The 100,510-nt window shown below is 57.2% G+C and carries 96 protein-coding genes and 1 tRNA gene; 45 read left to right on the top strand and 52 right to left on the bottom strand.

All coding sequences use genetic code 11. The annotated features are described in order from the left end of the window. Window positions 1-10: 10 nt before the first annotated feature. Entirely contained in the window at window positions 11-1,957 is a 1,947-nt protein-coding gene (gene acs / locus ABNS66_RS08195; protein ID WP_348655300.1) for an acetate--CoA ligase, read from the bottom strand. Window positions 1,958-2,163: 206 nt separating this feature from the next. On the opposite strand from acs, the gene ABNS66_RS08190 reads away from it, so the two are divergent. From ABNS66_RS08190 to ABNS66_RS08155, 8 genes are all read left to right on the top strand, one after another. After that, window positions 2,164-3,459: a DcaP family trimeric outer membrane transporter gene (locus ABNS66_RS08190; protein WP_286839687.1), complete on the top strand. Its 1,296-nt coding sequence runs from the start codon at window positions 2,164-2,166 to the stop codon at window positions 3,457-3,459. Between the two features lie 96 nt (window positions 3,460-3,555). Then, window positions 3,556-3,825: a DUF4212 domain-containing protein gene (locus ABNS66_RS08185; RefSeq protein WP_204996638.1), complete on the top strand. Its 270-nt coding sequence runs from the start codon at window positions 3,556-3,558 to the stop codon at window positions 3,823-3,825. Window positions 3,826-3,840: 15 nt separating this feature from the next. Then, entirely contained in the window at window positions 3,841-5,574 is a 1,734-nt protein-coding gene (locus ABNS66_RS08180; RefSeq protein WP_204996639.1) for a sodium:solute symporter family protein, read from the top strand. A 131-nt stretch (window positions 5,575-5,705) separates the two neighbouring features. Then, window positions 5,706-6,224 carry a hypothetical protein gene (locus ABNS66_RS08175; protein ID WP_286839689.1) on the top strand — a complete coding sequence of 173 codons (519 nt, stop codon included), beginning with the start codon at window positions 5,706-5,708 and terminating at the stop codon, window positions 6,222-6,224. 23 nt (window positions 6,225-6,247) lie between these two features. Further along, a complete protein-coding gene (locus ABNS66_RS08170) occupies window positions 6,248-8,098 on the top strand; it encodes a putative nucleotidyltransferase substrate binding domain-containing protein (RefSeq protein WP_286839690.1) in 1,851 nt (616 codons plus the stop codon). A 1-nt stretch (window position 8,099) separates the two neighbouring features. After that, complete coding sequence (locus ABNS66_RS08165) at window positions 8,100-8,744, top strand: exonuclease domain-containing protein (RefSeq protein WP_204996641.1); 645 nt, start codon at window positions 8,100-8,102, stop codon at window positions 8,742-8,744. Between the two features lie 31 nt (window positions 8,745-8,775). Beyond that, the gene (locus ABNS66_RS08160) at window positions 8,776-9,273 is read left to right on the top strand and encodes a PaaI family thioesterase (protein WP_051171204.1); all 498 of its coding nucleotides are present in this window, start codon (window positions 8,776-8,778) and stop codon (window positions 9,271-9,273) included. Beyond that, window positions 9,274-9,669, top strand: coding sequence for a PaaI family thioesterase (locus ABNS66_RS08155; RefSeq protein ID WP_286839693.1), 396 nt, complete (start codon window positions 9,274-9,276; stop codon window positions 9,667-9,669). A 71-nt stretch (window positions 9,670-9,740) separates the two neighbouring features. Here the strand turns inward: ABNS66_RS08155 and ABNS66_RS08150 are convergent, their stop codons facing one another. The 8 genes from ABNS66_RS08150 to ABNS66_RS08115 all read right to left on the bottom strand — a co-directional run bounded on the left by ABNS66_RS08150 (window position 9,741) and on the right by ABNS66_RS08115 (window position 20,148). After that, window positions 9,741-10,019, bottom strand: a complete 279-nt coding sequence (locus tag ABNS66_RS08150; protein ID WP_286839695.1) for a DUF3081 family protein — start codon at window positions 10,017-10,019, stop codon at window positions 9,741-9,743. A 130-nt stretch (window positions 10,020-10,149) separates the two neighbouring features. After that, the gene (locus ABNS66_RS08145) at window positions 10,150-13,287 is read right to left on the bottom strand and encodes an efflux RND transporter permease subunit (protein ID WP_286839697.1); all 3,138 of its coding nucleotides are present in this window, start codon (window positions 13,285-13,287) and stop codon (window positions 10,150-10,152) included. Further along, entirely contained in the window at window positions 13,284-14,357 is a 1,074-nt protein-coding gene (locus ABNS66_RS08140; protein WP_286839698.1) for an efflux RND transporter periplasmic adaptor subunit, read from the bottom strand. The genes ABNS66_RS08145 and ABNS66_RS08140 overlap by 4 nt, the downstream gene beginning before the upstream one ends. Before the next feature lie 196 nt (window positions 14,358-14,553). Beyond that, on the bottom strand, window positions 14,554-15,837 hold the full coding sequence (locus tag ABNS66_RS08135) for a hypothetical protein (protein ID WP_286839699.1): 1,284 nt from the start codon (window positions 15,835-15,837) through the stop codon (window positions 14,554-14,556). A 138-nt stretch (window positions 15,838-15,975) separates the two neighbouring features. Further along, window positions 15,976-17,100 carry a CaiB/BaiF CoA-transferase family protein gene (locus ABNS66_RS08130; protein ID WP_286839701.1) on the bottom strand — a complete coding sequence of 375 codons (1,125 nt, stop codon included), beginning with the start codon at window positions 17,098-17,100 and terminating at the stop codon, window positions 15,976-15,978. A 105-nt stretch (window positions 17,101-17,205) separates the two neighbouring features. After that, on the bottom strand, window positions 17,206-17,721 hold the full coding sequence (locus ABNS66_RS08125) for a DUF2939 domain-containing protein (RefSeq protein WP_286839702.1): 516 nt from the start codon (window positions 17,719-17,721) through the stop codon (window positions 17,206-17,208). Between the two features lie 181 nt (window positions 17,722-17,902). Continuing rightward, entirely contained in the window at window positions 17,903-18,580 is a 678-nt protein-coding gene (locus ABNS66_RS08120) for a response regulator transcription factor (protein WP_286696145.1), read from the bottom strand. Further along, window positions 18,577-20,148: a HAMP domain-containing sensor histidine kinase gene (locus ABNS66_RS08115; RefSeq protein ID WP_286839705.1), complete on the bottom strand. Its 1,572-nt coding sequence runs from the start codon at window positions 20,146-20,148 to the stop codon at window positions 18,577-18,579. The genes ABNS66_RS08120 and ABNS66_RS08115 overlap by 4 nt, the downstream gene beginning before the upstream one ends. 167 nt (window positions 20,149-20,315) lie before the next feature. On the opposite strand from ABNS66_RS08115, the gene ABNS66_RS08110 reads away from it, so the two are divergent. Then, window positions 20,316-20,909 carry a hypothetical protein gene (locus tag ABNS66_RS08110; protein ID WP_204996649.1) on the top strand — a complete coding sequence of 198 codons (594 nt, stop codon included), beginning with the start codon at window positions 20,316-20,318 and terminating at the stop codon, window positions 20,907-20,909. 74 nt (window positions 20,910-20,983) lie between these two features. Then, window positions 20,984-21,712, top strand: a complete 729-nt coding sequence (locus ABNS66_RS08105) for a hypothetical protein (RefSeq protein WP_286839707.1) — start codon at window positions 20,984-20,986, stop codon at window positions 21,710-21,712. Between the two features lie 59 nt (window positions 21,713-21,771). Here the strand turns inward: ABNS66_RS08105 and ABNS66_RS08100 are convergent. Beyond that, window positions 21,772-21,848 (bottom strand) — tRNA-Ile (locus ABNS66_RS08100). 169 nt (window positions 21,849-22,017) lie between these two features. Between ABNS66_RS08100 and ABNS66_RS08095 the strand changes: the two genes are divergently transcribed. Genes ABNS66_RS08095 through ABNS66_RS08085 form a run of 3 tightly spaced genes read left to right on the top strand, consistent with a single transcriptional unit; the run spans window position 22,018 to window position 26,503 of the window. Beyond that, a complete protein-coding gene (locus tag ABNS66_RS08095) occupies window positions 22,018-23,886 on the top strand; it encodes an adenylate/guanylate cyclase domain-containing protein (protein WP_286839709.1) in 1,869 nt (622 codons plus the stop codon). 20 nt (window positions 23,887-23,906) lie between these two features. Next, on the top strand, window positions 23,907-24,278 hold the full coding sequence (locus tag ABNS66_RS08090) for a response regulator (protein ID WP_286839711.1): 372 nt from the start codon (window positions 23,907-23,909) through the stop codon (window positions 24,276-24,278). Then, window positions 24,275-26,503, top strand: a complete 2,229-nt coding sequence (locus ABNS66_RS08085; RefSeq protein WP_348655299.1) for an ATP-binding protein — start codon at window positions 24,275-24,277, stop codon at window positions 26,501-26,503. Before ABNS66_RS08090 ends, ABNS66_RS08085 begins: the two co-directional genes overlap by 4 nt. 4 nt (window positions 26,504-26,507) lie before the next feature. On the opposite strand, the gene ABNS66_RS08080 is transcribed toward ABNS66_RS08085, so the two are convergent. The 5 genes from ABNS66_RS08080 to rpsU all read right to left on the bottom strand — a co-directional run bounded on the left by ABNS66_RS08080 (window position 26,508) and on the right by rpsU (window position 31,761). After that, window positions 26,508-26,927 (bottom strand): hypothetical protein, encoded by a 420-nt coding sequence (locus tag ABNS66_RS08080; protein ID WP_286837937.1) that lies wholly within the window; start codon window positions 26,925-26,927, stop codon window positions 26,508-26,510. Between the two features lie 175 nt (window positions 26,928-27,102). Further along, window positions 27,103-28,890: an RNA polymerase sigma factor RpoD gene (gene rpoD, locus ABNS66_RS08075; RefSeq protein WP_204996667.1), complete on the bottom strand. Its 1,788-nt coding sequence runs from the start codon at window positions 28,888-28,890 to the stop codon at window positions 27,103-27,105. 123 nt (window positions 28,891-29,013) lie between these two features. Next, complete coding sequence (gene dnaG / locus ABNS66_RS08070; protein ID WP_286837935.1) at window positions 29,014-30,903, bottom strand: DNA primase; 1,890 nt, start codon at window positions 30,901-30,903, stop codon at window positions 29,014-29,016. A gap of 64 nt (window positions 30,904-30,967) precedes the next feature. Further along, a complete protein-coding gene (locus ABNS66_RS08065; RefSeq protein ID WP_204996669.1) occupies window positions 30,968-31,414 on the bottom strand; it encodes a GatB/YqeY domain-containing protein in 447 nt (148 codons plus the stop codon). A 131-nt stretch (window positions 31,415-31,545) separates the two neighbouring features. Next, on the bottom strand, window positions 31,546-31,761 hold the full coding sequence (gene rpsU, locus ABNS66_RS08060; RefSeq protein ID WP_027874250.1) for a 30S ribosomal protein S21: 216 nt from the start codon (window positions 31,759-31,761) through the stop codon (window positions 31,546-31,548). 193 nt (window positions 31,762-31,954) lie between these two features. Between rpsU and tsaD the strand changes: the two genes are divergently transcribed. Next, the gene (gene tsaD / locus ABNS66_RS08055) at window positions 31,955-32,986 is read left to right on the top strand and encodes a tRNA (adenosine(37)-N6)-threonylcarbamoyltransferase complex transferase subunit TsaD (protein ID WP_286837933.1); all 1,032 of its coding nucleotides are present in this window, start codon (window positions 31,955-31,957) and stop codon (window positions 32,984-32,986) included. Between the two features lie 5 nt (window positions 32,987-32,991). Continuing rightward, window positions 32,992-33,348, top strand: coding sequence for a dihydroneopterin aldolase (folB, locus tag ABNS66_RS08050; protein WP_204996671.1), 357 nt, complete (start codon window positions 32,992-32,994; stop codon window positions 33,346-33,348). Here the strand turns inward: folB and ABNS66_RS08045 are convergent, their stop codons facing one another. Genes ABNS66_RS08045 through ABNS66_RS08015 form a run of 7 tightly spaced genes read right to left on the bottom strand, consistent with a single transcriptional unit; the run spans window position 33,349 to window position 41,132 of the window. Next, entirely contained in the window at window positions 33,349-34,455 is a 1,107-nt protein-coding gene (locus tag ABNS66_RS08045) for a multifunctional CCA tRNA nucleotidyl transferase/2'3'-cyclic phosphodiesterase/2'nucleotidase/phosphatase (RefSeq protein ID WP_286837932.1), read from the bottom strand. It abuts the gene before it with no gap. 45 nt (window positions 34,456-34,500) lie between these two features. After that, on the bottom strand, window positions 34,501-35,316 hold the full coding sequence (locus ABNS66_RS08040) for a symmetrical bis(5'-nucleosyl)-tetraphosphatase (protein WP_286837930.1): 816 nt from the start codon (window positions 35,314-35,316) through the stop codon (window positions 34,501-34,503). Window positions 35,317-35,323: 7 nt separating this feature from the next. Next, the gene (gene apaG, locus ABNS66_RS08035) at window positions 35,324-35,701 is read right to left on the bottom strand and encodes a Co2+/Mg2+ efflux protein ApaG (protein ID WP_027874255.1); all 378 of its coding nucleotides are present in this window, start codon (window positions 35,699-35,701) and stop codon (window positions 35,324-35,326) included. A gap of 11 nt (window positions 35,702-35,712) precedes the next feature. Further along, complete coding sequence (rsmA, locus tag ABNS66_RS08030; RefSeq protein WP_286837928.1) at window positions 35,713-36,501, bottom strand: 16S rRNA (adenine(1518)-N(6)/adenine(1519)-N(6))-dimethyltransferase RsmA; 789 nt, start codon at window positions 36,499-36,501, stop codon at window positions 35,713-35,715. Continuing rightward, window positions 36,498-37,490, bottom strand: coding sequence for a 4-hydroxythreonine-4-phosphate dehydrogenase PdxA (gene pdxA, locus ABNS66_RS08025; protein WP_286837926.1), 993 nt, complete (start codon window positions 37,488-37,490; stop codon window positions 36,498-36,500). The genes rsmA and pdxA overlap by 4 nt, the downstream gene beginning before the upstream one ends. Beyond that, window positions 37,490-38,755 (bottom strand): peptidylprolyl isomerase, encoded by a 1,266-nt coding sequence (locus ABNS66_RS08020; protein ID WP_204996676.1) that lies wholly within the window; start codon window positions 38,753-38,755, stop codon window positions 37,490-37,492. Before ABNS66_RS08020 ends, pdxA begins: the two co-directional genes overlap by 1 nt. Next, the gene (locus tag ABNS66_RS08015; protein WP_205618932.1) at window positions 38,748-41,132 is read right to left on the bottom strand and encodes an LPS-assembly protein LptD; all 2,385 of its coding nucleotides are present in this window, start codon (window positions 41,130-41,132) and stop codon (window positions 38,748-38,750) included. Before ABNS66_RS08015 ends, ABNS66_RS08020 begins: the two co-directional genes overlap by 8 nt. Window positions 41,133-41,254: 122 nt before the next feature. Between ABNS66_RS08015 and ABNS66_RS08010 the strand changes: the two genes are divergently transcribed. The 4 genes from ABNS66_RS08010 to ABNS66_RS07995 are packed head-to-tail and all read left to right on the top strand — an operon-like array spanning window position 41,255 to window position 44,348. Beyond that, window positions 41,255-42,295, top strand: coding sequence for a phosphotransferase (locus tag ABNS66_RS08010; protein ID WP_286837922.1), 1,041 nt, complete (start codon window positions 41,255-41,257; stop codon window positions 42,293-42,295). Further along, the gene (murU, locus tag ABNS66_RS08005) at window positions 42,292-42,957 is read left to right on the top strand and encodes an N-acetylmuramate alpha-1-phosphate uridylyltransferase MurU (protein WP_286837920.1); all 666 of its coding nucleotides are present in this window, start codon (window positions 42,292-42,294) and stop codon (window positions 42,955-42,957) included. Before ABNS66_RS08010 ends, murU begins: the two co-directional genes overlap by 4 nt. A 39-nt stretch (window positions 42,958-42,996) precedes the next feature. Next, window positions 42,997-43,665 (top strand): ribulose-phosphate 3-epimerase, encoded by a 669-nt coding sequence (rpe, locus tag ABNS66_RS08000; protein WP_286837918.1) that lies wholly within the window; start codon window positions 42,997-42,999, stop codon window positions 43,663-43,665. Continuing rightward, on the top strand, window positions 43,662-44,348 hold the full coding sequence (locus ABNS66_RS07995; protein WP_286837916.1) for a phosphoglycolate phosphatase: 687 nt from the start codon (window positions 43,662-43,664) through the stop codon (window positions 44,346-44,348). The genes rpe and ABNS66_RS07995 overlap by 4 nt, the downstream gene beginning before the upstream one ends. Here ABNS66_RS07995 and ABNS66_RS07990 read toward each other — a convergent pair. The 5 genes from ABNS66_RS07990 to ABNS66_RS07970 all read right to left on the bottom strand — a co-directional run bounded on the left by ABNS66_RS07990 (window position 44,345) and on the right by ABNS66_RS07970 (window position 48,948). Beyond that, a complete protein-coding gene (locus ABNS66_RS07990; protein WP_286837914.1) occupies window positions 44,345-44,935 on the bottom strand; it encodes a DUF488 domain-containing protein in 591 nt (196 codons plus the stop codon). The two genes, ABNS66_RS07995 and ABNS66_RS07990, sit on opposite strands and share 4 nt — an antisense overlap. Window positions 44,936-44,980: 45 nt before the next feature. Then, window positions 44,981-46,375, bottom strand: a complete 1,395-nt coding sequence (locus tag ABNS66_RS07985) for an alkaline phosphatase PhoX (RefSeq protein ID WP_286837912.1) — start codon at window positions 46,373-46,375, stop codon at window positions 44,981-44,983. Between the two features lie 227 nt (window positions 46,376-46,602). Beyond that, window positions 46,603-47,268, bottom strand: coding sequence for an aminodeoxychorismate/anthranilate synthase component II (locus ABNS66_RS07980; RefSeq protein WP_286837910.1), 666 nt, complete (start codon window positions 47,266-47,268; stop codon window positions 46,603-46,605). Continuing rightward, window positions 47,265-48,668, bottom strand: coding sequence for a chorismate-binding protein (locus ABNS66_RS07975; protein WP_286837908.1), 1,404 nt, complete (start codon window positions 48,666-48,668; stop codon window positions 47,265-47,267). The genes ABNS66_RS07980 and ABNS66_RS07975 overlap by 4 nt, the downstream gene beginning before the upstream one ends. A gap of 13 nt (window positions 48,669-48,681) precedes the next feature. Beyond that, complete coding sequence (locus ABNS66_RS07970; RefSeq protein WP_204996686.1) at window positions 48,682-48,948, bottom strand: Trp family transcriptional regulator; 267 nt, start codon at window positions 48,946-48,948, stop codon at window positions 48,682-48,684. A 139-nt stretch (window positions 48,949-49,087) separates the two neighbouring features. Between ABNS66_RS07970 and ABNS66_RS07965 the strand changes: the two genes are divergently transcribed. From ABNS66_RS07965 to trpC, 3 genes are read left to right on the top strand one after another with little or no spacing between them, the layout of a single operon-like run. Beyond that, a complete protein-coding gene (locus ABNS66_RS07965) occupies window positions 49,088-49,672 on the top strand; it encodes an aminodeoxychorismate/anthranilate synthase component II (RefSeq protein WP_204996687.1) in 585 nt (194 codons plus the stop codon). Between the two features lie 8 nt (window positions 49,673-49,680). Further along, on the top strand, window positions 49,681-50,718 hold the full coding sequence (trpD, locus tag ABNS66_RS07960; RefSeq protein ID WP_286837942.1) for an anthranilate phosphoribosyltransferase: 1,038 nt from the start codon (window positions 49,681-49,683) through the stop codon (window positions 50,716-50,718). Next, window positions 50,715-51,512, top strand: a complete 798-nt coding sequence (gene trpC, locus ABNS66_RS07955; RefSeq protein WP_286837905.1) for an indole-3-glycerol phosphate synthase TrpC — start codon at window positions 50,715-50,717, stop codon at window positions 51,510-51,512. Before trpD ends, trpC begins: the two co-directional genes overlap by 4 nt. Window positions 51,513-51,545: 33 nt before the next feature. Here the strand turns inward: trpC and crp are convergent, their stop codons facing one another. Then, a complete protein-coding gene (crp, locus tag ABNS66_RS07950) occupies window positions 51,546-52,184 on the bottom strand; it encodes a cAMP-activated global transcriptional regulator CRP (protein WP_027874271.1) in 639 nt (212 codons plus the stop codon). A gap of 145 nt (window positions 52,185-52,329) precedes the next feature. On the opposite strand from crp, the gene ABNS66_RS07945 reads away from it, so the two are divergent. Both ABNS66_RS07945 and ABNS66_RS07940 read left to right on the top strand, forming a co-directional pair. Then, window positions 52,330-52,752, top strand: a complete 423-nt coding sequence (locus tag ABNS66_RS07945) for an OsmC family protein (protein ID WP_204996815.1) — start codon at window positions 52,330-52,332, stop codon at window positions 52,750-52,752. Between the two features lie 5 nt (window positions 52,753-52,757). Beyond that, window positions 52,758-53,159 (top strand): VOC family protein, encoded by a 402-nt coding sequence (locus ABNS66_RS07940; protein ID WP_239547814.1) that lies wholly within the window; start codon window positions 52,758-52,760, stop codon window positions 53,157-53,159. A gap of 18 nt (window positions 53,160-53,177) precedes the next feature. Here the strand turns inward: ABNS66_RS07940 and coq7 are convergent, their stop codons facing one another. The 12 genes from coq7 to ABNS66_RS07880 all read right to left on the bottom strand — a co-directional run bounded on the left by coq7 (window position 53,178) and on the right by ABNS66_RS07880 (window position 67,179). Continuing rightward, complete coding sequence (gene coq7 / locus ABNS66_RS07935) at window positions 53,178-53,813, bottom strand: 2-polyprenyl-3-methyl-6-methoxy-1,4-benzoquinone monooxygenase (protein ID WP_204996689.1); 636 nt, start codon at window positions 53,811-53,813, stop codon at window positions 53,178-53,180. Between the two features lie 35 nt (window positions 53,814-53,848). After that, window positions 53,849-56,623, bottom strand: coding sequence for a hybrid sensor histidine kinase/response regulator (locus ABNS66_RS07930; RefSeq protein ID WP_286837902.1), 2,775 nt, complete (start codon window positions 56,621-56,623; stop codon window positions 53,849-53,851). Between the two features lie 22 nt (window positions 56,624-56,645). Next, window positions 56,646-57,923, bottom strand: coding sequence for a phosphoribosylamine--glycine ligase (gene purD / locus ABNS66_RS07925; RefSeq protein WP_286837900.1), 1,278 nt, complete (start codon window positions 57,921-57,923; stop codon window positions 56,646-56,648). Window positions 57,924-58,076: 153 nt separating this feature from the next. Further along, the gene (purH, locus tag ABNS66_RS07920; RefSeq protein ID WP_204996692.1) at window positions 58,077-59,657 is read right to left on the bottom strand and encodes a bifunctional phosphoribosylaminoimidazolecarboxamide formyltransferase/IMP cyclohydrolase; all 1,581 of its coding nucleotides are present in this window, start codon (window positions 59,655-59,657) and stop codon (window positions 58,077-58,079) included. Window positions 59,658-59,690: 33 nt separating this feature from the next. Continuing rightward, window positions 59,691-59,990 (bottom strand): DNA-binding transcriptional regulator Fis, encoded by a 300-nt coding sequence (fis, locus tag ABNS66_RS07915; RefSeq protein WP_027874278.1) that lies wholly within the window; start codon window positions 59,988-59,990, stop codon window positions 59,691-59,693. Then, window positions 59,987-60,976 (bottom strand): tRNA dihydrouridine synthase DusB, encoded by a 990-nt coding sequence (gene dusB, locus ABNS66_RS07910; protein WP_338061852.1) that lies wholly within the window; start codon window positions 60,974-60,976, stop codon window positions 59,987-59,989. Before dusB ends, fis begins: the two co-directional genes overlap by 4 nt. Before the next feature lie 105 nt (window positions 60,977-61,081). Further along, window positions 61,082-61,945: a zinc-ribbon and DUF3426 domain-containing protein gene (locus ABNS66_RS07905; protein WP_286837898.1), complete on the bottom strand. Its 864-nt coding sequence runs from the start codon at window positions 61,943-61,945 to the stop codon at window positions 61,082-61,084. A 74-nt stretch (window positions 61,946-62,019) separates the two neighbouring features. After that, window positions 62,020-62,913 (bottom strand): 50S ribosomal protein L11 methyltransferase, encoded by an 894-nt coding sequence (prmA, locus tag ABNS66_RS07900; protein WP_286696120.1) that lies wholly within the window; start codon window positions 62,911-62,913, stop codon window positions 62,020-62,022. Between the two features lie 74 nt (window positions 62,914-62,987). Continuing rightward, window positions 62,988-64,328: an acetyl-CoA carboxylase biotin carboxylase subunit gene (accC, locus tag ABNS66_RS07895; protein WP_027874281.1), complete on the bottom strand. Its 1,341-nt coding sequence runs from the start codon at window positions 64,326-64,328 to the stop codon at window positions 62,988-62,990. Window positions 64,329-64,372: 44 nt separating this feature from the next. Next, the gene (accB, locus tag ABNS66_RS07890) at window positions 64,373-64,840 is read right to left on the bottom strand and encodes an acetyl-CoA carboxylase biotin carboxyl carrier protein (RefSeq protein ID WP_204996695.1); all 468 of its coding nucleotides are present in this window, start codon (window positions 64,838-64,840) and stop codon (window positions 64,373-64,375) included. A gap of 33 nt (window positions 64,841-64,873) precedes the next feature. Continuing rightward, a complete protein-coding gene (gene aroQ, locus ABNS66_RS07885; RefSeq protein WP_027874283.1) occupies window positions 64,874-65,314 on the bottom strand; it encodes a type II 3-dehydroquinate dehydratase in 441 nt (146 codons plus the stop codon). Between the two features lie 173 nt (window positions 65,315-65,487). Continuing rightward, window positions 65,488-67,179, bottom strand: a complete 1,692-nt coding sequence (locus ABNS66_RS07880; RefSeq protein WP_286837181.1) for a protein-disulfide reductase DsbD — start codon at window positions 67,177-67,179, stop codon at window positions 65,488-65,490. Window positions 67,180-67,313: 134 nt separating this feature from the next. Between ABNS66_RS07880 and ABNS66_RS07875 the strand changes: the two genes are divergently transcribed. From ABNS66_RS07875 to ABNS66_RS07865, 3 genes are read left to right on the top strand one after another with little or no spacing between them, the layout of a single operon-like run. Beyond that, the gene (locus ABNS66_RS07875) at window positions 67,314-67,772 is read left to right on the top strand and encodes a copper chaperone PCu(A)C (protein WP_286837183.1); all 459 of its coding nucleotides are present in this window, start codon (window positions 67,314-67,316) and stop codon (window positions 67,770-67,772) included. Beyond that, window positions 67,772-68,809, top strand: coding sequence for a DUF2333 family protein (locus tag ABNS66_RS07870; RefSeq protein WP_204996699.1), 1,038 nt, complete (start codon window positions 67,772-67,774; stop codon window positions 68,807-68,809). The genes ABNS66_RS07875 and ABNS66_RS07870 overlap by 1 nt, the downstream gene beginning before the upstream one ends. A 3-nt stretch (window positions 68,810-68,812) precedes the next feature. Beyond that, window positions 68,813-69,406: a YajG family lipoprotein gene (locus ABNS66_RS07865; RefSeq protein WP_204996700.1), complete on the top strand. Its 594-nt coding sequence runs from the start codon at window positions 68,813-68,815 to the stop codon at window positions 69,404-69,406. Window positions 69,407-69,451: 45 nt separating this feature from the next. Here the strand turns inward: ABNS66_RS07865 and ABNS66_RS07860 are convergent, their stop codons facing one another. Next, the gene (locus tag ABNS66_RS07860) at window positions 69,452-70,453 is read right to left on the bottom strand and encodes an adenosine kinase (protein WP_286837186.1); all 1,002 of its coding nucleotides are present in this window, start codon (window positions 70,451-70,453) and stop codon (window positions 69,452-69,454) included. 79 nt (window positions 70,454-70,532) lie between these two features. Between ABNS66_RS07860 and mrcB the strand changes: the two genes are divergently transcribed. Continuing rightward, entirely contained in the window at window positions 70,533-72,830 is a 2,298-nt protein-coding gene (gene mrcB / locus ABNS66_RS07855; protein ID WP_286696116.1) for a penicillin-binding protein 1B, read from the top strand. 3 nt (window positions 72,831-72,833) lie between these two features. On the opposite strand, the gene ABNS66_RS07850 is transcribed toward mrcB, so the two are convergent. After that, window positions 72,834-74,288 (bottom strand): ATP-binding cassette domain-containing protein, encoded by a 1,455-nt coding sequence (locus tag ABNS66_RS07850; protein WP_286837189.1) that lies wholly within the window; start codon window positions 74,286-74,288, stop codon window positions 72,834-72,836. Between the two features lie 63 nt (window positions 74,289-74,351). Next, window positions 74,352-75,227 (bottom strand): TIGR00730 family Rossman fold protein, encoded by an 876-nt coding sequence (locus ABNS66_RS07845; protein ID WP_286696114.1) that lies wholly within the window; start codon window positions 75,225-75,227, stop codon window positions 74,352-74,354. Between the two features lie 179 nt (window positions 75,228-75,406). Here ABNS66_RS07845 and ABNS66_RS07840 point away from each other — a divergent pair, with 179 nt between their 5' ends. The 3 genes from ABNS66_RS07840 to ABNS66_RS07830 are packed head-to-tail and all read left to right on the top strand — an operon-like array spanning window position 75,407 to window position 79,267. Then, on the top strand, window positions 75,407-76,978 hold the full coding sequence (locus ABNS66_RS07840; RefSeq protein ID WP_286837191.1) for a cation:proton antiporter family protein: 1,572 nt from the start codon (window positions 75,407-75,409) through the stop codon (window positions 76,976-76,978). 38 nt (window positions 76,979-77,016) lie between these two features. After that, window positions 77,017-78,330 (top strand): DUF2157 domain-containing protein, encoded by a 1,314-nt coding sequence (locus ABNS66_RS07835; RefSeq protein ID WP_286837194.1) that lies wholly within the window; start codon window positions 77,017-77,019, stop codon window positions 78,328-78,330. Then, window positions 78,320-79,267, top strand: a complete 948-nt coding sequence (locus ABNS66_RS07830) for a GDYXXLXY domain-containing protein (RefSeq protein WP_286837196.1) — start codon at window positions 78,320-78,322, stop codon at window positions 79,265-79,267. Before ABNS66_RS07835 ends, ABNS66_RS07830 begins: the two co-directional genes overlap by 11 nt. Window positions 79,268-79,314: 47 nt before the next feature. Here the strand turns inward: ABNS66_RS07830 and ABNS66_RS07825 are convergent, their stop codons facing one another. Next, window positions 79,315-80,532, bottom strand: coding sequence for a fatty acid desaturase (locus tag ABNS66_RS07825; protein WP_286696110.1), 1,218 nt, complete (start codon window positions 80,530-80,532; stop codon window positions 79,315-79,317). Window positions 80,533-80,738: 206 nt separating this feature from the next. On the opposite strand from ABNS66_RS07825, the gene ABNS66_RS07820 reads away from it, so the two are divergent. Next, window positions 80,739-81,746, top strand: a complete 1,008-nt coding sequence (locus ABNS66_RS07820; RefSeq protein WP_286837198.1) for a 2-dehydropantoate 2-reductase — start codon at window positions 80,739-80,741, stop codon at window positions 81,744-81,746. Between the two features lie 15 nt (window positions 81,747-81,761). On the opposite strand, the gene ABNS66_RS07815 is transcribed toward ABNS66_RS07820, so the two are convergent. The 5 genes from ABNS66_RS07815 to ABNS66_RS07795 all read right to left on the bottom strand — a co-directional run bounded on the left by ABNS66_RS07815 (window position 81,762) and on the right by ABNS66_RS07795 (window position 85,365). Beyond that, window positions 81,762-82,502 (bottom strand): hypothetical protein, encoded by a 741-nt coding sequence (locus tag ABNS66_RS07815; protein WP_027874295.1) that lies wholly within the window; start codon window positions 82,500-82,502, stop codon window positions 81,762-81,764. A 123-nt stretch (window positions 82,503-82,625) separates the two neighbouring features. Then, a complete protein-coding gene (locus ABNS66_RS07810; protein ID WP_286837201.1) occupies window positions 82,626-83,927 on the bottom strand; it encodes a cobyrinate a,c-diamide synthase in 1,302 nt (433 codons plus the stop codon). Window positions 83,928-84,020: 93 nt separating this feature from the next. Beyond that, on the bottom strand, window positions 84,021-84,263 hold the full coding sequence (locus ABNS66_RS07805) for a DUF6868 family protein (protein ID WP_286837203.1): 243 nt from the start codon (window positions 84,261-84,263) through the stop codon (window positions 84,021-84,023). A 15-nt stretch (window positions 84,264-84,278) separates the two neighbouring features. Continuing rightward, window positions 84,279-84,599, bottom strand: a complete 321-nt coding sequence (locus tag ABNS66_RS07800) for a DUF962 domain-containing protein (protein WP_027874298.1) — start codon at window positions 84,597-84,599, stop codon at window positions 84,279-84,281. Between the two features lie 10 nt (window positions 84,600-84,609). Next, window positions 84,610-85,365, bottom strand: coding sequence for a class II aldolase/adducin family protein (locus ABNS66_RS07795; RefSeq protein WP_204996712.1), 756 nt, complete (start codon window positions 85,363-85,365; stop codon window positions 84,610-84,612). A 122-nt stretch (window positions 85,366-85,487) separates the two neighbouring features. On the opposite strand from ABNS66_RS07795, the gene ABNS66_RS07790 reads away from it, so the two are divergent. Next, window positions 85,488-86,183 (top strand): Crp/Fnr family transcriptional regulator, encoded by a 696-nt coding sequence (locus ABNS66_RS07790; protein WP_051171211.1) that lies wholly within the window; start codon window positions 85,488-85,490, stop codon window positions 86,181-86,183. A 17-nt stretch (window positions 86,184-86,200) separates the two neighbouring features. On the opposite strand, the gene ABNS66_RS07785 is transcribed toward ABNS66_RS07790, so the two are convergent. The 3 genes from ABNS66_RS07785 to ABNS66_RS07775 form a co-directional block, all read right to left on the bottom strand. Continuing rightward, a complete protein-coding gene (locus tag ABNS66_RS07785) occupies window positions 86,201-86,920 on the bottom strand; it encodes a DUF481 domain-containing protein (RefSeq protein WP_286696106.1) in 720 nt (239 codons plus the stop codon). Window positions 86,921-87,040: 120 nt separating this feature from the next. Further along, entirely contained in the window at window positions 87,041-87,856 is an 816-nt protein-coding gene (locus ABNS66_RS07780; RefSeq protein ID WP_286837206.1) for a mechanosensitive ion channel domain-containing protein, read from the bottom strand. Between the two features lie 110 nt (window positions 87,857-87,966). Further along, window positions 87,967-88,737 carry a glucose 1-dehydrogenase gene (locus ABNS66_RS07775; RefSeq protein ID WP_286837208.1) on the bottom strand — a complete coding sequence of 257 codons (771 nt, stop codon included), beginning with the start codon at window positions 88,735-88,737 and terminating at the stop codon, window positions 87,967-87,969. A gap of 187 nt (window positions 88,738-88,924) precedes the next feature. Between ABNS66_RS07775 and ABNS66_RS07770 the strand changes: the two genes are divergently transcribed. The 12 genes from ABNS66_RS07770 to ABNS66_RS07715 all read left to right on the top strand — a co-directional run. Continuing rightward, window positions 88,925-89,401: a hypothetical protein gene (locus tag ABNS66_RS07770; RefSeq protein WP_204996716.1), complete on the top strand. Its 477-nt coding sequence runs from the start codon at window positions 88,925-88,927 to the stop codon at window positions 89,399-89,401. A gap of 57 nt (window positions 89,402-89,458) precedes the next feature. Then, window positions 89,459-89,725, top strand: coding sequence for a DUF4404 family protein (locus tag ABNS66_RS07765; protein WP_027874305.1), 267 nt, complete (start codon window positions 89,459-89,461; stop codon window positions 89,723-89,725). A gap of 213 nt (window positions 89,726-89,938) precedes the next feature. Next, the gene (locus ABNS66_RS07760) at window positions 89,939-90,943 is read left to right on the top strand and encodes a nitronate monooxygenase family protein (RefSeq protein ID WP_286837211.1); all 1,005 of its coding nucleotides are present in this window, start codon (window positions 89,939-89,941) and stop codon (window positions 90,941-90,943) included. A gap of 10 nt (window positions 90,944-90,953) precedes the next feature. Next, the gene (locus ABNS66_RS07755) at window positions 90,954-91,367 is read left to right on the top strand and encodes a DUF1330 domain-containing protein (protein WP_286837213.1); all 414 of its coding nucleotides are present in this window, start codon (window positions 90,954-90,956) and stop codon (window positions 91,365-91,367) included. 39 nt (window positions 91,368-91,406) lie between these two features. Beyond that, window positions 91,407-92,684: an MFS transporter gene (locus tag ABNS66_RS07750; protein ID WP_286696101.1), complete on the top strand. Its 1,278-nt coding sequence runs from the start codon at window positions 91,407-91,409 to the stop codon at window positions 92,682-92,684. A gap of 67 nt (window positions 92,685-92,751) precedes the next feature. Next, window positions 92,752-93,759 carry an AraC family transcriptional regulator gene (locus tag ABNS66_RS07745; protein WP_286696100.1) on the top strand — a complete coding sequence of 336 codons (1,008 nt, stop codon included), beginning with the start codon at window positions 92,752-92,754 and terminating at the stop codon, window positions 93,757-93,759. 105 nt (window positions 93,760-93,864) lie between these two features. Continuing rightward, window positions 93,865-95,040: an acyl-CoA dehydrogenase family protein gene (locus ABNS66_RS07740; RefSeq protein WP_204996721.1), complete on the top strand. Its 1,176-nt coding sequence runs from the start codon at window positions 93,865-93,867 to the stop codon at window positions 95,038-95,040. A gap of 9 nt (window positions 95,041-95,049) precedes the next feature. After that, window positions 95,050-95,727 (top strand): glutathione S-transferase family protein, encoded by a 678-nt coding sequence (locus ABNS66_RS07735; RefSeq protein ID WP_286837216.1) that lies wholly within the window; start codon window positions 95,050-95,052, stop codon window positions 95,725-95,727. Window positions 95,728-95,749: 22 nt separating this feature from the next. Continuing rightward, window positions 95,750-96,907 carry an acyl-CoA dehydrogenase family protein gene (locus ABNS66_RS07730; protein ID WP_027874312.1) on the top strand — a complete coding sequence of 386 codons (1,158 nt, stop codon included), beginning with the start codon at window positions 95,750-95,752 and terminating at the stop codon, window positions 96,905-96,907. A 20-nt stretch (window positions 96,908-96,927) separates the two neighbouring features. Then, window positions 96,928-98,541, top strand: a complete 1,614-nt coding sequence (locus ABNS66_RS07725; RefSeq protein WP_286837218.1) for an acyl-CoA carboxylase subunit beta — start codon at window positions 96,928-96,930, stop codon at window positions 98,539-98,541. 9 nt (window positions 98,542-98,550) lie between these two features. Beyond that, window positions 98,551-99,378, top strand: coding sequence for an enoyl-CoA hydratase-related protein (locus ABNS66_RS07720; protein ID WP_286837220.1), 828 nt, complete (start codon window positions 98,551-98,553; stop codon window positions 99,376-99,378). Continuing rightward, window positions 99,375-100,510 (top strand): biotin carboxylase N-terminal domain-containing protein (locus ABNS66_RS07715; protein ID WP_348655298.1); only part of this gene is annotated, 1,136 nt, incomplete at its 3' end. The genes ABNS66_RS07720 and ABNS66_RS07715, both read left to right, overlap by 4 nt.

The raw sequence follows: 100,510 nt of genomic DNA, 5'->3' as shown, positions 1-100,510 counted from the left end.
CACTCTTTCCCTACAGACGCTCTTCCGATCTAATAAGCCGTGCAACAACTGAGGGATCGGCAAGCGTGGAGATATCGCCCAGGGCGTCGTACTCGTTGGCCGCGATCTTGCGCAGAATTCGGCGCATGATCTTGCCGCTGCGCGTTTTAGGCAGGTCGTCGGCCCATTGAATCACGTCGGGAGAGGCAATCGGGCCGATTTCGCGGCGCAGCCACTGCTTCAACTCTTGCAACAGGGCGTCGTCGCCTTGCTCGCCCTGCTGCAGGCTAACGTAGATATAAATGCCTTCGCCTTTGATCTCATGCGGGAAGCCAACCACGGCGGCCTCGGTCACTTTCGGGTGGGCAACCAATGCACTTTCCAGCTCGGCAGTTCCCATGCGGTGACCAGAGACATTGAGCACATCGTCCACGCGGCCGGTGATCCAGTAGTCGCCATCAGCATCGCGGCGGGCACCGTCGCTGCTGAAATAGTAGCCGTTGAAGGTGGAGAAGTAGGTATCGATGAAGCGCTGGTGGTCGCCAAAGATGGTGCGCATTTGCCCGGGCCAGCTGTCGCAAATGACCAGGTTGCCATCGGTGGCGCCGTCCAATACGTTTCCGTCGTTATCCAGCAGTGCTGGTTGTACACCGAAGAACGGCTGAGTGGCTGAGCCGGGCTTCAATTCTGTGGCGCCCGGCATCGGGGCAATCATCATGCCGCCGGTTTCGGTCTGCCACCATGTGTCCAGTATAGGGCAGCGACCCTCGCCAAAGACGTCGTGGAACCAGCCCCAGGCCTCTGGGTTGATTGGCTCTCCGGCGGTACCGAGCAGGCGCAGTGACGCACGGCTGTTGGTAGCGGTGGCTTCCTCGCTCTTGGCCATCAGTGCGCGGATCACGGTGGGTGCGGTGTACAAGGTGTTCACCTGATATTTATCGATAATCCGGCCCAGTCGGCCGCAATCGGGGTAGTTGGGAACACCTTCATACATGATGCAGCTGGCGCCGTTGCTGAGCGGGCCATATACCGCGTAGCTGTGCCCAGTGATCCAGCCGATATCGGCCATACACCAGTAGACTTCGTCCGCTTTGTAGTCGAACACCGTATGGTGGCTCAGAGAGGTGTACACCATATAGCCGCCGGTGGTGTGTACCGCGCCTTTGGGTTTCCCGGTTGAGCCAGAGGTATACAACAGGAACAGCGGATCTTCGGCGTTCATCGGCTCGGGAGGGCAAACGGCTGACTGCTGCTCAACGAGGCTGTGGTATTCCACGTCGCGGTTGGCGCGCCAGTGAATATCGGCGCCGGTGTGCTTGAGCACCAGAACTTTTTCAACGCAGGCCGGAGAGCACAGTTCTATGGCCTCGTCGACGTTTTGCTTCAGGGGAACCGCTTTGCCGCCGCGACGACCTTCATCGGCGGTGATCACCAATGCCGATTGACCATCGCTAATGCGTCCTGCCAGCGCTTCTGGCGAGAAGCCGGCAAAAACCACCGAGTGCATGGCGCCAATGCGTGCACAGGCGAGCATCGCGAAAACGGCTTCCGGAACCATTGGCATATAAAGAGTAACCACATCACCTTTTTTAACGCCCAGGCTCTTCAGGCCGTTGGCGAGTTTGCAGACTTCTTGATGAAGTTCGTTATAGGTGAATTGTCGTGAGGCTTGGCCCTCTTCATCCGGCTCCCATTGCAGCGCGAGTTTTTCGCCGCGCTTACTGAGGTGTCGGTCTAAACAGTTTTCAGAGGCATTGAGTACGCCATCTTCAAACCACTTAATATAAAGATCGTTTTTATCAAAACTGCAGTTCTTTATTTTACTCGGTGCCTGGTGCCAGCTGATTCGCTCCGATACCTGCTTCCAGAACGCATCGGGGTCATTGACCGATTGTTCATACATGGCCTGGTAATCGTCTGCAGAGATATAAGCATTCTCGCGAATCGACTCTTTGATGGGGTAGCGTTGCTCTGTCATGGCTGTGCCCTCGGTTCAAGGTGTGCGTTCTTGTTATGTCACACAGTATTCTCCGCGAGCGCCTTTTTCGCTATTAGACCTTGGTCGAGCGGCAGATCCCTCCCTTCTTAGACTTTCGTCGATATTTGACTAATGGCTAATACGCAGCTTTGCAAAGTCGGCCTATAACCTCTAGTGACACATAAAAACAACCGGGAGACACTCTTATGCAAAGCAATAAAAAGCGCACTTTCGCATCTCGATATCTACCTGCTCTTGCGGCACTGCCACTGGCCGTTGCCGCGGGTTCCGTTTCCGCTGAGTCGCTGGAGCAGCGCGTGCAGCGCTTAGAAGCGGCGCTGGCTGAATCCACGGCGCAGGCGTCGAGCAATACCAGCTTCAAGTTTGGCGGCTATATAAAACTTGATGCTATGGCGAGCCAATACAGCGGTGGTGAAAGAGCCTTGGCGGCTGTCGGCGATGACTTCCTCGTACCTTCCGTTATTCCCATCGGTGGTGAATCAGGCGACGCCAATTTCGATATGCAAGCCACGTACTCGCGCATTTGGTTTAAAACGGCGACGCAGACCGATGCCGGTACCATCTCCACCCATGTAGAGATGGACTTCGGCGTTAACCAAATCGGCGATGAGCGGCTCAGTAATTCTGCGGTATCGCGCATTCGCCATGCCTTTGTAAGCTGGCAGTACGACAAAGACAGCTCCTTCCTTGCCGGTCAAACCTGGGGCACTTTCTTTAACGTGGCGAGCCTGCCGGAGACCCTGGACTTTGTTGGCCCGGTGGCCACAGTATTTGAGCGCCAGGCGCAGTTGCGCTGGACCCACGGTATGGGGAACGGCAGTTCGTTGATGGTTGCTGTGGAAAACCCGTCCACTGGCCTCTATGGCGGTACTAGTGGCGCCGCGGGCGGCGGTGATTTTGACAACAATAGTCTGCCCGATGTCGTTGTTCGTTATAACGGTAAGTCAGGCGACCTGAGCTATAGCGTGGCAACGGTGCTGCGTGAGATTGCTTACAAAGAGAACTTTACCAATAACCTTGCGCAACCCATTGAAGGTGACGAGAGCGAGATCGGTTATGGGGTGAGCTTTTCGGGTAAATGGCAGATGGGTCAGGATGACCTCAAGTTCCAGTTGAACGCCGGTAACCTCGGCCGCTACCTGGGTTTGCAGAGCTTCCGCGATGGTTACATTGAAAGCAATGGCGATATCGATCTGCTGGACACTGTGGGTGGCTTTGTCGCCTACCGCCACTTCTGGGCACCCAAGTGGCGCAGCAGCTTTGTGTTGTCAGCCAGCGAAGCCGACCAGCCTAGCAACGCGCCCGCTGGTACGCCAAGCACTTACCGCAGTGCTCACGCCAACTTGCTGTATTCGCCGGTTAAGGCACTTACCCTGGGCGCTGAGCTGATCCACGGCGAAAAACACATTGAAGGCAGCATTAACGGCGACGACAGCGGTGAGCTGGATCGCTTGCAGTTTAGTGTGAAGTACGTGTTCTGAGCGTCCCGCTCTTGACTAAAGTCGAATGGTTTGCGGCGACAACAAAGCGCATAAAGAGTATGTCGCCGTGATTCAGACGAATAAAGGAGAATAACAATGGCGTTTCAATCGAAAGAAATGGCGAAAGCATACTGGCGTGAAAACCTCACGTTGATGCTCTGGCTGTCAGTGATCTGGTTCATCGTGTCTTATGGATGCGGAATCCTGTTTGTAGAGCAGCTCAATGCCATCCGCTTGGGTGGATTCAAATTGGGCTTTTGGTTTGCGCAACAGGGGTCAATTTACACCTTTGTGGCACTGACATTTATCTACGCAAAAAAAATGGGCGATCTCGACCGTAAATACGGCGTAGATGACGACGCATAATAAGAGGCAGCCATCATGGAACTTCAAACATTAACGTATATTGTGGTGGGGTTTACCTTCGCCATTTATATCGGCATCGCCATCTGGGCGCGCGCCGGTTCGACGAAAGACTTTTATGTAGCCGGCGGTGGTGTTCACCCCGTTGCTAACGGCATGGCAACTGCCGCTGACTGGATGAGCGCGGCGTCGTTTATCTCAATGGCCGGTCTGATCGCCTATATGGGCTACGGCGGCTCAGTTTTCCTAATGGGTTGGACGGGCGGCTTCGTGCTGCTGGCCATGTTCCTGGCGCCATACTTGCGTAAATACGGCAAGTTCACGGTACCTGAGTTCATTGGCGACCGCTTCTACTCAAGGACTGCGCGTATCGTTGCCGTTGTCTGCTTGATTATCTGTTCGGTGACGTACGTTATCGGCCAGATGAAAGGGGTAGGGGTTGCCTTCTCGCGCTTCCTGGAAGTGAGTTATGAAGTCGGCCTGCTGGTGGGTATGGCTATCGTCTTTGTCTACGCCGTTGTCGGTGGCATGAAGGGCATTACTTATACGCAGATTGCGCAGTACTGTGTGTTAATTCTGGCCTACACCATTCCCGCTTTTTTCATCTCCTTTAACTTAACCGGCAATCCCTTCCCGCAGCTCGGCTTGGGCAGTACGATCAGTGGTACCGACGTATACTTGCTCGACCGCTTGGACCAGGTGATTACCGAGTTGGGCTTTGCCGACTACACCAACAATGTTCGCGGCAGTACCTTGAATATGTTTGTGTACACCCTGTCGCTGATGATCGGTACGGCGGGCTTGCCCCACGTCATTATCCGCTTCTTCACGGTGCCTAAAGTAAAAGATGCGCGTACCTCAGCGGGTTGGGCACTGGTGTTTATTGCCATTCTCTACACAACTGCGCCGGCAGTGGCAGCCATGGCACGTTTGAACCTGCACAACACCATTGCGCCGCCAAGTGCTGAACAAAACCTTGCCTATGAAGAGCGCCCACAGTGGTTTAAAAACTGGGAAAAAACCGGTCTTCTTGAGTTCGAAGATAAAAACGGTGATGGCCGCATACAATACACCGCGAGTGCGGAGACCAATGAAATGGTCAAAGTCGATCGCGACATCATGGTGTTGGCAAACCCTGAGATAGCCAAGCTACCCAACTGGGTTATTGCACTCGTGGCAGCGGGTGGTCTCGCAGCGGCATTGTCTACTGCGGCAGGCTTGTTGCTGGCAATTGCATCAGCGATCTCCCACGATCTGTTGAAGGGCGTATTAATGCCTGACATCTCCGAAAAAGCAGAGCTTAGAGCCAGCCGAATTGCCATGGCAGGTGCGATTGGCTTTGCGGGCTACCTCGGTTTCAACCCACCTGATTTCGCGGCGGGTACGGTAGCACTGGCCTTTGGTTTGGCGGCCTCCTCGATCTTCCCCGTGTTGATGATGGGTATCTTTAATCGCCGCATCAACAAAGAAGGCGCTATTGCCGGGATGATTGCAGGTATCGGTGTCACCCTGTTCTACGTGTTCCAGCACAAAGGCATTATGTTCGTGGCCAGCACCGCCTTCTTGGGCGATATGCCAGCGAACTGGTTCTTTGGCATTGAACCCAACGCGTTTGGTGCAGTGGGTGCCGTGGTGAACTTTGCGGTTGCCTTTGCGGTGTCTGCAGTGACCAAAGCACCGCCAGCAGAAGTGCAGGAACTTGTTGAGCACATCCGCGTTCCTGTTGGTGTTAGTGCGGCGCAGGATCACTAAGCCGACACTAGCGGTCGATACAAAGCAGGCACCGTCAGGGGCCTGCTTTTTTTTTCCTCGACGAGTATGGAAATTCACTCGACCAAGGATGATAGTAAAAGTCGAACACACAATAACAAGGGATCTGCGCAATGAGTGCGACATCAATTCTTACCAGCAAACACACGATTACCGCATTAATTGTTACGCCGATTTTGGCGATCATCGCTTATTTTGGTGTCGATAGAATGGTGAGCGAGCGGCCCCATAAAGCCGAAGCAGGCGCTGTATATAAATTGGCTGCGATGTCTAAATGCCGATATCAGAGTGGCGAATGCACCCTCAAGAACGGCAACTTTGCACTGACGCTGCGGCCGGAGTTTCGCAGTGAGCACGTAATTAAGCTGCGTTTAGAATCTGCCTTCCCCTTGCAGGGCGCTAAAATTTCCATTGCCCCGGACAGTGCCGTGGATTACCCACCTATGGATATGGAAGCCGAATCCGCCGATGGCAAGGTCTGGTTAATTCGCACCTCAGTACCTGCGACCGAGGCGCCACAGCTGCGCGTCGTGGCGACCGCCGATGGCGCAAAGTACTTTGGTCAAACAGGGTTGGAATTTACCGTCTACCAAACCAGCTTTGAGCGAGATTTTCGCGGCGGCCAGCAGTAACACTTTCGATCCAGGGGGCGCAAATGAGTGATAAAGCAGAGCTGGCATTGGTGAGTGATTTTCTCGCCGAATGTTTGCCCTTTGATAGCCTTGACCCACAGACACTGGAAGACGTTGCTCGTCAGCTCCGTATCAAATATGTGCGACGCCATCACCGCTTTAGTGCGATGGATGGCGACGGCCTGTATATCCTGCGTAGCGGCGTTGTTGATGAACAGCAGGAGAGCGGCTTACTGCAGCGCTTTGAGAGTGGGGAAAGTTTTTCCCTGAATGGCCACAGTCGCGACGGCGAAGTCACACAGTCGCGCTATTTCGTTGCCATAGAAGATTGCTTGATATACCGCTTGCCGGACGATGCGCTGCGCAGTTTGCGGCGCCAACATCGCCATATAGACCGCTTTTTCCATGCGCGCAGTGAGCGGCTATTGCGTCGCGCCGCGCGCTTTCGCGGCCAGCCGTCGTTTCTAATGCAGCCGGTTACCTCAGTAATGAGTCAACAGCCGCTCGAAGTTGCCCCGGAGACATCGATAGCGCAAACCGCACAGGCAATGACCGAGCGCCGCGTGTCCTCGGCCTTTGTGACCCGCGATGAAACCCTACTGGGCATCGTCACCGACCGCGATTTGCGCAGCCGCGTATTGGCCCTAGGGCTATCGCCAGATCAAACCGTGGCCAGCATCATGACCGAGAACCCCTGCGCCCTGGCAAGTGATGCAACACTTTTCGATGCCGTGTTGGAGATGACCAATCGCGGCGTGCACCACCTGCCGGTATTGGGCGAGGCGAAACAGCTGCTCGGTGTGTTGACCACCTCCGATGTCAACGTGGCAAGGGAAGACGACCCGATCTACTTTGTGCAGCGAGTATCGAGGTTGAGCAGTCTTACAGCGCTTCAGGAGCAACTAGCGCGCCTGCCGAACCTGTTCCGCCAATGGGTAGAGGCCGATACGCCGGTGACGCAGATTACGCAAATGACAACCGCGGTAAGTGATGCCTTGACGCGGCGGCTTATCGACCTTGCCGAACAATCGCTTGGCCCCGCTCCCTGCGACTACTGCTGGTTGGGCTTTGGCTCCCAGGCTCGGGGCGAGCAGTTACTCGGTGGTGATCAGGACAACGGTTTGCTGATTGATAATTCTGCAACCGACGACGACATGGCGTGGTTTGCGAAACTCGCCGACTTTGTCTGTGCTGGGCTTAATGACTGCGGCTATGATTACTGTCCGGGTGACGTGATGGCCAAGTCGGAAAAGTGGCGCAAGCGCGCCGCCGATTGGGAGGCGATGGTCGACGGCTGGATGACCAGCCCCAGCGCCAGTGCAGTGATGCACATCAGTATTTTCTTCGACCTGCGCGCCATTGCCGGCAGCCGCAGCCTGGCTGAGGCCTTGCAGCAACATATGTTGGCCCACAGCCAGCGCAATACTATTTTCCTCGCCGCGCTGGCAGAGAATGTTCTGGCAAGCTCGCCGCCGCTAAGCATGTTTGGCCGTTTTCTGCTGGAGCGTAGCGGCGAACACCAACACAGCCTCGACCTGAAAAAACGCGGCGTGCTGCCGGTGATAGAGCTCGCCCGGCTGCATTCGCTGGCCAACGGTATCCCCGCGGTAAATACCCACAAGCGCTTGCAGGCCCTGGCGCGCGCGGGTCAGATGAGCTTGGCAGATAGTCGCAATCTTGAGGATGCATTTACATTGATCAATGGCATCCGTTTGCAACAGCAGGCCGCGCAAATTGCCGCTGGCGACGAGCCCGATAATTACTGCGACCCCCGCCAGCTTACCCGGTTGCAGCGCAGCCACTTAAAGCAGGCATTCAGGGTGGTTCATCAGGCCGAGGATATTATCAAGCTGCGCTACCGAGCGGGTAACTGACATGTCGGCGTTCTGTCAGGCGCTGCGCCTGCAATTTAAACGCTATCAGTATCGCCGGCGTGCCGCGCGCGCGTTGCGCGACTGCTGGCAGTTGTCACCGCCCTGTTGGCAGTCGCCCGCCAGAGACGCCGCCTACCTCGCAATCGATCTGGAAATGACCTCGCTGGACCCAAGTACAGGGGAAGTCGTGAGTATTGGCTGGGTGCCGATTACTCATTGTGAGATCGACCTGTCGGCGGCGCGTCACCACCTTTTACGCGCTGAATCGCTGGTGGGCGAAAGTGCCGTTATCCACCAACTGCGCGATTGCGACCGGGTAGGCGGTGAACCCCCGGCGGAGGTGTTGCAAGCCCTGCTCAAGGCCGCCTCCGGCCGAGTGTTGCTGTTTCACTGCGCTGAGCTGGATATCGCTTTTCTCAACGCACTTTGTCAGACGCACCTAGCGGCGCCTTTGCTGCTGCCCTATGTCGATACCCTGCAAATTGAGCACGGCCGCCGTGAGCGCGCTCATCAACCGGTTCGCAACGGCGAGCTGCGTTTGGCTGATTGCCGCGAACACTACCATTTGCCCGCTTATCCCGCTCACAATGCACTCAGTGATGCCCTGGCAACGGCCGAGTTGTTTTTGGCGATTAAGTCTCGGTAAACTGCCGCGCTGAATTGTAATGGGAGTTGGTATGGCTCTGGACCTTCAAGAGTTACGTCGCTTTGTGGATGTGGTACTGCAGTCGAACCCCGGCGATCATTTCACGACCTTGGGTATCGCTGTCGAGGCCGTAGAGCACCACCACGTGCAAATGAGTATGCCCTATCGAGAATCGCTAATTGGAGACCCCGATACAGGAGTGCTTCACGGCGGCGCTATTACCGCGCTGTTAGACACCTGCTGCGGGTTTGCCGCGGCCACCGCCCTTGATGACCTGGGCATGACACCCACGATCGACCTGCGCATCGATTACATGCGTGCGGCGACGCCGGGCAAAAGCGTGATTGCCGATGCCGAGGTGTACCGCGTTAGTGAGAGCGTGATATTTACCCGCGCTCTTGCCCATCACGGTGATGTTCAACATCCGATTGCCTCTGCGGTAGGTAATTTCTTCCGAATGGAGTCAGCGCTGTTTGAGGAGATGCGCCGAGAGTTTCGACGTGCCGAAGCGACAGAGGGAGGGGCGTAAATGACAGACGATTTTCAAGCGCGTATCGACCGCGTGCCCTATGCGCGAACGTTGGGCATCCAAATGATCAACGAAGACGGCTGTTTTTTACTGCCGGCGCGGAAAAGCAATATTGGTAACCCGACTCTGCCTGCCTTGCACGGCGGTGCCATCGCCGGGTTTATGGAACTGTCGGCGATGATTCATGTGTTGAGTCAGGGAGGTAGCGACAGTACGCCTAAGATCGTCGATTTTGCGGTGGACTTCGTGCGTGCCGGAAAATTTGAAGAAACCTTCTGTCGGTGCGAGTTGGTATTTTTGGGGCGCAAAATGATCAACGTGAGTATCACAGCCTGGCAGGATGACCCAGGTCGTCCCATTGCCAAGGCGCGGGCGCAGTTCTTAGTAAAAGACTAGCGCGGGTGAGTTTGAGACGGACCGGGCAAAAGCCAGGCCGCCGTTACCCGTGCAGCGTGCTATCGGCGATGCTAGGCAACCTCGTTCAGCTCCCGGCTGACGTTGGCAATATCCCGGTGTAAGCTTTCCAGTGCGGCGCGGTCGGTGGTGCTAAAAGACAGGGTATTGTGGAAATTAACGGTAACCGATGCGCGACGGTTTTCCAGGGTAATGGTGTAGCCATCGATCCCTGAACTTACCTTGATGGGGCCGTATTCCCGCCCCCAGCTATCACTGCTCGCCACGCCGTATTGCTGAACCAGTTCAAAGCTGCGTAACAGCTCGGCTGGCCTGAACTTGCGTTTTTCCATGGGAGATCACCCTTTCGTCGTTCAGTATTAATACGTCGCGAAGCGAAGGGCCGGATGTTACCGGCTTTGCTGTCCATCAGGCCGTGCCGCATCGCGTTGCTGGCGAGCAAACGCGGCGCCTGGCGTAGCACTACTGGACGGCACTGCTGCGTCGCTGGCGCTGGCTTTGCCACCAGAGGCGGATATCGCTGTCGATGGCCAGCATCAGCGGCACGGTATACAGGGTGGTGATCGCGCCGACAATCCCGCCCCAGAACATCACCATGATCATCGGCGTCTGGGTGGGGTGCGCACCGGCAATACCGTAGGCTGCAGGGCCGAGCCCGGCACTGGTGGTAAGGGCGGTAATTAAGATGGGGCGTAGCCGTACGGCGGCGGCTTCGGCAATGGCGCTGCGCTGAACAATCGCACCTGGCTGCCCACTTTGGTGGTGGAGCTTATTCACTTTATCCACCAGAACCAGTGAGCTGTTCACCAGCACGCCGGCCAGGCCAAGGAAGCCGACAATGGCCGAAACGCCCAGCACGAAACCGTGCAGGGTTAGCACGATCAGCACGGCGACAAAGGCCAGCGGGATGACCGCCATAATAATCAAAGGCTGACTGAGGGAGTTGAACAGCAACACCATCAGGAAAAAGATGCTGACAAGTACAATCATCAGACCGGTGCCCATCGACTCAGCGGTTTCGGCCTGTGCGACCAGTTCGCCGCCCAACTCAACCCGGACTCCCGGGTATTTCGCTGCAAATTGTTTTTCATCTAACCAGGCTTGTAGGCGGTGATTAATGTCCACCACCGACAGTTGGTCGCGGTTCACCTCCGCGCGGATGGTTTCAGCGCGGCGACCGCCATAGTGGGCGATAACCGCTTGGCCCTGGCGCACCTGGAATTGGGCAATATTGCGCAGTGGCACTTGCTCGCCATTTGGGCTCAATACAGTGAGTGAACGCAGCGCATTGATGTCGTTGCGGTACTTGTCCTGTAGCTCCAGGCGATAGCGAATGCGCTCCTCGACGGTTTGCAACTCTTCGACCAGCAGACCGTCGTAGGCAATGCGCAGTGCGCGGGTTACATCCGCGACTGCGATGCCGGCATTGGCGGTTGCGGCATAATCCAGTTTGAGTTCGATCAGGTTTTTGCCGGGGGTGTAGCTGGTCCATACCTCGGTAACACCGCGCTGTTCGCTCAGCCAGGCCATCAGCGCGTCGGCAATCTCACCGCGCACTTCATCGGAGTGGGCAATCACCCGCGCTTCAACCGGCGTACCCACCGGCGGCTGCTCATTATCAATCTCCACAACGAAACGAATCGCCTGTGTAAATTCCGGTCGTAGTTGCTTGAGGCGGTCGCGAATTTCGGCGGCGCTCAGCTCCCGGTGTCGTCCGGACACCAGGGTGAGTTGCACTTTACCCAGCGACGGAGATTTAACTTGAATCATATCGTTGCTGTTTGGGTCGCTCCATTCGCCAACAACAGAGAAGTGGCCGGTGATAATGCCATCGGGGATGGTCTCCAGCGCGCGTTGCTCAATGCGGTTGATCACGGCGGCCGTGGTATCGATAGTCGTGCCCGCGGGCATTTCAATGCCTATGACGATGTCGGTGGCATCGGTGTCGGGGTAGCTTTCAAACTGCAGGTAGTGTGAGAGCATGACGATGGACAGGAAAAAGAGTGTCAGCCCACCCGACATGGCGATCATGGGTCGCCTCAGCATGGGCGTCAGGGTGGCGGCATAGAAGTGTTGCACATGGCGAAACCAGCTTGCCTTGTCGCGCCCGGCCTCGGCGCGTTTCAGCGATTCGGCGATGTGGGAGGGCAGTAAAATCAAACACTCGAAAAGCGAGGCGAGAATAATCAGCACGACGGTTGCCGGGATCACCCACATAAACTTGGCGTCTTCCCCGCCGATCAGGAGCAGGGGCATCATGGCAAACACGGTGGTTAAGGCACCGGTAATAACCGGGCTGGAAACACTGTTTACCCCGTTCACGGCAGCGTCTCGAATCGACATGCCTGATTCAAAGTGGCTGTAGATGCTCTCGCTGGTGACAATGGCGTCATCCACGAGCAGGCCGAGCATCAGAATGATGGCGACGAAGGCGACGGTATTGTAGGTCACGCCAAAGATCGGCATCAGCGCGATGCCGAGCAGCACGGCGACGGGTATGCCGACGACAACCCAGAAGGTCGAGCGCCAGGGGAAGAAGAATAACAGCACCAGGGTGATCAGGATCGCGCCCAGCATGGCGTTGTCCAGCAGAGTCGAGATCACCACCTTGGTAATATCGGCGCCGTCGTCGACGACCGATAACTGCACGGTGCTGGGCAGGGTTTTCCTAAATGTATTGAGCAGGCTTTCAATATCTTCCGACAGCGTCAGGTCGTTGCTGTCTGCCTGCGCGCGAACGGTGAGCACAATGCCCTGCAAGCCGCCCTTGTAATACGAGACGGTGGCTTCGGAGAAGCCCTCGGTCACCTTTGCCAGGTCTTTTATTCGCAAGTGGTTGCCGTAGCCGTCGCTGCGGACGATCACCGAGGCGACTTCTTTGGGTTCGCTAAACTCGCCCACTGCAACGATGTCTTGTTCCCCGACAAAGGAGGCCAGCGAGCCGCCCGTTTCAGTGACATTGCGGCTTTTGATGGCGCGTTCTATTTCTGCGTAGGACACGCCGAGGCGGTCCAGTTTCAGCGGGTCGAGTTGAATATGGATTTCGCGGTCGCGATAGCCCAGGCGGTCGACACCGCGCACACCGCGAAGCGAGCGCAATTGATCTTGCAGCGAGCGCGCCAGTTTGCGCAGCGTGGCTTCCGGCGCTTGGCCGTACAGCATCACTATGGCCACAGGGAAGTCTGCTGACTTGGCTTCCACTAGCAAGGGTTTTTCCAGCAGGTCTGTCGGCAGTCGGGATTGGGCGCGGTCTATGGCGCGCTGCAGGTCTCTGGCCATTTCGGCCAGCTGCGCCTTATCCGCCTCGGGGTCGGCGTTGACCTGAATCAGCGACATGCCTTCGGCGCTATTCGAGCGCAGTTCGCGAATACCGTCGACAGACTCCAGCTCTTCCTCCAGCGGCACAGTAACGCTGAGCTCCATTTTCTCGGCGCTGGCGCCGGGCCGCAGCGTGGTGATGGAAAAGCGGCCGTTGGACAGGTCGGGGGCGCTTTTAATGGCGCCAGTTTGCAGGCTGTAAAAACCCAGCAAAATGCCCATGATCATCACCAGATTGACGATCAGGGGGCGGTCGATAAACCAAGCGTAAAAGGACTTCATGGCTGAGTCTCGACAGTAACGGCTAGCCCGTCGGTAATCAGTTCCAGGGGAGAAAGAATCAGCATTTCATCGGACTCGAGGCCAGACAGCACCGGAATCTCGTCGCCACTGGGTAGGCCAAAGCGGGGCTCGCGGCGCTCGGCGATTCCTTGGTTGACCACAAAAACTACCGCCTTACGCTGTCTGTCGACCACGGCTGTGCGAGGAATAAAGAGCACTTTACGGTTGCTTTCAACGTCTATGCGCACACTGGCTGACATGCCCTCTCTAAGCAGCACATCGGCGCCGGACAGGCGGCACTTTACTTCAAAGTTTCCCGTGCGGGGGTGGGCTGACTGGGCAATCGCCTCTACTCTGGCGCGGTACACCTTATTGCTGGCATCGCTGCGCACCTCCACGGGGGTGCCCAACTTTAGCTGATTCACTTCGGCCTGGTTGACCCATGTGATGACTTGCAGGGCTTCCTGGGCCTGAATCTCGATCAGTGCCTGCCCCGGTTGTACGCGCTCGCCTTGCTCGATGGGCTCGCCGTCAACCACACCCGCTATCGGGCTGCGTATATCTCGGTCGGCGAGTTCTCGCTGTGCCAGCTCTAACTCCGCTTGCGCAGACTGAAACCGTGCTTTCAGCGCGTCGTAGTGGGAGCGCGCATTGTCCAACTGGTCATCAGAGACCGCGCCGGCTTCTCGCAATTGGCTGAATTTTTGCCATTGCCGCTGCGCCTGATCCATGTCGGCCTCACTGCTGGCACGAATGGCGCGGGCGCGCTCGACACGCAAATTTTGCTTCTCGTTATCCAGGCGCATGAGCAGCTGGCCTTGCTGAACCGCTTGGCCTTCTTTGACGAGAACCTTAGTAACCACGCCGGCAGCCTCTGCGGCAATATCGACGGTTTCCGCTGACTGCAGCACACCGGAGGTTTCCAGTGGGTAAGACCAGGGGACGGCGGGGAAGCGTTTTACGTTGACGGATAGCTGCTCAACGGCAGCCTCGGGCACGGGCGGTGGCGGCTCGGAACAGGCGGATAGAAAATTGACGATTGCCAGCAGCAGCCACGGTTTTATATTCATTGTTCGTCCTCTTCCTCAAGGGGGAGAGGATACCTGTTTACTTCACAATATAAATTACCAGTGAATTAATTATCCGTTTGCAAACGGGGGGCTATAAGGCCAGAAGGGGTGAGCGGAAGCCGGAGAGCGGTTTCCGGCTATAGGGAATCGCTGTGCTTGAGCTGCCGCCAATGAGCGGGCATTGGCGGCAGCGGCGTTATTGTGGGTTGGCGAGCAGTAGCTGGCCGGTGCGAATGCGCTGGGGATGGTTGCCGACGGGCACACTGGCGACCTGTTCGGCGGTTTCGAAGTCGATGACGACCACGCGGTCCTGCTCGCTACTGGATACATAGCAGTGTCTGCCGTCTTCACTTTCTGTTGACCAATACGGCTTGGAGCCCAGTGGCTGCTCTGACAGGGTAACGGTCTTGTATTCGAAGGTTTCCCGGTCAACGATCGCGGCATAGCCGGACATGGTGGCCGCGACGCAGAGCTTGGTGCCAGCGTGATTCAGCGCCAGCCCGTGGTGGGCGGAATTAAGCTGGTATTTGCGCAGTGGCAGGGCGGCAATTTGGGGCGGCACTGGCAGGTCGATGTGACGGGTGATGCGGTGCGCCTTCAGGTCGTACTCGAAGAAGCCATGAAAGAAAGAGATTTGCAGGTAGGCGAAGCTCTCATCGGGCATTACCGCCATTGGCCGCACTGCTGAGTCCACCCAGTCCATGCCGTACTCTTCGAGCTTTTCGCGCATATCAATGGTGTTGAGCACCTCGTAGCTGTTGGCGTCGGCTATCACAAAGCGCCGCTCGCCCTTCAGCCAATCCAGCCAGTCAGACGTGGTGGGGACGAACACGCGGCCAATCGAAGCGTGATAAATGCGCTGGCCGTCTTTGGAGTAATTGCTTTCATGGGGCTGATCGCCGGGATAGAAATTGTCGACGATCTCGCCGGTGGCGGTATCAATGGCGTGTACAACGCCCCCCGTTGAGGCGGAAATCAGGAAAATACTGCCATCCGGCGACAGCGCTGCGTGATCGGAGCGCACACCTTTCACTTTGGTGCGCCAGGCAATTTTCCCGGTCAGTACATCCAGGGCGATGGCATCGGCAAGGCTGGGGCGCGACACATAGAGGTAGCGGCCATCTTTAGATGGAAACAAGTCGTCGACCAACTGGTCGTTGCCTTCACCAATTACGTGGCGAATAAAACGCGCGGCAATGCGGCGGTACAGGCTGTCATTAATTTCGGCGAAGCGCTCGTCGATATCCGGCACTAGATTAAAACGCGCCAGCACGTCAAAGGTCTCCGGGTCGAAAACTTCGGCCGTTCCATCCCAGTTGCTGCCGACAACAACGGCGTTGCGCAGCGTGGTGGTGTCGGGGTCGATCGGCGTGTTTGCCGCCAGCTGCGGGCCTACGGGGCTCAACGGCCGGGAGAGAAGAAACAGTGCGATGGCAACCACCACCAGCAATGACAGCAGCAAAGTCTTAAACAGTCGCATGATGAAACCCTTTAGTTATTAGTCAGGCGCAGCAATCGCGCTTTCGGGCTGAATCATATCAAAAGGGGAGGTGTGTAATTGTCGCCTTGGTGACAGTTCGCCGAGTGTCGCTAGGGCATTGGGGCCTGTTAACTGGCCCTAGGTTGCTCCCGCTTGCTTCATGGCCTCAGGGTCGAGGCCCAGGCTGGATAGGATGTCGTGATTATCCGCCCCCAGTACATGGGCCTGGTGGGGCACGTCCGGTTGGGTGCGGCTAAAGCGGGGGGCGGGGGCAGGCTGCTGTACGCCGTCGATATCAAGCAACACCCCGCGCTCGCGAACATGCTGATGCTCCGCCACTTCAGACATTTTCAGCACTGGGGTTACGCAGGCTTCCTTACCGCTGAATTGCTCGGCCCATTCGTCGCGGCTGCGGGTTGCCACCGCGGCAGCTATTTTGGCTTTCATCTCTGGCCAGTATTTTTGGTCCATCTGGTGGGGGAGCGCTTCTTCACTAAGGCCGAGCCCGCTCAGCATCGCCGAATAAAATTGGGGCTCTATCGCGCCGATGGCAATGTACTCGCCGTCTGCACATTCATAGGTGTCATAGAAAGGCGCCCCGCCATCGAGGATGTTGCTGCCGCGCTGCTCCTGCCAGAAGCCGGTTTGCAGCGTCGAGAAGAAGGTGGCCATCAGCGTGGTGCTACCATCTAAGATCGAGGCGTCGACGACTTGCCCTTTCCCGGAGGTTTTGGCCTCCAGCAGCGCGCAAACCATGCCGTAGGCAAGCAGCATACCGCCGCCACCGAAGTCGCCGACTAGGGTGAGAGGCAATATTGGCTTACCTCCCTTTTCGCCTATTGAATACAGCGCACCCGAAATGGCGATGTAATTGATGTCGTGACCGGCCTCGCGCGCCCAGGGCCCCTGTTGTCCCCAGCCGGTCATCCGGCCGTAGACCAATCGCTCATTGATTGCGGTTGCGTCTTCTGGGCCGATGCCCAGTTTTTCAGTAACGCCCGGGCGAAAGCCCTCAATCAGGCCGTCTGCCGACTCACACAGCTTTAGCGCCGCATCGATCCCCTGGGGGTGTTTTAAGTTAAGGCTGATGCAGCGTTTGCCGCGATTCATAAAGTCCAGTTTGGCGTCGAGCGGGAAGGTCGGCCCTGTTGGCCGTTCAATGCGTATGACCTCCGCACCCATATCGGCCAGCAACATACCGGCAAAGGGCCCGGGGCCAATGCCGGCAATCTCTATTATTCGCAAGCCTTTGAGTGGCCCCATGAAATGGCTGACCTCGAGTAATCGTTATTATTTGTCGCGTCTAAAATGCGCTATACGAAGCACGCAGCCTGTACCCTCATCGCTGGCTTAGCAAGTTACGAGGCATTAAAAATTCATAATAATATTGGTCAGTTTCCAGCCCAAGTTGCGTCGGCTTAACACGAAAACGCCTTGCTCTGAAGTGCCTTCATGCAGCGTGATATGAAAGGTGTCCCAGGCGGCGTATGCCAATTTGGTGTCTTTAAACGTTTCTCTGAATTCTGCTTTTTGCGCCTCTTGTTGCTCGCGGCTTTTGGCTTGCTGGCCCTCGTTGGTGTCGAGCATGCGGCCAATGGCTTCAGGGGTGATGAACGCATCCACCATAGAATTGACGACCACCGAGCCAAATGCGGCGCCCATGGCGGCAAAGGGGTTGTCATTGCCCGCGCTGGCGAGCTGCTGCGAAAGGGAGGCGTTTAACTGGCTTTTTACGTTTTCCCGCAGGATCGGGAATTCGATGTTTTCGGCCAGCGCCTCGGCATCCTTGTTTTCTGCAGACGTGAACAGTTGGTATGCGGTGAGGTAGGGCGATGCGGCGACATACGCAGCGAATACTATCGCGATGACGACAACTTTCTTCATGGGGGCTCCATTAAAACACTCGGCGCTCGCATCAGTGCCTGGCCACTTCCTGCCTGGCTGATTTGCGCACGGGGCGCGCATTGTAAACAAAGATACGTTTCGGCACGACTTTGGCCAGTTCCTGGCAGTGCCGTGAGAGTCGCGAAGATGACGATGGCTGAACAGCCGTTGGGGAGGCGCCCTAGTCGTTTACCGGGCTGAGCAAGCGATAGCCCACGCCGCGCCGGGTCTCAATGATGGACGTCGCGCCCGCTGCGCTGAGCTTTCGGCGCAGTCGGCTGATATACACATCAACAACATTGGTTTCGGGCTCCGCCGTGCTGGGCCACACGCGGCTCATGATTCGTTCACGGGACCAAAAACGGTTGGGGTGGCGGGCTAACAATTTAAGAAGGTCGAATTCCAGGGCAGTGAGGGGCACGTCCACCCCGCGCAGCTGCGCAGTATGTTCCTCGGTGTTAATGGACAGGTCTCCGCATTGCAGCTTGGGGCTTTCAACCTGGGGGGCGGCTCGTCGCACCAGTGCTTCCACGCGCGCAAGCAGCTCCTCAAAGTCGAAGGGTTTTCCCAGGTAGTCATCGGCGCCGGCGCGCAGGCCGTCGATGCGCTCATCCACGTCGGCCAGCGCGGTGAGCATAATAATCGGCACGCGGTTGCCTTTGGCGCGCAGCTGACGGCAAAGTTCTACGCCATCACCACCGGGCAGCATTCGGTCGAGGATAATAAGGTCCACGTCTGTTGCGGCGGCGAGCCCACTTGCCACATTTTCCGCAATCGAGCAGGAATAGCCCTCCGAGGACATGCCTCGCGAGATCATTGCCGCCAGTCGTTTGTCGTCTTCAACAATTAACAGCTTCATGGTCGTATTGGTAAGGTGATGGTCATCGTCGTGCCGCTATCGGGGTGACTGTCTGCGCGGATATCGCCGCCGTGGGCCAGTGCGATCGCTTTGGCAACTGCCAGGCCCAAACCGAGCCCTGCACTTTCACTGTTGTCGCGACTATTGGCTGAGGTGCCGCGGAAAAACCGGTCGAAGATATAGGGCAATTCCTGAGGGTCGATGCCCGGCCCCTGATCTTCAACGGTGATTACAACGCCTTGATCTTCGCGTTTTGTTTGCAGGTGAATGCATCCCTGGGAGGGGCTAAAGCGTCGGGCATTGTCGATGAGAATTACCAACAGCTGACGAATTCTCGCCGGGTCGAGCAGTAAATCGGGAATGGCAGGGTCAAGGTTTGTGTGTATCGCGACGTGATTATCGGCCGTTAGCACACTCGACTCTTTGACCACGCTTTCCAGTAGCGTATTCAGCGCCACGTTTTCGCGCATTAAGCGAATTCGCTCGGCGTCTGTTCGGGCGATAAATAACATGTCGTCAACCAGTCGGCTGAGGCCGATAGACTGCTCGAGCACAATGGCCAGGGCATCCTGATAGTCTGCTTTGGTTCGGGAGTCGCCACGCAGTGCAACCTGTGCCTCACCGCGAATGACGGTGAGTGGGGTTCGCAACTCATGACTAACGTCGGCGAAAAATTGCCGCCGCACATTGTCCGAGCGCTCCAGCGCTTGGTTGGCCTCCATCAATTCTCGCGTTCTGGAATCCACGGCCTCCTGCAATTCGCGCTCGGTGCGTGCCTGCTGGGCGGTAAATCGGGCGAGGCGCTCCGCCATCGTATTGAAATTGGTGCTGATCTGGTTGAACTCCGCATCGGGGGTGGATGGAATGCGGTAGTCAAATTTGCCGTCAATCCAAAGGTTGGCAGCGTGGTTCAGGGTATCCAGCGGCCGCGCAATCCCTCGCACCAATACCCATGCCATTGCCAGGCCCAGCACGGTAGTAATCAGTACCAGCCCAACGGCAACGCCCAGGGCTTGAGAATGAACGCTTTGAATCCGGTTGTTCATCAGCGCAACGACCGAGCGCTGACGTGCCAGGGCTGCATTCACTTGTTCGCGAAATCCAACGTCAATGCGCTCCTCCAGGATCGCGTCAACGCGCTGCGAGCGCTCGGAGCTGGGCGGTAACTGCAGTGCCGACGTAAAGTCTCGAATGATCAGGTCGATAAGCTGTTCCAGTTCTACGGTGTCCTCCACCGCGCCGGGTGCAAATTCCTCGCCTATTGCGTCGCGCTGTTCTATCTCCAGTGCTTTAATTTTGCCCAGCGATTCCGCGATCGCTTGACGCTTGTTGCGCACCACACTCTGGTTGGCCGTGCTGCCCAGTAGCACTTCGTCGGTAAGTTGTTTGAAAAGCCGATACGTATGAACAGAAAGCTGCAAGTGTTCGTTCAGTAAGTCTTGTGCGAGGTTGGCTTGATGGATGTGGCGGTCGGTGGCTTTAACCGACCAAATAGACAAGACCGCGGCCAGTAAAACCGCAAGCGTTGAAAACGCGACGACGACGCCAATTTTTGATCGATAAGTCATGAACACAACGATAGCACGTTCCCGGTGGCTTGGTGTTTTCATACGCGGCGCTGTTCATGTTCGGTTCATCTTCTGAACAGGCGCAGTTCATCGAACTCTCCTTAATATTCATCTCGAGGCGCGGCAATGACCGCCGAGCGTGTTACTAAACCATCTGGAGATGAACGATGAAAACCATGAAATCTAACAAACTGGGCAAAGGGCGCTTTACTGCCAAAGCGGCTACTGCGGTGATCGTTGGATCAGTCGCGCTGGGATTAACTGCCTGTAGCCAGACAGAGGCCGGTTATAAAAATTCGGCGGCAATTTCTAAAGCGGATGTTCTGGCCGCGCAAAAGGCCTGGGGTGACGGGATCGTAGCGATTGGCGATGTTTATGAAGAAGGTGGTGATTACGCTGCCCGCGCCAGTGAGCACATCAGCAGCCTGTACTCGTACGGCAAATCTGAAGTGCTGTTCAAGCCGACGCTCGCCAGCGATCAGCAGTTCCGCGACAGCTTCGGTGGTGCACTGTCTTACTTTGTAGGCGGTGAGATAGAAGAAGACAAAGGCTTCGCTATCAAGCCGTGGTCGAAGGTGCGCTTTGGCGAGCAGCAAATCATTACCGACTCCGACTCGGCGGTAGCGATGGGGAACTACTTCTTCACGCCCGAGGGCGCGAGCGACGAAGTGAAGGTGGAATTTACCTTTGGCTATGTTCGCGATGAAGACGGCAACCTGCGCATCAATGTGCATCACTCCTCGCTGCCTCACAGTGGCTAATGAGAGGCTCGCAACCCAGGCCACCCCGCATACTTGCTATGCGGGGTGTTTCAAGTAGCGAAACCGGTGACGTGATGAAGAGTAAACTCCCCCAACTTAGTTTTTTGCTCGTCAGTGCACTCGCGAGTACGTCGATATATGCCAACACCTCGTCGGTGTTTAGTCCCGATATAAAGCGCGGTGACACCAGCGCCGAATACCGCGCCAGTCATGTACCCGCTGACGGTTCGCGTGGCGTTGAATTCAGCCAGCGCGTACACCTACAGCATGCTTTTAACGACACTTGGCGGCTGCGCTTTATCAACGCTCAAAGTAAAGATGCCGGTGAAGATTTCGCCTTCGACTACAGCAGGCTGGAGCTACAGCAGCAGTTGCTGGAAAGCGAGAATGCCGGTTGGGATACCGCGCTGCGTTATGAGCTGCAATTGGGTGCCAATGGCAATGCGCCGGATCGCTTCCGCATTGCAGCGACGGGAAAATGGGACTTTACCAATGGCTGGCAGTTCAGAGCGAACCTGCTGGTGGGTAAGGAGTTTGGCGGCAATGCCGACGATGAAACGTTGCTGGAAGCGCGCAGCCAGATTACCGCGCCTTGGCAGGGCATGCGCGTGGGCGTAGAAGCCTTTAACGATTTTAACTACGACAGCGGCGTGATTGCCTACAACGAGCAAGACCATCAAATAGGCCCCATTCTTAAAGTCAAAGCGGCAGGCTTCTCCATTACCGCCAGCTATCTGATGGGCGCTTCAGACGCCGCGGATCAGCACAATTTTCGCCTGCATGTGTCCAGATCAATTCACTAGCGTATTTGGGTGAGTCGCAAGCTTTAACAGGGCGCTCGACTAAAGAGATTGGGTGTGGATGGTGGGCCCGGACAGACTTGAACTGTCGACCTGCCGATTATGAGTCGGATGCTCTAACCAACTGAGCTACGGGCCCTGGGAAGGTGGTTGCCAAGCCGCCACTGATGCCGGCTTTTGACCAAGCGCGCATTATAAAGAGGCCTTGTCTGCAATGCCAGCGACAGTCGTGCGCTGGCGTTATTCTCTGTGTAATTTTACAGCGGTGCTGCCATAATTGGCCTAACCACGCTGGCGCGGAGTCTATTTTGAAAGATCAACAACGCATAGAGAAGGCGTACCTGGACGATGTTCGCCAAAGCTTGTATGCCTCTTTGGCGGCGATGCGCAGCCGCTTGTCCTCGGTGGTTGCTGAGTTGCAGGGCCAGCCCGATGTGCTGGCAGATCTGGAGCGAGTGGCCGGTGCTCTGCAAGCGCTGGAGGCTTCCCTAAGCGCTGCTGGCGAACACGATGACGACACGGCATTGGCGAGGCTTCGCCACGACCAGCGCAATCATATTGGCGTGGTCGAAGGCTACCTTGAAATTGTATTGGATGACTTGGCCGACGATGCACCGCAGGCAGTGGCATTGCGAGAAATTGCTGACTTATCCCGACAATTCCATGTAGCGCTGGAAAAATTTCGCCGCCCCAACCAGCAAAGCGATGATACGGATCCGGTCTCGGCAATATTTAAGAGTTTTCGCCGAGGTTTATCGTCAGGGCCGCGCAGCGCCGAGCCGGCGACGATTTTGGTGGTCGATGATAACGACAGTGGGCGAGAGCTTATCGCGCAGCAATTGCAGCGCCAGGATTATCTGGTGGTGGAGGCGGCGAGTGGCGAGCGCTGCCTGGAGGTTATGCGCAGCGCCAGGCCCGACCTCGTGTTACTGGACCTGGTGATGCCGGGCTTGAATGGCTACGAGGTACTGCAGGCAATTCGCGATGATGAGGAGCTGCGACGCATTCCGGTGGTGGTGATCAGTGGTGTGCAGGATGAAGTTGGCGCGATTCATTGCATCGATGCTGGCGCCAGTGACTACCTGATCAAGCCCGTTAACGCCACGCTGCTGAACGCCAGGGTGTCGGCGCTGCTGGAGCGCAAGGCCTGGCAGGATCGCGAACGGGAGTATCTTGCCGAGCTGGAGAAGAGCCAGCGGTTTATTCGCAAAGTCTTTGGCCGCTATTTATCTGATGAGATTGTTCAGCGCCTGCTGGATGACAACGATGGGCTGACACTGGGTGGCGAGCGTCGCCGCGTGACGGTGTTGATGGCTGACATTCGCGATTTTTCCACCATTAGTTTGCAGTTGGAGCCGGAGCGCTGTGTAAGCCTGCTGAACAACTATCTGGCGGTGATGACTGAGGTGATCCAAGCCTATCGCGGCACGGTGGATGAGTTTGTTGGCGATGGCATTTTGGCCGTTTTCGGCGCGCCGCTGCGGGAAGATGATGACGCCGACCGAGCGCTGGCCTGCGCAGTGGCCATGCAGCAGGGAATGGCTAAGGTGAATGCGCGCAATGTGGCCGAGGGCCTGCCCGCGATTGAAATTGGCATCGGCTTGAATACCGGCGATGTTATTGCGGGCAATATCGGTTCCGAGTTGCGCAGTAAGTACGGTGTGGTGGGGCACAATGTGAACCTGACCTCGCGTATTGAGTCGTGCACGGCTGCTGGCCAGATCCTCGCATCGCCCAGCACCCTGGCATTTAGCCGTGTTGAAGTACTGTGCGGCAAGCGCATTAGCGTTTCGGTGAAGGGGCTCGATGAGCCGTTGGAGCTCAGCGAAGTGCTGGGTGTTGGCCTGCCTTATGACCTGTTGCTGGAGGGCCGAGACGAGCCCTGGCACCGGTATGCGCAACCGATAGCAATGCATATGAGCGTGCTGGTGGATAAGCGTTTGGGGGCTGAGCGCCTCCCTGTAAGCTTGCACGCTTGTCGCGATAATGCGCTGTTAGTGGCCTGCGACACAGCGCTGCAATTGCCGGTCGATGTCTGCTTGTTTGGTCCCGACGATACGCTCTCTCTGTACGGCAAAATTGTCGGTCAAGAGGCGGGAAACTACGAATTAAGAATGACCGTTAACCCCAGTTTGCACGCACAGTTGTTGGCGCTGGACAGCCGCGACGCAAAGTAAGCCGATTAAAGAGATGTGATATGGCCACCCTGTTGTTGGTAGAAGACAATGAAATGAACCGGGATATGCTGAGCCGGCGTTTGCAGCGTCGCGGTTACGACGTATTGCTTGCGGTAGATGGCCAGCAAGGCATTGATATGAGCCGGGAGCATGGGCCGGACCTGTTGCTGTTGGATATGAGTTTGCCGGTTAAGGATGGCTGGCAGGTGGCCAGAGAAATGAAGGCCGATCCGGCGCTGCAGGACATTCCATTAATAGCGCTCACAGCTCATGCCATGGCCGACGACCGGATGCGGGCAATGGAGGCGGGTTGTGACGACTACGATACTAAACCGGTTGATCTGCCGCGTTTACTCTCGAAGATCGATGCCTTACTCGGGTCCGGCGAATGAGCTTTACACGCCGCCTGACCTTTTCATTCGTCGCAATTTTGCTGCTGTCTCTTGGCAGCGTACTCGTGCAGGTGTGGGGCAACGATAGCCGCCGCCGCAATGTCTGGCTGCTGCAAAGCGTGATCAATACCCAGGCAGAAATGAATGCCTTCAGTCAGCAGCTCTACGGCCTGCAGCGAAAAATGCGCGTGGTCGAAGCGCTTAATCAGTCTGCAGCCAACCAGCAATTGAGCGAAGATGAGCGCAACGAGATTTTGCAGGCCCTCGAGCAATTACGCGCTTTGCAGCGCCAGCTTAGTCGCGACCTGAAGGAATTTATGCGGCCCGAGGATTTTGCGCCGCTGCGCGTGGATACGCTGTTGGATGGGTGGCAGCGCTATGTGATGGCGACAGAGCGCGGTGACGGCGATGCCGAGGCCCTGCAGGCCCCCAGTGAGTTGGCGGAGTATTACCTGCGCATCAGCCGTCAGCTGAGCGAAAACGAACTCCTGCTCCTTATTCGCTCTGATGAGATCAATGCCAAATTGAAGGACATTGTTAGCCTCACTAACAAAGTGGCGCTGGCGGTGTTTTTACTGGCACTGATCGTGACCTTCGTACTCGGGTACTACATGACGCGCTATACCCGTCGCTCTATCCGCCAATTGCAGAAAGGCACCGCTGAATGGGGTAGCGGCAACTTTAACTACCGCATTGCGGATATGGGGCATGACGAATTCGGCCAGTTGGCAACCTCCTTTAACGAGATGGCGTCCAATCTGCGCAATGCCATGGCGCGGGTGCGCGAGGCCAGCCGCCGCGCCGATGCCGCAAACCAGGCGAAAAGTGGTTTTCTGGCGAATATGAGTCACGAGCTTCGCACGCCGATGAACGCGATTATTGGCTATTCGGAGATGTTGCTTGAGGAGATCGAGGACGACCCCCAGCTCCCGGCCGAGCAACTTCAAGCGGATTTAGAGAAGGTGCAGCTCGCCGGTAAGCACTTACTTACGTTGATCAACGATGTACTGGATATATCCAAGATCGAGTCCGGCCGCATGGCGGTGTTTTGGGAGACGGTGGAACTCACCTCGGTGCTGCGCGATGTTGAGGTAACCGCTCAGCCATTGGTCGCAAAAAATAATAACCGCCTTCACTGCAGTTATCACGTCGAGGAAACGCCGCTGCGCACTGACGTTACGCGCCTGCGCCAAGTGTTGCTGAATTTGCTGAGTAACGCTGCCAAGTTCACCCGCGGTGGCGATATTCGCTTGAAAGTCTGGGCGGAGCAAGAGGCACCCGACGAGCTGTGCTTTGAAGTGTCTGACAGCGGCATAGGTATGAGCCAGGAGCAGTTGGAAAAAGTCTTCGACGCGTTTGTACAGGCTGACTTGTCGACAACGAAACAATATGGCGGCTCGGGCCTGGGCTTAACCATTTCGCGCAAATTTGCCGAGCTGTTGGGCGGCAGCCTGAGTGCGGAGAGTCGCGAGGGGGAGGGCAGTCGCTTTTTGCTTAAACTGCCTGTTAACGGTGAGCAAAGCAGCGCGATGCAGGCGGCAGTGGTCGGTGAGGAATTGGCCGATGTGCTGGTTATTGATGACGACAGTAATACTCAGGAGATTGTTCGCCGCCACCTGCAGCGAGAGGGCTACGGTGTGCGCCTCGCTAGCTCCGGTGCAGATGGCTTGGCGCAGGCTCGCCAGCAGCGCCCGGACCTGATTGTACTCGATGTGATGATGCCGGTTATGGATGGCTGGCAAGTGCTGCATGCGCTGCGCAGCGACGCAGAGCTGAGCTCGGTGCCGGTGCTCATGCAGTCGATGTTGAACGAGCGCGACCTCGGCCTGCTGCTGGGGGCCAATGAGTATCTGGTGAAGCCTGTGGAGCGCGACGAACTGACGGCGGCGGTGCGCGAGCTGATTCCTGCGGGCGCGGCCGGGAACCTTATGCTGTTGGAGCAGGGCGGAGTGTTGGCGAAGGTGATCGCCAAGTCGCCGGGTGCGCAATATTGGCGAGTGTATCAAGCGGAGTCGGTTGAACAGGCGCGCAGTATGCTGGCGGAGCGGCCGTGGCAGTTATTTGTGGTGGGGCCACATGCCGACGAGCAAGGCGTTGGTGAGTTTTTGTCAGAGCTGCGAGGCGGTCAGTGGCGGTCCGTGCCGATTATGCTTGCGCGAACCGAAGAAGACACCAGTGTACTTGAGCAGCAGTTGGCGCTTTATTTACGACGCGCGGGGCAGTAGGGCGTTATTGCAGCGACAGCTGGCGGAGCTTGTCCAAGGCCAATTGCAGGGCTTGAATTTCTTGTTCAAGCTGTTGCTGGCGCTGCTGAGAAATGTCTGCCTGCCGCTGGGCCTGCTCCAGCAAAATGCGAGCTTCGAGGGCATAGCCAAGTGCTTCAAACAATACGGTCTGTTCGTTCTGACGGCCGTTATGCAACACATTGAGCTGATCGAGGCTACGGGTGGCGCGCGAGGTGCTGGCGCGTGGGTTGTCTTTGTTCAGGTAAAGCAGGGTTAGATAACTCAGCGCTTGCTGGCGGATGCGGGTGGCGTTACGCGGCTCGTGTGCGAGGGTGCTGAGTTGGTCTTCGGCCACGTAAAAGTGACCTTTATTGACGAAGTTGATCGCGGTTTGCAGGGCCTCTTCCAGCTGCTTTGCTTGCACTGCATGCTCATCCATAACTGGCGGAGCGGGTGCTTCTTCCGGCGTTGATCCGCAAGCGGTAATAGCGAGCGTCAGGCAAACGGTAACATGGCGTAATGTGCGAGCTAACAAGGTCGTTCTTCCGCTGTTTTCGGGGCTGACAAGGGCGGCTCGCAGGAGCCGCCGCTACAGAGCTTTACTCGTCGAGGAAGCTGCGCAGATGATCTGAGCGCGTAGGGTGACGCAGTTTACGCAGTGCCTTGGCTTCAATCTGACGAATCCGCTCACGGGTAACATCGAATTGTTTGCCAACCTCTTCCAGAGTGTGGTCGGTGTTCATATCGATACCGAAACGCATGCGCAGCACCTTGGCTTCGCGGGCGGTAAGCCCTGCCAATACATCCTTGGTTGCTTCGCGCAGGCCTTCACCCGTGGCCGAGTCTACCGGCGAGGAGATCGTGGTGTCCTCAATGAAATCGCCCAGATGCGAGTCTTCATCGTCGCCAATTGGCGTCTCCATGGAGATCGGCTCTTTGGCGATCTTGAGCACTTTGCGAACTTTATCCTCAGGCATTTCCATGCGCTCGCCCAGCTCTTCCGGGGTCGGCTCACGGCCCATCTCTTGCAGCATCTGCCGAGAAATACGGTTTAGCTTGTTGATGGTTTCGATCATGTGCACAGGAATACGGATAGTGCGCGCTTGATCGGCGATTGAACGGGTAATCGCCTGACGAATCCACCAGGTGGCGTAAGTTGAGAACTTATAGCCGCGACGGTATTCGAATTTGTCTACGGCCTTCATCAAGCCGATATTGCCTTCCTGAATCAGATCCAGGAATTGCAGTCCGCGATTGGTGTATTTCTTCGCGATAGAGATAACCAAACGCAGGTTTGCCTCAACCATCTCTTTCTTCGCGCGACGCGCTCGCGCCTCGCCGATAGAGATGCGACGGTTGATCTCTTTAATGTCGGAAATTGTCAGGTCCTGGCGCTCTTCAATGGCCGCAATGCGCGACTGGATGCGCGCCAGCGTAGGCTTGTAGTCGGCCAGTGCCGGGTATTTGCTGCTGTGCTCGTCCACCCAGTCAGCATTGGCTTCGTTGCCTTGGAAGCTGCGGATAAACTCCTTGCGATCCATGCCGACGTTTTTCACGCAGATCAGCATAATTTCTTTTTCGAGCGCGCGAATTGAGCTGAGCGTGGTGCGCACTTCTTCAATCAGCGGGTCGAACATGGAGGGCGTCAGTTTGAAGAACTTAAACAGTTCGCCCAGTGCCGCCAGCTCTTTCGCGGTTTGCTTGCTGTAGCGACCGTGTTTGGCAATGCTCTTCTCGACTTTGTCTTGCTGTTTTTGCAAGGCAGTGAAGCGGACGCGAGCCTCTTCTGGGTCGGGGCCAGAGCTGGTTTCTTCATCGTCATCGCTGGACTCTGCTGCGGCAGCGGCCTGCGCCTGCGGCGAGGGCACGTTGTCGGCGGGGTCGAGGTAGCCGCTCATGATATCGCCCAAGCGGCGCTCTTCGGCGGCAACTTTGTCGTACTCAGCCAGTACGCTTGGAACGATGCCTGGGTAGTAGGCCAGTGCGGCCATCACATCGCGGATGCCTTCTTCGATGCGCTTGGCGATAACGATCTCGCCTTCGCGCGTCAGCAGCTCGACGGTGCCCATTTCGCGCATGTACATGCGAACAGGGTCGGTGGTGCGCCCCGTTTCGGTTTCCACCGCGGCCAGTGCGGCGGCAGCTTCGGCGGCGGCGATGTCGTCAGAGGAGTCGCCGCCGGTCATGATCAGTGTGTCTTCATCCGGCGCATGCTCAAAGACCTGGATGCCCATGTCGTTGATCATCTGGATGATTTCTTCAACCTGGTCCGGATCGGAGATGTCCTCGGGAAGGTGGTCATTAACCTCGGAATAGGTCAGGTATCCCTGCTCCTTGCCTTTGGCAATGAGTTGTTTGAGGCGCGATTGATGAGTGGAATCATTCATTCTTGCAAAATACTCGTAGGTGCAGGTGAAAAAACAGCCGCGTATTATACCTCAGCTGTATGGTCTACGACCAGCAAAAACAGGCTCTGTTCAGAATTGCCTGTCTATTTCTACCGCCGTTGCTTAGCGCTGGTGTTTATTGGCCAGCAGTTGCTGTACGTGTTTGAGCTGAGCTTTGGTGTCATCACTGAGTTCAGCGTAGTTGCCGTCGGGGCCTTTGTCGACTTCGTCGCGCTCGCGAAGGCTCTCCAGGCGGGCTTTTAGGTCGCGATCGCGCTGGCGCTCCTCGAAGTAGTTGAGGGTGTCAAAAAAAGCCGTTTTGGCGCGCTGGTCATCCAGGGTGGCGCCCAGCAGTTCGATGGTTTTTAGTGCTTCGGTCAGCAGTAAATATTGCGGCTGGCCGTGCCAGTGGCCGAGCAGCATGGCCGTGGAGGACTCCGGGCGTTTTTGCAGCAGGGATAATATTTCTTCCAGCAGCTCGCTCGTGCGCGAGGGCGGCGCGGCCTTCAGTGCGGTGGTGGAGGCGGCGATGGTTCCCGGGGCGTACAGCAGCATAGCCAGTGCGAACAGCGCCGGGTCGCGCTTATTGTCTGGCAGGCTGCCGAGCAGGCGCTCAGTGTCCGTGTTTTTCGGTTGGCGCTGTTCGGGGGAGGGCGTTTCGTCAGCGGTACCGGGTTGCGCCGTGCTCTGGGCCTCTGACTCGCTGCGCTCGCGCAGTTTGTCGAGTGCGGCGCGGCTCAGACCGCTGCGTTTGGCCAGCTCATCGAACATAAGCTCGCGAAACACGCCGTCTGGCAATTGAACCAGCAGCGGTGTGGCGAGCTTGGCCAGTGCCGCTTTGCCCTCAAGGGTGGCTGGGTCGAGGCGGTCGTTGAAGGCGTCGAAAAAGTACTCCTCCAGCGGTGCGGCGCGGGCGATCAGTGCTTCAAAGCCGGGGCCGCCGACGCGTCTGACGGTGTCGTCGGGGTCTTCGCCCTCGGCGAGGAATAAAAAGCGAATGCGGCGGCCGTCTTCCATAGTGGGCAGCGCATTTTCCAGCGCGCGCGACGCCGCTCGGCGGCCGGCGTCGTCGCCGTCGAAGCAAAACACGATTTCACTGCAGTAGCGAAAAGCGGTGCGCAAATGGTCGCTATTGCTGGCGGTGCCCAGGGTCGCCACGCCGCAGCGAATGCCGTACTGCGCGAGGGCGACCACATCCATATAGCCTTCGACAATGATCACCCGCTCGAGCTGGCGGTTGTACTGTCTGGCTTCATAGAGTCCGTATAGCTCGCGGCCTTTGTGGAAGATGTCGGTTTCCGGAGAGTTCAGGTACTTGGGTTTGTCGTCGCCCAGTACGCGACCACCGAAGGCGACGACGCGGCCCCGGTTGTCGCGGATCGGGAACATAATGCGGTCGCGAAAGCGGTCGTAGACTTTGTCGCTGTCCTCTTTTTCCACCAGCATGCCAGCATCCAGCAGTTGCTGGCGTGACTCGTCGTTGCTGCCAAAGCTCTTTAGTACATTGTCCCAGCCCGGCGGTGCGAAGCCGATGCCAAAGTCGCGGGCGATTTGCCCGCTGAGGCCGCGTTGTTTTAGGTAGTCGACGGCGCGTTGGGCTTGAGGGTGCTGGCGCAGCTGGTTTTGGTAGAACGCGGCCAGCTGTTCCATGGCGTCGTAAATCGTTTTGCGGCGCTGTTGGCGCTGTGCCTGCAGGGGGCTAAGCTCTTCGCGGGGGACTTCCAGGCCTGCACTGTGGGCGAGGCTATCGATCGCCGAGGGGAAGTCCTGGCGGTCGTAGTCCATGATAAAGCCAATGGCATTGCCGGCCGCGCCGCAGCCAAAGCAGTAGTAGAACTGCTTGTCGGGGTTAACGCTGAAAGAGGGGGTTTTCTCTTCGTGAAACGGGCAGCGGGCAGTGTAGTTGCGGCCTGTCTTCTTTAGCGACACCCGCCGATTAATAACATCGACAATATCCACCCGCGACAACAGGTCGTCGATAAAAGATTGCGGGATGCGTCCTTTTGCGGCCACTGGCGTTATTCCGAAGGCGGAATGGCTAGCCTAGCAGGCACGTGCTCGGCTAGCCAGCTGGCGATTACTGGCTGAGCCGCTCTTTGATTTTGCGGCTCACGCTGCCCATGTCTGCGCGGCCTTGGGCGGCGGGCTTGACCAGTGCGACCACCTGGCCCATGGCTTTGACGGAGTCCGCGCCGCTGTCGGCAATAGCCTTATCGATCAGTGCGTCCAGCTCCTCGTCGCTGAGCGGCGCGGGCATGAATTCCTGAATGATGGCCATTTCAAAGCGCTCTTGCTCGGCAAGCTCTGTGCGCCCGGCTTCTTCATACTGGCTAATGGAGTCGCGACGCTGTTTGCACATTTTGTCGAGCACGGCCAGGCCGCGCGCGTCGTCGACCTCAATGCGCTCATCCACCTCTATACGCTTGAATTCAGCGAGTACCAAGCGAATAGCGCCCAGGCGCTCTTTCTCTTTCGCCCGCATAGCCGCTTTCATGGCGTCAGTCAGCGATTGCTTAAGGCTCATGGTGTCAGTCCTCTGCAGTGGGGCGGAATAGGTAAATGTGTCAGGCACAAAAACGGGCGGCTTTTAGCCGCCCATTTATGGTAGCGCGTTGTCGCACTGAAAGCAGGTGCTTGCCGCACCCGCTGAGCAACTTAGTAGAGGCGTTGCTGCTTTTTCATTTCGCGAGAGACTTTCTTCGCGTGGCGTTTAACCGCCGCCGCAGCCTGACGCTTACGAACCGCTGTGGGCTTCTCGTAGAATTCGCGACGGCGAACCTCAGCGAGTACACCGGCTTTTTCGCAAGAGCGCTTGAAGCGGCGCAGAGCGATATCAAAGGGCTCGTTTTCTTTGATCTTGACTGAAGGCATTCGTTAAACCTGTCCTGATAATATTTGGCAATGAATTCTAATCGGTCCACCCAATAACTAAAGGTGGCACTCCAAGGGCGCAGAATTCTAAACGCTCATTTGTGAAAATGCAAAGTAAAAAGCGCCTTATCTGGTGCCATTGTGTGGAAATCAGTATCATGCGCGCTCAATCGGTGGAGCAAATAGGTAGGCTGTGCGGGTACTGGGACTAGAAAGCTCCTGTGATGAAACAGGTGTGGCGATTTACGACAGTGAGCGGGGCTTGTTGGCCGATGCGCTCTATAGCCAGATTGCGCTGCATGCGGAATTTGGGGGTGTCGTCCCCGAATTGGCGTCCCGAGACCATGTTCGCAAATTGCTGCCGCTGGTGCGACAGGTGCTGGATAGCGCCAATTTGCGTGGCAGCGATATCGATGCTGTGGCGTATACCGCTGGCCCAGGGCTTGCCGGCGCACTGATGGTGGGCGCCTGCGCCGGGCGCGCAATGGCGTACGCCTGGGGCGTGCCGGCATTGGCGGTACACCATATGGAAGGGCATTTATTGGCGCCCATGCTAGAGGACACCGCGCCGGAGTTTCCTTTCATTGCGTTATTGGTGTCTGGTGGTCACACGCAACTTGTTCGTGTGGATGGCATTGGTAACTATCGCTTGTTAGGCGAGTCGCTGGACGATGCCGCCGGCGAAGCATTCGACAAGGCCGCGAAGATGCTCGGTCTTCCCTATCCCGGTGGCCCCCAGTTGGCGAGGGCCGCTGCTCAAGGTGATGTGTCCCGCTTTACCTTTCCCCGGCCGATGGTCAATCGCCCCGGTTTAGATTTCAGCTTTAGTGGCCTGAAAACCTACACCTTAAATACCGTGGCCGAGTGCTGTGCCGATGGGCAGCTAAGCGACGGCGATCGCAACGATATTGCTGCCGCTTTTCAGGAGGCTGTGGTCGACACGCTGACGATTAAATGCCTGCGCGCACTGAAGCAGGAGGGCTTGAAGCGCCTGGTGATTGCCGGCGGAGTGAGTGCCAACACCGCGCTGCGTGAGCGTTTGGAAGGGCGGCTGGCGACAATTGGCGCAGCTGTGTATTATCCGCGCCCTGCTTACTGTACCGATAATGGTGCAATGATCGCTTACGCCGGTTGTTGTCGCCTGTTGGCGGGGCAGAGCGAAACGCTGGCGGTGCAGGTTAAGCCGCGTTGGCCAATGAATGAATTGCCGGGTTTGGAGCGCTAGTCGTCATGGATACTGTGTATGTGCGTGGGTTGCAGGTGGATACCATTATTGGCATCCACGATTACGAGCGTGCGCACCGTCAGACCGTGATTCTGGACCTTGAACTGGGCTATGACATCCGCGCTGCCGCGGCCTCCGAAGATATTGCCTTGACGCTGGACTATCAGGCCATAAGCGAACGTCTGTGCGAGTTTATTCGCGGCAGTGAATTCAAACTTGTGGAAACCCTCGCTGAGCGCTGCGCCGCGCTGGTGCGCGAAGAATTTGGTGTGCCGTGGTTGCGCTTGCGGTTAGCCAAGCCCGACGCGCTGCACTACGCCGAGGAAGTTGGCATTGTGATCGAGCGCGGTGATCGCGCCTGATTAAGCCTCGTTGATAAGCTGCTGCAACTGGTCCAGTCGGGCGTTTCTCAGGGCGTTGCCCAATGCGGCGCCGGTTATCCCCTTAGCGATAAAGTCTTGAGCGTTAATTTTCGCCAACCTATCAGCCGCTTGAGTCAGTAAATTCAGGTAGTCACCGTTTTCGCCGCGCAGGTCGGCAAGCTGGCAAAATTCCATCAATATCTGTGGGCGTCGCAGATAGTCCAGCTTCTCCAGTATCGCCAACACACACTCTGCGCTGGGCTGACTGCCCAGTGTCGTAGAGAGTGGCAGCAAGCTCGCGCCGAGCTGTGCCAATTGGCTGGCCGCTTTGCTGGCGTGGAGCTGTTTGCACAATTGTAGGCAGGCGGTGGTGTCGAGCTTGCTGCAGCTCAGCGCAAAGCGGACCTCAGGGCCCTGGAGTGAGGCGCCGGCGGATGTGTTCAGTGCATCGAGCAGGTCGCGGTCCAGGCTGGAGGCCCATTGGGGGTACAAGGTAGGTAGTGCCTGGCAGTCCAGTAGAGCGTTAAAGAAGGCGGAGGGTGTGCGTTCACTTAACGCCTTGTTGATCTCTACCAGTATGCGTTCCGGGCTTAAGGCCTGCAGCTCTTGCGGCGTCGACATTTCGCGCATCAGTGCGCGGGTTTCATCGGCGATTGTGAAGCCCAGGTGAGCGTAGCGGGCGGTAAAGCGCGCCACGCGAAAGATACGCAGGGGGTCTTCTTTGAAGGCCGGTGAAACGTGGCGCAGCAGACGACGCTCAATATCCTTGCGGCCATTGTAGGGGTCGATAATGTCGCCGGCAGCGCTTTTGGCGATGGCGTTAATGGTCAGGTCGCGGCGCAGTAAGTCGTCTTCAAGGGAGACTTCCGGGCCAAATTCACACTGAAAGCCATGATAGCCCACGGCGGTTTTGCGCTCTCGGCGCGCCAGCGCATACTCTTCTTTGGTTTCGGGGTGCAGAAACACTGGAAAGTCTTTGCCAACTTGCTCATAACCCTGTTTGAGCAAGGTCTCGGGTGTAGCACCGACCACCAGCCAGTCGCGTTCATGGAAGGGGTAACCCAGCAGTTCGTCGCGGACTGCGCCGCCGACTAAATAGATGTCCATAGAGTGGCATACTCCGCTATTTCTTGGTTGCTGGGAAGTGGGGGCTTAATGGCTGGGGCAGTCGCAGCGGTGATACTCGCCGCTCTCCATATTCAGCAGCGTCATGTGCCGTCCCCAGACGCAACCGCTGTCTAAGGCAATGATGTTAGGGTTGTGGGTGCGGCCTTCCAGCGCGGCCCAGTGGCCGAACAGTTGTATTTCGGTGCGCGCCGGTTGCGGCCATTCAAACCAGGGGCGGTAGGGCGGCGGGATGTCCTGCCTCGCGCCTTTGAATGTCAGTTCCAGCTCACCCTGCTCGCTACAAATTCGCATGCGGGTCAGGTAATTGGTAATGCAGCGCAGTCTGTCATGGCCCTGTAGGTCGTCGTGCCAGAGGGCGGGTGCGTTGCCGTACATGTGGTGGAAAAACCGGGCCGCGTCAGTGGGGTTGCGCAAAGTGCTTTCCAGCTCTGCCGACAGCGCAAGTGCCTGCTGTGTGCTCCATAGCGGCGGTATCCCGGCATGGCTCATGACATAGCGCCCGTCATCGCTGCGCAGCACCAGCGCCTGCTGTTGTAGCCAGTCCATCAGCGTGGTGAGCTCAGGAGCCTTGAGTAAGGCCTCCAGACTGGGGTGACGCCCTTTTTGAGTGAAGCCGCGGGCCAGCGCCAGGCAGTGGAGGTCGTGATTACCCAGGGTGACCTTTACGCTGTCTTGAATGCGGTACAGATAGCGCAGGGTGTCTAGCGAGTCGGGGCCGCGGTTGACCAGATCGCCAACGAGCCAAAGCTCGTCGCGGGCAGGGTTAAAGGCAACTTCATTGAGCAGGCACAGCAGTGGCTGTAGGCAACCCTGCAAGTCTCCAACTGCGTAGCGCGCCACGGGCGACTTAGTGCAGCGCCGAGCGCTGGGCGAGGGAGAAGATGCCGATGGGGGCGATAAAACGCCGGCCAGAGGCGCTGATCATCTCGTAACTGCCCTCCATCGTGCCGACAGCGGTGTCGATAACGGCGCCCGAGGTGTAGCTGAAGGACTCGCCTGGCTCGATGAGTGGTTGTTTGCCGACCACGCCCTCGCCCTGCACTTCCTGAACCTGATTGTCGCCATCGGTGATAATCCAGTGGCGGTTGAGCAGGCGCACGGCCTCGTCGCCGGTATTGTTGATGGTAATGGTATAGGCGAAGGCGTAGCGCGATTCTTCCGGTGCGGATTGGTCGGCGAGAAACTCGCTTTCAACCTGAATGTGTACGGGGTTGCTGTCTGGCATGCGGGTCCTGATTAAGCGGGGTTGCGACTAATATAATTGGCAATGGCGACGAAGTCTGCCAACTGGAGTGTCTCGGGGCGAGCGCCGGGGTTGAGACCCAGCGCTTGCAGTTGCTCGTCATTGAGGGTGTTCTTGAGGTTGTTGCGCAGCGTCTTGCGGCGCATGGTAAAGGCCTCTCTGAGCACCCGCTGCAAGACGTTAACGTCGTCTGCCGGGCAGGGCAGGGTTTTGTGTGGGGTGAGTCGAACAATGGAGGACATCACCTTGGGGCGCGGCGAAAACGACTCGGGGGGCACATCAAACAGGGCCTCTACCTCGCAGTAATACTGCGCCATGATACCGAGCCGTCCGTAGGCCTTGCTGCCCGGCTGCGCGGCCAGGCGGTCAACAACCTCTTTTTGCAGCATGAAGTGCATGTCGGTAATGCGGTGCTGGGCGCTGAGCAGGTGGAAGATCAGCGGTGTTGAAATATTGTAGGGGAGGTTGCCGACCACCCGCAGTGGTTCATCGCCAGCCAGCGCGGCAATATCAAATTTGAGTGCGTCGCCTTCGTGCAGGTGGAAGTTGTCGCGGGTTGCGAACTTCTCTTCCAGAATCGGGATCAAATCCCGGTCCAGCTCAATAACATGCAGTTGGCAGCCGCTGGCGAGCAACTCGGCGGTGATGGCGCCCTGGCCAGGGCCGATCTCCAGTAAGCGCTGATTTTCTCGCGGTGTAACCGCACGCACGATCCCTTGAATAATACCGCGGTCGTGCAGGAAGTTTTGGCCAAAGCGCTTGCGGGCGCGATGAGTGCTCATAGTGTGTTGCTCGCTGCGTGGCCGGCCATATCAATAGCATAGCGCATGGCTGTTGCCATGCTGCCCGGGTCTGCGCGGCCGCTGCCGGCAAGGTCCAGTGCCGTGCCGTGGTCGACAGAGGTACGAATAATGGGCAGGCCCAGGGTGATATTAACGGCTTGGCCGAAACTCTGATATTTCAGTACCGGCAGCCCTTGGTCGTGATACATCGCCAATACCGCATCACACTGTTCCAGGTGGCGCGGTGTGAAGGCCGTGTCGGCGGGAAGCGGGCCAATCAGTTGCCAGCCTTTGGCGCGATAGCTCGCCAATACCGGCTCTATCGTCTCTATTTCTTCTCGTCCCATGTGGCCGCCTTCGCCAGCGTGGGGGTTTAAGCCCAGCACTAATACTCTCGGTTGTTGGCAGCCGAAGCGTTCGCGCAACTCGCGATGAAGAATATCGAGGGTGCGCTCCAGTTCACGGGGGGTGATCGCCGCTGGCACGGCGCTCAGCGGCAGATGGGTTGTCACCAGCGCCACGCGCATTGCGGCGCTGGCCAGCATCATCACCACTTTTTCTACCTGGCAGCGTTCGGCGAGAAACTCTGTGTGGCCGCTGAAGGCGATGCCGGCGTCGTTAATGACCGATTTTTGCACCGGCCCCGTCATCATGGCCTGACACTCGCCGTGCAAACAGGCATCGGTTGCCGCGCGCAGACAGGTTAAAACATAGTCGGCGTTGGCAGTATTCAATACCCCCAGTTGCGCCGGTGCCGCTAACGCAACGGGGGCAATGCTGATGTGTCCCGGCTGATGGGGGCGGGGTGATGCGGCGTCGAAGGGGCTGAGCGAGATGGGCAAGCCCAGCGCCGAGGCGCGCTCAGTGAGCAGCGCTGGGTCGGCGTAGGCCACCAACTCTGCTGGCCACTCTTGCTGAGCAATTTGAATAAGTAGCTCCGGGCCAACCCCTGCAGGCTCGCCCGGCGTGATGGCAATACGCGGCAACATTAGAGCTTGATATCGACGTAAGCTTCAGCGCGGATTTTACGCAGCCAGATATCCAGTTCGTCTTGGTATTTGCGCTCGTGCAAGACATTGCGAGCCATGCGCTTGCGCAGGTCTTGGCTGACGTTTTGCTGGCGTCTGTCCACCACTTTAATAATGTGCCAGCCAAAGTCACTTTTCACTGGCGCACTGATATCGCCGATGGCGGTGTCTTCCATGGCTTGCTGAAACTCGGGAACCAATTGCCCCGGCGATGTCCAGCCCAAGTCACCGCCTTCCTGGGCGGAGCCGATGTCTTCGGAGTACTCCTTGGCGAGGTCGCGGAAGGAGTCGCCATTGAGCACGCGCTGGCGCAGCTCTTTCGCCAGGCTGAGGGTCTGCGCCTCGCTGCGGATCGCCGATGGTTTTAACAAAATGTGGCTGGCGCGAGTTTGTGCGACGGTCTCGTTAAGGCCACGGCTCTCCAGCAGCTGAATGACGTGGTAGCCGCTGGCACTTTGCAGGGGCTCTGACACGCCGCCGTCGCTCATATTTGGAGCCACGCTGGCAAACAGCGAGGGCAGGTCGGTCTCACGCCGCCAGCCGAGGTCACTGGCGTTGACACTGCCTTGGGCGAGGCTGGTGTAGTCAGCGCCCTTGCGCAGTTTCGCCGCTAGTTGCTGGGCCTGTTGACGTGCGCGCTCGCGATCGGCGTCGCTGGCATCAGACGCTACCGGCACCAATAAGTGTGCCAGGCGATACTCGGGCGATGTACGGGCGCGGCCTTCTTCGGAGTTTAAGTAGTTGGTGACTTCCTGGTCGGTAATTTGAATACGCTGGTTAACGTTGCCCATCTGCACGCGTTGCAAAAGCATTTCGCGGCGTATTTGCTCGCGCACATCGCGGTACGATGCGCCGCTGTCGAGCAGGGCCTGACGGAACTGCTCAAGCGTCATATTGTTTTTGGCGGCCACGCGGCCAACGGCAGCGGTGAGTTGCTCGTCGTCAATGCGCAGACCGACGCGGTCGGCCATTTGTAGCTGGATATTCTCCAGGATCAGCAGGTCGAGAATTTCACGGCGCAGCTGATCTTCCGGTGGCCCTTGCTGGCCGGAGCGGGCAATGTTTTGCTGGACGCTGGTGAGCCGCTCATCCACTTCGCTGGCGAGAATAATATCCTCGTCGACAATAGCGACGATGCGGTCCAGCCACTGGGTTTCGGCATGGCTAGCCACGCTAAACAGCAGCATGCACAGGGAAGCGAGCAGGGGTGTTTTCAGTTTATTCATTCGATTGGTAACCAAGGATGCTTTCTTTAAGTACGCTGGTAACGGCCGTGCCCAGACCACCCAGCCCTTTGAGCTGAAATTCAACTAAGATGGCAGAATTTGTTTCAGTGTCACTGGTATTAGACCTGCTATTGTCATCGGGTTCCAGTGCCTGCTGATAGACAATCCGCGTCAGCCAGCAGCAGTTTTGATACTCCGCGCCAATCAGGTTCTCGACCGAGCGGTTATCTTCCAAATCGTATTGGGTTTTTGCAAACAGCTTCCACTGATTGTTCAGCGGCATGGCGATTGAGGCGTCTACCTGCCGTACATCATTTTCCAGGCCGCCAAACTGGTTGCCTTCGCGGCGAATGCTGTAGCCGAGGTTAATGACGCTGCCGTCGTCATTGCGTCGATGGTAGCGCAGGTTGCTTTGATTGAGTGTGCCTTGGCGGGCGTCGTAAAGCAGGTCGGCATTGACGCTATGGCGATTGCTCGGCGACCAGCGCAACTGACTGGCAATGTCGGAGTTACTGCTTTTGCGTTCGGGGTCGCCGGGTAGCTGAACGCGGCCTTCTTCAAAATAGTAGAGCTGGCCGAGGCTAAAACTGAGAAATTCTCTGCCGAGATTGTTATCGATAAAGCGGCTGCTCACGCCAATCGCCAATTGATCGGCATCGCCAAGGCGGTCGTGGCCGGTAAAGCGGGTATCGCGAAACAGCTGCTGGTAGGTAAAGGTTAACGCGGCGCTGTCAAAGTCCGGCTGATCGCTCTGGTCTTCGTATTCTGCATTGCGGTAGTAAATGCGTGGCTCTAGCGTTTGGGTAAGCGCCTTGTCCGCTAGCTGGAGTTCGCGCTCAAAAAATAAGCCGGCGTCGACACTCAACTGATTAGAGCTGGCGCTGGGGTTGTCGTTGACGCCGATCTTGTCGGCGTCTTCCAGTTCGTAAGCGACGTGGCGGCTTTTCAGCGCCGGCTCGATAAAGCCCCAGCGCCAGCGCATGGGGAGGCTGACCCCAGCCGCACCGTATACGCGCTGGCCGGTAATTTTATTTCCGCCGTCGCTCACCGCATCTCGGTGATCAAAGCGCGAATATTCAAATTCCAGCGAGGGCTCAAGCTGGAAGTTTCGCGCCGGTGATTGATAGTTGAGGGTGAGCTGCGGAAGTTTTTGGTAGGGGTCGTCAACGGCGGCGATGGTTTGGTAGCGCTGCACTTCCAAATGCCCGCTCCAATTGTCGCCGAGATAGCCCAGTTCCGCTTTTTGGTTGAGGTGGGTGCTGCGCTTAACGGCGAGGTTAGCGAGACCGAGATCGTCGAAATAGCTGTCGTCGCTTACCCGCGTGTAATCGACCTTGCTATACCAGCTCTCACCCATAAAGCCCTGCTCGGCAATACCGAGTAGCCAGCGATCATCTTTCTTGGTTTGGTCGTCTGGCAAATAGCTGCCATTGATGGACCACTCGGAGTATTTATTCAGGTAACGAAACTCACCCTCTAAAGCTTCGCCGCGGGTCTCGATATAGCGCGGTGCCAGGGTGAGGTCATAATTTGGCGCGAGGTTGAGGTAGTAGGGGGTCGAAATATCCAGGCTATTGTTGGAGAAGCCCAGCGTCGGAAACAGAAAGCCGGTGCTGCGGCGGTCGTCAACGGGAAAGTTTAAATACGGGGTGTAGAACACCGGTACATCATAGATGCGCACGGTTGCGCCGCGCGCTACCCCCCGGCCGCTGTCGTAGTCCAGTTCAATGCTTTTGGCGTGCAGTGACCAGGTCTCGTTGTCGGGTGTGCACTGGGTATAGCTGGCTGCTTCCAGTTCAAAGCGGTCGAAGGCGGGACGTGCTATGCGCCCGGCGCTGCCTCGTGCGCCGGTTTGATAGCTGAGAATTTCTGCTTCGAGCAGTTCGCCCAGGCCTTGATTGGTATCTAGCTCGGCACTTTGGCCGCGCAGCATAAAGCCGGGCTGTCGCAGCACTACGCTGTCTCGCAGCATCACGCTGCTGTCGCTGCGCCGGTAGCGGGCATAGCCGGCGTCCAGGCTGAGATTGCCTTTGCGCAGTTGTACGTCGCCGGACATGGTGGCGCGGTCACCCACCGACTCGATGGTATCGGCAGAGACGACTAATGGCGCCTCAGTAGGGCTTAACTGCGAACCGCTCCAGTCGCGAGCGGGTTCCACAAAGCGACCGGCGCAGCCCGGCGCCATATTACAGCGCACCGATTCGGGCAGGTATTCCTGAGGTAGCCAGTTCCAGTGCTGGTAGTAGGCGGGCAGCTGGGAGATGTCAGCGTCCAGTTGTTCGCTACTGATCGGCCCACAGCGTTGTTCTGCCGCGCCTTGCGCGAGGCTGGCGGCGCCGTAGCTGCTGATCATCAGCAGTATGAGAGTGCGGAACACGGGCATGCGATACTGGCTTTAATATTTATTGCTGTAGGCCTGAATTGGCGAAGGCGAATAATAAAGCATTCTCTGCTAGGATGCCCGTTTCACAGCGATATTGACGAAAATTCTCGCCCTTGATGACAGCAGATAAGACACAGATAGCTGACGAGCTGAAACGTTGGAGCCTGCAGCAGCTAGGCCTACCCCCTGAAGAGCCCGCGACGCTGTCGGTGGTGTCGGGGGATGCGAGCTTCCGCTGTTACTACCGCCTGAGCTTGCCTGGCGACATGCATTTTATTGCCGTGCACGCGCCGCCAGAGAAAGAAGACAATCCGGCATTTATCGCGGTTCAGCAACGTATGATGGCCGCCAACTTGCGGGTTCCCGGAATGCTGGGCTGGGATTTGGAGCGCGGTTTTCTCTTGCAGGAAGACTTTGGCGACCAGCTATTGTTGCCGTGCCTGAACTCCATAGATGCTGCCGATCGCTACTATCGCGAGGCCTTTACCTGCCTGCTAAATATGCAGTCGATGCCACTGGCCGACGGCGATCTGCCGGACTACGATCGCGCGCGCCTTCTGGAAGAGATGGCACTGTTTCCCCACTGGTTTGTCGAACAATTGCTGGGCCACTCACTGAGCGATGCCGAATGGCAGATGCTGGCGCGCCTGTTTGATCGCCTTGCCGCGCGCGCCGAGGCGCAGCCGCAGGGCTTTGTCCATCGCGACTTTCACAGCCGCAATATTATGCTGTTGAACGATGGCGAGTTAGGGCTGATTGATTTTCAAGATGCGGTGCGCGGTCCACTCACCTATGACGTCATGTCCTTGCTGCGCGACTGCTACGTGCACTGGCCGCCGGCTTCTGTAAAAACCTGGTTGCTGGCGTACCGCCAACAATTGGTGGCGGCGGGGATCGCGGTGCCTGACGAAGACGCCTTTTTGTGGGACGCCGACTGGATGGGCCTGCAACGCCACATCAAGGTGTTGGGCATCTTTGCTCGCCTCAAATTACGGGACGGCAAGTCGGCGTACCTGGATGATCTTCCCCTCGTGATGGCTTACACCCTTAGCGTGGCGGAGCAATACGAGGACTGCTGCGAATTTGTGGTGTGGTTTAGCGATACCCTGTTGCCTCTGGCGCGCCAGCAATCGTGGTTCCGCGAGGTTAGCTTGTGAAGGCAATGATCCTGGCCGCGGGGCTGGGGGAGCGGATGCGGCCGTTGACGGACCACTGCCCCAAGCCCTTGCTGACCGCCGCCGACAAACCGCTGATCGACTATCACTTAGAGAAACTGGCCGCCGCCGGCTTTGCCGATGTTGTGGTGAATAGTGCCTGGCTGTCTGAGCAACTATGCGACTACCTCGGGCGCGGCGAGCGCTACGGTTTGCAGATCAGCCACTCAGTGGAAAGTGAGCCACTGGAGACCGCCGGGGGTATCATTAACGCTTTACCGCTGTTGGGCTCGGAGCCTTTCTTGCTGATCAATGGTGACGTGTTCTGTGATGTCGACTTTGGGGATTTTTTTTCATGCCGGCCACAGAGTGCGGAGCTGCTAATGGTCGAGAATCCGCCCCATCATCCCGACGGCGACTTTTCCCTGAGTGCCGATGGCAAACTGAGTGAATCGGGCTCGCCGCGCTATACCTTTGCGGGAATCAGTGTCTGGCAGCCTGCGTGTTTTGCCGGGCTCGCGGCGGGTCGACGGCCGCTAAAGCCGATTATGCAAAATCTTATGTCACAGGGCAGCCTGCGAGGTAGGCTGCATAGCGGGCGCTGGTGGGATATTGGAACGCCGCAACGGCTCGCTGAACTGGATGCCTACCTGCGCTCTGCGTAAACTAGGACACGTTATTTCCCTATAGCTAATGGAATTTTTATGGCCGATTACTGGATAGCTCCTTCAATTCTCTCTGCTGATTTTGCCCGCCTGGGCGAAGAGGTCGACACGGTACTCGAAGCTGGCGCAGACGTCGTGCATTTCGATGTCATGGATAACCACTACGTCCCCAATCTGACTATCGGCCCGATGGTCTGCAAGGCCCTGCGTAATCACGGTATTAAGGCGCCGATTGATGTGCACCTGATGGTGTCTCCCGTGGATCGCTTGATCGGTGATTTTGCCGAGGCGGGCGCCAGTATTATCACCTTCCATCCGGATGCCTCCACCCACGTTGACCGATCGCTGCAAATGATTCGCGATGCGGGCTGTAAAGCCGGCTTGGTATTGAACCCAGCGGTCGGCCCAGACGTATTGAAATACGTCATGGACAAGCTCGACATGGTGTTGCTGATGTCGGTGAACCCAGGGTTCGGCGGGCAGAAATTTATTCCCTCTACCCTGGATAAAGTTCGCGAAGTGCGGGCGCTGATCGACGCCAGTGGTCGCGATATTCGCCTTGAGGTAGACGGTGGAATTTCCGCTAAGAATATTGCCGAGATTGCCGCCGCAGGTGCCGATACATTCGTTGCGGGCTCGGCGATCTTTAATGCAGACGACTACACCGCAGTGATCGACAATATGCGCAGCGAGCTGGCCGGCGTATGAAACTCCAGCAGTTGCTCGGCGAGGCGCCGCTGAAGGCTATTTTATTCGACCTCGATGGCACCTTGGTGGACTCGGTGCCCGATCTCGCTGCCGCAATGGATGCCGCCTTGATTCACTGTGGCTATCCCGGCGCGGGGGAGGAGCGGGTGCGAACATGGGTGGGCAACGGCGCTGCCAAACTGGTCGAACGCGCGCTCGATTGGGCGGAGAGTACTTCCCAGCGCTCGGGGCCGCCAGTGCCGCACGGTGTTTTGTTAGATGCATTTTATCTGGCCTACGCCGAGGACAGCAGCTCCCGCAGTCAGCTGTTTCCGGGCGTAATCGCGGCGCTGGAATACTGGCAGCAAGCCGGTATCAAGCTGGCGTGCGTCACGAATAAGCCCGAGCGTTTTACGCACCCAATTCTTGCAGAATTTGGTCTGCAGTCGTTACTGCCGGTGGTGGTGGGGGGCGATACACTTGCCCAGCGAAAACCCGACCCCGCGCCTTTGCTGCACGCCTGTGAGCGGCTGGGCGTTGCCGCGGGCAACACTGTAATGGTGGGCGATTCCTCTAACGATATAGACGCTGCCCACGCCGCTGGCATGCCTGCTGCCTGTGTTAGCTACGGCTATAACCACGGCGCCCCGATTGCCGAGGCCGGAGCCGATCTACTGGTGGATGATTTTGGATCGCTGCGTTAATTTTGCGGCTTGATATAGGCGTAGCGTCGGCACTGAGCCTGCCATGCCAATGATCGGCATTCACACGCTGGGGTGAGCATATCAGCCTGAATGCCGTTGAGTTCTATCAGCCTGTTTTCCAACTCATCCTCGCTCTCCAGTTCGCCGTCGTGGCCAATGTGCAGGGTGTCTACAGTGTGTTGATGGAGAAGGTGGTGGCCAATTAACAGGCTGCGATGGCAGCTTGCCGGGTCTTTTTCTGCACACATCAGCGCGATGCGCATAGGCTTGTTCAGGCCGTTAAATACTCGCTCGATACCGCGCTGGAAAAGCGCCGCTGTTTGCAGGCGGCTGAATTGCACTTGACCGTGCTCGTTGTAGTGCGCGGGGTCTTTTGAGCGCGGCCCCAGCTCCTCGCCCAAATAGACATAGGCAATGCCTGCCTCTCGCAAACGCTTTGCCAGTGGTTCGCGGTGGTAGTCGTGGAAGGCGCGGCTGTAGGGAACAGAGCGAACATCGGCAATGGCATCAATGCGGTGTTGCCGCAGTTGGCGCAAAAATACCTCTAGCGGTTTTGTTGCGTAGCCAATGGAGTAGAGGGCGTGCATAGCGTGCTCAAAGCCACCAGTTTACACGCCCACTTGGGCTTGGCTCTAGCGGAAGTTTTCCGGAATGGTTAGCTCGTAGGTTGTGCCAAACCACGGTATGCCGAAATTTACCGGGCCGCGCTGAGAGCTGAAGTACAGCCGGCTGCCGTCGGCGGTAAATGCCGGGCCAGTCAGCTCGCTTTTACCGCCGGGGACTTGCAGCAAGATCTTCGCATTGGCATTGGGGACTATTACCATCAAGCGCATCGCATCGCCATCTTCGGCGACGATAACGTCGCCGGCGGGGCTGACAACCAGGTTGTCGACATCGTCATAGGGGGTTTCGTCAACGGCGGTGAGCTGTTCGTTGTCGAATACCACTTCGATAAGATCGTTGTCGATATCCAAGGCATATACCCGGTTGTCGCCTTTACAGGCAAAGAACACCACCGCCCGCAGAGGGTGGCTGCTGCCCGCGACGGTGCGGCCGTCGGTAAAGCTTTGTATCCATATTCCCTCTCCGCCTTTGAAGACGGTTCCCGGTGCACCGGCGCCGGTTGATGCAATTTCGGCGCGAACGTCAGCCTGGGGGCGTTCGGGCGATTGGACTTCCACCCATTTCACTTTGTGCAGCTGTCGCGCCTCGCTGAGTGCGTCCTGATAACCGCCATTTTCGAAGCCCTCGATTTCCAGCACTTCCAGCAGGCCGTTATTCAGGTTGAGCCCCTGCCGCCCATTCATCGATGGGGCATCTCCCAAGGCGGTGTAGCGGTAGAGCCGACCATCGCCGGCATCCTCGGTGAGATACACGGTGCGAGTGGGCAGGTCTACGGCCACTGCCTCATGGTTGAAAATTCCCAGCGCTGGCCGAGCCACGGCGCTGTCTGCATCGCCAAAGGGATCGCATTCGTACACCAGGCCATCCCGGACTTCCTCGCAGGACAGCCAGGTTTGCCAGGGGGTCGCGCCGCCTGCGCAGTTGTTGCGGGTATCTTTAAGAATGCGGTAGTTGTCGGTAATGCTGCCGTTGGCATCAAAACGCAGAGCACCCACTCCGCCAGGTGTGGATTCACTGTTGGATACGTAAACCCAGCCGCCGTCGTCGCTTTGGAACACCGCCCCGCCATCGGGGTTGCTGTGCCAGAGCGTGAAGTTGAGTGATGGCGAGAAGCCGGCGCGGGCCACGCGGCGTATGGAGAAGCCTTCGGGAATCAATATGTCGTCAACGTCAGAGGTGAATAAGTCGCCGATATTGGCTAGCGGGCCGGGTGACAGCGGCAGCTCGGTTGCCGGGGGAACGGGCGGTTGTGGTGGCTGGGGTGTGTCGCCGTTATCTGGCGTGGTGTTGCTTGTGCTGCGACTCGAGCCGCCACCACATGCGGCGAGGCCAGCGGCGGCGGCACCGAGAAACATTGCGCGCAGCACGTCGCGGCGGCTCTTGATAAGGGGTGGCTGTGTCACCTGTCTACTCCTTTTACTGGCCCGTCTGCCTGGGGGCAGCAGGCCTTAGGCAAAGATTCACTAGGCCGCGAAAGGTAGAGCAAAACTGTGGCAGTTTAATGACACGGAGGGCGCGTTTGTGTCGCAGATAACGGCGTAGGTACTTTGCAGAAGGCGTGACAGGGTGGGGCTATCGACGGGGCGGCTGAAGGGCCAATACCACCCTGCAGCCGCCGTGCTCGCTTGGGCTAGTGGTCGCCAAACAGAAAATTGCGAATCAGCTCTTTACCGCCCTCGGTCGCAAAGGACTCGGGGTGAAACTGAATGCCATGGATTGGGTGTTCGCGGTGCTGAACCCCCATAATTTCGAACTCACCGCCGCGCCGCACCGGGCTGGGGTCGCTAAAGGCATTGGGCGGGATGTCGCCGACTAGCGCAGTGACTTGCAGGCAATCGGGTAGAGACTCTGCCTCGGCGATCAGCGAGTGGTAGCGCATGACTTCCAGCTGGTCCGGGACATTGGCAAACATGCCTTGGTCATTGTGGGTAATCGGGCTGATTTTGCCATGCATGGGCAGTGGCGCCTTGACCACATTGCCGCCGAATACGTGAACGATGCCCTGCATGCCTAAGCAGACGCCGAGTAGCGGAGTGTGCTTGCCGAGCTCGGCGATCACCTGTGAGCACACGCCAAAGTAGTGTTCGTCATCCGGTGAGCCCGGGCCGGGTGAAACGATAATGCGGTCGGCGTTGAGCTGGCGGATCTCGTCCAAACTTAATTCGTCGTTGCGTTTAACGACAATACGAAAGTCGTCGAGCCGCCCGCGGCTCTTTTCGCTGCTCAATATCTCGCCAATATATTGGTAGAGGTTGTAGGTGAAGGAGTCGTAGTTATCAATGATGAGGACTTTCACGATTCGCCTCCTTCGCGGTCATCGACCATAAACTTATCCAGGACCTTTTTGGTGCCGGCGAACTTGCGCCGAATTTCCTCGTATTCATCGTCGGGGTTGGAGTCGTACACATTGCCGCCGCAGGTTTGCACATAGGCCTCTTCGCCATTGGCGAATACCGTTCGGATGGGGATGGCAAAGGTGCAGTCCCCGTTGAATGAAAAGTGCCCGACCGCGCCGCCATAGGGGCCGCGTCCGTCGCCTTCCAGTTCGTTGATGATCCGCATGGCCTCAATTTTGGGGGCGCCGGTTAGCGTTCCCGCCGGGAAGTTGCTGGGCAGGGCCGAGAACATGTCTTCGCCCTCGGCGATAATGCCGACAATTTCGCTGGAAATATGCTGCACATGGCTGAAGCGCTTAATGTCCATCAGGCTGCGCACCTTCACCGTGCCAAACTGGGCCACACGACCAATATCATTGCGATGCAGGTCGACAATCATATTGTGCTCGGCGATTTCTTTGGGGTCGTTGAGCAGTGCGCGGGCCAGTGCGGTATCTTCTTGTGGGTCGGCGCCGCGCCGGGTGGTGCCCGCCAGCGGGAAGGTTTCCATCTCGCCTTGGCGCAATCTAAACAACAACTCGGGACTGGCACCGATCAGTTTTTGCTCGCCAAATTTTACGTAGTACATCTGCGGCGAGGGGTTAATCTCACGCATTTCCTCGTAGATATTGATGGTGTCGCCTTCGAGGCGAAAGCGCTTTTTAAAACCGACTTCCGTCTGGAAAATTTTGCCGTCGATAATGTCCTGCTTCACCTTCATGACGGCGGCGCGGTGATCGTCGCGGCTCATGGTTTCGCCGCAGGAATATATTTTCAAGGGGCCGTTTGCGACATCGTCTTCGGCGAGCAGGGCTTCAACCTCATCGAGGCGGCTGTCGTGGTAGTAAAAATAAATGAGTTCCCCGGTCATCTTGTCGAGGATCAAGCCATCTTTAAAGAGCCCAAATCGAAAGGCATCAAACAGCTCACTACTCTGGATGCTGAGGCTGGGCTCGAAGTAATTCATTGCGTCGTAGCCGAGGTAGCCAGTGAGGCCGCCGGCGTATTTTCGAGAAATAATGTCCTGCGGGACGATTTCCCGGAGCAGGGAATAGGGATTGTCGCTGGGGTAATCGACCTTGCTGCCGTCGCGCTCCTCAATAGTGAGCGTGTTGCCGTTGGCGTAGAGCAGCTGCTCGGGGTCGAAGCCGATAATGGAGTGACGGGCCATATGGCTATCCTCGCCGAGCGACTCCAGATAGAAGCAGTTGTCGTAGCGCTTCTCGATTTTCTTAAACAGTTTAAAAAAATCGCAGTCGGCGCTAATGGTAATGTAATGCGGCTTGCGGGGCAGGCGCAGTCGAGGGGGTAGTTGGCTCATAGGATGTCGGTGCTTAGCCTCGGGAGTGTCGTTTGCGGGCGCGTGAGCCACGGGTGACGGTGGCAATGCCAACACCCAGTTGCTCGGCGATTTGGCGCTGAGGTATTCCGGCATCGAGCAGCTTGAAAATTTGTAGCCGCTTGCTTACCTCGCTGAACTCCGACGGTGTGAGCAGATCGTTTAAGCGCTGATCTAACTCACTTTCGGATGTTGCGGCAAAGAGGTGTTCCAGCAGTTCCTGCCGATGACGGTCATCTTGTGTCTTGCGCGTCGTATTCATGTACTAGTACACTATCACAAAATGCTGGTGGGTCAAAGCATTCGGCCTAGGTGTTTTAGATAGCGGCCTTGCGTACAATGCCCTGCTCGGTAGGCCCTGCCTATTGCCAATCACGAACTGTTTGAGGTGCGCTGCTGTTGTGGTGTTAATGATCGACAACTACGATTCCTTCACCTACAACTTGGTGCAATATCTCAGCGAGTTGGGAGCTGAGGTGGCAGTGTATCGCAATGATGAGTTGAGCATTGAACGCCTGGCGGAAATGTCGCCGAGTCACCTGGTGATTTCTCCCGGGCCGTGTACGCCGAATGAGGCGGGCATTTCGATGGCGGCGATCAAACACTTTTCCGGCAGGTGTCCGGTGTTGGGCGTCTGCCTTGGGCACCAGAGCATCGCCCAGGTATTTGGTGCCAAGGTGGTGCGTGCGCGACAAGTCATGCACGGCAAAACCTCTGCGGTTTACCACCGCAGTGAAGGGGTTTTCGCAGGCCTGAACATGCCGTTAGTTGCGACGCGATATCACTCTCTGGTGGTCGAAAAGCACAGCTTGCCCAGTTGTCTGGAGATGACCGCGTGGACCGAGGACGGGCAGGGGAATGTCGATGAAATTATGGGTTTGCGGCACCGCAGCATGGATGTTGAAGGGGTGCAGTTTCACCCGGAGGCCATCCTGAGTGCACAGGGGCGTGAACTTTTGAACAATTTTTTGGAGCGCAAGGCATGAGTGAGAAAATGGACATTAAGGCGGCACTGGCGAGAGTGGTTAAACAGCTTGATTTGACCACAGAAGAGATGGCCGACGTGATGCGCGCCGTGATGACCGGGCAGTGCAGCGATGCGCAGATTGGCGCCTTCCTGATGGGCCTGCGAATGAAAAGCGAAAGCCTCGACGAAATAGAAGGTGCTGCGCGGGTGATGCGAGAGCTGGCGACGCCAGTCGATATCGAGGGAGTCGAGCACGCGGTCGATATTGTTGGCACCGGCGGTGACGGCGCCAACTTGTTCAACGTGTCGTCAGCCAGTAGTTTTGTGGTAGCTGCTGCCGGGGCGCATGTGGCTAAGCACGGTAACCGCTCTGTGTCGTCAAACAGTGGCAGTGCCGACCTGCTGGAGAAAGCGGGTATTGTGCTTGATCTGACACCCGAACAGGTCGCGCGCTGCATACGCGAGGTGGGTGTCGGCTTTATGTTTGCCGTAAACCACCACAGTGCGATGCGACACGCCATTGGCCCGCGCAAGGAACTGGCCCAGCGCACGATTTTTAATATTCTTGGCCCACTGACCAACCCGGCAGGGGTTAAGCGCCTGCTGCTGGGTGTGTTTAGTGCCGACTTGTGTCGCCCGCTAGCCGAGGTGATGGGGCGCTTGGGTGCTGAGCACGTAATGGTGGTGCACTCAGGCGACGGCTTGGATGAGATCAGTTTGGCAACATCAACGCAGGTGGCGGAGCTGAAAAACGGTGAGATTCGCGAATACCGTCTACAGCCGGAAGATGCGGGTATTGAAAGCCAGAGCTTGATTGGTCTTGATGTGGACGACAGTGAAGCGTCGTTGGCATTGATCCGCAATGCGCTGGGCAAGCGGGATTCTGCCGCTGCAGAAAAAGCCGCGGATATGATCGCGCTAAATGCGGGGGCGGCGCTGTATGTCGCCGGTGTTACCGGCGATTTGAAGGCGGGGGTGGCCCTCGCTGAAGATGTGATTCACGGCGGTCGTGCGCTGGAAAAAATGCAAGAGCTAGCGGCCTTCACACAGGGTATGACGCAATGACAACACCAACGGTTTTGAACCGTATCATTGATCGAAAATTTGAAGAAGTGGCCGAGCGCAGTGCGCGGCGCCCCATCGCCCAGCTGCAAGCGGAGATAGCCAGTGCATCGCAGCCACGAGGTTTTGTTGCCGCCATGGAGGCTAAGTTAGCGGCGGGTCAATCGGCGGTTATCGCAGAGATCAAAAAAGCGTCGCCCTCCAAAGGCGTAATCCGCGAAGACTTCCATCCCGCGGAGATTGCTCGAAGCTATGAACAAGGCGGCGCTGCCTGTTTGTCGGTGCTGACCGATGCCGATTTTTTTCAAGGTAGCGAGGCATATTTACAGCAGGCGCGTGAGGCTTGTTCGCTGCCGGTGATCCGTAAGGATTTTATTGTCGACCCTTATCAGGTTTACGAAGCGCGGGCGATTGCAGCTGATTGTATTTTGTTAATAGCAGCCGCATTGGACGATGCGCAGCTAGCGCAGCTCAATGCCCTGGCCCACGAGTTGGGAATGGATGTGTTGATCGAGGTACACAACGCTGAGGAGCTTCAGCGTATTTTGCCGCTCGGCAATCGCTTGGTCGGCATCAATAACCGCAACCTACACAATTTTGAGACCAGCTTGGACAATACCTTCTCGCTGCTGGCACAAATTGACGAAAACCGTATTGTGGTTACCGAGAGCGGTATTCACAGCGCTGACGACGTTGCGGCAATGCGCCAGCACAACGTCGATGCCTTTCTCGTTGGCGAGGCCTTTATGCGCGCGGCAGAGCCCGGGGAAAAGTTAGCAGAGCTGTTTGCTAAATAGGGTGCTACGGGTCGGGGTGCTGGCAGCCGCTGCTCAGCGGGTGCCGTACACCACCATCGTTTTGCCTTTTACGTGGACCAGGCCCTGTTCTTCCAGGGTTTTGAGTACGCGACCAACCATCTCGCGGGAGCAGCCAACAATCCTGCCGATTTCCTGACGGGTAATTTTGATCTGCATACCATCCGGGTGGGTCATAGCGTCTGGCTGTTTGCATAGGTCGAGAAGTGTTCGCGCGACGCGGCCAGTAACATCTAAAAAGGCCAGGTCGCCAACTTTGCGCGTGGTGAGGCGTAAGCGTTTTGCCATTTGCTTGCCGAGGGCCAGCAGGATATCCGGGTATTGGTCCTGGAGTTCGCGAAACTTGCTGTAGCTAATCTCGGCAATCTCACAGTCGGTTCGGCTTTTTACCCAGGCGCTACGAGTCGGCGGGATGTCTTCGTCGAATACGCCCATTTCACCAAAGAAGTCGCCCTTGTTTAAGTAGGCGACAATCATTTCACGGCCGTCGTCGTCTTCGATAATCACCGTCACCGAGCCGTCGATAATATAGTAGAGCGCGTCGCTGTCGTCTCCAGCGTAGATCAGCGTGCTCTTGCTAGGGTGTCGGCGCCGATGGCAGTGCGCGAGAAAGTCGTCGAGATTTGGGATGTCGGGTTTCGGTGCCTGGAACACGGGCCACTCTCTTTTTTAGTTTGGTTATGGGCAAAGCGCTGTTTCATTCGTGTGTATTAGTATGCCGCGCTTTGCCGTCAATGGCGAGCCTGGATGCAGGTGCTGTGATAAGCTTAGCGGATTGACAAATTCTATCGGGGTAATGATGAAAGCAACGGTAAAGTGGGTTGACGGTGCAATGTTTTTAGGTGAATCCGGAAGCGGCCACAGCGTGGTTATGGATGGTCCGGAAGACCACGGCGGCCGTAATATGGGCGTTCGGCCTATGGAAATGTTGCTGTTGGGCATGGGTGGCTGCGCCTCATTCGATGTGATGAGTATGCTGAAGAAGTCACGCCAGCAGGTGAAAGATTGCCGGTGCGAGCTGGTGGCTGAACGTGTTGATGCGGTCCCCGCCGTCTTTGAAACAATACGCCTTCACTTTGTTGTTACCGGCACTGCCTTGAAGGAGAGCCACGTGAAGCGCGCGGTTGAGCTGTCGGCTGAAAAATACTGTTCGGCGTCCATTATGATGGAAAAGGCCGGCGTGGTGATCGAGCATAGTCACGAGATTATTGAAGCGGAGTAGGATATATGCAGCGCCCCAATCCCCATGCGGGCATGCGCCACTTGGCGTTATTTGTAGAAAAGCTGGAAGAGACCGTACAGTTTTATACTGACCTGCTGGGTATGGCGGTCGAGTGGCAGCCCGACGAGGATAATTACTACCTTTGCTCGGGTTGCGACAACCTGGCTATTCACCGTTATCACGGTGCTGAGCGGCCGGCCGCGGGCCAGCGCTTAGACCACTTGGGTTTTATCGTTAGGGAAGCCGACGATGTCGATGCCTGGCACGAGTTCCTTGTTGCGAATGGCGTTAGCATTAAAGCCGCACCAAGAACCCACCGCGATGGTGCGCGTAGCTTCTATTGCCTCGATCCCGATGGCAATCTTGTACAAATCATTCACCACCCACCTATCGCCAGCGCTGTCTAGTCGCTGGCTGGCACGCCTTTACACGTAGTAGGTTGTTCGGGTCATGACTTTTGAGAGAAGGGTCATGGCCTTCTTGACTGGCTTTGGAAAAACGGCGCCGCCGGCTTCTATCGCTGCGGTGGAGTGGGCCGCTTCGTCCTCCAGCATTTGTTCCAAAATGGCTCGCGATTTTTCATCGTCGTTGGGCAGGGAGTCCAGGTGGCTGCGCAGGTGCTCGCATACCTGATCCTCGGTGGCAGCAACAAACCCCAGGCTGATTTTGTCGCTGATCGCCCCCGCTGTCGCGCCGATGGCAAAGGAGCCGGCATAGAACAGGGGGTTGAGCAGGCTGGTGTGGCTACCCAGCTCCTTTAGGCGTTGCTCACACCACACCAGATGATCAATTTCCTCGTCGGCGGCGTGGCTCATGGCTTGTTTAATATCGGGGCGCTTGGCCGTCAGCGCCTGCCCCTGGTACAAGGCCTGGGCGCACACTTCGCCGGTGTGGTTGATGCGCATGAGGCCCGCTGTGTGCCGGGCGTCCTGATGCTGGCTGTCGCGGCGGCCGCTGGCGGGGTTTTCGCGTTGCGGTGTGGCACTGCCGCGAACCAGGGTTTTTAGGCTGCGGTCTGCGCCAATCAGCAGTCGATCCAAGGCGGAAAAGCTTCTGGTCATCGTATCCTCCAATCTCGCCTTATTGTACGGCAAACTCAGTCTTTCTGATGCTGGTAGCCCGTCCAGCGCTGTATCGACTCGGCCAGCTCCCACAGGCGGATCGGTTTCACCAAGTGAAGATCCATGCCGGCGTTGAGGTAGCTGTCGCGCTGCTCGTCCAGGGCGTTTGCCGTCAGCCCGAAAATCGGTGTGCGCTCGCGCTCCTCTTCCTGTTCAAATTGCCGAATTTGGCGCGCCGCTTCAATGCCGTCCATCACCGGCATTTCCACATCGAGTATAACTAAGTCGTAGTGGTCGCGAATAAAAAAGTTCAGGGCTTGCTGGCCGTTTTCCGCATGTTGAACAGTGATTCCCAGGCTTTTGAGCATGCGCGACAGCACCAGCGCGTTACTGGGGTTGTCCTCGGCGATCAGGCAGCGCAGAGAATGATAATTCAAGGCGTCGCTGCTGTATTGATCTATGTCGTGACCGCGCTCGGCAACACGCGATTCGCCCAGTAGTGCGCTGCGCAGGGCAATATTGCCCAGCGGTTTACTCAGTACCCGTTGCACCCCTGCCGCTTGCAGCTCTTCCCGGCGATACGAAATATTCGCATGGGCAAGTAGCAGCACGCTGGGTTGATGGTCGGCGTTGGCGAATTCTTCTTTTACCCGGCGTGCCAGCAGCAGGCCGTTATCGCTTTGTCGGTGGTCGATCAATACAAAATCGACGGGGGCATTGATCAGGCGTTGGTTGCGCATGATGGCCAGCGCGGCCTGCTCATTGGTGGCGGAGAAGACACCCATCCCCCAGGGCGAGCACTGTTTATTGACCACCTCGCAAAAGGTGCGGTTGCTGTCCACCACCAGAAGGCGTTTATTGTTCAGCAAGTCTGTTGCTTCGGGGCTTGGCAGCTTATTGCTGATCACTCCCAGTTGCAGTGTCATACACAGGGTGTGTACGTCGCGACTGGCGCTGCTACGCAAGCTAATTTGCCCGCCCATGAGGCTGACGAGACGAGCGATAATGGCAAATCGCGTGCTCATTGCGCTGTCTTTTTTATCAACCTTGGGGCGTTGAAGCGCCTGCCGTTCATCGCCGGTGAAATTGCTGCCACGGTGGGACACTTCCACCTGAAGGTGGCCGGGGCGAGGGGAGGCCGGGCTAATTTTTAACAGGATAAAGCCGCCTTCGGCGTGTTCGAAGGCGCTGTTTAGGCTGTGAATAAGCAATTGGCGAAGTCGCGACAGGTCCCCAAGCAACTGCATTGGCAGGGTATTTGATAAATCGCTGATCAACTCCAGGTCGCGTTCTGCAGCCATGTTTCGGAAACTGGACAGGGCGTCGCTGACCAATTCAGGCAGTGCGATGAGCTGGCTGTTGAGGTCGATATCGCTGTCGCTAAATCGCGCGGCTTGCCCCGCTTCTTCGAGCAGCTGCAGTAACTCATGGCTGGAGCGTTGCAGGCTGCGCAAATAGTCTTCCTGGCTGGCGGTCAGTTGGGTCTCTTGAAGCAGCTCTGTCACGCCCAGCATTGCGCTGATCGGGGTGCGGATATCGTGAGTGATGCGCGCCAGCACTTCGCTTTTCGCGCGGTTTACCTCATCGACCACGGCGATGCGCTGAGCATCCTCGTGCTGCATACGCCAGCGCTTGCGGCTGCGGGTAATCAGCAGTGTGGCGTGAGCGAGAGCAACGATCACAGCGGCCAGCGAGAGTAAGGCATTCATGTCGTAGATATCGAGAACGCCAAGCAAGTAGCTGAGCTGGGCCAACAGATAAATGACCAGGGTGAGGCTTTTACCAAGCAAGTAAAACAACAGCAGCCGGCTGTAGCTGACAAAGTAGCCATTCAAGCCGGCAAACAGCGTAGATGCGGCGGTGAGTGGCACCAAAATGCTCAACAGAATGCCGCTGTAATGGGCGTCGGTGATAATGCTAAAGGGCAGCGCTGCGACGAGCAGGAAAAGGATTCCGCGCAAGATGTTTGGCCAATGGCCTGGGCGCTGCTTGGGGTACACGGGGAAGCCTAGCGCAAAGATCACTTCGGTCAGCAAGATGCCGATCGCTGAAATGATCATAATTGGGCTGTCCCAGGGGGGCAGCATACCTCGGGGTTGGCCAAGGTAGCCCCAGGCCATCAGCTGTGAGCCCATCACCAAGACGCCAAATATGCACAAATTGGCAAATAGCGGTTCCCGGTATATCAGGAAGGCAACCAGACAGTAGATGCTGACGGTACTGAGTACGCCAAGCAGAAAGAAATTTCCAATATCGCGTTGGCTGCTTTCTGAAATAAACGCGATATCGCTAAAGAGTTTGGCAGACACTCGGATATCAGCGTGCTTGTCGATGCGCACATAAATATTGGTAGCGCTGCCGGCGGGCAGGTTTAAGCGGTAGATTCGCTGGGGTCGCAGCATATCTTGCGGAGGGAAAACCGTGGCCCGCTCTTCGGCGGGCGTGCCGCTGCGATGGGCGTAGACGGTTACCTCGCCCAAATGCGCCGGGCGCAATTCCAGTATGCGGCGCAGGGTTTCGTTGTGGGTGTTGCGAAAGCGAAACAGCAGCCAGTAGGTTTGGGTGCTGCCATCGAGCATTAAATCGCCATTTTCAAGTGGCCGAAAGCTGCGCTGAAAGGTTGGCTGAAGCAGGTCGTCGATGGACAACTGACCGCTGCGATCCTCGTATATTTCGCCGGATTGACTGATGTCGACCCGCGCCACCGCCGGATCCAGGATGACGGCGGCGTGGCCGATGTGGCTTGTGGCAAGAAACAGTAGCAGGCTGCTGAGCAGCAGCCTCAAATCAAGGCGTATCGCGATGGGCATCCTGCACATAATCAAGTGACCGCTATTCCCGAGCGATGGCGCGATAGGCGATATCACTGCGGAAGAAAACACCTTGCCAATCGATTTGTTTGGCGACGTCGTAGGCCAGTGCCTGGGCTTCGCTTACGCTATTGCCCATGGCGGTAGCGCACAGTACTCGCCCGCCGTTGGTTGTCAGCTTGTCGCCGTCTAATTGCGTGCCGGCGTGGAAGACCTTGGTGCTGGCGGTTTCTGCGGGGATACCGGTAATTTCATCGCCCTTGTTGTAGCTGCCGGGGTAGCCGCCGGCGGCGAGTACAACACCAACCGCAGGGCGTGGGTCCCATTGCGCCTCAGCGTTGGCCAGCGTGCCAGCAAGCGCCGCCTGACACAGAGCGACTAGGTCAGACTGCAAGCGCAGCATAATGGGTTGTGTTTCCGGGTCGCCAAAGCGGCAGTTGTATTCAATAACTTTTGGTTCACCCTCGGGGCTGATCATCAAGCCGGCATACAGAAAGCCCGTGTAGCGGTTGCCTTCTTCTGCCATGCCGCGAACGGTTGGCATAATAACCTGTTCCATAATGCGCTGATGAACGTCTGGCGTTACCACTGGCGCGGGTGAGTAAGCGCCCATGCCACCGGTGTTGGGGCCGGTGTCGCCATCGCCAACACGCTTGTGATCCTGGCTGGTTGCCATCGGCAAAACGTCTTCACCGTCGACCATCACGATGAAGCTGGCTTCTTCGCCGACTAAGAACTCTTCAATCACTACGCGGCAGCCGGCGTCGCCGAATGCATTGCCGGACAGCATGTCGCGCACGGCGTCTTCAGCTTGTTCCAGTGTCTCTGCAACAATAACGCCTTTGCCCGCTGCCAGGCCGTCGGCCTTGACGACAATCGGTGCGCCCTGTTCGCGAAGGTAGGCAAGCGCTGGCTCAAGTTCGGTGAAGTTGCCATAGGCCGCAGTAGGGATGTTGTGCCGGGCAAGGAAGTCTTTGGTAAAGGCTTTGGAGCCTTCCAGTTGTGCCGCGCCCTGGCTGGGGCCAAAGCAGGGCAGGCCGCGTTTGGTGAAGAAATCCACCACGCCGTCTACCAGTGGCGCTTCGGGGCCGACGATGGTCAGCGCGATATCGTTGCTCTCGGCAAAGTTTGCCAGTGCCTCGAAATCGCCTACGCCTATCTCGACATTTTCTATGCCCATGTCCAGCGCAGTGCCGGCGTTGCCTGGTGCGACATAAACGGTTTCAACATTGGCAGACTGGGCCGCCTTCCAAGCCAGAGCGTGCTCACGGCCACCGGAGCCAATAATCAATACGTTCATTTCAACTGCGTCCTATTTCTACGGCCATCACGGCTGCGTGATTTAGCTAAACGGCCTTGACTCATGTTTGTTTCAAGGCCGAAGAAATTATCTTTTTTCTATCGATTCGGTGCTGGCGTCGCCGGCAGATAGCTGCCGGCGAGGTTTCGGCGGTTAGTGGCGGAAATGGCGCATGCCAGTGAATACCATTGCCATGTTGTGCTCGTCGGCGGCGGCAATGACTTCTTCGTCACGAATTGAACCGCCTGGCTGAATGATGCAGCTAATGCCAACTTTCGCCGCATTGTCGATGCCATCGCGGAAGGGGAAGAAGGCGTCGGATGCCATCACGGCTCCCTCAACTTGCAGGCCCGCGTGCTCGGCCTTAATAGCGGCGATGCGCGCGGAGTTCACGCGGCTCATCTGCCCGGCGCCGACACCGATCGTCTGGCGATTTTTGGCGTAGACAATCGCGTTCGACTTAACGAATTTGGCGACTTTCCAGGCGAAGATCAAATCGTTGATCTCGTCTTCACTGGGCTGGCGCTTGCTCACTACTTTCAGCTCACCGGCAGTAATCATGCCGAGGTCGCGGTCTTGCACCAGCAGGCCGCCGTTGACGCGTTTATAGTCAAAGGCAGCTTGTGGGCTATCCCACTCTCCGCAGCTCAGCAGGCGCACGTTTTTCTTGGCGGCTACAACGGCGCGCGCATCTTCGCTGACGCTTGGGGCGATAATCACTTCCACAAACTGGCGGTCGCAAATGGCTTGCGCCGTTGCGGCATCGAGCTCGCGGTTGAAGGCGATAATACCGCCAAAGGCCGATTCAGGGTCGGTGGCGAAGGCCAGGTCATAGGCTTCGCCGATCCCGTTGAGCGACACCGAGACACCACAGGGATTGGCGTGTTTAACAATCACGCAGGCGGGCTTGGTAAAGCTCTTCACACACTCAAGTGCGGCATCGGTGTCGGCAATATTGTTGTATGACAGCTCCTTGCCCTGCAGCTGCGTTGCGGTGGCAATGCAGGCTTCGCTGGGGTGGCGCTCAACATAAAACGCTGAGTCTTGATGGGGGTTTTCGCCGTAGCGCATTTCCTGGGCTTTAACGAATTGGCTGTTAAAGGTGCGAGGGAATTTGTCGCTGCCGCCGGGAACGAGTCTGCCGAAGTAATTGGCGATGGCGCCGTCGTACGATGCCGTGTGCTCGTAGGCTTTGATGGCGAGGTCGAAACGGGTGCTGTGCAGGGTTGCACCGTCGTTGGCACGCATTTCCTCGATAATGGCGTCGTAGTCGCCGGCGTTTACCACAATGGCAACGTCGCGGTGGTTCTTGGCCGCTGCGCGAACCATGGTCGGGCCGCCGATATCGATATTCTCGATCGCATCTTCCAGGCTGCAATCTGGCTTGGCAACGGTGGCCTCAAAGGGGTAGAGGTTAACAACTACCATATCGATAGCGTCAATGCCGTGCTCGCTCATGACAGCATCATCGGTGCCGCGGCGGCCGAGAATACCGCCGTGAACTTTCGGATGGAGGGTTTTCACCCGGCCATCCATCATTTCAGGAAAGCCCGTGTAGTCCGCAACTTCCGTCACGCTAATGCCGTTGTCTTGCAGTAGGCGGTAGGTGCCTCCGGTGGACAGGAGTTCTACCCCCATCTCGGTAAGCTGGCGGCCAAAATCGACGATGCCAGATTTGTCGGATACGCTGATTAGCGCGCGTTTAACGGGGCGTGAAGTCGTCTCGGTAGTCATCCGGGCGGTGTTCCTCTGGGTGCGATGGCGGGTTTATAGCAGGTCGTATTGTTTCAATTTTTTGCGCAGCGTCCCGCGGTTGAGACCGAGCATTTGCGAAGCGCGGGTTTGATTATTGCGGGTGTACTTCATCACCTCTTCGAGCAGTGGCGCTTCAATCTCAGACAACACCATGTTGTAGACGTCGCTGACATCCTGGCCGTCGAGGTTTGAGAAGTAATTGTTCAGGGCGATAGCGACACTGTCGCGCAGAGTTTTGGCTTGCGAAATATCATCGGCCGGAGCGGTGCTGACTGGGCTGCTCTCGGCAGCGCTTAATGGGCTGAGGTTCATGCTGCTGCATCCTGTAATTTGTCGCTGTGCTGTTCAAAAAAGCTCTGTACAGCATCTAGTTGTGCACTCGCGTCTTCCAAGCGGTTGAAGTGGCGCCTGAAATCCACGTTATTAAAGTCCTGCAAATACCACGCGCAGTGTTTGCGTGCGATGCGCAGGCCCTGATGTTCACCGTAAAAGTGATGTAATGCTTTGATATGCGAGAGCATGACCTCGCGCATTTCTGCAGTTTGAACGGGGGTGTATTCGCCCCCTTCCAATGCTGCATTGATCTCCCGGAACAGCCAGGGTTTACCCTGAACGGCGCGCCCCAGCATGACACCGTCGGCGCCGGTGTGCTGCAGGACCGCGAGTGCCTTTTCAGGGCTGTCGATATCGCCATTGGCCAGTACCGGCATTGATACGGCCTGCTTGATCGCCGCTATCGTGTCGTACTCGGCACTGCCATTGAAGCGGCAGGCGCGCGTGCGGCCGTGTACGGCCAGTGCAGCAATGCCGCAGTCTTCTGCCAGGCGGGCTATATCAACGCCGTTGCGTTGCTCGGGTGACCAGCCAGTGCGAATCTTCAACGTTACCGGCACCGAGACGGCGGCGGTGACCTGGCGAAGAATCGCCTCGACAAGTTCGGGTTCACGTAGCAGGGCGGACCCCGCCGCGCGTTTGCAAACTTTCTTTGCCGGGCAACCCATATTGATATCGATAATATGGGCGCCATCGTCTGCACAGCGACGTGCGGCGTCGGCCATCATGGCCGGCTCGGCGCCGGCAATTTGTACCGAGCGCAGAGCATCGTCGTCCTTAGCGAGGCGCAGGTGGCTTTTGCGTGTGTGCCACAAGTCGCTATTGCTAATCAGCATTTCCGATACGGTCAAGCCGGCGCCAAACTGCAGACACAGTTGCCGGAAGGGGAGGTCGGTAATGCCCGCCATCGGCGCCAAAACAGCGCGAGCGGGGAGCTTGTGAGGACCAATCCGGATCATCGCCATGCCCCGTTAAAGGAGAGACCGTGGGAAAACAGGGCAGCTATTCTACTCGCTAGATTTTGCTTTCGGTAGTCTTGCGCTCAGAAAATAACCAGTGTAACGACCCCGCTAAGGTCGACTGAAAAGGCGGAGTTCGTAGTTGACCGCATCGGCCGCCGGGGCGGCGATTTCCAAGGCGATATGCACGGGCTGGCCGCTATCGAGCTGGGACAGGGCGTTTAGCTCACCGGCCAGGTACTCGCTTGGATAGAACAGGCGGCTGGCTAACTCAATACCGTGAATATTACTGAAACGCAGTTGTAGCAGGGGGAAGTCGCGCGCGCTATCCGCCTTGTTGAGCAAAATGGCATCTACCTTGAGGGCATCGGCAACGTCGGGATGGGGACGAACTAGGAGCTTTTGGCTAATAATGTCGCTACTTGGTTGTGGCCCCGGTGGAGTTTGATTCGGCAGGCAGGTCAGCGACAGCTGCGCGCACTGGGATAACGCAAACGCTTTAATCTCTGGCGGCAGGTTTGGGTGGCTGAGTATGTCGCTCCTCTGCCAGTACGCCCACTGAGTCAGTAGGGCTATCAGCGCCAGGCTATTTACCAGTAGCCAGGGCCAGCGACGTCGCGCTCGCGGTTGATGAAATTCAAAGCCGTGGTCGTTGGTGGACAAGCCTTCTAGCAGCTCGGGGCCGAGCTTTTTATCGCTACCAGCGGCGCCGGTTTCGTCCGAATCGTTTGAGTCCGGTTCCGGTGAATCCTGTGCGGGTGTCGTGTTGGCCGTCGGCGCCACTAGCGCGTCAAAGGCCTCGCGCTGAGCGGGGGTGAGCTGCTCGGTGGCATTGAACACGTGTTGGCAGACACCGCAGCGAAGCAGGCCATCGGCGATGGCAAGGTCGGAAAATTGACAGCGAAAGCGGGTGTCGCAAGCTGGGCAACACACGCTGTCGAGCAAGTTGTCGTTTGCGTTATGGGCGTCTGGCATGTCGGTTGTGCCGGGGCTGGGCAGTCCTCACTGCAATTCGTGGAGCAGAGTATAGGGGCTGTCTTCAGTCGATGCTACTTGGCCGACTCGCTGTTGCGCTGGCCACTGATACGGAGCCATTCTTCCCGCTGCTCGCTAGCCAGGCCGACAAACCAACGCTGGTAGCACTGCTTAATCGTATCGCCTTGGCTGTCCAGTATGCCCGACAGGCAAATAGGCGCGCCAGGATCCAGGCAGGCGGCGAGGGTCGGCGCCAACTCCATCAGCGGTCCGGCTAAAATGTTGGCGAGCAACACGTCGCCGTGAAGGCCAGGTGGAACCTCCTCGGGGAGGTAACAAGCCAGCTTGTCGCTGTCGATATTATTGCGCTTGGCATTTTCGCTGGTGGCCTGCAGCGCTTGTGGATCGGTGTCGACGGCAATCAGTTTCTCTGCGCCCAGTAGCAAGGCCGCAATCCCGAGAATACCCGAGCCACAGCCGTAGTCGATGACGGTCTTGCCGGTCAGCGGCTGGCTGTCCAGCCAGTTTAGGCACAGCCAGGTCGTCGGGTGGGTGCCGGTTCCGAAAGCCAGGCCGGGGTCCAGCAGCAGATTTACTGCTGTTGGGTCAACGGGCTCGCGCCAACTAGGGCAAATCCAAAGCTGCTTGCCGCACTGCAGTGGTTGGTAGCTGTCCATCCACTCGCGAATCCAGTCTCGGTCTTCAAGAATCTCGATGCGATGCTTGGGTAGCTCGCCCACCAGAGCGTTCAATTGAGCGAGGACCGTGACCATGTCTGTGTCGGCCTGGAACATGCCGGTGACGCGGGTGTGCTGCCAGATTGGGGTGTGACCGATGGGGGGCTCAAAAAGCGGTTGATCGGCATTGTCTTCAAGGGTCACCGATGCGGCGCCGCAGTCCAGTAGGGCATCCTCGAGGGCAGAGGCGGAGTCGGGGTTGGCGTCGAGGCGAATCTGTAGCCAGCTCATGTCAGGTCTCGGTAGCAAAAAATAAAAAAGGGGCCTGTTGGCCCCTTATCGGTGTCAATGAAAACCGGAGTAAATCAGATTTTCAGTTTCTTTTCGAGATAGTGAATGCTGACGCCGCCCTTGGCAAAGGCATTGTCGCGCACCAAATCGCGGTGCAGTTCGGTGTTGGTGCGAATGCCGTCTACGACCAGCTCGTCCAGCGCGGTGCGCATGCGGCTTAACGCCGACTCGCGGTCATCGCCCCAGGTGATGATCTTGGCGATCATCGAATCGTAGTGGGGAGGCACGGTATAGCCGCTGTAGAGGTGGGAGTCGACGCGCACACCAAGGCCGCCGGGTGCGTGGAAGTGCTTGATGTTACCCGGGCAGGGCATAAAGGTTTTTGGATCTTCGGCGTTGATTCGGCACTCGAAAGCGTGGCCGCTAACCACGATGTCTTCCTGACGAAGGCTCAGGGGCTCACCGCCGGCGATCTTGAGTTGCTCTTTGATCAGATCGACGCCGGTGACCATTTCGCTAACCGGGTGCTCAACCTGAATACGGGTGTTCATTTCAATGAAGAAGAACTGGCCGTCTTCGTAGAGAAACTCAAAGGTGCCTGCGCCGCGATAGTTGAGGGTTTTGCAGGCTTCAACACAAGACATTGCCACTTCGTTGCGCACGTCATCGGGAATACCCGGGGCGGGAGCTTCTTCCAGCACCTTTTGGTGGCGGCGCTGCAAAGAGCAGTCGCGATCCCCGAGGTGAATGGCATTGCCCTGGCCATCGGCGAGTACCTGAATCTCCACGTGCCGCGGATTCTCCAGGAATTTCTCGATGTATACGGTGTCGTCACCAAAGGCCGCCTTGGCTTCCGACTGAGTAACATATACCGCGTTAAGCAGAGCGGCTTCACTGTGCACCACTCGCATGCCGCGTCCACCACCACCGGCAGCCGCTTTGATAATTACCGGGTAGCCAATTTTGCGGGCGATGCTCAGGGTGCGGTCATTGTCCTGCGTAATGGGGCCGTCGGAGCCCGGCACCGTGGGCACGCCGGCTTTTTTCATGGCCTGAATGGCCGACACTTTGTCGCCCATCATGCGAATGACGTCGGCAGTCGGGCCGATAAAGGTAAAGCCGCTGTTCTCAACCTGTTCGGCAAAGTCGGCATTTTCAGCAAGGAAGCCGTAGCCGGGGTGAATGGCGACGGCGTCGGTGATTTCTGCTGCGCTGATAATGGCAGGAATATTCAAGTAGCTGGCGGGTGAGGGGGCTGGTCCAATGCAAACCGACTCGTCGGCGAGGCGAACGTGCATCAGGTCGCGGTCGGCGATGGAGTGCACGGCCACGGTTTTTATTCCCAGCTCCTTGCAGGCGCGCAAAATGCGCAGCGCGATTTCGCCACGGTTGGCGATAACGACTTTTTTAAGCATGTGCTGTCCTCTGTGCAGTGATCGTGTGTGCGTGAATGGTGTGCTTACACGATGGTGATCAGAGGCTGGTCAAACTCCACGGGTTGCGCGTCGTCCAGCAAAATAGCTTCTACCACACCGGATTTGTCGGCTTCGATTTGGTTCATCATTTTCATTGCTTCGACAATGCAAACGACATCGCCGGCTTTAACGTGCTGACCGACTTCAACAAAAGCGGGAGAGCCCGGTGACGGCGAGCGGTAAAAAGTGCCGACCATGGGCGACTTAATAACGTGGCCGTTAATTTTTGGCTCGGCCTCGGCGGCCGGTGCAGGCGCTGCTGCGGGAGCGGGGGCTGGTGCGGCAGGCGCCGCTGCCGGTACCGCTTGGCTCACGTACTGCGGCGCCGCCATCTGCACGCTACCACTGTTGCGGCTGATGCGTACCGATTCTTCGCCTTCCTTGATTTCCAGCTCGTCGATGTTGGATTCTTCGAGCAGTTCAATCAGCTTTTTTACTTTCCTGATGTCCATAGTCACTCTCTTTTTTTAATGTGTTGTGAAGGGCTAGTCCTGCAGTTGTGACAGTGCGGCCTGCAGTGCCAGCAGGTAACCCTGTGGCCCGAGACCGCAAATCACCCCACGGGCAATATCTGAAAAATAGGAGTGCTGGCGAAAGGGTTCACGGGCGTGAACGTTCGACAGGTGCACTTCGATAAACGGAATGTCCACACCCAACAGTGCGTCGCGCAGGGCCACGCTGCTGTGGGTGAAGGCTGCCGGATTGAAAATAATAAAATTAATGCCTTCGGGCCGAGCCTGGTGAATTCGCTCGATCAGCTCTACTTCGGCATTGCTCTGTAAGCATTGGAGGTGATGGCCCGCGGCGCTAGCAGCGTCTTGCAGCTGCTGATTGATGTCCTCGAGGCTGTGGTGGCCGTAGACCTCGGGCTCTCTGGTGCCAAGTAAATTGAGGTTAGGGCCGTGCAGCACGAGTATCGATGCCATGTTTCACCGGGGTTTGCTAGAGAAATTTCGCGTAGTTTGCCGCAATTGAAAATGCGAGTCCAACGAATTTGATGAATTTTTTAAGATGGCCGCAAGTTTCCCGCAAGATTGCAGACAATGGCAGGTTTTTCCCCGAAGTAAGTGTTTTCAGTGCTAACACTGAAAACACGCCTTTAAGGATGCAAAATGGCCATTACTGTGTCTTTGCTGAGAATCTGTGGCAAGACCTTCGGCGGCTGGCTGAGATCGGCGGGGTAGTAGATGTACAGCGGGATGCCATTGCGTTGGAAATCGGCCAACAGCTCGGTAATCACAGGGTCGTAGCGGGTCCAGTCGGCAACCACATAGCTCACGTTGGCGCGCTCGAATGCGTCGCGGATGTCATCGGTATTGAGAACCAACGCCTCATTGGCCGCGCAAGTGATACACCAGTCGGCGGTGACATCGAGGAAAACATTGCGGCCTGATTCACGCAGGCTTTGGATTTGGCTGCGGTCGAAACCGGTTTGGCTGCTTGCGGGTGCTGGGCGTTGCAGGCCGCTGTGAAGCAGCAGTGGGATGGCCAGCGCGGTGATGGCTGCCAGCGCTTTCCCGCGTTTACCCAGGGGCCACAGCCAGATACCAAAGCCCAGCAGTAGCCAGGTAATCAGCGTGGCTGCCATGGCATCGGCGCCGTTCTGACGGCCTACCACCCACGCCAGCCAAATGGCTGTGGCCAGCAAGGGAAAGGCCATAAACTGGCGCAGATGTAACATCCAGTCGCCGGGCTTGGGTAGCAGCTTTAGCCATTGCGGAAAGAGGGTTAATAGCAATACTGGCGCTGCCATACCGGCCCCCAGGCTCGCGAACACCAGCAGCGCGACGCCGGGTGGTTGGCTGGCGGCGTAGCCGATAGCGCTGCCCATAAAGGGCGCGGTACAGGGGCTGGCAACCAGTGTGGCGAGCACGCCGGTGAAGAAGCTGCCGCGATAGCCGGGTTCGCGGCTGATGTCGGCGCCGACATTCATCCATTTGCCGCCCAATTCAAAGAGTCCGAGCAGGTTGAGTGACAGCACAAAAAAGAGGCTGGCGAGCAGCGAAACAAATAGCGGGGACTGCAGTTGAAAGCCCCAGCCAATTGCTTGCCCGGCGTTTTGAAGCGTGATTAATAGTGCGGCGACCAGTACAAAACTCAGCACCACACCGGCGCTGTAGATGAGGCCGTGACTGGCCGGGCTGCCCTGGTGAGCATTACTGAAACTGAGCACCTTTAATCCGAGTACTGGGAATACACAGGGCATCAGGTTGAGGATCGCGCCGCCAATAGCGGCAAGGATCAGGGTGATCAGCAGGCCGCGGTTCTCGGCAGGTGCAGTGAGGGCGGCGGGCGTAGACGCCGCTGTATCAACTTCAGTGAACACGCCCTGGGCATCGCTGCTGAAGGTTTGACTGCGAGGCGGGTAGCACAGGCCTGCGTCAGCGCAGCCCTGAGAGACCACCGTGAGTTGGAGGTTGGCGGTGTCGGCGACGTCCAGCTGCAGTGTTGTGCCGTGATAGTAGACTTCGGTTTTACCAAAATACGGATCGTCTTTGACCTTGCCTGGTGAAAACTCTACCGTGGCATCGACGGGCTGGCCCTGGCGACTGAGGCTTACGGAAAAACGCTCGCGGTAAAGATAGTAGCCCTCGGCGATTTGCCAATCGATGCGAAGCCCGCCGTCACCGCTAACACTGGCTTTGTAGGCTTGCTCTACCGGTAAAAACTGCGCGCCTTGAGCAAAGCCGTTCGCACTGAGGTCGGTATTGCTGGAGGGGCTGAAGGGATCGCTGGCGTAGCTAAAGAAGCTGGCACTGACTATACAAAACAGTAATAAAAACCGGTTCATAAATACTATCGCTGCAAAGTGGCGTTATCATAGGGCGCAATACGCGGCGTTGCCTCTCGGCGTAAGCCTCCGACGGCGCCCATGGTAAGTCAGATCGAGGGTGCTGTCTTGCACCGCGAAACCTGGAGAACGTTATGACCCGCAAATGGCTGCTTTTACTCACCGCAATTTTGCCCTTTAGTGCAGCGGCTGTTGAGCTGCGCGATCCGGTGGTGCGCGGCTTGCCACCGGGGCAAAAAAACACCGCGGCGTTTTTTTCGGTTACCAATCCGTCGTCGCAAACGGTGACGCTGCGGGCCGGAACCAGTGACGTTGCCGGCCGCGTGGAAATTCACAGCAACTCGCAGCGCAACGGTATGATGGCGATGCGCAAAGAAGACAGTGTGGCGATTGCGCCGGGGCAAACACTGGACTTTGTGCCCGGTGGTTACCATTTAATGTTGATTAATTTGAAGCAGCCGCTGCGCCATGGCGAGCGGGTGCATTTCAGTTTACTGATTGATGGCGATGTCGTGCAGGTGGAAGCGCCGGTGCGCAGCGTACTGAACGAGCCTGCATCGGGGCGTCACCATCATCATGGAGGAGCGCACTAATGTTAAAACAGCGTTTAAGCGACGGTTATTTTGCTGCCAAGGAGGCGCTGCAGGATTGGCTTGGCAATCGCAATGTCGCGCGTTTGGCCGGTATTGTCGGCCTCGTTTATGTTCTTTTGGTAACCGGTTTCGGTATGTATTGGAGCCTGACGCCGGATCATCCGCCCCTGCAATACGACCGCGACAATGGCAGTCGCGCGGTGGTTGGCACCGCGACCACCTCTGCGTTGATTGACGTTGCTGAAATATTGCTCGACAAGCCCGGCGGTTTCCTCAGCAACGACATTACTCCCCCGGGCGTGCTGATGGACAATATGCCCGCATGGGAATACGGCGTGTTGATGCAGGTGCGCGATCTGAGTCGAGCCATGCGAGAAAGTTACAGCCGTTCGCAGTCCCAGTCTCAGGAAGACCCCGATCTTGCGAAGGCGGAGCCGCGTTTTAATTTTTCCTCGAACAGTTGGGCGGTACCGGCTTCCGAATCGGAGTACCGCCAGGGCATTCGCTACCTTAAGGCCTACCGCAGCCGCCTCAGTGATGTCGATCAGCCCCAGGCACAATTCTATGCGCGCGCCGATAACCTGCGTTACTGGCTTGCCGTGGTTGAGTCGCGCTTGGGCAGCCTCTCACAGCGACTCAGCGCCAGTGTCGGGCGTCCGCGGGTTAACACCGACCTGGCAAATGATCCCAGCGCGCGCCAGTCTACGCCGTCGGCCTCTGAGCAGCGGGTGAAAACGCCGTGGCTGCAGATCGACAATGTGTTCTTTGAATCGCGGGGCAGTGCATGGGCGCTGATTCATTTTTTGAAAGCGGCCGAACAAGACTTTGCCGATGTGCTGGAAAATAAAAATGCGACCGTCAGCTTGCGACAAATTATTCGTGAGCTGGAGGGAACTCAACAATTGTTGTTCAGCCCAATGGTGTTGAATGGCAGTGGTTTCGGCCTGTTGGCGAATCACTCTTTGGTAATGGCGTCGTACATTTCTCGCGCCAACGCCGCCATTATTGATTTACGCGATCTGTTAGCTCAAGGATAAGTCATGGTTCTTTCTCGTGCAGTAGTAAACGCATCGACGGTGCTCGCCGTTTTGGTATTGGCCGCGTGTGCGCAAAGTCCGCAAAAAATTACCGTAGCGCCCAGCTTTGAGCAGGCGCCCGAGCAGCAGCTTGCCCAGGGCCAGCCAGTACATGTACGCGTGAGCGATGGACGCAGCAATAAGGTTCTTGGCAGCCGCGGCGGTGCCTACCGGGAGACGGCGTTGATCACCCTGGAAAACAGCCTGTCGCTGGCTGTGCAGCCGGTGTTAAAGGCGCGAATGAAGGCGCTGGGTTTTGAAGTCGATAGCCTGAGTGCCGACACCGTCGATCTGCATATTGTGTTTGAGTCGCTGGTTTACAACCACCCAGAGCAGGAAGGGGTTGGGCACGACATGGATATGTTGGCGGTGGTAAAGGCCGAGGCAACGCGCAGTGACAGCCGTTACGAGGGGCGTTACCGGGTAAAACGCAAGGAGAAGTTTTTCAATGCTCCCAGCGAGCCCCACAATGAAGAACTGGTGAATAGCTTGGTGGTTGATGTGCTGGAAAGCATGCTTGCCGACCCGCAGCTGCAGAGTTTTCTGCTTGGCAAATGATTGCCGGGAAACAATAAAAAAAGGCGCCGCGAGGCGCCTTTTTTGTTACTGGCCAAGTACTTCTTGGCGCAGCTCAACGTGCTTGGGGCCAGGCAGGCGAGGACCGTAGTCAGACACCACCTCCGCTGCGGCGCGGCTGGCAAGTTTACCGGCCGCTTCAGCGCTGTGGCCGTGGCTGATAGCGTAGAGGAAGGCACCTGCGAACATATCGCCGGCGCCGTTGGTATCTACCGCGTTGACCTTGCAGGGCGCGATGGAGTGCAGCTGCTCGCCATCAAAAACCAATGCACCCTTGGCACCCAGGGTGATGGCAAATTGTTTGGCAACCTGCTTGATTGCGCTGACCGCGTCATCCAGTGATTCGCTACCGGCCCACTGCAAGGCCTCGGCTTCGTTGCAGAAAAGTAGGTCGACGCCGTCGCCGAGCATGTCGCTGAGGCCGTCGCGGAAAAACTCCACCATGCCCGGGTCAGAGAAACTCAGCGCGGTTTTAACGCCGTTTTGTTCTGCAACCTGACGGCCGCGAATTGCCGCCGCGCGCCCTGAGTCAGAGGTAACCAGGTAGCCTTCCATGTAGTAGTAGGCAGAGTCGGCAAGGGCGGCTTCGTCGAGCTCTTTGACCGAGAGCTCAGCGCTAATGCCCAAGTGGGTATTCATGCTGCGCTCGGCATCCGGGCTGATCAATACCAGGCATTTTCCGGTAATACCGCCATCGCGCTCGGCGTCGAAACCTGAATCAACGCCGGCGTCGCGTATATCGTTTAGGAAGAAGTCGCCGTGACTGTCGGCGGCGACCTTGCAGGAATAGTAGCCCTTGGCGCCAAAGTAGGCAGCGGCAACAACCGAGTTGCAGCCCGAACCACCGCTGGCCTGGCGAGAGTGAACCAGGTGGCCTTCAAGCTTGTCCAACAATTCCTGTTGGCGGGCCTCATCGACCAGTGTCATCAAGCCTTTTTCAACGCCCATTTCAGTGAGTTCACTGTCTTGGACTTGAATTTCCGTGTCGACCAATGCCGCGCCGATGCCGTAAACGTGATATTTTTTCATCTTATTTGCCAATAACTTGCAGTAAAGTGCGCGCTATTATCCGCGCCCACGTGGGATTTGCAATTCAACGAGAGTTTTCATGCCCAAGAAAAATAACCATCGGCGCCGCTTTCGGCTACCTCGCCCCACCAGCTGGCGAGGGCTGTTTGTCAAACTGGCAATCGCCGGACTGGTTCCGCTGCTTGTCTTCTTTGCCTATTGCGACGCCAAGGTGCGCGGCGCCTTCGACCCTCAGCGCTATGACCAGCCGGCAAAGGTATATGCCCGGCCCTTGGTGTTGGCATCCGGCGCGGTGCTTACCAGTTACGAGCTGGAAGAAGAGCTGCGAAATTTAGGCTACCGCCAGCTGCGCCTGGTGAATGAGCCCGGCAGCTATTTGCGTCAAGGCGACATGTTTACAATTTACCTGCGGCCGTTCGATTTTGCCGATGGTCATCGCAAAGCGAAAAAAATCACCGTGGAAATGGCGGCGACCACGGTGCGCGTCGTGCGCAACGCGCTGGGCGAGCGTATTGCTGAAGAACAGCTGGACCCAACGGTTATCGGTGGCGTCTATCCCGGGCGTCACGAAGACCGCCTGATGCTGTCTCTGGACGAGGTGCCGGAGATGTTGGTGGAAACCCTGTTACAGGTGGAAGACCGGCATTTCTATTCCCACTTTGGCTTGTCGCCGCGCAGTATTGCCCGCGCCCTGATTGTGAATATTAAAGCCGGGCGCACGGTGCAGGGCGGCAGCACCCTGACGCAGCAGCTGGTGAAAAACACCCTGCTCACCAATGAGCGAAGCCTGTGGCGAAAATTCAAAGAAGCGGCGATGTCATTGCTCACCGAGCTGCACTACAGCAAGGACCGCATCCTTGAAGCCTACATCAATGAGGTCTATCTCGGGCAAGAGGGCAATCGCGCGATTCATGGTTTCGGCCTCGCGGCCAGGCATTATTTTAACCGCCCCCTGCAAGAGCTGGATCTCGCCCAGGTCTCGATGTTGGTAGGGTTGGTGAAAGGCCCTTCCTATTACGACCCCTGGCGTCATCCGCAGCGCGCCACGTCGCGCCGCAACACCGTATTGGCCGAGCTGGCCGAAGAGGGTTGGCTGAACGCCGAGCAACTTGAAGCGTGGAAAAAGGAACCGCTGAGTCTCTCCAAAAGTTCAGCGCTGGCCGGTGTGTATCCCGCCTATGTCGACTTGGTTCGGCGTCAGCTGAGCCGTGACTATGCGCGTCAGGATTTACAGAAAAATGGCCTTCGGATCTTTACGCCCTTCGATCCGCTGTTGCAGCGCCGCGCTGAAGCGGCAACCGCCAAGGCGCTCTCGCAATTGGCTGAACGCAAGAAAGATCTGCAAGTCGCGATGGTGGTGACCGCCGTTGATAGTGGTGATGTGGTGGCAGTGATCGGCGGCCGACAACCTCGCTATGCCGGGTTTAATCGCGCCCTTGATGCACTGCGACCGATAGGCTCGCTAGCGAAGCCGGCGGTCTACTTAACCGCGTTAAACCAACCTGATAAATACACCTTGTTAACCAAATTGCGCGACGAGCCACTGAGTGTTCCCAATGCCGATGGCACGCTGTGGCGACCGTCGAATTACGGTCGCAAAGCGCACGGTATGGTGCCCTTACACAAGGCCTTGTCGCACTCTTACAATCTGGCAACAGCAAACTTGGGCCTGGACCTTGGCTTGAGCGATGTTATGGATATGTTTCAGCGCCTGGGTGTACACCGGCCACTGCTGGAGGTCCCGTCCATGCTGCTGGGCGCGGCTGAGTTGGCTCCGATTGAGGTGGCCGCGATGTATCAAACCATTGCCGCCGATGGACGCTATACGCCGTTACGCACGATCTACGCCGTGTCCGATGCCAAGGGCAAACCGCTGGCGCGCTACCCTCAGCAGCCCAAACAGGTGATCGACGCCGCGCCGGTGCACTTGCTGCAATACGCCATGCTGGAAACGGTGCGAGAGGGAACCGGTAAGTCGGTTTACCGGGTTCTTCCCAAAGACTACCGCGTGGCCGGCAAAACCGGCACGAGTAACGACACGCGCGACAGCTGGTTTGCCGGATTTGCCGGTGACTATCTCGCGGTTGTGTGGATGGGGCTGGATAACAATGCGTCAACCGGGCTGACCGGCGCCAGTGGCGCCCTGCGTGTGTGGCGGCAATTTATGGCCGAGGCCAGCACGGAGCAAATGCCCTTCGCTCAGCGTAGCAATATGGAGTACCTATGGGTGGATGCCGAGTCGGGCCTGCGCACGCAATCGTGGTGCGAGAACGCCCGCTATGTGCCGTTCATCAAAGGCAGTGAGCCACGGCAAAGTGGCGGCTGCGCACCCGACGGCGAGAAGATGTGGAATTGGTTTAAGGGTATCTTTGATTGATATTCAGCGCTCGCGAATAACCGCGGTGTAGCCACCCACCTCGGCGGCTTGCAACATCAAGTGTTGATTGATGCAGGCCGGAATCTCCTCTTCCCGGTGGCTGACAAACAAGATGCGAGTCTGGCTGTGCTCGGCGATGTAATCGACGGCGCCAAGCAGGCGGGCTTTTTGTTCTTCGTCTAAGCCGATGCAGGGTTCGTCCAAAATCAAGATGCGGGGCGATTTAACCATTGCCCGGGCCAAAAGAATCATGCGTTGCTGGCCAAAGGAAAGCCGTTCAAAGCGCTGCTCGGCAAAGTCGCTGAGTTCTAGTGCGGTGAGCCACTCGCGCAAGCACTGCTGCTGCGAGGGACTGGGTTGGTCGTAGAGACCGACAGAGTCGAAGAAGCCGGAAGCGATAACATCGCTGGCCTTTACCCGTTTGAGGGAGTTCAATTGCATGCTGGTATTGAGCAGGCCAAATTGCGCCTTAATATCCCACAGGCTCTCGCCGCTGCCGCGGGTCTTGCCAAACAGGCGAATGTTCTGGCCATAGGCCTTGTCGTTTTCACCGCAGAGCAGCCCGAGCAGGGTCGATTTTCCTGCGCCGTTGGGGCCGCTTATCCAGCAATGGTGGTGTGGCATAAAGCGCCAGTTGATGTCGCTTAGCACCGGCGTACCGCGAAAATTCACATCGACATGTTGCAGCTCGAAAAGCGCTTCATCTTCTGGCCAGGGCGCAATCTCTGCCAGTGGCAGCGCGCGGCTGAAATGTTGGCGCGGTGCAAACCTGCGTCTCGCCTCAGCGGGTGAGCAGTGGCCGGTAATGCTGCCCTGAGACATGATCTGCACCTCGTCGATGCCGTCGGGAATGTCTGTGGCGCTTTTGGTGAGCAGCAGTACCGGGGTCGGTGAGGCGACCAGCTCGTCAAGTAACTGGCGAATATCCGCCTGCGCCTGAGCGTCCAGCCCTTCTAGCGGGTTGTCGATAATCAGCGCGGCGGGCTTTGCCAGCAAGGCGCGGGCAAGTAAGGTTTTTCTGCTCTCGCCGGTGGAAATAAAACGTATTCCCCGGTCGAGGATGTGCTCGATGCGCAGGCGTTGGCACAGCTGATCAAAGTTCTCGTCGGCAACCCCGCCCTGCAAAATGGCGTCGCGCACGCGGGTGCCAACATCAAAGGCATCTGCGCGGGTTTCACTATCGTCAAAGCGGCGGTCGTGCTCCATCAGCTGGCGGTGTTGGTCGAAGGAGATATGTGCAATATCCCCTGGCCCTATATGCTCGCCGTAGCTGCATTGGCCGCGGTTGGGGCGCAGCGTATCGGTAATAAGCTGCGCGAGGGTGGTTTTGCCACAGCCATTGCTGCCGAGAATGGCGAGGTGTTTTCCCTTGGGCCAGCACCAGTTGAAGTCATCCAGAATGGGCTCGAGTTGGTGAGCAAAGCGGACGTTGTTGAGGGAAACGAGGTTGTCAGACATGAGCAGCAAGCGACTTTCAGACTACAGACAGCGACTATACCATAGTCGCTGTCCTGCAAGGCGCTAGCAGCTCGGGCATTTTCCGGGGCTGAGGTCGTAAAAATCAATAATGGTTTGCCAGGCTTGGTCGGCGTTGTCGACAACGCTGATCATATTGACGTCGTCGGGGCTGATCACCCCCTCGTCGCGGAGAAACTCCAGGTTAATCGCATGCTGCCAAAACTCGTGTCCCACCAGAATAATGGGTACATCTCTGGACTTGCCGGTTTGTATTAACGTCAGCGCTTCGAACAGCTCGTCGAGGGTGCCGAAGCCGCCGGGAAATACCACCACGGCTTTGGCGCGCATCATAAAGTGCATTTTGCGTATGCCGAAGTAGTGGAAGCGGAAACAAAACTCGGGGCTGATGTAGGCGTTGGGATGCTGTTCGTGGGGAAGGACGATATTCAGCCCTAGCGATCGACCGCCAGCGTCACTGGCGCCGCGATTACTGGCTTCCATAATGCCGGGGCCGCCACCGGTGACGATATGCAGCTGTTCCGCGCTCGGGCAATTCAGCGAATGTTCGGTAACCAGTTTGGCAAAGCGCTGCGCCTGTTCGTAATAGCGGCTGTTGCGTTGGTTGCGCTTGGCGGCGCGAATGGCTGCGGGGTCGCCACTGGCTTCGGCGGCTGCAAGGTTTTGCTTGGCGTCTTCGGGTGAAGGGAAGCGCGCACTGCCAAATACCGCAATGGTGGATTCGATGCCGTGTTGGCGCAGAATCATTTCCGGTTTTTGCAGTTCGAGGTGGAAGCGCACGCCGCGCAGCTCTTCACTGAGTAGAAAATCCTGGTCGGTGAACGCGAGCTTATAGGCTGGCGGATGGTCTGTCTCGCTGTGATCAAGCTCTTCCCGTGCTGAAGGAAAATTGGCATCGTGCAGGCGGTGTTTGTCGGACATATTGCGCTTCCTGTCGTCCTCGTGAGGCGAAATTGCCACACTTTCATATTGAGTATACGTCAGCCGACATAGAATGGACGGTAGGAGCGGAGTGATTTACCACGGTATGATAGTGTCTTGCGACGTATCGCTGCCGCGCACGGGTCGCACCACCGAGTTGTAAACAATGGAACGATGGAATGATTGAGCCCCTACTACTGGCGCTGGCATTTTTGGCTGGTTTGGTTTTTCGCCGGATGGATATGCCGCCGTTGCTGGGCTTTCTGGTTGCGGGCTTTCTCGCCGGGGCATTGGAGCTGGGAGACCCGGATGTCGTAAAGCTGATGGCCGATATCGGGGTGGTGCTGCTGCTGTTCACCATTGGCCTGAAACTGAAATTGCGCGAACTATTGGCCCCGCAAATATGGGCGAGCGCCAGTTTGCACGCTCTGCTAGTGGTTCCGTTAACCACTGTGGTGCTGCTCAGCCTGCATTACTTGCTGCCCCATTATTCAGCACTGCCGAGTCAAACGGCATGGATTCTTGCTTTCGCGCTGTCGTTTTCGAGCACGGTCTTTGCAGTAAAGATTTTTGAACAGTGCGGTGAGGGCGCGGCCCTGCATGCGCAGATCGCAGTGGGCATCCTGATCGTTCAGGATCTGATGGCCGTGGCGTTCCTGTTATTTTCTGCCGACCATCCGCCCAGTATTTGGGCGCTTGCGCTGCTGGCATTGCCGCTGTTGCGCCGGCCTCTGCTGAGTTTGTTGAACTGGGCGGGGCACGGTGAGCTGCTGGTGCTCTACGGTTTGTCGATGGCACTGGCAGGGGCGTGGTTGTTTGAGACGCTGCATTTAAAGGCCGGTTTGGGCGCGCTGCTGTTTGGCATACTGCTGGCGAATAGCGACAAGAGTGTTGAGCTGTATAAGAGCCTGGTAAGTCTTAAAGACATTTTCCTCACGGCGTTTTTCCTCAGCATTGGTTATTACGGGCTACCGTCTTGGGACATGGCACTGATCGCCATGCTGCTGGCGGCGCTGGTGTTGATCCGCCCCTTTCTCTATTTCGGCTTGCTACTGTTGTTTCGGCTTAGAGCCCGCACGGGCTTGTTGGCCGGCTTGTCGCTGAGTAGCTATAGCGAGTTTGGCCTGATTGTTGCTGCATTGGCGGTACAGGAGAATATGCTAGAGCCGCAGTGGTTGACGATTTTGGCAATGGCGATGGCGCTGTCTCTCTTTGTCGCCTCGTCCTTAAACCGTCGCGCCGGTGACCTATACAGCCGCTTTGGCGAATTGTTGCAGCGCTATGAGCGCCGCTGCTTGTTGCCGTCTGAGCGTCCGGCTGACTTGGGCGACGCCGATATATTGATTCTGGGCATGGGACGCATCGGCAGCGGCGCCTACGATTATCTGGGACGCCACTATCCGGGGCGGATCGTGGGTGTGGAAGAAAGTGCCGACAAAGCCCAGCAAATGCGTGGTGAGGGCCTGCGCTGTGTCGCGGGAGATGCCAGCGATCGCGACTTTCTGGAGCGATCAGCATTGGCGCGCCGCCAGGTGATTTTAGTGTGTTTGAGCAACCACAGTGAAAACGTTCAGGTTGTGAAAATGCTGCAAAGCCTTGGCTATAACGGGAAAATTGCGGCGATTTCTCGCTTCCCGGATCAGCAGCGGGAGCTGCAAGCGATGGGTTGCATTAGCTTCAATTTGTATGCCGAGGCGGGTTATGGCTTTGCCGAGCGGGTATTGGAAGAGTTAGAGATTGCCACGCGCTAACACGCGGCGGCGAGTGAGCAGGGAGCGAATTTCAACGGATGGACAGTCACAAACCTTGGTTGCGTGCTGAAATTGCGCAGTGGTTGCGCGATGGCCTCATCGACGACCAACAGGCAGCGCAGCTATACGCTCGCTATCCGCTAGCGCCTCAGCAGGCGCCGCGGGCGTGGGGTAAGCTGATCTTTGCAGCAATTGGCGCGGTAGTGTTTGGCTTGGGCGTGATTTTGCTGTTCGCCTATAACTGGGAGGCCATGCACCGCTATACCAAACTGTCTGCGGTTGCCGGCGGCTTTGCCATCAGTCATCTGCTGGCATGGTGGTGGCGCCAAGACCCTCGTCTGGCAGAGGTGTTTCACTTGTTGGGCACCATGCTGTTTGGCGGCGCATTGTGGCTGATCGCTCAGATTTACCACGTCGACGTAAACTACCCTGAGGGCTTTATGCTGTGGTCTGCTGCCGCGGTGGCAATGGCTTGGGTATTGTCCTCTACGGCGCACGGAATACTTGCCTGCCTATTGATTTGTGGCTGGACGGCGATGCAAGTGTTTGCCTTTGAGCGGCCACACCTGCCGGGCACGGCAGCCCTGTTGCTGGGGCTGTTGCCGCTGGCTTGGCGGCAGCGCTCTACATTGCTGTTGCGTGCGGTGTTGGTTTTGCTACCCGTTAGCCTGTTGTTCAATAGTTGGATTTTCGACAGCGATATCGTCCTGTTACACGCGGTATTCATTGCCGCGATCTACTTATGGGCAGAGCGTTTGGCGCCGGTACTTCAATGGCGAGAGAGCGTTCCCGCGCTGCATCAGACAGGCCTGTTGTTGTGGTGGGCTTGCCTGTTACTGCTGAGCATTCAAGATGTCAGCTGGGCCTTTTCGGTCGGCCATCGCAGCGGCGATGCGCTGTTGGGGCTCGCCCCGGCGCAGTTGATCAGCGCCAGCATGCTACTGGTGATTGTGGTCTTTGCGGGGCTTTGCTTTGGCCGTTCGTCGCTGCGCCCGCGCAGCGGGCCACAATGGCTTGAGTTGGCGTGCCTGGCGTTGCCGCTGCTGGTGCTGTGCGCGAGCTATAGTGTTTACCCAATGCCGGTGGCGGTGCAGTTCTCGGCCAATATCGCCTTGCTGGCATATGCCCTATTGTTTATCTATCGCGGCAGCGAATACCTGATGAAAGGCAGCCTGTCGGCAGGTGGCGCGCTGTTAACGCTATTACTGCTGCTGCGTTTCAACGACTTGTTTTACAGCTTGCTCGCCAGGGCTTCGCTCTTTTTACTGCTCGGCACCCTGCTTATTTTGGCTGGGCTACGATTCTCCCGCCAGCAAGAGCGTCAGAAGTTGGGGGTGAGCCATGCGCGCTAGTTGGTTAGGCATTGCGATTCTCGCGCAATTCGCGCTGTTGGCGTGGCAGACCTATGGCTGGGAAAACCTTTTGCAAAACGGCAAGGGCGTCTTTCTTCGCAGCATGCCGGTCGACCCGCGCGACCCGATGCGCGGCGATTATCTGCGCTTGAATTACGCCGCGAATAATGTACCCAGTCATCTGTATCGCGGGCCTGCGCCCTTGTCTAGCCTGAAGCGCGGCGACAGTGTTTACACGGCCTTGGAATCGGTGGGCGGCGTGGCGGCGGTAACATCGGTAAATAGCGCGCCGCCGTCGTCAGGCCTGTTCATCAAGGGACGTCTGACGTGGTCGCCGCAGGGTGAAAGACTCGGTATAGCCTATGGCCTGGGGCAGCTTTATCGTCAGCAAGGCCGCGCTCTGGAGATGGAGCTAATGCAAGGCGGCGAGGAGGGTGTGCCTCGCAGTCTTGATATTGAACTAGCTGTCGACGACCGCGGCCGAGCACTAATTCGCGGGTATCGCTGGGCCGACTTGGGCATGGCCGTTACGGTGGTTAATGGCGATACGCCGTTGCTAGAGGTACGTATTCGCAACTACGCAGACGACACCGCGTATATCTCCAGTGACGCTCAGCACTGTGCTTTTGATATTGTGTATAGCGACCCCCAGCCGCAGTCATTAGCGTTTGCCCCCTCACTTTGCTACGCCTTGGAAGTGTCGTCGCGACAGGCAATTGCGGCGGGAGAAGAGGCTCTGCTTCGCATTGATTTGTCGGCTGAGCGCTGGACCGTGTTGGGGAATGACGGAGTGGCACGGCCGCTCTGGCACCAGAGGCAGCTGCCGAGTCTGCGCCTGGTATACCAAGCGCGGCATCGCGATGCTGACGTCGGGCAGGCGCAGCTTTGGTCGCAGCCGTTTAACTTGCCGCGCTCATCTGGCTCCGGGCAGGAATAAAAAAAGCGCCCTAAGGCGCTTTTTTTACATCAACAGTAGTGAGGTGATTATGCCATCTGTGTGTTGAGCATTTGCAGGCGCTTGCGCTGCATCTTTAACGTGTATTCCAACTCTTTAAATCGGCTGCGCAATGTTGCGTGCTCCCAGGCCTCCGCCAGATTGTGCTGAAGCTGTTCCTTGTGCTCAGTAAGGTTTTGCTGCAGCGCTGATTTTTGCGCGGCAAGTGAGGCGCGCTTGGCATCCATCCACTGCTGGCTAACGGCATTCCAATCGGCCAGTGTCTTGCGGAATTGCTGATATTCCTGCTCGAGAAATTCGCGCAGGTGGGGGGCATCGGCAGTGCGATTAAGCAGGGCCTGCTCGGTGCGCTTGAACTGCATAGTCAGCACGGCGCGCTGAATTTTAAAGTCGGGTACTTTTCTCAGGTCCCAGGTCAGGCCCACCCACGACGCCGACTTGATCAGCCACTTTGTGGGGTCGTACTGCCACCAGCGAATGCCATTGCGGTAATCGTTTTGAAAAATGTGGTGGTAGTTGTGGTAGCCCTCGCCGTAGGTAAAGAGCGCCAGCAGGTCATTGTCGCGGGCGGTGTTTTCATCGGTGTAGGGGCGTCGGCCCCAGTAGTGGGCCAGGGAGTTGATGAAGAAGGTAGTGTGATGGCTAACCACCAGGCGCAGTACGCCGGCCAGCAGGATGTGCTCGAGCATATTGCCTGTGATAACGCCCAACGCCAGTGCTGGCAGGAAGTTCATAATGATCACCAGCGCCAGATAGTTACGGTGCTGCCACATGACAATTTTGTCGCGCTGCAAATCGCGGGCATTGGAGAAATCTTCTGCGCTGGCGGGGTAGTCGCGCAGCATCCAGCCGATATGCGAGAACCACAGGCCGCGCTTGGCCGAGTAGGGGTCGTGCTCTACATCGTCAACATGGCGATGGTGGCGGCGGTGGCCGCTCGCCCAGATAAGAATGCTGTTTTGTGTGGCGGCAGCGCCAAATAGCGCGAAGAACAGCTTCAGGCTCCAGTGGGCTTTGTAAGCGTTGTGCGCCCACAGACGGTGATAGCCAGCGGTAATAGACATGCCGTTCGCGCCCAATACCAATACAAAGCCGATCCAGCCCGCTGCCGTGAAGCCGTGAGTCAGGCCATACCAGGGCACGCCGATCGCAGCGATCAGGAATGTCACGCTGAATAAAATGGTTTGCAGCCAGAGCAGGGGCGGTTTGCTATCGTTCTGCTGTGTCTGGGAGATTTCTTCAGGCATGCGGTCACCGTTAAACGAAAGTAAAGACAAAAGGGCACGGGCGTTTTTTTCAGCGGATCAGTGTACCCAATGCCAGGAAGCAATGACAGTTACAAACAGATGACATTGGGTCATTCTAGGCTATAGTCTGGCGAGAGCCTGTTTAGTGCCAATACGGGCTTTACTCAATGAATACTGTGGATAATGCAGGCGCGAAGGGAGAGGTTGTGACAGTTACAGTCGGGATTGTTGGGGCGGGCAGTATCGGTTGTTACGTCGGTGGTGCGCTGCAGATGGGCGGCGCAGAGGTTCACCTGTTAGCGCGCCCGCGCATGGTGGATGAGTTGAAGGAACACGGATTAACGATTAGCGACTTCAGAGGCCTGCATCATCATTGCCCCCCACAGAGCTTGCATGTGCATACCGATGTGGCGGCGATGGCGGGATTGGACTGTTTGATTGTGACGGTGAAGTCGGCGGATACCGATACCGTGGCCGCGCAGCTGGCACCCCACGTGGGCGCCGATACGGTGGTGATTAGCCTGCAAAATGGCATCGATAATGCGCCGCGCTTGTCAGCGGCTCTGCCCCAGTGCTGCGTATTGCCCGGCATGATCGCGTTTAATGTGCTCCAGCGCGGGCAGGGAGTCTTTCACGCGGGAACCGATGGCGCAATTATGGTTGAGTGCAGCGCGCGTATTGGCCATATTGATACGCTGTTTGCCGCCAGTGCCACCCCCTTTGAGTGGCATAGCGATATGCGCTCGGTGCAGTGGTCAAAGCTGTTGCTTAACCTCAATAACCCGATTAATGCGCTGTCGGGCTTGCCACTAAAAGAAGAGTTGTCTCAGCGGCATTACCGGCGCTGTTTGGCGCGCTTGCAGCGCGAGGCGCTGGCCGCAATTCGCCAGGCAGATATTCCTCTGCAACGCCTGACGGCGGTGCCGCCGCGCTGGCTGCCACGCGTTTTGGATACCCCCGATTGGCTGTTTACCAAAATTGCCCAGCCGATGCTGGCGATGGACCCGCTGGCTCGCTCGTCAATGTGGGAAGATTTGGAGCGCGGGCGGCGCACAGAAATTGATTGGCTCAACGGTGAGGTTGTGAGGCTGGCGGCGCAGCAGGGCACGCAGGCGTCGGCCAATAGCCGGGTACTCGACTTGGTAAAAAAAGCAGAGCAGGGGGGGCGCCGAGACTATAGTGGTGAGGAATTGTGGGCTTTACTCAGCGATTAAGTTGTCGCCCCACCACTACTGCGCGCTGATTCGAGTCGGTTCGACCGGTGACGTTACGCGGCGTTGACCGCCAGGGTAGCTCACTACCATGCGCCCACCCATAATGCGGTAGGTAAACTGCTCTCGCCATTCGCCGCGGTCATCGGCAAATAGAATCTTGCCATTTTCCGCCTTCCAGCGGTGACTGTCGGCGTGGCTGCAAGGGTCTTGGTAGCTGGAGGCGCGTCGGCTATCTATCATTCTCGTCGCCTCACAGGCGGTGCCGTCGGCGCGAAAGTGAATGCTCCACTGCTCGCCCATATAGGGGTTGTCGATGCTGCCGCCGAGCTTCGTATCACTGCTCCAGGTACCAATAAGCGCGTCGTCCACGGCGGCCAGTTGGTCATTGGCCGACAGGGTATAGCGCTCGCCGTCCAGCGTGAGTGCCACACTGTCCTGGCCAATGCGGGTTAGGCTGAAGGGTTTTTCTTCTGCCATCGCGCTGGCGCGCAGCGGTTTATAGCTGCCGGTAATGACCGTGCCGTTTACGCTGCCCAGCAGGATATAGCGGTTTAGCGCATCGCCCATCTGCAGCTTGGCGCTGATCATCGACGGGAAACTACGCCCCGAATCGATGTGGAGCATCCAGGTTTGTCCGTCAACGTCTGAACTATAGCGCTCCCGAAAGCCCTCCGTGCTCGCCGACGCACACAGCGGCAAGAGCAACAGGCTCAGCAGTCCAAGGTGAGTTAGCACCGCGGGAATTGTCCGTTTCATTTGTCCCCCTAATAATTATTAAACGTCGGGGCAATTCGCATGGCACACTTTATAGCATTTGCGCCACAAAGCCGAGCCCCATTTTGGGGCGGCAATGTGTTGTGCGATCAGAGTGGTGTGCGGTCAGAGCTCGGGCTTACCGGATAACCAGTCACAAATTTTTTGTGGCTCGGAGGAAAAATACCAGTGTACAAAACTGGCGATAGTGCGTTTTTCACGCAAGATCAATTCGCCTTTGCGACCGTCTGAATAGGCGCTGCGCGGCAGCTCGTCGGCATTGCTGGGCTCGTCGACAATGCTGGCGTAATGAAAGCTGTGGCCGCGCAAACGGGTACCGGGCAGAGACTGATAGCCTAAACCAGCCAACCGTTCATTCACCTTGGCGCGCAGTGGAAATATCCCGCACAGTGGCGCGCAGCGCTCGTCGTGGCTGAGACTCTCGAGCAAATAGAGCATGCCGCCGCACTCGGCCATACAGGGTTTGTCAGCCTCAATGTGCTGGCGAATGGCGCTGATCATGGCGTGGTTGTTGGCTAGGGTCTCCAGGTGTAGCTCGGGGTAGCCGCCGGGCAGGTAGAGGGCGTCGCAGTCGGGTAACTGGGTATCTGAGAGGGGCGAAAAATAGTGAACCGTGGCGCCCTCGCGCTGCAGAAAATCCATGTTGGCGTGGTAGATAAAGCTAAATACCGCGTCTTTGGCCACCGCGATGCGCATACCTTGCAGTCGCGGGCCCTCGTGCTGAACCTCCGGTTGAGTCAGGCTGTCTTCTTCAATGCGCAGTTTTCCCCAGGGCAGTGATTGCGCGATCTCCGTCAACTGCTCCGCCATTGCTGCGGCGGCATGTTGAGCAGCGCTGCGATCTTCCGCGCCGATGCCCAGATGGCGCTCGTGGACGGCCAGCGCTTTGTCGCGTTTGATACTGCCGAGCATCGTCAGCGGCGGGCGTACGCTTTCTGCCAGAAGTGAGGCGTGGCGGTCGCTGCCTACTTTGTTGGCGATTACCGCCGCAACGTTTACATCGGGATCGTAATTTGCCAGCCCGTACATCAGGGCGCCAAAGGTCTGCGCCATGGCGCTGGCATCGGCGACGATACACACCGGAATTCGGTAATCCCGCGCCAAGCGTGCGACGCTGTGTTCACCATCAAACAGGCCCATTACGCCTTCGATAATTATGTCGTCCACTTCGTTTTGAGCGCGGCAAAGTTCTGCGGCAATCTCTCTTTCGCCGAGCATCCAGTAGTCCAGCTGGCGCACTTCAAGTCCGGTGGCGGCCTCGATAAATTGCGGGTCCAGGTAGTCTGGCCCCATTTTATAGACGCGGATACGCCGGTTACCGCCGCCAAGTGCTTTGGCTAGCCCTGCGGTGACAAGGGTTTTCCCGTGGCCGCTGCCCGGGGATGCAAGGATAATAATTCTGCTCATTGCGCGTTACTCAACGTTCAGCGCGCCAGGCGCTGGAAAATTTAACGCCGCACTGTAGCAGAAATGTGTGAAGGAATGTCGAGTGTGGAAGCGCTAACGCATTAGCATAAGGGCGAGCCAGGGGCTTAGGTTAAAAAAGATATAGAACACTTTAAATAGCATTAACCCCTGTGCGTACAGCAGTTGCAAGCGCGCAGCAGGGATGTTCAATACGCGACTTTGCAGGCGCAAAATCGCGGTGGGACATTGCAGTGCCAAGGCACTGCTAATCAGTAGTAGGCCGCCATTGATCAAGCAACAGTAGTAGAGGATGGCTTCTAACTGAAGTAGCGTCATGGCGGCCTCCCTTGCTTAAAGCGCCAGCTTGCCGGTCAACAGGTCTTTTGCCATGACCCAGTCGCCAATAAAGCTATACAGCGGGTGCTGAAAGGTGGCCGGTTTGTTTTTTTCAAAGAAGAAATGTCCCACCCAGGCAAAGCCGTAGCCGACAACAGGTAGCAGCCACAGCAAGGCATATTGCGCGGTGCTCACGCTAAATGCCAGCAGTGCCAGTACTAACAGGCTGCCGATCAAGTGCAGGCGTCGGCAAGTGCGATTTTCGTGCTCCGCCAAGTAGTAGGGATAGAACTCTGCAAAGCTGCTGAAATGGCGTTTTTCACTGGTATTTTCCATGCGGTCCTCCTCAGGCGTCATAGCCGGGGTTTTGGCGATTCAAGCGGCGCAGCAATCCCGGCCAAGCCAGGTCGCCGAACAGGCCTTTGGTAACGATGCGCGCGGCTTCTTTAACGCCATCGACAATCTCTGGCTGCACCGGCGTTAGCTCGCGGCTGCCAGCCAAGGCGCGTACTTGGATCATACAAGTTGCTTCGAAGATGTACATGGCTAAAAACGCATCGGCGGGTGTCATGCCCACGGTGAGTAGCCCGTGATTGCGCAGCATTAAAAAGGTGTTGTCGGAGAGGTCAGCGACAAGGCGCGGCTTTTCTTCCTCGTTTAAGGCGATACCCTCGTAGTCGTGGTAGCCCAATGACGCCAGTACCAGGGTTGCTTGCTGGGAAATGGGCAGCACACCTTCAGCTTGGGCAGAGACGGCGACGCCGTTGATGGAGTGGGTATGCATCACGCAGTGGGCGTCGTCGCGGGCGGCGTGAACGGCGCTGTGAATGGTGAAGCCAGCGGGATTGACGGGATAGGGCGACTCCATGACTTTCTCGCCATTCTGGTCGACTTTCACCAACGAGGACGCGGTGACCTCCTCGAACATCATGCCGTAGGGGTTGATCAAAAAGTGGTTGTCGGCACCCGGCACGCGGGCGGAAATATGGGTGAAAACCAGGTCGTCCCAACCGAATAATGCGACCAGACGGTAGGCGGCGGCAAGGTCGACACGCAATTGCCACTCTTCGGCGGACACCTGTGATTTAATCTCTGCTGTCATGGTTGAGCTCCTGTTTACTATTATGATTCAGTCTCAGTTTGCCCGACGAGGTGGCATGGCAACTGTCACGAAATTGACAATTGGCCAATTATTCTCATTAGCCTGAGTGTAGCGGAGGAAGGGTGGTCGACAAGCGCGATATTCTGCGGGGTAACCCGATAATGGTCGGTTTGCCTGCGGAGTTGGTGGAAATCCTGCTGTCGCAGTGCAAGATCCGGCGGCTGAAGGATGGCGAGTTTCTGTACGAGCAGGGCGAAGCCGGCGAGGCGATGTACGGCGTTCTGGAAGGGCGAATCCGCCTGAGTAATAGCAGCCCCGATGGCCGAGAATTGCTGGTGATGTTGGCGGAGCGCGGCGATTGGATTGGCGAAGTATCGTTATTTGATGGCGAGCCGCGCAGCCAGGATGCCTATGCCCTGGGCGATACGCAGGTGCTGGTGGTAGCCAGGCATCAGCTCGATACGCTGCTGGACGCCCAGCCGAGGTTGTACCGTTATTTTCTTCTTATGCTGTGCCGAAAATTGCGCCTTGCTCTGTCCTATGTCGAGTCTGCGGCGCTGTACTCTCTGTCGTCCCGGTTGGCGCAGCGACTGTTGGACCTGCAGCAGTACTACGGCAGCGAGGAGGGGGACGATATCAATATGCACCTGCCTCAGGAAGACTTAGCGAAAATGCTGGCGGTGTCTCGTCAGGCGGTGAGCCGGGAATTGAAGCGCCTGGAGAAGGCCGGATTGATTGCCCTGTCTTACGGTAAGCTGCGAGTGCTTGATCGCGAGGGCCTGCGCGCTGAGGCGCAGGCGGAGAGCGCGGGGCAATAATTGCCCCGCAGAGGTTTTTAGAAGCTGTAGACCAGGGTCACTGCCGTTTGCTTGTCCATGTGCACGTTGCTGTTGGGCACGACTTCGTTGTATTCCATGGTGTAGCTGATTTTTAAACCGAAGCCGCCGATAATCTTGGTCTTCAACGCGGTAACGGATTTGCTCACCGTGTTTTTGTCGCCGCTTTCTACTGACAGGCTTTGCTCGAATGTCGCGGTTTCGGACACTTTGGCTTTCAGGTCGGTAGACAGGCGCAAGATGGCTTCTTCCGTTTTACCGTCGCCCTCGGCACTGCCGGTGTCGAATTCGCTAATACGGAAACCCGGGCCGACTTCAGCGTCCCAGACCACGCGGTCATTTTTCAACAGACGGCGACCGTAGCCACCGGCGATAGTGGCTTGATACACGTAGCCGCTAAAGCGATCTTTGTCGACCGACACGTAACCGAAGCTGTAATTGAAGTCACTGATATCGTAAGACAGGCGGTCGGAGATAAAGTACTGCTCTTCCGAACGTACACCTTCTACTTCGCTGTTTTGGGCGTTGGCTTTTACCACATTGGTCCACAGGCCGCTTTTGCGGCTGGCTGTGCCTTTTGCCAGCAGGCTGGTTTCGTTGCTGTTGCCATCGGTTTGATAGTAACCAAACTCAACATCCCCTTCCCATGTTGGCGTTTCATCTGCCTGGGCAGCATTTGCGCAGAGAAGGCTCAATACTATGCTTACGGGAACTCTCATCGATTTTCCTTGTGTCTACCGTGCGGGAATTTAGCGTGTGCATGGTAATCAGACCTGCGTTCAGGTCAACTAAAAAGGGCAGCTAATGCTGCCCTTTCTCTGGTATTCCTACCGTTTGCCTCAGTCTTCCTTGTGAAAGTGAACATCCATTTGCGGGTAGGGAATACCGATACCGGCTTCGTCGAAAGCGAGTTTAATTTTTTCGGTGAGATCCCAGTATGTTGGCCAGTAGTCCTCGGTTTTTACCCAGGGGCGACAGATCAGGTCAACTGAGGATGCCCCAAGGGCAGCAACCGCGATGCGCGGAGCGGGGTCTTTCAGTACGCGTTCATCGGCGTTGACCAGCCGCTCCAGCGTTTCCTTCGCAAGTTTAATGTCGGCGTCATAGGAAATACCCACCAGCAGATCGACACGGCGACGGGGCTTCACACTGTAGTTGGTGATTGCACCGGACATGACCTGAGAGTTGGGGATCACGATGCGCTTGTTATCACCGGTCACCAAAATCGTCGAAAACAAGCTTATGTCTTCCACGGTGCCAGAGCAGCCACCGGCATCGACCCAGTCGCCCACCCGGCAGGGGCGGAAAGCGATTAATAATACCCCCGCGGCAAAGTTTGCCAGCGAGCCCTGCAGGGCTAAGCCCACGGCCAAGCCGGCGGCACCCAGAGCGGCGATCACCGATGCGGTTTGTATGCCAGCGTGCGCCAGAGCAGGAATCAGGGCGACAGCAAAGATGATAAAAAATACTAATTTGCTGATGAAGGCATTCAAGGTTGGGTCGAAATTGCGCTTCTCTAATCCGGATCGTGTGAAGCCAGAGAACAGTTTCGCCATCCAGTAGCCGACCAATACAATCGCCAGCGCGCCCGCCGCGCGAATGCCCATATCGATTGCCTCGGGGCCGTACTGTTCCAATAACGCTTGTGGATCCATGCAAACCTCGTTGTGAATAGAATTAAACGCTGATTATAGACACGATGTGCTCCCCGCCATCAAGTGGGGGAAGCCGCTACGTATTCTAGTGAATATTGGATCAGTGGCTGCTAAAAAGGCCAGGTGGTCGATTCCGCGCCACCGTCAACTTCAATGATCTTTCCTGTTACCCAGCGTGCCGCTGGCGACGCCAGGTAAACGGCAGCGGCAGCAATATCCCGAGGCTCGCCCAGGCACTGCATTGGCGTCAGCGCCGACATTTTTTCGCGGGTATTCTCGTCGAGAAATTGTTTCAGCGCGTCGGTCATTATGGTGCCAGGGGAAATGCCGTTTACCCTGATTTTCGGCGCGAAATCGGCGGCCAATAAGCGCGTGAGTTGCGTCAATGCCGCTTTCGCTGTGCCGTAGCTGCTAAAGCCCTTTTGAGCGTAGCGCGCCGATGCCGACGTGATATTGATGATATTGCCGCGGCTTTTTTCAAGCGCGGGCTGGGCGAGCCGGCAGAGGTTAAATGCACTGGTGACGTTGAAGTCGAAATCACGATTAAAGGTTTTGGCGTCGGTTTTCAGCGGGTCGTTCGGCCAGGCGCCGCCGGCATTGTTCACAAGGATATCCAGGCGGCCAAACTCATTAACGGCGGTGTTTACAAGCGCTTGTAATTGCTCTTCCTGCGCAACATCGCATACCTGAGCAAGGGCGTTGCCGCCAGCGGCTTTGCAGCTTGCCACGGTCTTTTCCAAATCCTCCAGTGTGCGCGCAGCGCAAATAACGGTCGCCCCGGCCTGTGCAAAGTGTTCGGCAATGCCGCGGCCAATACCCCGGCCTGCGCCAGTCACAATGGCCACTTGTCCTGAAAGAGAAAATAGTGCGTCGAGAGACATCTGAAGTTCCTATTATTGTTGGCCTTAGCGGCGAAATTTATGCACAGCATTACTGTTCTTCGGTGGATGGGCAATGCGCTGGCAAAACGCGGCAGGCCGCGGTTTGTATTTTTGGACTTGAATTTACAAATGATAATCATTATCGTTTGTAGGTATTGCCAGATTTGCTTTAGTCCAGGAGATAATGATGAGCATACGATTTCTATGTGAGAGCCACCGCCAGCAGTTGCAGCGCAGCGAGGCGGTGGCCAGCCAGCGTTGGGAAGAGTGGATGGAAGCCGGCAGAGAAGCCTACGCGCAGCGAGACTGGGTGCCGGCGCTGCGGTATTTGGGGTGCTGTTTTGAGCTGAGTGAATTGATGTTGTCGGGCGAGCGCGAGTTGGCGCTTGAGGACGTCGATCGGCATATGCTGTCGGGCCATTACCTGTCGGAGTGTTTTGCTCGCTGTGGCGATCCCTCGCTGCAGCAACACTGTTTACTTGCGGTCCATCATCGTCTGCTGCAAGCCTTGCGCAACGGTTTAGGGCGGCGTCTACCGCTGTACAAAAATGTTGAGATCTCTCTACAAATGCTTGAACGCTTTTACCGTGAAGGGGGGCGTATGGATGAGCTGGCTCACTGTCAGCGGGAGAGTCGTCGGCTACTGCGCAGCTGTTACCACTAGCTAGGCGTGACGTTCGGCTCTTGCTATGCTGTAAGCCTGAAATATAGGAGTACGGTCATGGACCCAAAACATGTTCACGAGCAGCTTAACCGCCTGCAAAGTGAGATTGATGATTTACCGGTAGAGAGCGGCGAACGGGCTAAATTGCACGCGCTGGTTGAAGATATCGACCGCGAGCTGGGCAGCGGCCCTGAGTTAGTGCTGGAAGACACTGGCCTGCAAGAGCGCCTTGATGAAATGGTGTCGAGCTTTGAGGTTGACCACCCAACGATCTCAGGCTTACTAAAAGATATTATGGTTAAGCTCGCCAGCATTGGCGTGTAAGCGTTTTGCTTAAATCCGGGGTGTGCCAGCTCGCCTGGCAATGCCCCGCTGTTACTTCTTAAGCGTTATTATCCCCCGCCACGATCTCTTCGCCACCATCTCGTTGTCATTTCCTTGCTCCCTGAATTTTCCGGCTTCGTTCCCGCTGGTATTCCTGCGCCCGCTGCGCTAGCTTGATCGATTCTGCTAAAAGCAATAACAAACGAGGTTGATATGTCTCTGCCTGACTCTTTGGCATCCCGCCTGCGCTTGCCCGTTGTGGCGGCGCCGATGTTTCTCGCTTCGGGCCCCGAGCTGGTGATCGAAACCTGTAAGGCCGGGGTTGTGGGCTCATTCCCGGCGCTGAACCAACGCAGCAGCGAAGGCTTAGAGGCTTGGCTTATAGAAATTCAGTCAGCACTTGCCGATTTCGAGCGCAGCTCGGGGCGCGAGGCGGCGCCCTTTGCAGTGAATCTAATTGTGCACGGCAGTAATCCGCGGCTGGAGGCTGATTTGGCGCTTTGCGTGAAGTACCAAGTGCCGATTGTCATTACGTCACTGGGGGCCGCCGCGCAAGTGATTGACGCGGTTCACAGTTATGGCGGTTTGGTGTTTCACGATGTGATTAACGCTCGTCACGCGCGCAAAGCGGCGGCGGCCGGTGTCGACGGCTTGATCGCCGTTGCGGCGGGCGCCGGCGGCCACGCAGGCAGTACGAGCCCGTTTGCGCTGGTGGCTGAAATCCGCCAGTTCTTCGATAAGACGCTACTGCTTGCGGGCGCCATGTCGTCGGGCTCGGATGTCGCGGCGGCTCAGATGATGGGCGCGGATCTCGCTTACATGGGCACCCGTTTTATTTGCACTCAGGAGTGTCAGGTCGACAGTGATTACAAGCAAATGGTGATGGACTGCCGCGCGGAAGATATCGTCTATACGCCGAATATTTCCGGTGTGAACGCGAACTTTATGCGCCCCAGTATCGTCGCAGCCGGGCTGGACCCCGATAACCTGGCCCCCAAAAAAGACATCGACTTCGGTGCGGAGTTGACGGTGGATGGTGACCAGCAGCGCGCAGAAAAGGCCAGCGGAGCCTGGAAGGCTATTTGGTCCGCCGGGCAGGGGGCGGGCAGTATCGATAACTGCCCCCGTGTTGCCGAACTTGTCGATCGCTTGGCCGAGGAATATCTGCAGGCGCAGCAGCGCGGCAACCACGCTTTCCAGATGTTTAAAACGCAATGAGGACAGGTCAGTGTCAGATAATCATTACAGTATTGATCCAAGGGCGGCTGAATTAGCTGAGTTGCTGGCGCGTATCCCCAGCGACGAGCCGATTATTATGCTTAATTTACTGCGTTTTAACGATCGCGCGCAGTATGCCGACGGCGACCGAGGGCTTACCGGCCGGGAGGCTTATCAAGGCTACAGCGAATTAGTGGTGCCGTTTCTCAGTGCCGTCGACGGACAAGCCCAGTGGTTGGCGGCGGCCCATGCGCCGCTCATAGCGCCACCCGGTGAGGACTGGCACAAGGTAATGCTAGTGCGTTACCCCAGCATTGGGCACTTCGTAACGATGCTGCGCAACCCGGACTATCAGGCAATCACCGAGCACCGCACAGCCGCGCTTATGGATTCGCGTCTTATTGCCTGTACAGAAGACAAATAAACACTCATACCAGCCTCAAAAAATAATAAGGATGGCGGCATGAACTCTCAGCACTATCGCAGCGATGGGCGCGCCTATTACGCCCTATTTATTTTAACCATTGTTTATAGCTTCAACTTTATTGATCGCCAGCTGCTGGCGATTTTGCAGGAGTCGATCAAGGCTGAATTACTGCTGAGTGATACCCAGCTGGGGCTGTTAACGGGCTTTGCCTTTGCGCTGTTCTATGTCACCGCAGGCATTCCTATTGCCCGCTGGGCCGATGCGGGAAACCGCAGAAACATTGTCGCCCTGGCGGTGTTTATCTGGAGCTTTATGACGGCCATCAGTGGCTTAGTCCAGAATTACCTGCAGTTGTTACTGGCGCGAATTGGTGTTGGCGTCGGCGAAGCCGGTGGCAGTCCGCCATCGCATTCGATGATTTCGGATATGTTCCCGGCCGAGCGCCGCGCTTCGGCGCTGGGTTTCTATTCCACGGGCGTCAGCATTGGCATCCTGTTCGGTTTTTTAATGGGCGGCTGGCTGAATGAATTTTTTGGCTGGCGGGTAGCATTTTTCGTCGTGGGCGTGCCGGGTGTTCTGCTGGCACTGGTGGTGCGCTACACCCTGCGCGAACCGCGTCGCGGTTTGTCTGAGAATCGCGATGACAACCCCGAACCCGTTGCCGTTAAAGAAGTGGTGGCGCTGCTGTGGTCGCGGCGCAGTTTTCGGCATATGGCCTGGGCGGGTGCCCTGAGCGCCTTTGCCGGTTATTCGGTCGCCAATTGGTCGGCGTCTTTTATTATCCGCAGTTACGGCATGAGCACCGGGGAGCTGGGTACGTGGCTGGCGCTCATTATTGGTATTGGTGGTGCGGTCGGGGTGTTCGGTGGCGGTTTGCTGGCCGATAAACTCGCCGCTAAAGACACGCGTTGGTACGTGTTGTTGCCGGCGTTGGCCGGTGTGATTTCACTGCCTTTTGCCGCCGGGGTTTACTTGGTCGACAATGTCTATGCCTCGCTGTTGTTAATGATTATTCCCGCCATACAGTCCAATGTGTTTTTAGGAAATACGCTCGCGGTTAGCCATTCACTTGTTGGCTTGCGTATGCGGGCGATGGCCTCGGCCATCCTGTTTTTTATCTTCAATTTGGTGGGCTTGGGTGCCGGGCCCTGGTCTGTCGGGCTGCTCAGTGACCTATTGGCACCGCAATTTGGCGATGAGTCGCTGCGCTATGCCATGCTGGCACTGGTGCCATTGATGGTGAGTTTATCGGCGTTGCACTTTTATCTGAGCAGCCGCCACCTGAAGCGCGACCTCGCAGCCGCCCCGCCGTGAGTCTGGCCGGTACCGTCATCGTCGGCATTCACGTACACTTTGCGAGCATGTATTTGAAGACGTGGCGATGAATACGATCGACCCCAATTGGACCGTTAACAGCACCAGTATTCGCAGTATTGCCCAGGCGATTGCCGCACTGGGTGGCGACAGTGAAGCGTTGCTGAGATCGGTCGGTATCCTGCCGGAAGCCCTCAGTGACGCCGAGGCTCGACACCCTGTGTCGGCGATGCATCGCTTGTATGAGCTTGCCGCTCAACACTGCGGCGAAGATATTGGCCTCTACACCGGCCGTGTGGACTATATCAGTCGTCTGAATATGCAGCTCTACACCTGTGGCGTGTGCGAAACCTTTCGCGACTACTTGAACCTGATGCCCAGCGTGCTGCATTTTGCCGGTGATATCGGCGAGGTTCGCATTCGCCGCGAAGATGAACGCCTGCGCTTGGATTGGCTGCCCCTGTGGGAGGCATCGGCTCGCTGGCGGTATCAAAGTGACTGTTTGCTGACCACCTCTGCAGCTATTGTGCGCTCGCTGTGTGTGCGGCCAATTCCCGTGTTGCGCGCCCACTTTAGTTACCCAAAGCCCGCTAATACCGACTTGCTGGAAAGCATTTTTGGCTGCGACCTGCATTTTTCCCAGCCGCGTAGTTCTCTGTATTTCGATGCGGCGAGCCTCGACTATCGCCTTGTTCAGTTGGACTCGGAATGGAGTATGTCGATCCGGCAATCTACCCAGCATTTATTCGGCGAAGGTGAGCCTGATCCGGTATTGCGCTCGCTACGCAACACCTTGATAAAAATGCTGCCGGCAGGTGGAGTGACTATCGATAAAACAGCCGCCGCGCAGAATATATCCCGGCGCACTTTGCAGCGGCGACTGGCCGACAGCGGGACCCAGTTTGGCCAAGTGCTGCAAGAGCTGCGCAGTGAATTGGCATTGCAGTATCTCAGTGATGAGCGCTTGAGTATTACCGATATCGCGCTGCTGCTGGGTTATGCCGACCACGGCAGTTTTTCCAGCGCCTTCAAAGCGTGGTTCGGCAAGTCGCCGCGAGAACATCGCCGTAAATAACGCCTTCTGGCACCAAATATCTCCTAGTCTGGCACCAAATCCTAAGCGCGCCCCAACAGAGCTTATAGACTGAGTAGGCTAATAATGACTAACTCAGGAGTTCGCATGTCACTGGATTTTGACGGCGCCCGTCTACACAACCCCTACCTCAATGCCGAGCACGAAGCATGGCGAGTGCAACTGCGTAAATTTGTCGACGCTGAAATCAGCCCGTTTCTCGACGACTGGGAAGAGGCGGGAAAAATTCCCGATGAATTGTGGGCCAAAGCGGCGGATATCGGTTTGCTCCAGCTCGGCTACCCCGAGGCCTATGGCGGCATTTCCGAGGGTATTGACCAATGGCATATCAATATTGCCAACGAAGAGATCACCCGAGCGGGCAGCGCCGGGGGCTTGATCAGTAATTTGCTGGTGCACGGCATTGGCTTACCACCCGTGACGAACTGCGGCAGTGATGCGCTGAAAGAAATGGTTGCACCGCGCGTGTTAGCCGGTGAAAAGCGAATTTCACTGGGAATTACCGAGCCTTCCGGCGGCTCGGATGTTGCCAACATCCAAACGACGGCCAAGCGTGATGGCGACCACTACATTGTGAATGGTAGTAAAACCTTTATCTCCGGAGTCATGGGAGCGGATTGGGTGAGTACCGCTGTACGCACGGGTGGCGAAGGCGCTGGCGGTGTTTCGATGCTGCTGATTCCCACCGACCTGCCCGGCGTTTCGCGCACCCCCCTGGACCGCAAGCAGGGGTGGTGGTGTGCCGATACCGGCACCATTTATTTTGACGATGTTCGCGTGCCCGCCGAGTATTTGATCGGGGAAGAAGGGCACGGCTTTCTCGTCATCATGAGTAACTTCAACCCAGAGCGACTAAGCCTGATTGTCACCATGGAAGCGGCCGCTCGCGCCTGCCTAGAAGATGCCGTGGAGTGGGCGCGCAATCGCAAGACCTTCGGCAAACGCCTGGCTGACCACCAAGTGATTCGCCACAAGATTGCTGCGATGAAGCAGCGCATCAATGCGACCCAGTGCTACCTCAATTATTTAACCCAAGCCTATATAGAAGGGCGCTGCGACCCGGGTGACCTGGCAATGGCCAAGGTTCAAGCGAGCGAGACCATGGAGTTTTGCGCCCGTGAAGCCAGCCAAATTTTAGGCGGGGCCTGCTACTTGCGCGGCAACCGCGTTGAACGCTTTTACCGTGAAGTGAGAGTGAACGCGATCGGCGGCGGTTCCGAAGAAATCATGCGTGAGCTGGCGTCGCGTCAATACCGTTTGTAAGGAGTTGTTATGAGCAGTGAAAAACCCACGCTGTGGCACTGTTACCCGTCCCGTTCATTGCGGCCATTGTGGGCGATGGAAGAAATGGGTATCGACTACGAGCTGGTAAATCTTGCCTTTCCGCCGCGCATGTTCCAGCGCGAATACCTTGAGACTAACCCCCTGGGGACGGTGCCTTTTTTCCGAGACGGCGACGTGGAGATGACCGAGTCCTCCGGTATTTGTCTCTATCTCGTTGAACAATACCAGCGCTTTGATTTCGGTCTGCGCGTTAGCGACCCCGGCTACGGCGATTACCTGAACTGGCTGTTTCACAGTGATGCGACCCTGACCTTCCCGCAGACCATTGTCCTGCGGTATTCGCAACTGGAACCGCCGGAGCGCCGCCTGCCCCAGGCAGTTGAAGACTACAGCAAGTGGTACCTGGCGCGATTAAAGCGCGTGAATAGCCATTTGCTCGACCGTGAATACCTGTGCGACGACCGCTTCACCATTGCCGATATCGCGGTTGGCTACGCGCTGTATTTGGGCAAGGGACTGGGGCTGGATACGTTCTACGAGCCCCAGGTTAAGGCTTACCTCGAGCGCCTGATGGCGCGCCCGGCGTTTCAACGCGCCGAGCCGATGGGCGCCGGGCCAAACAGTTTCGTCCCCACTCCCTATCCCTTTGAAGGCTGTTTTAAATAATTTTGCGTAGTTGGAGCGTTTTATGATTTTGACAGAAGAGCATCAAAAGTTGCGCGATACCGTGGCGCAGTTTGTCGACAAAGAAATAAACCCCCACGCCGATGCCTGGGAAGCGGAGGGGATTTTCCCCGCCCATGAATTGTTTAAAAAAATGGGCGACCTGGGCCTGCTGGGCATTTCGAAACCGGTGGAATACGGCGGCCTCGGTCTGGATTACAGCTACCAAACGGTATTTTCAGAGGAGCTGGGCAGGATTACGACCGGCGGTGTATCGATGGGCATCGGCGTACAAACTGATATGGCAACGCCGGCGCTGGCAAAGTTCGGCAGCGATGAACTGCGTCGCGAATTTCTCACGCCTGCGATAAGCGGGGACGCGGTGTTCTCCATTGCGGTGAGTGAACCCCATGCCGGTTCCGATGTGGCGGCGATTAAAACCACCGCCCGCAAAGACGGCGACGACTACATTATCAATGGCAGCAAAATGTGGATCACCAATTCCACTCAGGCGGATTATCTCTGTCTGCTGGCCAATACCAGCGAAGGTAAAGCGCACAGCAATAAATCGCTGATTGTGGTGCCGACTAACACGCCGGGGGTGTCCTTTTCGGAGCGCTTGAACAAGCTGGGTATGCGCTCATCGGATACCGCGCAGGTGTTCTTTGACGATGTTCGCGTACCCCAGCGCAATCGCATTGGTGAAGAGGGGCAGGGCTTTATCTACCAGATGCTGCAATTCCAGGAAGAGCGCCTGTATGCCGCTGCGGGACAACTCAAGGCCATGGAAGCCTGCATCAACCAAACCATTGACTATGCCCGCGAGCGCGAAATATTTGGTGAGCCACTTCTTAATAATCAAGTGGTTCACTTTCGCATGGCAGAGTTGCAGTCCGAGGTCGAAGCGCTGCGTGCGCTGACCTATAGCGCGGTGGAGGAATACATCCACGGAAGCGATGTAACCATGAAGGCGTCCATGGCCAAGCTCAAAGCGGGTCGCCTAGCCAGAGAAGTGACCGACGCCTGCTTACAGTATTGGGGCGGCATGGGCTTTATGTGGGACAACCCCATCTCTCGCGCCTACCGCGATACGCGGCTCACCTCCATTGGTGGCGGCGCAGACGAGGTGATGCTGGGCATTATCTGTAAATTGATGGGCACCCATCCGGGCCGCAGAAAGTAGTGGGCTAAAAGGACGAGTTTATGGCGATATTAGAGTCTCACATCGATCGACACAGCGATGCTTTTCAGCGCAATGCCAAGGTTATGGGCGCGGCCGTTGATGAGTTTCGAGACATCGAGCAACGAGTGATTGCCGCGGCCGAGAAAAAAGTACCGCGTTATCGCGAGCGCGGCCTTATGCCGCCGCGCGAGCGTTTAAGTGCCCTGCTTGATGTTGGCACCCCCTTTCTCGAACTATCGACCCTCTGCGGCTATATGCAGGAAGAGGATCGCGATGGCAGTGCCGCCGGCGGAAGCTGCATTACCGGTATCGGTTATGTGGCGGGCGTTCGCTGCATGATTATGGTCGATGATTATCTCACTAAGGGCGGCAGCATTACGCCACTGGGCAGTGTCAAGCGACAGCGGATGATGCGTATCGCGATCGAGAACAAGCTTCCGGTGCTCACCCTGGCGCAAAGTGGCGGCGGTAACCTAAAGCTGCTCGGTGACTTTTTCGGGCCGTCTGGTGCCGGCTTTGCCGTGCAGGCAAAACTGTCGGCGATGGGCATTCCGCAAATTACTGTGGTGCACGGCAGTGCTACCGCTGGCGGTGCTTATCAACCCGGCTTGTCAGACTACGTCATTATGATACGTCGTCAGTCCACCGTATATCTCGCCGGCCCAGCACTGCTTAAAGCGGCAACCGGCGAAGAGGCCAGCGACGAAGAGATTGGCGGCGCGGAGATGCACGCGGAAGTCGCCGGTACCGCGGACTATCTCGCCGAAAACGACGCCGATGGTATTCGCATTGCCCGGGAAGTTGCGGGCAAGCTCGACTGGGACAAACGCTTGCAGGCCAGTGCGGAAGTGGCCTATGCCGAGCCGCATTTTGATGCCGAGGAACTGCTCGGTATTGTGCCCGAAGACCCCAAAACGCCCTACGACGTGCGGGAAATTATTGCGCGCATTGCCGACGATTCAGACTTCCTGGAATTCAAAAGTGCTTTCGATGTTGGCACGGTCTGCGGTCATATGGCGATTCAAGGTATTGCCTGTGCAGTGATTGGCAATAACGGCCCGATTACTGCCAAGGGGGCGGCGAAGGCCGGGCAATTTATTCAGCTTTGCGAGCAGTCCCAGACGCCGATTGTTTTTCTCCATAACACCACCGGCTTTATTGTCGGCACCGAAGCGGAACAGGGCGGGATCATCAAACATGGCTCGAAACTGATTCAGGCGGTCACCAATGCCTCTGTGCCGAAAATCAGTATTGTTGTCGGTGGTTCCTACGGCGCGGGTAACTACGCGATGTGCGGCCGCGGTATGGAGCCACGCTTTATGTTCGCATGGCCTCGCAGTGTGGTTTCGGTGATGGGGCCCGCCCAGGCGGGCAGCGTGATGCGTCAGGTTGCTGAAGCGAAAATGCGTCGCGCCGGGCAGGTGAGTGAAGAGATGCTCGATGCGCTGGAGAAAGACACCGTGGATACCATGGCGGCGAAGTCGCACGCCCTGGCCAATACTGCACGCATGTGGGATGACGGAATTATCGACCCTCGCGATACACGCAGTGTGCTGGGTTTTGTACTCGATATTTGCCGCGACGCCGATGCCCGTCAGATCACGGCTAACACCTTCGGCATTGGCCGTTTGTAGGGGGTGAGTATGTTACCGGAATGCAAAGAATTGCTGCTGTCGCTGGACGGCGGCGTATTGTCGATCACCCTCAACCGACCCCATAAGCGCAACGCCATGAACAAAAGGCTTGTCGACGAAATGCGCGCGGTATTCGCCGCCATCGCCGACCACCGCAGCGTGCGCGCCGTGGTGTTGCGCGGCGCAGAGGGGAATTTTTGTGCGGGCGGCGATATTGCCGGCATGCACGACGGCGCGGTAGACGAAGCGGGCAAACCCTTGTCCCCGGATAAGGCAGCCTGGCAGTTTAACCGTAGCTTCGGTCACCTTATCACCGAGGTAAATAAGGCTCCCCAGGTCGTTATTACGATCTTGGAAGGTGCGGTGTTAGGCGGCGGTTTTGGTCTGGCCTGTGTCTCGGATATTGCGATTGCCAAAGCCGATGCCAAGTTTGCCATGCCGGAAACTGGCCTGGGCATTGTGCCCGCGCAGATTGCGCCTTTTGTGGTGATGCGGGTGGGGCTGACGCAGGCCCGGCGTTTGGCATTAACCGGGCAGCGCATCGACGGCGCTGAAGCGCAGCGCCTCGGCCTGGTGCATTTCTGTGCGGACAGCAACGACGACGTTGACGCGCAGTTAAACAACCAACTCTCTGCGTTGCGGCGCTGTGCACCGGCAGCAACTGCGCTTACCAAGTCGCTACTTCTTGATGTCGGCACTACCGCACTTGAACCGCTTTTAGACCACGCCTCAGATCTTTTTGCCCAATGCCTGAATGGGCCAGAGGGCAAAGAGGGGACGCAGGCATTTATCGAAAAGCGCAAACCCAGCTGGTATTCGGAACGGGGAACAGCATGACCGCATTGCAAAAAATACTGATCGCCAACCGCGGCGAAATTGCCGTGAGGGTAATACGCAGCGCTAAACAAATGGGCTATCGCACCGTCGCCGTATTTAGCGATGCCGACGACAATGCCCCCCATGTTCAGCTTGCTGATGAGGCCGTGAATATCGGTCCGGCGGCTGTGTCGGAGTCGTATTTGCGCGTGGACGCCATTATTGACGCCGCGACAAAAACGGCAGCAGATGCGATTCACCCAGGCTACGGTTTTCTCTCAGAAAATGCTGACTTTGCCCGCGCGTGTCAGGCTGCGGGTATCACTTTTATCGGTCCGTCCAGCGACGCGATTGAATTGATGGGCAGCAAACGCTTGTCGAAGTTGGCAATGATAGCCGCTGGCGTGCCCTGTGTGCCTGGGTATGAAGGCGACGATCAGAGCGATGAGCGCTTGGTGGCCGAAGCAGAGCGCATTGGTTTTCCAATTATGGTCAAGGCCTCGGCGGGCGGCGGCGGACGCGGTATGCGGCTGGTTGATCACGCGGCTGATTTGCCTGAGCAACTGCGCAGTGCCCGATCGGAGGCCTTGTCAGCCTTCGGCAGTGACGAGCTGATTCTGGAGAAGGCGGTACAGCAGCCGCGCCATGTCGAGATACAGGTCTTCGCTGACAGCCAGGGCAATGCCATTCATTTAGCCGAGCGCGACTGTTCGGTTCAGCGCCGCCATCAAAAGGTGGTGGAGGAAGCGCCATCGCCCTTTGTCGATGACGCTTTGCGCCAGCGCATGGGCGATGCCGCTGTTGCTGCGGCCAAAGCCTGCAATTACCGCGGTGCGGGTACGGTCGAGTTTTTGGTCGATGCTCAGGGCAGTTTCTATTTTTTAGAAATGAACACGCGCCTGCAGGTTGAGCACCCGGTGACGGAAATGGTTACCGGTGTTGACTTGGTGGAATGGCAGCTGCGTATTGCCGGTGGCGAGCCACTGCCGATGGCGCAATCCCAGCTCCGCCTCAATGGTCACGCGGTTGAAGTGCGTCTGTATGCCGAGGAGCCGCGTCAGCAGTTTATGCCGCAAACCGGCCGCATTGCCCGCTGGCAAGTGCCGCAGGGGCCAGATCGGAAGAGCACACGTCTGAACTCCAGTCACACTTG

Origin of the sequence: uncultured Spongiibacter sp. (assembly GCF_964011655.1) — a bacterium.
Taxonomy (GTDB): Bacteria; Pseudomonadota; Gammaproteobacteria; order Pseudomonadales; family Spongiibacteraceae; genus Spongiibacter; species Spongiibacter marinus.
The sequence above is the reverse complement of the archived record's forward strand: the minus strand, read 5'-3'. Positions and strand labels throughout refer to the sequence as shown.

Excerpts from the sequence above, each read along its gene's own strand:
- trpC (WP_286837905.1), top strand. The coding sequence starts at position 50,715 with ATGACAACACCAACGGTTTTGAACCGTATCATTGATCGAAAATTTGAA.
- ABNS66_RS08090 (WP_286839711.1), top strand. The coding sequence starts at position 23,907 with ATGGCCACCCTGTTGTTGGTAGAAGACAATGAAATGAACCGGGATATG.
- ABNS66_RS07860 (WP_286837186.1), bottom strand. The coding sequence starts at position 70,453 with ATGAAAAAATATCACGTTTACGGCATCGGCGCGGCATTGGTCGACACG.
- ABNS66_RS08160 (WP_051171204.1), top strand. The coding sequence starts at position 8,776 with ATGGCTCTGGACCTTCAAGAGTTACGTCGCTTTGTGGATGTGGTACTG.
- acs (WP_348655300.1), bottom strand. The coding sequence starts at position 1,957 with ATGACAGAGCAACGCTACCCCATCAAAGAGTCGATTCGCGAGAATGCT.
- ABNS66_RS08170 (WP_286839690.1), top strand. The coding sequence starts at position 6,248 with ATGAGTGATAAAGCAGAGCTGGCATTGGTGAGTGATTTTCTCGCCGAA.
- ABNS66_RS08135 (WP_286839699.1), bottom strand. The coding sequence starts at position 15,837 with ATGCGACTGTTTAAGACTTTGCTGCTGTCATTGCTGGTGGTGGTTGCC.
- apaG (WP_027874255.1), bottom strand. The coding sequence starts at position 35,701 with ATGCCAGACAGCAACCCCGTACACATTCAGGTTGAAAGCGAGTTTCTC.
- ABNS66_RS07850 (WP_286837189.1), bottom strand. The coding sequence starts at position 74,288 with ATGTCTGACAACCTCGTTTCCCTCAACAACGTCCGCTTTGCTCACCAA.
- ABNS66_RS07730 (WP_027874312.1), top strand. The coding sequence starts at position 95,750 with ATGATTTTGACAGAAGAGCATCAAAAGTTGCGCGATACCGTGGCGCAG.
- ABNS66_RS08085 (WP_348655299.1), top strand. The coding sequence starts at position 24,275 with ATGAGCTTTACACGCCGCCTGACCTTTTCATTCGTCGCAATTTTGCTG.
- ABNS66_RS07970 (WP_204996686.1), bottom strand. The coding sequence starts at position 48,948 with ATGAATACGACGCGCAAGACACAAGATGACCGTCATCGGCAGGAACTG.
- ABNS66_RS07735 (WP_286837216.1), top strand. The coding sequence starts at position 95,050 with ATGAGCAGTGAAAAACCCACGCTGTGGCACTGTTACCCGTCCCGTTCA.
- ABNS66_RS08180 (WP_204996639.1), top strand. The coding sequence starts at position 3,841 with ATGGAACTTCAAACATTAACGTATATTGTGGTGGGGTTTACCTTCGCC.
- ABNS66_RS07810 (WP_286837201.1), bottom strand. The coding sequence starts at position 83,927 with ATGAGCAGAATTATTATCCTTGCATCCCCGGGCAGCGGCCACGGGAAA.
- ABNS66_RS08115 (WP_286839705.1), bottom strand. The coding sequence starts at position 20,148 with ATGACTTATCGATCAAAAATTGGCGTCGTCGTCGCGTTTTCAACGCTT.
- ABNS66_RS07800 (WP_027874298.1), bottom strand. The coding sequence starts at position 84,599 with ATGGAAAATACCAGTGAAAAACGCCATTTCAGCAGCTTTGCAGAGTTC.
- fis (WP_027874278.1), bottom strand. The coding sequence starts at position 59,990 with ATGAACCTCAGCCCATTAAGCGCTGCCGAGAGCAGCCCAGTCAGCACC.
- ABNS66_RS08175 (WP_286839689.1), top strand. The coding sequence starts at position 5,706 with ATGAGTGCGACATCAATTCTTACCAGCAAACACACGATTACCGCATTA.
- purD (WP_286837900.1), bottom strand. The coding sequence starts at position 57,923 with ATGAACGTATTGATTATTGGCTCCGGTGGCCGTGAGCACGCTCTGGCT.
- rsmA (WP_286837928.1), bottom strand. The coding sequence starts at position 36,501 with ATGAGCACTCATCGCGCCCGCAAGCGCTTTGGCCAAAACTTCCTGCAC.
- rpsU (WP_027874250.1), bottom strand. The coding sequence starts at position 31,761 with ATGCCTTCAGTCAAGATCAAAGAAAACGAGCCCTTTGATATCGCTCTG.
- ABNS66_RS07825 (WP_286696110.1), bottom strand. The coding sequence starts at position 80,532 with ATGCCTGAAGAAATCTCCCAGACACAGCAGAACGATAGCAAACCGCCC.
- ABNS66_RS07780 (WP_286837206.1), bottom strand. The coding sequence starts at position 87,856 with ATGGATCCACAAGCGTTATTGGAACAGTACGGCCCCGAGGCAATCGAT.
- ABNS66_RS07835 (WP_286837194.1), top strand. The coding sequence starts at position 77,017 with ATGGACAGTCACAAACCTTGGTTGCGTGCTGAAATTGCGCAGTGGTTG.
- ABNS66_RS07745 (WP_286696100.1), top strand. The coding sequence starts at position 92,752 with ATGAATACGATCGACCCCAATTGGACCGTTAACAGCACCAGTATTCGC.
- ABNS66_RS07725 (WP_286837218.1), top strand. The coding sequence starts at position 96,928 with ATGGCGATATTAGAGTCTCACATCGATCGACACAGCGATGCTTTTCAG.
- ABNS66_RS08065 (WP_204996669.1), bottom strand. The coding sequence starts at position 31,414 with ATGAGCCTTAAGCAATCGCTGACTGACGCCATGAAAGCGGCTATGCGG.
- rpoD (WP_204996667.1), bottom strand. The coding sequence starts at position 28,890 with ATGAATGATTCCACTCATCAATCGCGCCTCAAACAACTCATTGCCAAA.
- ABNS66_RS07765 (WP_027874305.1), top strand. The coding sequence starts at position 89,459 with ATGGACCCAAAACATGTTCACGAGCAGCTTAACCGCCTGCAAAGTGAG.
- ABNS66_RS07875 (WP_286837183.1), top strand. The coding sequence starts at position 67,314 with ATGACCCGCAAATGGCTGCTTTTACTCACCGCAATTTTGCCCTTTAGT.
- aroQ (WP_027874283.1), bottom strand. The coding sequence starts at position 65,314 with ATGGCATCGATACTCGTGCTGCACGGCCCTAACCTCAATTTACTTGGC.
- ABNS66_RS07930 (WP_286837902.1), bottom strand. The coding sequence starts at position 56,623 with ATGCCCATCGCGATACGCCTTGATTTGAGGCTGCTGCTCAGCAGCCTG.
- trpD (WP_286837942.1), top strand. The coding sequence starts at position 49,681 with ATGGACATTAAGGCGGCACTGGCGAGAGTGGTTAAACAGCTTGATTTG.
- ABNS66_RS07795 (WP_204996712.1), bottom strand. The coding sequence starts at position 85,365 with ATGACAGCAGAGATTAAATCACAGGTGTCCGCCGAAGAGTGGCAATTG.
- dusB (WP_338061852.1), bottom strand. The coding sequence starts at position 60,976 with ATGGCGATGATCCGGATTGGTCCTCACAAGCTCCCCGCTCGCGCTGTT.
- ABNS66_RS07975 (WP_286837908.1), bottom strand. The coding sequence starts at position 48,668 with ATGAGCCAACTACCCCCTCGACTGCGCCTGCCCCGCAAGCCGCATTAC.
- ABNS66_RS07995 (WP_286837916.1), top strand. The coding sequence starts at position 43,662 with ATGAAACTCCAGCAGTTGCTCGGCGAGGCGCCGCTGAAGGCTATTTTA.
- ABNS66_RS08140 (WP_286839698.1), bottom strand. The coding sequence starts at position 14,357 with ATGAATATAAAACCGTGGCTGCTGCTGGCAATCGTCAATTTTCTATCC.
- ABNS66_RS08185 (WP_204996638.1), top strand. The coding sequence starts at position 3,556 with ATGGCGTTTCAATCGAAAGAAATGGCGAAAGCATACTGGCGTGAAAAC.
- ABNS66_RS08145 (WP_286839697.1), bottom strand. The coding sequence starts at position 13,287 with ATGAAGTCCTTTTACGCTTGGTTTATCGACCGCCCCCTGATCGTCAAT.
- ABNS66_RS07760 (WP_286837211.1), top strand. The coding sequence starts at position 89,939 with ATGTCTCTGCCTGACTCTTTGGCATCCCGCCTGCGCTTGCCCGTTGTG.
- ABNS66_RS08150 (WP_286839695.1), bottom strand. The coding sequence starts at position 10,019 with ATGGAAAAACGCAAGTTCAGGCCAGCCGAGCTGTTACGCAGCTTTGAA.
- ABNS66_RS07945 (WP_204996815.1), top strand. The coding sequence starts at position 52,330 with ATGAAAGCAACGGTAAAGTGGGTTGACGGTGCAATGTTTTTAGGTGAA.
- coq7 (WP_204996689.1), bottom strand. The coding sequence starts at position 53,813 with ATGACCAGAAGCTTTTCCGCCTTGGATCGACTGCTGATTGGCGCAGAC.
- ABNS66_RS08130 (WP_286839701.1), bottom strand. The coding sequence starts at position 17,100 with ATGGGGCCACTCAAAGGCTTGCGAATAATAGAGATTGCCGGCATTGGC.
- ABNS66_RS08190 (WP_286839687.1), top strand. The coding sequence starts at position 2,164 with ATGCAAAGCAATAAAAAGCGCACTTTCGCATCTCGATATCTACCTGCT.
- ABNS66_RS07840 (WP_286837191.1), top strand. The coding sequence starts at position 75,407 with ATGATTGAGCCCCTACTACTGGCGCTGGCATTTTTGGCTGGTTTGGTT.
- folB (WP_204996671.1), top strand. The coding sequence starts at position 32,992 with ATGGATACTGTGTATGTGCGTGGGTTGCAGGTGGATACCATTATTGGC.
- ABNS66_RS07770 (WP_204996716.1), top strand. The coding sequence starts at position 88,925 with ATGAGCATACGATTTCTATGTGAGAGCCACCGCCAGCAGTTGCAGCGC.
- accC (WP_027874281.1), bottom strand. The coding sequence starts at position 64,328 with ATGCTTAAAAAAGTCGTTATCGCCAACCGTGGCGAAATCGCGCTGCGC.
- ABNS66_RS07785 (WP_286696106.1), bottom strand. The coding sequence starts at position 86,920 with ATGAGAGTTCCCGTAAGCATAGTATTGAGCCTTCTCTGCGCAAATGCT.
- rpe (WP_286837918.1), top strand. The coding sequence starts at position 42,997 with ATGGCCGATTACTGGATAGCTCCTTCAATTCTCTCTGCTGATTTTGCC.
- mrcB (WP_286696116.1), top strand. The coding sequence starts at position 70,533 with ATGCCCAAGAAAAATAACCATCGGCGCCGCTTTCGGCTACCTCGCCCC.
- ABNS66_RS07775 (WP_286837208.1), bottom strand. The coding sequence starts at position 88,737 with ATGTCTCTCGACGCACTATTTTCTCTTTCAGGACAAGTGGCCATTGTG.
- ABNS66_RS07805 (WP_286837203.1), bottom strand. The coding sequence starts at position 84,263 with ATGACGCTACTTCAGTTAGAAGCCATCCTCTACTACTGTTGCTTGATC.
- ABNS66_RS08045 (WP_286837932.1), bottom strand. The coding sequence starts at position 34,455 with ATGGACATCTATTTAGTCGGCGGCGCAGTCCGCGACGAACTGCTGGGT.
- ABNS66_RS07870 (WP_204996699.1), top strand. The coding sequence starts at position 67,772 with ATGTTAAAACAGCGTTTAAGCGACGGTTATTTTGCTGCCAAGGAGGCG.
- ABNS66_RS08125 (WP_286839702.1), bottom strand. The coding sequence starts at position 17,721 with ATGAAGAAAGTTGTCGTCATCGCGATAGTATTCGCTGCGTATGTCGCC.
- pdxA (WP_286837926.1), bottom strand. The coding sequence starts at position 37,490 with ATGTTGCCGCGTATTGCCATCACGCCGGGCGAGCCTGCAGGGGTTGGC.
- ABNS66_RS08120 (WP_286696145.1), bottom strand. The coding sequence starts at position 18,580 with ATGAAGCTGTTAATTGTTGAAGACGACAAACGACTGGCGGCAATGATC.
- ABNS66_RS08155 (WP_286839693.1), top strand. The coding sequence starts at position 9,274 with ATGACAGACGATTTTCAAGCGCGTATCGACCGCGTGCCCTATGCGCGA.
- ABNS66_RS07880 (WP_286837181.1), bottom strand. The coding sequence starts at position 67,179 with ATGAACCGGTTTTTATTACTGTTTTGTATAGTCAGTGCCAGCTTCTTT.
- ABNS66_RS07815 (WP_027874295.1), bottom strand. The coding sequence starts at position 82,502 with ATGAAACGGACAATTCCCGCGGTGCTAACTCACCTTGGACTGCTGAGC.
- ABNS66_RS07845 (WP_286696114.1), bottom strand. The coding sequence starts at position 75,227 with ATGTCCGACAAACACCGCCTGCACGATGCCAATTTTCCTTCAGCACGG.
- accB (WP_204996695.1), bottom strand. The coding sequence starts at position 64,840 with ATGGACATCAGGAAAGTAAAAAAGCTGATTGAACTGCTCGAAGAATCC.
- ABNS66_RS08020 (WP_204996676.1), bottom strand. The coding sequence starts at position 38,755 with ATGAATAAACTGAAAACACCCCTGCTCGCTTCCCTGTGCATGCTGCTG.
- ABNS66_RS08110 (WP_204996649.1), top strand. The coding sequence starts at position 20,316 with ATGAAAACCATGAAATCTAACAAACTGGGCAAAGGGCGCTTTACTGCC.
- ABNS66_RS07905 (WP_286837898.1), bottom strand. The coding sequence starts at position 61,945 with ATGCCAGACGCCCATAACGCAAACGACAACTTGCTCGACAGCGTGTGT.
- ABNS66_RS07740 (WP_204996721.1), top strand. The coding sequence starts at position 93,865 with ATGTCACTGGATTTTGACGGCGCCCGTCTACACAACCCCTACCTCAAT.
- ABNS66_RS08165 (WP_204996641.1), top strand. The coding sequence starts at position 8,100 with ATGTCGGCGTTCTGTCAGGCGCTGCGCCTGCAATTTAAACGCTATCAG.
- prmA (WP_286696120.1), bottom strand. The coding sequence starts at position 62,913 with ATGAGCTGGCTACAGATTCGCCTCGACGCCAACCCCGACTCCGCCTCT.
- ABNS66_RS07830 (WP_286837196.1), top strand. The coding sequence starts at position 78,320 with ATGCGCGCTAGTTGGTTAGGCATTGCGATTCTCGCGCAATTCGCGCTG.
- ABNS66_RS08010 (WP_286837922.1), top strand. The coding sequence starts at position 41,255 with ATGACAGCAGATAAGACACAGATAGCTGACGAGCTGAAACGTTGGAGC.
- ABNS66_RS07990 (WP_286837914.1), bottom strand. The coding sequence starts at position 44,935 with ATGCACGCCCTCTACTCCATTGGCTACGCAACAAAACCGCTAGAGGTA.
- ABNS66_RS07940 (WP_239547814.1), top strand. The coding sequence starts at position 52,758 with ATGCAGCGCCCCAATCCCCATGCGGGCATGCGCCACTTGGCGTTATTT.
- ABNS66_RS07865 (WP_204996700.1), top strand. The coding sequence starts at position 68,813 with ATGGTTCTTTCTCGTGCAGTAGTAAACGCATCGACGGTGCTCGCCGTT.
- purH (WP_204996692.1), bottom strand. The coding sequence starts at position 59,657 with ATGACTACCGAGACGACTTCACGCCCCGTTAAACGCGCGCTAATCAGC.
- ABNS66_RS08105 (WP_286839707.1), top strand. The coding sequence starts at position 20,984 with ATGAAGAGTAAACTCCCCCAACTTAGTTTTTTGCTCGTCAGTGCACTC.
- ABNS66_RS07720 (WP_286837220.1), top strand. The coding sequence starts at position 98,551 with ATGTTACCGGAATGCAAAGAATTGCTGCTGTCGCTGGACGGCGGCGTA.
- ABNS66_RS07750 (WP_286696101.1), top strand. The coding sequence starts at position 91,407 with ATGAACTCTCAGCACTATCGCAGCGATGGGCGCGCCTATTACGCCCTA.